At 72.0% G+C, this 115,343-nt stretch carries 91 protein-coding genes, 5 pseudogenes and 1 riboswitch (2 of these 97 only partly in view); of the genes and pseudogenes, 53 read left to right on the forward strand and 43 right to left on the reverse strand.

Annotation, left to right across the window (positions count from 1 at the left end; all coding sequences use genetic code 11):
• The 3 genes from O7620_RS13345 to O7620_RS13355 all read left to right on the forward strand — a co-directional run.
• Positions 1-1,355 carry the 3' portion of a DEAD/DEAH box helicase gene (locus tag O7620_RS13345; RefSeq protein WP_278123254.1) on the forward strand. 1,159 nt of this gene lie to the left of the window's left edge, so only the last 1,355 of its 2,514 coding nucleotides appear in the window; its start codon lies beyond the left edge, outside the window; it ends in the stop codon at positions 1,353-1,355.
• Positions 1,356-1,512: 157 nt separating this feature from the next.
• Positions 1,513-2,157, forward strand: coding sequence for a hypothetical protein (locus O7620_RS13350; protein ID WP_278123255.1), 645 nt, complete (start codon positions 1,513-1,515; stop codon positions 2,155-2,157).
• 283 nt (positions 2,158-2,440) lie between these two features.
• The gene (locus O7620_RS13355) at positions 2,441-3,343 is read left to right on the forward strand and encodes a hypothetical protein (RefSeq protein ID WP_278123256.1); all 903 of its coding nucleotides are present in this window, start codon (positions 2,441-2,443) and stop codon (positions 3,341-3,343) included.
• Positions 3,344-3,493: 150 nt separating this feature from the next.
• On the opposite strand, the gene O7620_RS13360 is transcribed toward O7620_RS13355, so the two are convergent.
• The 5 genes and pseudogenes from O7620_RS13360 to O7620_RS13380 form a co-directional block, all read right to left on the reverse strand.
• Entirely contained in the window at positions 3,494-4,441 is a 948-nt protein-coding gene (locus tag O7620_RS13360; RefSeq protein WP_278123257.1) for an iron-siderophore ABC transporter substrate-binding protein, read from the reverse strand.
• Between the two features lie 362 nt (positions 4,442-4,803).
• Positions 4,804-5,568, reverse strand: a pseudogene (locus O7620_RS13365) (ABC transporter ATP-binding protein); the annotation flags it as partial.
• Positions 5,569-5,588: 20 nt separating this feature from the next.
• Positions 5,589-6,689, reverse strand: coding sequence for an iron ABC transporter permease (locus O7620_RS13370; protein ID WP_278123258.1), 1,101 nt, complete (start codon positions 6,687-6,689; stop codon positions 5,589-5,591).
• 32 nt (positions 6,690-6,721) lie between these two features.
• On the reverse strand, positions 6,722-7,768 hold the full coding sequence (locus O7620_RS13375) for an iron ABC transporter permease (protein WP_278123259.1): 1,047 nt from the start codon (positions 7,766-7,768) through the stop codon (positions 6,722-6,724).
• Positions 7,769-7,828: 60 nt separating this feature from the next.
• Positions 7,829-9,772, reverse strand: coding sequence for a multicopper oxidase domain-containing protein (locus tag O7620_RS13380; protein ID WP_278123260.1), 1,944 nt, complete (start codon positions 9,770-9,772; stop codon positions 7,829-7,831).
• 121 nt (positions 9,773-9,893) lie between these two features.
• On the opposite strand from O7620_RS13380, the gene O7620_RS13385 reads away from it, so the two are divergent.
• Entirely contained in the window at positions 9,894-10,253 is a 360-nt protein-coding gene (locus O7620_RS13385) for a YciI family protein (protein WP_278123261.1), read from the forward strand.
• A gap of 5 nt (positions 10,254-10,258) precedes the next feature.
• Here the strand turns inward: O7620_RS13385 and O7620_RS13390 are convergent, their stop codons facing one another.
• Positions 10,259-10,627 carry a cytidine deaminase gene (locus O7620_RS13390; RefSeq protein WP_278123262.1) on the reverse strand — a complete coding sequence of 123 codons (369 nt, stop codon included), beginning with the start codon at positions 10,625-10,627 and terminating at the stop codon, positions 10,259-10,261.
• Positions 10,628-10,745: 118 nt separating this feature from the next.
• Here O7620_RS13390 and hrpA point away from each other — a divergent pair, with 118 nt between their 5' ends.
• On the forward strand, positions 10,746-14,816 hold the full coding sequence (hrpA, locus tag O7620_RS13395; RefSeq protein WP_278123263.1) for an ATP-dependent RNA helicase HrpA: 4,071 nt from the start codon (positions 10,746-10,748) through the stop codon (positions 14,814-14,816).
• A 31-nt stretch (positions 14,817-14,847) separates the two neighbouring features.
• On the opposite strand, the gene rfbB is transcribed toward hrpA, so the two are convergent.
• On the reverse strand, positions 14,848-15,888 hold the full coding sequence (gene rfbB / locus O7620_RS13400) for a dTDP-glucose 4,6-dehydratase (protein ID WP_278123264.1): 1,041 nt from the start codon (positions 15,886-15,888) through the stop codon (positions 14,848-14,850).
• A 166-nt stretch (positions 15,889-16,054) separates the two neighbouring features.
• Positions 16,055-16,984 (reverse strand): LysR family transcriptional regulator, encoded by a 930-nt coding sequence (locus O7620_RS13405; protein ID WP_278123265.1) that lies wholly within the window; start codon positions 16,982-16,984, stop codon positions 16,055-16,057.
• A 35-nt stretch (positions 16,985-17,019) separates the two neighbouring features.
• Here O7620_RS13405 and O7620_RS13410 point away from each other — a divergent pair, with 35 nt between their 5' ends.
• The 7 genes from O7620_RS13410 (at position 17,020) to O7620_RS13440 (ending at position 25,206) form a co-directional block, all read left to right on the forward strand.
• Positions 17,020-17,751, forward strand: coding sequence for a succinate dehydrogenase cytochrome b subunit (locus O7620_RS13410; protein WP_192580297.1), 732 nt, complete (start codon positions 17,020-17,022; stop codon positions 17,749-17,751).
• 1 nt (position 17,752) lies between these two features.
• A complete protein-coding gene (locus O7620_RS13415; RefSeq protein ID WP_151490434.1) occupies positions 17,753-19,690 on the forward strand; it encodes a fumarate reductase/succinate dehydrogenase flavoprotein subunit in 1,938 nt (645 codons plus the stop codon).
• On the forward strand, positions 19,687-20,448 hold the full coding sequence (locus O7620_RS13420; RefSeq protein ID WP_151490433.1) for a succinate dehydrogenase/fumarate reductase iron-sulfur subunit: 762 nt from the start codon (positions 19,687-19,689) through the stop codon (positions 20,446-20,448). The genes O7620_RS13415 and O7620_RS13420 overlap by 4 nt, the downstream gene beginning before the upstream one ends.
• Before the next feature lie 237 nt (positions 20,449-20,685).
• A complete protein-coding gene (locus O7620_RS13425; RefSeq protein ID WP_278123266.1) occupies positions 20,686-21,870 on the forward strand; it encodes a zinc-dependent alcohol dehydrogenase in 1,185 nt (394 codons plus the stop codon).
• The gene (locus tag O7620_RS13430; RefSeq protein ID WP_278123267.1) at positions 21,867-22,796 is read left to right on the forward strand and encodes an SDR family NAD(P)-dependent oxidoreductase; all 930 of its coding nucleotides are present in this window, start codon (positions 21,867-21,869) and stop codon (positions 22,794-22,796) included. The genes O7620_RS13425 and O7620_RS13430 overlap by 4 nt, the downstream gene beginning before the upstream one ends.
• A 117-nt stretch (positions 22,797-22,913) precedes the next feature.
• The gene (locus tag O7620_RS13435) at positions 22,914-23,942 is read left to right on the forward strand and encodes a serine hydrolase (protein ID WP_278123268.1); all 1,029 of its coding nucleotides are present in this window, start codon (positions 22,914-22,916) and stop codon (positions 23,940-23,942) included.
• A 115-nt stretch (positions 23,943-24,057) separates the two neighbouring features.
• Entirely contained in the window at positions 24,058-25,206 is a 1,149-nt protein-coding gene (locus O7620_RS13440; protein WP_278123269.1) for an MBL fold metallo-hydrolase, read from the forward strand.
• 9 nt (positions 25,207-25,215) lie between these two features.
• Here O7620_RS13440 and dgt read toward each other — a convergent pair whose 3' ends face one another.
• Positions 25,216-26,727, reverse strand: a complete 1,512-nt coding sequence (gene dgt, locus O7620_RS13445) for a dGTP triphosphohydrolase (RefSeq protein ID WP_278123270.1) — start codon at positions 26,725-26,727, stop codon at positions 25,216-25,218.
• 142 nt (positions 26,728-26,869) lie between these two features.
• Here dgt and O7620_RS13450 point away from each other — a divergent pair, with 142 nt between their 5' ends.
• From O7620_RS13450 to O7620_RS13490, 9 genes are all read left to right on the forward strand, one after another.
• Positions 26,870-29,287 (forward strand): Tex family protein, encoded by a 2,418-nt coding sequence (locus tag O7620_RS13450; RefSeq protein ID WP_278123271.1) that lies wholly within the window; start codon positions 26,870-26,872, stop codon positions 29,285-29,287.
• A gap of 198 nt (positions 29,288-29,485) precedes the next feature.
• On the forward strand, positions 29,486-30,370 hold the full coding sequence (locus O7620_RS13455) for an aminoglycoside phosphotransferase family protein (RefSeq protein WP_278126999.1): 885 nt from the start codon (positions 29,486-29,488) through the stop codon (positions 30,368-30,370).
• 24 nt (positions 30,371-30,394) lie between these two features.
• Positions 30,395-30,829, forward strand: coding sequence for a hypothetical protein (locus O7620_RS13460; RefSeq protein WP_278123272.1), 435 nt, complete (start codon positions 30,395-30,397; stop codon positions 30,827-30,829).
• Between the two features lie 256 nt (positions 30,830-31,085).
• On the forward strand, positions 31,086-32,141 hold the full coding sequence (locus tag O7620_RS13465; RefSeq protein WP_278123273.1) for a GNAT family N-acetyltransferase: 1,056 nt from the start codon (positions 31,086-31,088) through the stop codon (positions 32,139-32,141).
• A gap of 40 nt (positions 32,142-32,181) precedes the next feature.
• Entirely contained in the window at positions 32,182-32,847 is a 666-nt protein-coding gene (locus tag O7620_RS13470; protein WP_278123274.1) for a sugar transferase, read from the forward strand.
• Complete coding sequence (locus O7620_RS13475; protein ID WP_278123275.1) at positions 32,832-33,620, forward strand: GNAT family N-acetyltransferase; 789 nt, start codon at positions 32,832-32,834, stop codon at positions 33,618-33,620. The genes O7620_RS13470 and O7620_RS13475 overlap by 16 nt, the downstream gene beginning before the upstream one ends.
• Positions 33,621-33,772: 152 nt before the next feature.
• Positions 33,773-34,912, forward strand: coding sequence for a DegT/DnrJ/EryC1/StrS family aminotransferase (locus O7620_RS13480; protein WP_278123276.1), 1,140 nt, complete (start codon positions 33,773-33,775; stop codon positions 34,910-34,912).
• A 44-nt stretch (positions 34,913-34,956) separates the two neighbouring features.
• Positions 34,957-36,324 (forward strand): glycosyltransferase family 4 protein, encoded by a 1,368-nt coding sequence (locus tag O7620_RS13485; protein WP_278123277.1) that lies wholly within the window; start codon positions 34,957-34,959, stop codon positions 36,322-36,324.
• Between the two features lie 16 nt (positions 36,325-36,340).
• Positions 36,341-37,744, forward strand: coding sequence for a hypothetical protein (locus O7620_RS13490; RefSeq protein ID WP_278123278.1), 1,404 nt, complete (start codon positions 36,341-36,343; stop codon positions 37,742-37,744).
• A 37-nt stretch (positions 37,745-37,781) separates the two neighbouring features.
• Here O7620_RS13490 and wecB read toward each other — a convergent pair whose 3' ends face one another.
• From wecB to O7620_RS13510, 4 genes are all read right to left on the reverse strand, one after another.
• Positions 37,782-38,906, reverse strand: a complete 1,125-nt coding sequence (gene wecB, locus O7620_RS13495) for a UDP-N-acetylglucosamine 2-epimerase (non-hydrolyzing) (RefSeq protein ID WP_278123279.1) — start codon at positions 38,904-38,906, stop codon at positions 37,782-37,784.
• 13 nt (positions 38,907-38,919) lie between these two features.
• Positions 38,920-40,044: an NAD-dependent epimerase/dehydratase family protein gene (locus O7620_RS13500; protein ID WP_278123280.1), complete on the reverse strand. Its 1,125-nt coding sequence runs from the start codon at positions 40,042-40,044 to the stop codon at positions 38,920-38,922.
• Positions 40,038-41,093 (reverse strand): polysaccharide biosynthesis protein, encoded by a 1,056-nt coding sequence (locus O7620_RS13505; RefSeq protein ID WP_278123281.1) that lies wholly within the window; start codon positions 41,091-41,093, stop codon positions 40,038-40,040. Before O7620_RS13505 ends, O7620_RS13500 begins: the two co-directional genes overlap by 7 nt.
• 173 nt (positions 41,094-41,266) lie before the next feature.
• The gene (locus O7620_RS13510) at positions 41,267-42,526 is read right to left on the reverse strand and encodes a glycosyltransferase (RefSeq protein WP_278123282.1); all 1,260 of its coding nucleotides are present in this window, start codon (positions 42,524-42,526) and stop codon (positions 41,267-41,269) included.
• Between the two features lie 558 nt (positions 42,527-43,084).
• Between O7620_RS13510 and O7620_RS13515 the strand changes: the two genes are divergently transcribed.
• Positions 43,085-44,188 (forward strand): O-antigen ligase family protein, encoded by a 1,104-nt coding sequence (locus O7620_RS13515; RefSeq protein ID WP_278123283.1) that lies wholly within the window; start codon positions 43,085-43,087, stop codon positions 44,186-44,188.
• Between the two features lie 42 nt (positions 44,189-44,230).
• Here the strand turns inward: O7620_RS13515 and O7620_RS13520 are convergent, their stop codons facing one another.
• The 3 genes from O7620_RS13520 to O7620_RS13530 all read right to left on the reverse strand — a co-directional run bounded on the left by O7620_RS13520 (position 44,231) and on the right by O7620_RS13530 (position 48,042).
• Positions 44,231-45,166 (reverse strand): NAD-dependent epimerase/dehydratase family protein, encoded by a 936-nt coding sequence (locus tag O7620_RS13520; RefSeq protein ID WP_278127000.1) that lies wholly within the window; start codon positions 45,164-45,166, stop codon positions 44,231-44,233.
• A 166-nt stretch (positions 45,167-45,332) separates the two neighbouring features.
• Complete coding sequence (locus O7620_RS13525) at positions 45,333-46,424, reverse strand: glycosyltransferase family 4 protein (protein WP_278123284.1); 1,092 nt, start codon at positions 46,422-46,424, stop codon at positions 45,333-45,335.
• 109 nt (positions 46,425-46,533) lie between these two features.
• Positions 46,534-48,042 (reverse strand): lipopolysaccharide biosynthesis protein, encoded by a 1,509-nt coding sequence (locus O7620_RS13530; RefSeq protein ID WP_278123285.1) that lies wholly within the window; start codon positions 48,040-48,042, stop codon positions 46,534-46,536.
• Positions 48,043-48,427: 385 nt separating this feature from the next.
• On the opposite strand from O7620_RS13530, the pseudogene O7620_RS13535 reads away from it, so the two are divergent.
• Positions 48,428-49,489 (forward strand): annotated as a pseudogene (locus tag O7620_RS13535) (glycosyltransferase); the annotation flags it as partial.
• 20 nt (positions 49,490-49,509) lie between these two features.
• Here the strand turns inward: O7620_RS13535 and O7620_RS13540 are convergent.
• The gene (locus tag O7620_RS13540; RefSeq protein ID WP_278123286.1) at positions 49,510-50,208 is read right to left on the reverse strand and encodes an acyltransferase; all 699 of its coding nucleotides are present in this window, start codon (positions 50,206-50,208) and stop codon (positions 49,510-49,512) included.
• Positions 50,208-50,750: a DapH/DapD/GlmU-related protein gene (locus O7620_RS13545; protein ID WP_278123288.1), complete on the reverse strand. Its 543-nt coding sequence runs from the start codon at positions 50,748-50,750 to the stop codon at positions 50,208-50,210. Before O7620_RS13545 ends, O7620_RS13540 begins: the two co-directional genes overlap by 1 nt.
• Before the next feature lie 267 nt (positions 50,751-51,017).
• Between O7620_RS13545 and O7620_RS13550 the strand changes: the two genes are divergently transcribed.
• The 4 genes from O7620_RS13550 (at position 51,018) to O7620_RS13565 (ending at position 56,292) form a co-directional block, all read left to right on the forward strand.
• The gene (locus O7620_RS13550; RefSeq protein ID WP_278123289.1) at positions 51,018-51,311 is read left to right on the forward strand and encodes a hypothetical protein; all 294 of its coding nucleotides are present in this window, start codon (positions 51,018-51,020) and stop codon (positions 51,309-51,311) included.
• Positions 51,312-51,332: 21 nt separating this feature from the next.
• Positions 51,333-52,118: a hypothetical protein gene (locus O7620_RS13555; protein ID WP_278123290.1), complete on the forward strand. Its 786-nt coding sequence runs from the start codon at positions 51,333-51,335 to the stop codon at positions 52,116-52,118.
• A 58-nt stretch (positions 52,119-52,176) separates the two neighbouring features.
• Positions 52,177-55,284: a M14 family metallopeptidase gene (locus O7620_RS13560; protein ID WP_278123291.1), complete on the forward strand. Its 3,108-nt coding sequence runs from the start codon at positions 52,177-52,179 to the stop codon at positions 55,282-55,284.
• A 90-nt stretch (positions 55,285-55,374) separates the two neighbouring features.
• Positions 55,375-56,292 (forward strand): NAD(+)/NADH kinase, encoded by a 918-nt coding sequence (locus O7620_RS13565; protein ID WP_278123292.1) that lies wholly within the window; start codon positions 55,375-55,377, stop codon positions 56,290-56,292.
• A 127-nt stretch (positions 56,293-56,419) separates the two neighbouring features.
• On the opposite strand, the gene pgm is transcribed toward O7620_RS13565, so the two are convergent.
• Together pgm and glgC are read right to left on the reverse strand one after the other, a co-directional pair.
• The gene (pgm, locus tag O7620_RS13570; protein ID WP_151492791.1) at positions 56,420-58,063 is read right to left on the reverse strand and encodes a phosphoglucomutase (alpha-D-glucose-1,6-bisphosphate-dependent); all 1,644 of its coding nucleotides are present in this window, start codon (positions 58,061-58,063) and stop codon (positions 56,420-56,422) included.
• Between the two features lie 29 nt (positions 58,064-58,092).
• Complete coding sequence (glgC, locus tag O7620_RS13575) at positions 58,093-59,325, reverse strand: glucose-1-phosphate adenylyltransferase (protein ID WP_151492792.1); 1,233 nt, start codon at positions 59,323-59,325, stop codon at positions 58,093-58,095.
• Positions 59,326-59,397: 72 nt separating this feature from the next.
• On the opposite strand from glgC, the gene glgA reads away from it, so the two are divergent.
• Together glgA and O7620_RS13585 are read left to right on the forward strand one after the other, a co-directional pair.
• Positions 59,398-60,603, forward strand: coding sequence for a glycogen synthase (gene glgA / locus O7620_RS13580; protein ID WP_278123293.1), 1,206 nt, complete (start codon positions 59,398-59,400; stop codon positions 60,601-60,603).
• Between the two features lie 27 nt (positions 60,604-60,630).
• Entirely contained in the window at positions 60,631-60,879 is a 249-nt protein-coding gene (locus tag O7620_RS13585; protein WP_278123294.1) for a winged helix-turn-helix domain-containing protein, read from the forward strand.
• 282 nt (positions 60,880-61,161) lie between these two features.
• On the opposite strand, the gene O7620_RS13590 is transcribed toward O7620_RS13585, so the two are convergent.
• Both O7620_RS13590 and O7620_RS13595 read right to left on the reverse strand, forming a co-directional pair.
• Positions 61,162-61,569, reverse strand: coding sequence for a type II toxin-antitoxin system VapC family toxin (locus O7620_RS13590; RefSeq protein ID WP_278123295.1), 408 nt, complete (start codon positions 61,567-61,569; stop codon positions 61,162-61,164).
• A 37-nt stretch (positions 61,570-61,606) separates the two neighbouring features.
• The gene (locus O7620_RS13595; RefSeq protein WP_225854809.1) at positions 61,607-61,864 is read right to left on the reverse strand and encodes an AbrB/MazE/SpoVT family DNA-binding domain-containing protein; all 258 of its coding nucleotides are present in this window, start codon (positions 61,862-61,864) and stop codon (positions 61,607-61,609) included.
• A gap of 117 nt (positions 61,865-61,981) precedes the next feature.
• On the opposite strand from O7620_RS13595, the gene O7620_RS13600 reads away from it, so the two are divergent.
• Together O7620_RS13600 and glgB are read left to right on the forward strand one after the other, a co-directional pair.
• Positions 61,982-64,138, forward strand: a complete 2,157-nt coding sequence (locus O7620_RS13600; RefSeq protein WP_278123296.1) for an alpha-1,4-glucan--maltose-1-phosphate maltosyltransferase — start codon at positions 61,982-61,984, stop codon at positions 64,136-64,138.
• The gene (gene glgB, locus O7620_RS13605) at positions 64,126-66,228 is read left to right on the forward strand and encodes a 1,4-alpha-glucan branching protein GlgB (RefSeq protein WP_278123297.1); all 2,103 of its coding nucleotides are present in this window, start codon (positions 64,126-64,128) and stop codon (positions 66,226-66,228) included. Before O7620_RS13600 ends, glgB begins: the two co-directional genes overlap by 13 nt.
• Before the next feature lie 15 nt (positions 66,229-66,243).
• On the opposite strand, the gene O7620_RS13610 is transcribed toward glgB, so the two are convergent.
• On the reverse strand, positions 66,244-67,284 hold the full coding sequence (locus O7620_RS13610) for a phosphatase domain-containing protein (protein WP_278123298.1): 1,041 nt from the start codon (positions 67,282-67,284) through the stop codon (positions 66,244-66,246).
• Positions 67,285-67,408: 124 nt separating this feature from the next.
• On the opposite strand from O7620_RS13610, the gene O7620_RS13615 reads away from it, so the two are divergent.
• From O7620_RS13615 to O7620_RS13630, 4 genes are all read left to right on the forward strand, one after another.
• A complete protein-coding gene (locus tag O7620_RS13615; RefSeq protein WP_278123299.1) occupies positions 67,409-69,028 on the forward strand; it encodes a hypothetical protein in 1,620 nt (539 codons plus the stop codon).
• Between the two features lie 63 nt (positions 69,029-69,091).
• A complete protein-coding gene (gene yaaA / locus O7620_RS13620; RefSeq protein ID WP_278123300.1) occupies positions 69,092-69,889 on the forward strand; it encodes a peroxide stress protein YaaA in 798 nt (265 codons plus the stop codon).
• Between the two features lie 106 nt (positions 69,890-69,995).
• A complete protein-coding gene (locus tag O7620_RS13625; RefSeq protein ID WP_278123301.1) occupies positions 69,996-70,664 on the forward strand; it encodes a hypothetical protein in 669 nt (222 codons plus the stop codon).
• A 64-nt stretch (positions 70,665-70,728) separates the two neighbouring features.
• Positions 70,729-71,694 (forward strand): TAXI family TRAP transporter solute-binding subunit, encoded by a 966-nt coding sequence (locus O7620_RS13630; protein ID WP_278123303.1) that lies wholly within the window; start codon positions 70,729-70,731, stop codon positions 71,692-71,694.
• Positions 71,695-71,704: 10 nt separating this feature from the next.
• On the opposite strand, the gene O7620_RS13635 is transcribed toward O7620_RS13630, so the two are convergent.
• The 3 genes from O7620_RS13635 to O7620_RS13645 all read right to left on the reverse strand — a co-directional run bounded on the left by O7620_RS13635 (position 71,705) and on the right by O7620_RS13645 (position 74,209).
• The gene (locus tag O7620_RS13635; protein ID WP_278123304.1) at positions 71,705-73,144 is read right to left on the reverse strand and encodes a HAMP domain-containing sensor histidine kinase; all 1,440 of its coding nucleotides are present in this window, start codon (positions 73,142-73,144) and stop codon (positions 71,705-71,707) included.
• Between the two features lie 9 nt (positions 73,145-73,153).
• Entirely contained in the window at positions 73,154-73,810 is a 657-nt protein-coding gene (locus tag O7620_RS13640) for a response regulator transcription factor (protein ID WP_278123305.1), read from the reverse strand.
• Positions 73,811-73,897: 87 nt separating this feature from the next.
• A complete protein-coding gene (locus O7620_RS13645) occupies positions 73,898-74,209 on the reverse strand; it encodes a hypothetical protein (protein ID WP_151490708.1) in 312 nt (103 codons plus the stop codon).
• 101 nt (positions 74,210-74,310) lie between these two features.
• On the opposite strand from O7620_RS13645, the gene O7620_RS13650 reads away from it, so the two are divergent.
• Positions 74,311-74,649 carry a DUF952 domain-containing protein gene (locus tag O7620_RS13650; protein WP_151490707.1) on the forward strand — a complete coding sequence of 113 codons (339 nt, stop codon included), beginning with the start codon at positions 74,311-74,313 and terminating at the stop codon, positions 74,647-74,649.
• A 55-nt stretch (positions 74,650-74,704) separates the two neighbouring features.
• Here O7620_RS13650 and O7620_RS13655 read toward each other — a convergent pair whose 3' ends face one another.
• The 3 genes from O7620_RS13655 to O7620_RS13665 form a co-directional block, all read right to left on the reverse strand.
• Entirely contained in the window at positions 74,705-76,462 is a 1,758-nt protein-coding gene (locus tag O7620_RS13655) for a CDP-glycerol glycerophosphotransferase family protein (protein WP_278123306.1), read from the reverse strand.
• A gap of 378 nt (positions 76,463-76,840) precedes the next feature.
• Positions 76,841-79,006, reverse strand: coding sequence for a DUF6077 domain-containing protein (locus O7620_RS13660; RefSeq protein WP_278123307.1), 2,166 nt, complete (start codon positions 79,004-79,006; stop codon positions 76,841-76,843).
• 136 nt (positions 79,007-79,142) lie between these two features.
• Positions 79,143-79,742, reverse strand: a complete 600-nt coding sequence (locus O7620_RS13665) for a TetR/AcrR family transcriptional regulator (protein WP_278127001.1) — start codon at positions 79,740-79,742, stop codon at positions 79,143-79,145.
• A 218-nt stretch (positions 79,743-79,960) separates the two neighbouring features.
• Between O7620_RS13665 and O7620_RS13670 the strand changes: the two genes are divergently transcribed.
• From O7620_RS13670 to O7620_RS13685, 4 genes are all read left to right on the forward strand, one after another.
• Positions 79,961-80,854: an ABC transporter permease gene (locus O7620_RS13670; protein WP_151490705.1), complete on the forward strand. Its 894-nt coding sequence runs from the start codon at positions 79,961-79,963 to the stop codon at positions 80,852-80,854.
• The gene (locus O7620_RS13675; protein ID WP_278123308.1) at positions 80,847-81,665 is read left to right on the forward strand and encodes an ABC transporter ATP-binding protein; all 819 of its coding nucleotides are present in this window, start codon (positions 80,847-80,849) and stop codon (positions 81,663-81,665) included. Before O7620_RS13670 ends, O7620_RS13675 begins: the two co-directional genes overlap by 8 nt.
• Positions 81,666-81,799: 134 nt before the next feature.
• Complete coding sequence (locus tag O7620_RS13680) at positions 81,800-83,311, forward strand: bifunctional cytidylyltransferase/SDR family oxidoreductase (RefSeq protein WP_151490704.1); 1,512 nt, start codon at positions 81,800-81,802, stop codon at positions 83,309-83,311.
• 33 nt (positions 83,312-83,344) lie between these two features.
• A complete protein-coding gene (locus O7620_RS13685; protein WP_278123309.1) occupies positions 83,345-85,015 on the forward strand; it encodes a CDP-glycerol glycerophosphotransferase family protein in 1,671 nt (556 codons plus the stop codon).
• Between the two features lie 4 nt (positions 85,016-85,019).
• On the opposite strand, the gene O7620_RS13690 is transcribed toward O7620_RS13685, so the two are convergent.
• Positions 85,020-85,766, reverse strand: a complete 747-nt coding sequence (locus tag O7620_RS13690; protein WP_278123310.1) for an alpha/beta hydrolase — start codon at positions 85,764-85,766, stop codon at positions 85,020-85,022.
• A gap of 120 nt (positions 85,767-85,886) precedes the next feature.
• Between O7620_RS13690 and O7620_RS13695 the strand changes: the two genes are divergently transcribed.
• The gene (locus O7620_RS13695; protein WP_278123311.1) at positions 85,887-86,915 is read left to right on the forward strand and encodes a hypothetical protein; all 1,029 of its coding nucleotides are present in this window, start codon (positions 85,887-85,889) and stop codon (positions 86,913-86,915) included.
• A 71-nt stretch (positions 86,916-86,986) separates the two neighbouring features.
• On the opposite strand, the gene O7620_RS13700 is transcribed toward O7620_RS13695, so the two are convergent.
• The 4 genes from O7620_RS13700 to O7620_RS13715 all read right to left on the reverse strand — a co-directional run bounded on the left by O7620_RS13700 (position 86,987) and on the right by O7620_RS13715 (position 91,308).
• Positions 86,987-87,835 (reverse strand): C39 family peptidase, encoded by an 849-nt coding sequence (locus O7620_RS13700; protein WP_192580316.1) that lies wholly within the window; start codon positions 87,833-87,835, stop codon positions 86,987-86,989.
• A gap of 226 nt (positions 87,836-88,061) precedes the next feature.
• Positions 88,062-88,203, reverse strand: a riboswitch (cyclic di-AMP (ydaO/yuaA leader).
• A 302-nt stretch (positions 88,204-88,505) separates the two neighbouring features.
• On the reverse strand, positions 88,506-89,276 hold the full coding sequence (locus O7620_RS13705) for a hypothetical protein (protein WP_278123312.1): 771 nt from the start codon (positions 89,274-89,276) through the stop codon (positions 88,506-88,508).
• A 133-nt stretch (positions 89,277-89,409) separates the two neighbouring features.
• Entirely contained in the window at positions 89,410-89,934 is a 525-nt protein-coding gene (locus O7620_RS13710; RefSeq protein WP_278123313.1) for a hypothetical protein, read from the reverse strand.
• An 81-nt stretch (positions 89,935-90,015) separates the two neighbouring features.
• Positions 90,016-91,308 carry an acyltransferase gene (locus O7620_RS13715; protein WP_278123314.1) on the reverse strand — a complete coding sequence of 431 codons (1,293 nt, stop codon included), beginning with the start codon at positions 91,306-91,308 and terminating at the stop codon, positions 90,016-90,018.
• A 245-nt stretch (positions 91,309-91,553) separates the two neighbouring features.
• Between O7620_RS13715 and O7620_RS13720 the strand changes: the two genes are divergently transcribed.
• Positions 91,554-92,708 (forward strand): glycosyltransferase, encoded by a 1,155-nt coding sequence (locus O7620_RS13720; RefSeq protein WP_278123315.1) that lies wholly within the window; start codon positions 91,554-91,556, stop codon positions 92,706-92,708.
• Between the two features lie 133 nt (positions 92,709-92,841).
• On the forward strand, positions 92,842-93,894 hold the full coding sequence (pseI, locus tag O7620_RS13725) for a pseudaminic acid synthase (RefSeq protein WP_278123316.1): 1,053 nt from the start codon (positions 92,842-92,844) through the stop codon (positions 93,892-93,894).
• Between the two features lie 188 nt (positions 93,895-94,082).
• Here the strand turns inward: pseI and O7620_RS13730 are convergent, their stop codons facing one another.
• Genes O7620_RS13730 through O7620_RS13745 form a run of 4 tightly spaced genes read right to left on the reverse strand, consistent with a single transcriptional unit; the run spans position 94,083 to position 96,918 of the window.
• Entirely contained in the window at positions 94,083-94,670 is a 588-nt protein-coding gene (locus O7620_RS13730) for a hypothetical protein (protein WP_278123317.1), read from the reverse strand.
• Complete coding sequence (locus O7620_RS13735; protein ID WP_278123318.1) at positions 94,654-95,409, reverse strand: SDR family NAD(P)-dependent oxidoreductase; 756 nt, start codon at positions 95,407-95,409, stop codon at positions 94,654-94,656. The genes O7620_RS13730 and O7620_RS13735 overlap by 17 nt, the downstream gene beginning before the upstream one ends.
• Positions 95,402-96,670 (reverse strand): AMP-binding protein, encoded by a 1,269-nt coding sequence (locus O7620_RS13740; protein WP_278123319.1) that lies wholly within the window; start codon positions 96,668-96,670, stop codon positions 95,402-95,404. Before O7620_RS13740 ends, O7620_RS13735 begins: the two co-directional genes overlap by 8 nt.
• On the reverse strand, positions 96,667-96,918 hold the full coding sequence (locus O7620_RS13745) for an acyl carrier protein (RefSeq protein ID WP_091401397.1): 252 nt from the start codon (positions 96,916-96,918) through the stop codon (positions 96,667-96,669). Before O7620_RS13745 ends, O7620_RS13740 begins: the two co-directional genes overlap by 4 nt.
• 99 nt (positions 96,919-97,017) lie before the next feature.
• Here O7620_RS13745 and O7620_RS13750 point away from each other — a divergent pair, with 99 nt between their 5' ends.
• Entirely contained in the window at positions 97,018-97,527 is a 510-nt protein-coding gene (locus O7620_RS13750; RefSeq protein WP_151489975.1) for a GNAT family N-acetyltransferase, read from the forward strand.
• 87 nt (positions 97,528-97,614) lie between these two features.
• Here O7620_RS13750 and O7620_RS13755 read toward each other — a convergent pair whose 3' ends face one another.
• Positions 97,615-99,348, reverse strand: coding sequence for a glycosyltransferase family 39 protein (locus O7620_RS13755; RefSeq protein ID WP_278123320.1), 1,734 nt, complete (start codon positions 99,346-99,348; stop codon positions 97,615-97,617).
• A 365-nt stretch (positions 99,349-99,713) separates the two neighbouring features.
• Here O7620_RS13755 and pseB point away from each other — a divergent pair, with 365 nt between their 5' ends.
• The 7 genes from pseB to O7620_RS13790 are packed head-to-tail and all read left to right on the forward strand — an operon-like array spanning position 99,714 to position 106,984.
• Entirely contained in the window at positions 99,714-100,697 is a 984-nt protein-coding gene (gene pseB, locus O7620_RS13760; RefSeq protein WP_151489973.1) for a UDP-N-acetylglucosamine 4,6-dehydratase (inverting), read from the forward strand.
• Between the two features lie 5 nt (positions 100,698-100,702).
• Positions 100,703-101,851 carry an aminotransferase class I/II-fold pyridoxal phosphate-dependent enzyme gene (locus O7620_RS13765; protein WP_278127002.1) on the forward strand — a complete coding sequence of 383 codons (1,149 nt, stop codon included), beginning with the start codon at positions 100,703-100,705 and terminating at the stop codon, positions 101,849-101,851.
• 10 nt (positions 101,852-101,861) lie between these two features.
• The gene (locus O7620_RS13770) at positions 101,862-102,710 is read left to right on the forward strand and encodes a hypothetical protein (RefSeq protein WP_278123321.1); all 849 of its coding nucleotides are present in this window, start codon (positions 101,862-101,864) and stop codon (positions 102,708-102,710) included.
• A complete protein-coding gene (locus tag O7620_RS13775; RefSeq protein ID WP_278123322.1) occupies positions 102,700-104,511 on the forward strand; it encodes a class I SAM-dependent methyltransferase in 1,812 nt (603 codons plus the stop codon). The genes O7620_RS13770 and O7620_RS13775 overlap by 11 nt, the downstream gene beginning before the upstream one ends.
• Entirely contained in the window at positions 104,508-105,260 is a 753-nt protein-coding gene (locus tag O7620_RS13780) for a glycosyltransferase family protein (RefSeq protein WP_151489969.1), read from the forward strand. Before O7620_RS13775 ends, O7620_RS13780 begins: the two co-directional genes overlap by 4 nt.
• Positions 105,257-106,339, forward strand: a complete 1,083-nt coding sequence (locus O7620_RS13785; RefSeq protein WP_278127003.1) for a spore coat protein — start codon at positions 105,257-105,259, stop codon at positions 106,337-106,339. The genes O7620_RS13780 and O7620_RS13785 overlap by 4 nt, the downstream gene beginning before the upstream one ends.
• Positions 106,340-106,348: 9 nt before the next feature.
• On the forward strand, positions 106,349-106,984 hold the full coding sequence (locus O7620_RS13790) for an alpha-ketoglutarate-dependent dioxygenase AlkB (RefSeq protein ID WP_151489968.1): 636 nt from the start codon (positions 106,349-106,351) through the stop codon (positions 106,982-106,984).
• A gap of 209 nt (positions 106,985-107,193) precedes the next feature.
• Here O7620_RS13790 and O7620_RS32065 read toward each other — a convergent pair.
• The 4 genes and pseudogenes from O7620_RS32065 to O7620_RS13800 form a co-directional block, all read right to left on the reverse strand.
• A pseudogene (locus O7620_RS32065) lies at positions 107,194-109,434 on the reverse strand (DNA topoisomerase IV subunit A); the annotation flags it as partial.
• Between the two features lie 486 nt (positions 109,435-109,920).
• A pseudogene (locus O7620_RS32070) lies at positions 109,921-110,556 on the reverse strand (LAGLIDADG family homing endonuclease); the annotation flags it as partial.
• A 171-nt stretch (positions 110,557-110,727) separates the two neighbouring features.
• Positions 110,728-110,982, reverse strand: a pseudogene (locus O7620_RS32075) (DNA gyrase subunit A); the annotation flags it as partial.
• Between the two features lie 44 nt (positions 110,983-111,026).
• A complete protein-coding gene (locus O7620_RS13800; RefSeq protein ID WP_347403797.1) occupies positions 111,027-113,156 on the reverse strand; it encodes a DNA topoisomerase IV subunit B in 2,130 nt (709 codons plus the stop codon).
• 249 nt (positions 113,157-113,405) lie between these two features.
• On the opposite strand from O7620_RS13800, the gene O7620_RS13805 reads away from it, so the two are divergent.
• Both O7620_RS13805 and O7620_RS13810 read left to right on the forward strand, forming a co-directional pair.
• A complete protein-coding gene (locus O7620_RS13805) occupies positions 113,406-114,092 on the forward strand; it encodes a hypothetical protein (protein WP_278123326.1) in 687 nt (228 codons plus the stop codon).
• Between the two features lie 151 nt (positions 114,093-114,243).
• On the forward strand, positions 114,244-115,343 hold the 5' portion of the coding sequence (locus O7620_RS13810) for a hypothetical protein (protein WP_278123327.1). 157 nt of this gene lie beyond the right edge of the window; the window shows 1,100 of its 1,257 coding nt (coding positions 1-1,100); it begins with the start codon at positions 114,244-114,246; its stop codon lies off the right edge, out of view.

Consider the following 115,343-nt stretch of genomic DNA (forward strand, 5'->3'; position numbering starts at 1 on the left):
AGGCCGGCGACGACCCGAAGAAGCGGCGCAAGGTGGTGCGCAAGAAGCCGCCGGAGGGGTCGATCGGCTGGGGCCAACCCACCTTCGACCGGCTCGTCGACGCCGAGCCGGAGCCGCTGACCTCCAGCTTCCAGGTCAGCCACTCGATGCTGCTCAACGTCATCGGCCGGCCCGGCGACGCGTTCACCGCGATGCGCCACCTGCTCACCGACAACCACGAGGAGCCCGCCGCGCAACGCCGGCACATCCGCCGGGCCATCGCCATCTACCGCGCGCTGCGCGCCGGCGGGGTCGTCGAGGAGCTGCCCGAGCCGGACGAGACCGGCCGACGGATCCGACTCACCGTCGACCTCCAGCTCGACTTCGCCCTCAACCAGCCACTCTCGCCCCTCGCCCTGGCCACCATCGAGCTGCTCGACGCCGAGTCCCCGTCGTACGCCCTCGACGTGCTGAGCGTCATCGAGTCGATCCTCGACGACCCCCGGCAGATCCTGTCCGCGCAGCAGTTCAAGGCCCGCGGCGAGGCGGTCGCCGCGATGAAGGCCGAGGGCATCGAGTACGAGGCCCGCCTCGAACTGCTCGACGAGGTGACCCACCCGAAGCCCCTGGCCGAGCTGCTGGAGGCCGCGTACGAGATGTACCGGCAGGGGCACCCCTGGGTCGCCGACCACCAGCTCTCCCCCAAGGCCGTCGTCCGCGACATGTACGAGCGGGCCATGACCTTCACCGAGTACGTGCAGTTCTACGGGCTCACCCGCTCGGAGGGCCTCGTCCTGCGCTACCTGGCCGACGCGTACAAGACGCTGCGCCAGACCGTGCCCGAGGACGCCAAGACCGAGGAGCTGATCGACCTCATCGAATGGCTCGGCGAGCTGGTCCGCCAGGTCGACTCCAGCCTGATCGACGAGTGGGAGCGGCTGCGCAACCCGTCCGACGTGGCCGAGGTGGCCCAGGCGCACGCCGCCCTGACCGACCGGCCGCCGGCGGTCACCCGCAACGCGCGGGCGTTCCGGGTGCTGGTGCGCAACGCGCTGTTCCGCCGCGTCGAGCTGGCCGCGCTGCGCCGCTGGGACCTGCTCGCCGAGTTGGACGCCGGCGACGGCTGGGACTACGACGCGTGGGCCGACGCCCTGGCGCCCTACTTCGAGGCGTACGACTCGATCGGTGTCGGCCCGGACGCGCGCGGGCCGGCGCTGCTCATGATCGAGCAGGGCCGGGAGCGGTGGACGGTCCGGCAGATCTTCGACGACCCGGACGGCGACCACGACTGGGGCATCAGCGCCGAGGTCGACCTGGTCGCCTCGGACGAGATCGGCGCGGCGGTCGTCCGGATCACGGACGTCGGCCAGCTCTGACAGTCCTACCCGACAGGGGGTCGTCCGCAGTGCGGGCGGCCCCCTTTGTCGCGTCTTCCGCACCCCCGTTTTCGCTGGGCGATGTCAGAGGTGTCGATTAGAATGTATGTACTAATCGAGTTCCTGACCTGCAGGATTACGACTAGGGAGGATGCCCGTGACCGCTCCCGCCTCCACCCCTCTCACCCCCTACGCCACGCTGCTCGGCTTCACCCGCTACGTCGACCGCACCGGCCCCACCAAGGCGACGTTCGTGGGTGGGCTGCGCAAGCAACGCGCCAGCCGTTCCGGCTTCAACCCGCACGGCCAGTTCGTCAAGGCGCTCAAGGCCGACATCGCCTTCCACACCGGCGGCACCCACCTGACCGGCGTCGTCGACGTGGTCAAGCCACGCTGGCGTCCGCTCTACCAGGCCCTCGTCCCCGGCGCCACGGCCTGGCTGCACTCCCTCGGCGACCCGGCCGCCCTCGACCTGGCCCAGACCCGCGACGCCCTGGCCATGCTGGGCGACCTGCCCGTCAAGATCAACCCCCACTTCGGGGTACGCCACGCCGACGGCCGCGCCGAGGCGGTCCGGCTGCACTTCGACGAGACCCCACCGAGCGAGGAGTCGGTGCTCGCCACCCTGCACCTGATGGCCCGCCACATGGATGCGGTGCTCCCGCATGCCGAGCCGGTCCTGGTCGACGTCCGCCGTGGCCAGGCGCACCACATGCCCTCCGACGCCAAACCCGAGCAGATCGAACGCTGGCTCGCCGGCGAAGCCGCCGCCTTCCGCGCCATCTGGTCCACCGCCGCCTAGCCCGCACACTCCAGCAGAGGGGGTTCCGCCCCCACCCCCGTCCCGCCCCACCTCGCCGCGGCCCGGCGCTCCGGCAGGCCGCGTCCGGCAGGCCGCGTCCGTCGGGGCGCGCTCGGCAAGATCACGCTCGATCCAGGATGTAGTGGCCTCGGCAGCCCGGGAGGCCACTACATCCATGTTCGGGCGTGATCATGGGGATAACGGCCCGCAGCGTCGCCCGCGTGGTGGCGGCGGTTATCCACAGGGACGGCGTGACGTGGGCGAATCGGTCAGCCTGGGCTCCATGTCGAAAGCTCCTCGTCGGCCGCCGCAGTTGCGCGGTCGGGTATTCCGTGGCTCGGTCGCCGTCTCGCGGGGCCTGCTGACCCGCAACGACCTGCGCAGCTCAGCCTGGCGGCCCCTCTTCCGTGACGTCTACGCCGACGCCAAGGTCAGCATCACCCACGTCGTCCGGTGCACCGCCGTCGGGCGATGGCTGATTCCACCCGAGGCGGCCATCGCCGGGCGCGCCGCCGCGGGCCTGTACGGGTGCGGGACCCCGACCGCGAGCGATCCGGTCGACGTCCTGATTCCGCGGGATGCCCGTATCGGGCCGGCCACCGGGCTCCGCGTCCACCATGGGGAGATCGACCCCGACGACATCCTGGAGCGGGCCGGCGTCAGGGTGACCAGCCCGGCCCGTACCTGCTGGGACTTGGCCCGTTGGCTCGACGTGATCGAGGCGGTGGTGGTCATCGACGCCATCCTCGCCCGCCGCCTGACGACCGTGTCAGCCCTGCGCGAGTACGCACTGAACCGCGCCGGTCGACGCGGCTGGCGGTCGCTGCTGCGCGCAGTCGACCTGGCCGACGCCGGTGCCGAGTCCCCTCAGGAGTCCCGCACCCGCGTGCGATTGGTGCTCGCCGGCCTACCCCGGCCGGAGACGCAGTGGATCGTGGCCGAGCGGGGTCGGTTCGTGGCTCGGCTGGACCTGGCCTGGCCGCAGTTCAAGGTCGCGGTGGAGTACGACGGGCTCTGGCACGACGACCCCGAGCAGTTCCATCGGGACCGCCGACGGCTCAACCGGTTGCTCGGCGGCGACTGGATCGTGCTGCACGTGACCGGCAAGCGCCTCCGGGACGACTTCGACGGCTTCCTCGCAGAGGTCCGGGCCGCCCTGCGGGCGCGCTCCCGCTCCTCCTGGTGATCCGCGTTCCTGGTGATCCGCGTTGCTCCCCATGATCGCGCTCGAACATGGAAGTAGTGGCCTCCCTCCGACGAAGAGACCACTACATCCTGGATCGAGCGCGATCATGGAGTCGGGCGCGGGGTTCGCCGCGCGCCTGGCGCGGGGCGGTTAGGCGGCGGGGAGGTACTTTGCCAGGTCGTCGAGGATCTTGTTGGCGGCACCGACGCCGATGCCGGTCATCCAGATCTCGTCGGAGACCGGGTACGCCTTGCCCGCCTTGACCGCGCCGAGGCCCTTCCAGAGCGTCCCACCGGCGACCTTGGTCTGCTCGGCGGCGGCCTTGTCGCCGTACGCGGTGACGAAGATGACGTCACCGTCGACCTCGTTGATCCGCTCGGGGCTGACCAGGTCGAAGCGCTTGTCCTCCTTGTTGGCCAGCAGCTGCCGCTCGGGGCGGCCGAGGCCGGTGTCGCCGACGACGATGCCGGAGAAGGAGTCCGGGCCGTACACCCGGATGTTGCCGGGGATGAAGCGCACGATGGACACCTTGCCGGCGGCGGCGTCGCCGAGGGTGGTGCCGAAGTCCTTGGCCCGCTTCTCGTACGCGGCGAGCAGGTCCTTGGCCTGCTGCTCGTGGCCGAGCGCCTTGCCGTCGAGGAGGAAGTTCTCCTTCCAGGTGACGCCCACCTTGTCGGTGAACACGGTCGGGGCGATGGCGGCCAGTTCGTCGTAGAACTTTTCCTGGCGGAACTTGCTGCCGAGAATGAGGTCCGGCTTCAGCGCGTTGATCGCCTCCAGGTCGGGCTCGGTGAGCACCCCGACCTCCTTGATGCCGGCGAGCTTGTCCGCGCCGAAGTAGGTGGGCCAGCTCTTGGCCTCACCGGCGGTGGCGGCGCCGACGGGTGTGATGCCCAGCGAGAGCGCCGTGTCGATCTTGTCGGTGTCGAGCACGACGACGCGCTTGGGCTGCGCCGGGACCTTGGTGGTGCCCATGGCGTGGGTGATCTCCCGGGTGTCCCCGGCGGCGGAGCCGGCGACCGGGTCGCTCTCACCGCAGGCGGTGAGGCCGACGCCGAGGGCGACGGCCGCGGCGAGGGCGGCGACGAGACGACGCATCAGAGTCCTTTCGAGGGGTACGAGCCGGTGAGCGGGGTGGCCGCGTCGCCGGTGGTGGGTCGGGCGGCCGGTACGGACGCATCCGACAGATCGGTGCCACCCGCGCCAGCGGACGCGGTGCCGGACACTCCAGCAGGCGCGGCAGCGGCGCCAGAACCGCCGGCGGACGCCGCAGCGTCCACAGACGCGGCAGCCCCGGACGCGGCAGCCCCCGACGCGGCGGTAGACGCGGCAGCCCCGGACGCGCCGGCAGACGCGGCAGCCCCGGACGCGGCAGCCCCGGACGCGGCGGCTCCGGGCGCGCCGGCAGACGCGGCGGCTCCGGGCGCACCGGCGGTGCCGGTGGAATGGCCTCCGGTGTGGGCGGGCACCACCAGGGGCGCGCCGGTCACCGGGCAGGGCACGACGACGCAGGCGAGCCCGAAGACGTCGCGGACCAGGTCGGCGGTGAGGATCTCCCGGGGCGGTCCGGCGGCGACCACCGCGCCCGCGCGCATCGCGACCAGGTGGTCGGCGTAGCGGGCGGCCTGGTTCAGGTCGTGCAGCACGGCGACGACGGTGCGGCCGCGTTCGACGCGGAGCCGGTGCAGCAGGTCGAGCACCTCCACCTGGTGGGCGAGGTCGAGGAAGGTGGTCGGCTCGTCCAGCAGCAGGGCGTCGGTGTCCTGGGCGAGCGTCATGGCGATCCACACCCGCTGCCGCTGACCGCCGGAGAGGCTGTCCACCGGCCGGTCGGCCAGGTCGGCGACGTCGGCGAGGGTCATCGCCTCGTCGACCGCCGCGCCGTCCTCCGTCGACCACTGCTGCCACCACCGCTGGTAGGGCTGCCGGCCACGGCCGACCAGGTCGGCCACGGTGACGCCCTCGGGGACGAGAGGGCTCTGCGGCAGGACGCCGAGCCGGCGGGCCACCTCCCGGGTCGGCAGGTCGCGGATCGCGGTGCCGTCCAGCAGCACGGTGCCCCGGCGGGGGGTGAGCAGCCGGGCCATGGTGCGCAGCAGGGTGGACTTGCCGCACGCGTTCGGGCCGACGATCACGGTGAACGCGTCGGTCGGCAGGTCCAGGTCGAGGCCGTCGAGCACGGTCCGCTCGTCGTAGCCGGCGACCAGGTCGCGGGTGGAGAGCATCACACGACTCCTTCCAGGCGTCACGAGGACCGCCGCCGTCCGCGTAGCAGCAGGAAGATCAGGTACGGGCCGCCGATCGCGGCGGTCAGCACGCCCGCCGGCAGTTGGGTGGGCGCGAACAGTCGGCGGCCGGCGAGGTCGGCCAGCACCAGCAGCAGTGCGCCGAGCAGCGCCGCGCAGACGAGTGGTGGCCGTTCGGCCCGGACCAGCCGCCGGGCCACCTGGGGTGCGACCAGCGCCACGAAGTCGACGGCGCCGACCTGGGCGGTGACCATCGCGGCGACGAGGACGCCGGCGCCGGCGAGGCCGATCCGGCGGGCCACCGGGCGCAGTCCGACCCCCCGGGCGGTGTCGTCGTCCAGGGCGGTGCTGTTCAACGCCCAGCCGGCCCAGGCCAGCACGGGCAGCAGCACCAGCAGGGTGCCGGCGATCCAGGCGGCTTCGGTCCAGCCCTTGCCGGCGAGGGTGCCGATCAGCCAGATCTGCGCGCGCAGCCCGTCGATCGGGTCGGCGGTGAGCATGACCACCTCGGTGAGCGCCCGGAAGCCGAACGCGACCGCCACCCCGGCGAGCACGAACCGCTGCGCGGCCAGCCCGTGCCGGGCACCGAGGGCGAACAGCAGCACCGCCGCGAGCAGCCCGCCCACCAGCGCGGTGGGTGCCACCAGGACGGCGGCCATTCCGCTGGTCAACGCCGCGGTCGCGGCGAGGCCGGCACCCTGGGTGATGCCGATGACGTCCGGGCTGGCGAGGGGGTTGCGGGCCACGCTCTGGATCAGGGTGCCGGCCACGCCGAAGGCCGCGCCGGCCACCGCCGCCAGCATGACCCGGGGCAGCCGAAGATCAAAGACCACGAGGTCGTACGGGGTGCCGGCGCCGGAGAGTGCGCGCAGCACGTCGGCCGGGGCGACGTACGGGGTGCCCAGGGAGAGGCTGAGCACGACGGCCAGGAGGAGCAGCACAGTCAGGGCGACGGCGACCAGCACCGCGCGGCGGCGGATCAGCAGGCTGACCGGGCCGATCCGCAGCAGCGACCGCCCAGGCACCCCGGCACGGCCCGCACGGCCCGCACCGGGCAGGCCGACGGCCGACGAGCCGGCGCGGCCAGCCGAGCTGGGCACGCCAGCCGAGCCCGATGGGCGCCGGGTGGTGGTCACGCGGTCACCACCCGGGCGCGGCGGACCAGCACGGCGAGCAGCGGCGCGCCGATCAGGGCGGTGACGATCCCGGCCGGTATCTCGCCGGGCGGGGCGACGAGCCGGCCCACGACGTCGGCGCCGAGCAGCAGCGCCGGGCCGAGCAGGGCGGAGACGGCGAGCGTCCAGCGGTGGTCCGCGCCGACGAGGGCACGCGCCAGGTGCGGCACCGCCAGCCCGACGAAGGCGACCGGTCCGGCTGCCGCCACCGCGGCGCCGGTCAGCAGCACCGCGGCGAGGCCACCGCCGAGGCGGACCAGGCCGATGCGGTGGCCGAGGCCGCGGGCCACGTCGTCGCCGAGGGCCAGCGCGTCCAGGCCCCGGGCCACCAGGGCGGCGAGCAGCAGCCCGGCGAGCACGAACGGGAGCACCTGCGCGGTGACCGACAGGTCCCGCCCGGCGAGCCCGCCGACCACCCAGAACCGGTACTCCTCGAAGGTGCGGGCGTCGATGCTGAGCAGCGCGTACACCCCGGAGGCGAGGCTGGCGTCGAGGGCCGCGCCGACCAGCGCGAGGGTGACCGGGCTGGCGCCCTCGCGGGCCCGGGTGGCGATGGCGAAGACCAGCAGCCCGGCGATCAGTGCCCCGGCGATGCCGAACCAGACGTACCCGGTGAGCGTGCCGATGCCGAACACCGAGATGGCGAGCACCACGCCGAACGACGCGCCGGCGCTGATGCCGAGGATGCGGGGCTCGGCGAGGGGGTTGCGGGTGAGTGCCTGGAACAGCACACCGGCCACGGCGAGCGCGAGCCCGACGGCGAGGCCGAGCGCGGTACGCGGCATGCGCAGCTCGCGGACGATCGTGCTCGCGTCGCCGCCGTCCGGCGCGACGAGGGCGTGCCAGACCGCCCCGACTCCGAGTTGCCGGCTGCCCAGCGCGAAGCTGGCCAGCACGGCGAGCACCAGCACCAGCGCGGCCCCGACGGTGACGGCGGCCCGGCGACCGGTACGGGCACCGGACCGGCTGCGGGCCGGCGTCGGCCGGGCGACGAGGGTGGTCACGAGACTCCTGCACGTTCGAGCTTAGGTTCGCCTAACCTTAGCCGACCTGCGGAAAGTGACCTAACTGGCGTCGGTCGATGCCGCCGCGGGGGCCGGCGGCACGCCCGCCGAGCTGCCGTCCCCGGCCGCCGCGGCACCGCGCGGCAGCACGATCAGGGGCCGCATCATCTCGTTGTCCTCGTGCTCCAGGAGGTGGCAGTGCCAGGAGAATCGGCCCGGCAGGTCGAAGCGGGCCTTGATCCGGGTCACCTCCCACGGGTACGCGAGGACGGTGTCCATCCATCCCCGCTCCCCCGGTCGCGGCTCCGACCGGCCCGACCGCCCACGGCCCAGCAGCTCGAACTGGGCCTGGTGCAGGTGCACGGGGTGGACGTTGCGGGTGAAGTTGCGCACCTCCCACACCTCGGTCACGCCGACGACGGGCTGTTCGGTCGCCGGGTCGCTCCAGCGCATCGGCAGACCCCGGCCGCGCTCGTCGAGGGTGCCGAGCAGCATCACCATCGACCCGCCGGACATCCGCTCGTTGAGCGACAGCCGCCGGACCCGCTCGGCGGCGCCGAGCCGGGGGTGGGGCGGCAGTTGCAGGTGCTCCGGCGGCACGCTCGGGTCCGCGCCGGTGGCCTCGTCGACCACGAACCGCAGCACCTGCCCGGTGCTCCGCGGGTCGGACGGCGGAAAGTCGACCCCGGGCCGGCCGCCACGGTACGCCCACTCGGGCCCCTCGTTGACGAGGAACAGCTCGGTGCCGGCGGGTACGCCGGTGAAGTCGACGATCACGTCGGCCCGCTGGGCGGGGCCGAGGGTGACGCGGTCGTGCGACACCGGCTCGGGCAGGAAACCGCTGTCGCTGCCGATCTGCCAGATCGGCAGCACCGGACGGGCCGGCCGCGCGGTGGCGTGGGCGGCGACGCTGAGCATCAGGAAGCGGCTGTTACAGCCGTTGAGCAACCGGAACCGGTAGCGCCGACGCTGGACCGTCAGGCTGGGCCAGGTACGGCCGTTGACCACCATGGTGGTGCCGGAGAACGCTGACACCCACGCCGACCCGTCGTGGTGACCCCCGGGGTAGACCAACTCGCCGTCGGCGCCGAAACTGCGGTCCTGGATCAGCAGCGGGATGTCGTGGTAGTCGGTGTCCGGCGGATCGTCGTGGCCGGGCGTCGGGCCGGGCAGCACCCCGTCGGGCAGGTCGTCGCCGCCGAGCAGATAGAAGCCGGCCGGCCCGGCGTAGACGTTCTCCCGGGTGAGACCCAGCGTGTGGTCGTGGTACCAGAGGGTGCAGGGCCGCTGGTCGTTGGCGTACTCGAAGGTGGCCGAACCCGGCGCCCAGCGCAGGCCGGACCCCTCGGCGAAGCGGGACCGGAACTCGCCGTACGCGCTGCCGGTCACGGCGAAGTCGGCCGGCAGGTCGCGGGCCACCGGCAGGTACCACGCCTCGGCGTGCCCGTCGCTCTCCTGCGTGCTGTGTCCGCCATGCAGGTGGACCACCTGTGGCACCGGTCCCCGGTAGCCACGCCGGCTGCCGTCCGAGCGGCCGTGCCCGTCCCGGTTCTCTCTGCCACCGGCCGGGTTGGCCCAGTGCAGGGTCGGGTCGATGGGCAGCAGGTGCGGCAGGTAGTCGCCCCGGTCGTCGACGAGTTCGTTGACCCAGGTCACCCTTACCGGGCGGTTCACCCGCGTGACGATGCTGGGTGCCGGGTAGCCGAAGCTGCCGGGGTGGGCGCTGGAGCCGTAACCCCACACCGTCGTACGCGGCCAGGACGGCGGCAGGATCTGCTGGCGGAACTGCCGCACCCCGACGACGTACGTGTCCCGCTCCGGATCGTTCGCCACCCGGGGCATGGCCGGGGGGATCGGCAGCGGCGCGACGTACTTGGGGATGTCGGCGGCGCGCAGCATCGTGGACGCGGCGAGCGCGCGGCCCGCGGCCGTCGAGCCTGCCGGGACCAGAACGGCTGCTCCCCCCGCGGCACCGGCCACGAGCACCTGTCGTCTGCTGACCATGCCGCACCTCCCACTCGCCATCCGACCTCGATTAGAGAATGAGTTTCGCGGACGGGAGCAAGTGGGGTGAAAGGTGGATAACACCCGTAAGAGGGAAACCGAGCGCCATAGGGTGTGGGGCATGCGATTCGACCAGCACACGGTCGTCCTCCTGATCCGAGCGTCGGATCCGCCGGACCTGCCAGCGGAGGCGATCGACCGGCTACGCGACGCCCACCTGGCCCACCAGCGGGGTCTCGTGGAGCAGGGACTGGTCCTCGCGGCCGGACCGCTCCTGGCCGCCGACGACGACCGGATGCAGGGCATCGTCGTCTTCTCCATCGCCCCCGACGAGGTACGCGGGCTCTACGCCGACGACCCGGCCGTTCGCGCCGGCCTGCTCATCGCGCGGGTGGCGAGTTGGCTGGTGCCTGAGAGCAACGTGCGGTTCGAGAGCGTGCCGATCCCCGTGTCGATGGTCGAGGCGGCGGCGGGCGACTGACCCGCTCAGCCGGGCAGGTCCGTGAGCGGCAGTACCCGCAGGTCGTCCGGCTCGCCCACGATGACCCGCAGCGCGGGGAAGTAAGCCGTCAGCACTGGCCGGCACCTGTCGCACGGGCTGACGACCGCCCGGCCCCGGTCGGTGACCGAGACGATGGTCTCCAGCTCGGACACGCCCTGCGTGGCGGCGGTGCCGATAACGACCAACTCCGCGCAGGTGTCCCCGCTGTCGTGCCGGACGTCGACCCCGGAGAACACCCGCCCGTCGGCGGTACGGGCGGCCGACGCGCCGGTGTGGTGGCGACTGCGGCACCGTAGTTTGGCGACCGCCGTGGCGGCCTGCACCAGCGCCCGATCGGTGTCCCGCAGCTCCATCCCGGCCCCCAGCGCTCGACGTCGGCCGCAACTGTAGACCGCCGTCCGCGCGCCGAAGCACCCACGCGCGGTAACCCAGGGGCGGATCAACGGCGGGCTGCCTATCCTTGGGCACGACATGCAGAATCCAGCCGCCTCCGCCGCGACCGATCCGGTACGCGAGCTGCACCGCCGTCTCTCCCCTCTGATGTTCCGCGACCAGCGCCGGCTCCAGCGGCGCCTGGACGGTGCCCGCAAGCTGCGTGACCCGCAGCGCCGGGAGGCGGCGCTCACCGAGATCACCGCCGAACTGACTCGTGCCGAGCAGCGGTTGGCCGCCCGCCGGGCGGCGGTGCCGGTGATCACGTACCCGGCGGGGTTGCCGGTCAGTGAGCGCAAGGACGACATCGCCGCGGCCATCCGTGACCACCAGGTGGTGATCGTGGCCGGCGAGACCGGCTCCGGCAAGACCACCCAGCTTCCCAAGATCTGCCTGGAGCTGGGGCGTGGGGTGCACGGCCTGATCGGGCACACCCAGCCCCGGCGGCTCGCGGCGCGGACGGTGGCCGACCGGATCGCCGACGAGCTGGGCACCGAGCTGGGGGACGTGGTCGGCTACAAGGTGCGCTTCACCGACCAGGTCAGCGACCGCAGCCTGGTGAAGCTGATGACCGACGGCATCCTGCTGGCCGAGTTGCAGACCGACCGGATGCTGCGCCAGTACGACACGTTGATCATCGACGAGGCGCACGAGCGCAGCCTCAACATCGACTTCATCCTCGGGTACCTGCGGGAGCTGCTGCCCCGGCGACCCGACCTCAAGGTGATCATCACGTCGGCGACCATCGAGACCGACCGGTTCGCCCGGCACTTCGCCGGTCCACCCACCGCCGACGAGCCGCAGGGCGTGCCCGCGCCGGTGGTCGAGGTGTCCGGCCGCACCTACCCGGTGGAGGTGCGCTACCGGCCACTGGTCGAGCTGGCCGAGGGCGAGGAGGACGCCGACGCCGACGAGGAGACCGTCCGCGACCAGATCCAGGCGATCGGCGACGCCGTCGAGGAGCTGGCCGCCGAGGGCCCCGGCGACATCCTGGTCTTCCTCAGCGGCGAACGGGAGATCCGCGACACCGCCGACGCCCTGGGCAAGCTGGTGCAGAAGAAGCGCTCGCTGCTCGGCACCGAGATCCTGCCGCTGTACGCCCGGCTCTCCAGCGCCGAGCAGCACCGGGTCTTCGCCGCGCACACCTCGCGCCGGGTGGTGCTCGCCACCAACGTCGCGGAGACGTCGCTGACCGTGCCCGGCATCACGTACGTGGTGGACCCGGGCACCGCCCGCATCTCCCGCTACTCCAGCCGGCTGAAGGTGCAGCGACTGCCGATCGAGCCGATCTCCCAGGCGTCGGCCAACCAGCGCAAGGGCCGCTGCGGCCGTACCTCGGACGGCATCTGTATCCGCCTCTACGACGAGCAGGACTTCCTGTCCCGCCCCGAGTTCACCGACCCGGAGATCCTGCGGACCAACCTGGCGTCGGTCATCCTCCAGATGACCGCGATCGGGCTCGGCGACCTCGCGGCGTTCCCCTTCATCGACCCGCCGGACCGGCGCAACATCACCGACGGCGTCAACCTGCTGCACGAGCTGGGCGCCCTGGACCCGACCGAGGCCGACCCGGCGAAGCGGCTCACCACGCTGGGCCGGCGACTGGCCCAGCTGCCGGTCGACCCTCGACTGGCCCGGATGGTGGTCGAGGGCGAGCGCAACGGGTGCGCCACCGAGGTGCTGGTGATCGCCGCGGCGCTCTCCATCCAGGATCCCCGGGAAAGGCCGGCGGAAAAGCAGGCCCAGGCCGACCAGGCGCACGCCCGGTTCGCCGACAAGGAGTCGGACTTCGTCGCCTTCCTCAACCTGTGGCGCTACCTGCGCGAGCAGCAGCGGGCGCTGTCCTCCAGCGCGTTCCGCCGGATGTGCAAGGCGGAGTACCTGAACTACCTGCGGATCCGCGAATGGCAGGACATCGTCAGTCAGCTGCGGCAGGTCCTGCGTACCCCCGCCGAGAGTGACCGGCGCGGCGGGCGGCCGGCGCGCGACACCGCCGGTGACGCGGACGCCGGCCGGGGTGCGGGCCGGCACGGCGGCGCGGACCTGCCGGAGGAGATCGACACCCCGAAGGTGCACCAGTCGCTGCTGCCCGGCCTGCTCTCGCACATCGGCCTGAAGGACGCCCAGAAGCACGAGTACCTGGGCGCTCGCGGTGCGAAGTTCGCGCTGTTCCCCGGCTCGGCGCTGTTCAAGAAGCCGCCGCGCTGGGTGATGGCCGCCGAGCTGGTGGAGACCTCCCGGCTGTGGGGTCGCATCGCCGGCCGGGTCGAGCCGGAGTGGGTCGAGCCGCTGGCGCAGCACCTGGTGAAGCGCAGCTACAGCGAGCCGCACTGGGAGAAGAAGCAGGCCGCGGTGATGGCCTACGAGAAGGTCACCCTGTACGGCGTCCCGCTGGTCACCTCTCGCAAGGTCAACTTTGGGCGGATCGATCCGACGCTGAGCCGGGAGCTGTTCATCCGGCACGCGCTCGTCGAGGGCGACTGGCAGACCCACCACCAGTTCTGGGCCGACAACAAGCGGCTGCTCGCCGAGATCGAGGAGCTGGAGAGCCGGGCCCGACGCCGGGACATCCTCGTCGACGACGAGACCATCTTCGGCTTCTACGACCAGCGGATCCCCGCCGACGTGGTCTCCGGTCGGCACTTCGACACGTGGTGGAAGAAGACCCGCCGGGAGCAGCCCGACCTGCTCACCTTCACCCGCGACCTGCTGGTCAACGACGGTCGGGCCGGGGTGGACGAGGACGACTACCCCGACGAGTGGCAGGCCGACGGGGTGAGCCTGCCGCTGACCTACCGGTTCGAGCCGGGGACGCCGACCGACGGCGTCACCGTGGACATCCCGCTGCCGCTGCTCAACCAGGTGCCGGCGGAGAGCTTCGACTGGCAGGTGCCGGGGCTGCGCGAGGAGACGGTGATCGCGCTGATCCGGTCGCTGCCCAAGCCGATCCGCCGCAACTTCGTGCCGGTGCCGGACTTCGCCCGGGCCGCCCTGGCGGCGATCACCCCCGGCGAGGAGCCGCTGCTGGACGCGCTCACCCGGCAGCTGCGCCGGATGACCGGGGTCACCGTGCCCCGCGACGCCTGGGAGCCGGCCAAGCTGCCCGCGCACCTGCGGGTCACCTTCCGGGTCCTCGGCGACGACGAGAAGCCGGTCGCCGAGGGCAAGGACCTGCCGGCCCTGCAACGTCAGCTCCGCCAGGAGGTACGCCAGGTGGTGGCGGCCGCCGCGCCGGAGGTCGCCCGTACCGGGCTGCGCGAGTGGAGCATCGGCACGCTGCCGCGCACGATCGAGCAGGTCCGCGCCGGCTACGCGGTGACCGCGTACCCGGCCCTGGTCGACGAGGGCGCCTCGGTCGGGGTGAAGGTGTTCGACTCCCCTGCCGAGGCGGACGCCGCGCACTGGGCGGGCACCCGCCGGCTGCTGCGGCTCACCGTGCCGTCCCCGGCGCGGTTCCTGCAGGGCCGGCTCAGCAACGAGGCGAAGCTGGCGTTGAGCCGCAACCCGCACGGCGGCGTGCAGGAGCTGATCGAGGACGCGGCGGGCGCGGCCATCGACCGGCTGATCGACGCCGCCGGCGGGCCGGCGTGGGACGCCGAGGGGTTCGCGGCGCTGCGCGAGAAGGTCCGCGCCGACCTGGTCGACACCGTGGTCGAGGTGATGGACCGGGTGCGCCGGGTCCTCGCCGCCGCGTACGCCGTCGAGCAACGGCTCGGCGCCACCCGCAACCTCGCCGTGGTGGCGGCGCTGGCCGACATCCGCAACCAGCTCGCCGGGCTGGTGCACGCCGGTTTCATCACCGAGACCGGGTACGCGCGGCTGCCCGACCTGCTGCGCTACCTCACCGCCATCGAGCGCCGGCTGGACCGGCTGGGCGGCAACCCGCAGCGGGACCGCCAGCAGCAGGACCGGGTCGCGGTGGTGCAGAAGGAGTACGCGGACCTGCTCGCCGCGCTGCCGCCGGCCCGCCGTCAGGAGACCGCCGTCCGGCAGATCCGCTGGATGATCGAGGAGTTGCGGGTGAACGTGTTCGCCCAGGCGCTGGGCACCCCGTACCCCGTCTCCGAGCAGCGGATCTACCGCGCGATGGACGACGCCGAAGGCCGCTGATCCGGCCCTGCCGGGTCAGCGGCCGCAGCGGTCAGCGTGCCTGGACGGACAGCGTTCGGGCGGCCGGCACGTTGCGGACTGAGTTGACCAACGTCGCGCCGCGGGGCTCCGCCGTGGTCGGCGCCCACCAGGCGCGGTTCTCCCGGTACCAGTGGAAGACCTCGGCCAGCCCGTCCTCGAACTTGATCTGCGGCTCGAAGCCCAGCTCATCGGTGATTTTGCGAAAGTCCAGCGAGTAACGCTGATCCTGCACCTTGCGGTCCGGCACGTGCCGGACCCGGTCCCAGCCGGCGCCGGCCAGCCGCAGGATCCGCTCGGTGAGGGCGGTGTTGGTCAGCTCGATGTCGCCGCCGATGTTGTAGACCTCGCCGGCGCGGCCCTTGGCCAGCACCAGCGCGATGGCACGGCAGTGGTCGTCCACGTGCAGCCACTCGCGCACGGCGGTGCCGTCGCCGTGCAGGGTGATGTCCTGCCCGGTGAGCAGGCTGGTGACGAAACGCGGGATGACCTTCTCCACGTGCTGGTACGGCCCGTAGTTGTTGGCGCAGCGGGTGATGGAGACGTCCACGTCGTACGTGCGCCAGTAGGAGCGGACCACGTGGTCGCTGGCCGCCTTGGAGGCCGCGTACGGGGAGTTGGGTTCCAGCACGCAGGTCTCGTTCCAGGAGCCCTCGCTGATCGAGCCGTACACCTCGTCGGTGGAGACGTGCACGACCCGGCCGACACCGCTGCGCGCGCACGCGGCCATCAGGTGGTGCGAGCCCATCACGTTGGTCTCGAAGAACGGCGCCGGGTCGTCGATGGACCGGTCCACGTGCGACTCGGCGGCGAAGTGCACGACCGCGTCGTGCCCCGGCACCAGGTCGGCGAGCAACTGCCGGTCGCAGATGTCCCCCCGGACGAACGTCAGACGGGGGTGCGTGGCCGGCAGGTTGGCCCGATCGCTGGCGTAGGTCAGCTTGTCGATCACCGTGACGTCGCAGTGCTCGAACCCGACGTAGCGTCCGCCAAGCAGGCTGCGCGCGAAATGCGACCCGATGAAGCCAGCGCCGCCGGTAACCAGGATCCTCATGTGTGGCCTCCCTGCCGGCGAGAAGACGCCCACCGGTGAGCTGTGCTGAGATGAATGGGGCTTTTGCCCCGTGCAAGAACCCACCTTAGGTGACCACCATCGACACTGTCGGTAATATTGCGCCCTTAAGGATGAATTAACCCACCGGGTCGAATACCGGACCCGTTCAGCGAGGATCGACACCCGGAGGAAGGTCGTTGTGCTCGATCGCGGCCTGTACGTAGTCGAGCAGGATCCGCCGTAGCTCCCGACCGGCATGGGTCGGTACGACGTCGCGCCGACGGGCCACCGCGATGGTCCGCCGCACTCCGGGCGGAGCGAGCGGGGTGATCCGGACCCCGGGCCGCCGGGCCAGCACGATGCCGGGCACCAGCGCGATGCCCAGCCCGGCCTCGACGAAGCTGAGCACGGCGTCCATCTCGCCGCCGTCCACCGCGAAGGTCGGCTCGAAGCCCGCCTCACGGCACGCCTGGATGGTGGCGTCGCGCAGGTCGTAGCCCTCCCGGAACATCACCATCGGCTGGTCGCGCAGGTCGGTGATGCGCAACTCCCCGGTCGCCGAGGCGGTCGGCACCTCCCCGACCGAGGCCACCACCAGGCTCTCGCGCAGGATCGGATCGACCCGCAGCCCTGGGTCGGCACCCTGTGCGGGCATGATGATCAGGGCCAGGTCGAGATCGCCGCGGAGCAGATCGCGGACCAGGTCCTGGGAGCCGCCCTCCTCGACCCGGAGGTCGACGGTCGGGTGGGCGTCGCGGAAGCGGCGCAGCACCGGCGGGGCGAGCGACGTCGCCAGGCTGGGGGTCGCGCCGAGCCGGACGCGTCCCCGGCGCAGCCCGACCAACTCCTGCACCTCCCGGGTCGCGGTCTCCACGTCGGCGAGGATCCGGGTGGCCAGCGGCAGCAGCACCTCGCCGGCCGCGGTGAGGGCGATGTTGCCCCGTACCCGCTCGAAGAGCGGGGCGCCGAGGTCGGTCTCCAAAGCGTGAATTTGCTTACTGAGCGAGGGCTGCGTGATGCCCACGATGTCGGCGGCTTGGGTGAAATGTCGTACTTCGGCCACCGCGACGAAGTAGCGGAGCTGATGGAGTTGCATCTACATAGCTTATGGCTATCAACACTGCGAGTTTGATGCATTGGACGACTGATCGAAGTGCTCCTAGCGTCGGTCCCGTGGTAATCACGAAAACTCGGTCGCCCATCCGCTCGAACGTCGGCCTCAAGGCCGTCATGGCGGTGACGGGCATCCTGCTGGTGCTGTTCCTGATCGCCCACATGCTCGGGAACCTGAAGGTGTTCACGGGGGAAACCTCGTTCGACCACTACGCGCACTGGCTGCGCGAGATCGGCAAGCCGCTGCTGCCCGGCGTCTGGTTCCTGTGGATCCTGCGCACCGTGCTGGTGGTGGCCGTCGTCGCCCACATCTGGGCCGCTACCGTGCTGGCCCTGCGCGCCCGCGCCGCCCGCCCGGTCAAGTACGCCCACCGCAAGAAGGTCCGGGGCAGCTACGCGGCCCGCACCATGCGCTGGGGTGGCGTGATCATCCTGCTGTTCGTGATCTACCACCTCCTGGACCTGACCACCGGCACGCTCAACCCGGTCGGCGACGCCAGCAACCCGTACGGCAACGTCGTCGCCGACTTCGCGCCGGAGCGCTGGTACGTCACGCTCTTCTACACCCTGGCGATCGTCGCGGTGGGTTTCCACCTGCGCCACGGCGCGTTCAGCGCGTTCCGCAGCCTCGGCCAGCAGACGCCACGGGGTGAGCGCCGGGCACGCAACGCCGCGCTGATCCTCGCCGTCGCGCTGTGCGCCGGATACCTGGTGGTCCCGTTCGCCGTTCTCACCGGATTGGTGTCCTGACATGGAACTCTTCACCGAGGGCGACCCGATCGCCGACACCAAGGCTCCCGCCGGCCCGGTCGAGAAGCGCTGGGAGACCCGGCGCTTCGAGGCCAAGCTGGTCAACCCGGCCAACCGCCGCAAGATGACGGTGATCGTGGTGGGCACCGGCCTGGCCGGCGGCTCGGCCGCCGCGACCCTGGCCGAGCAGGGCTACCACGTCAAGTCCTACTGCTACCAGGACAGCCCGCGCCGGGCCCACTCGATCGCGGCGCAGGGCGGCATCAACGCCGCGAAGAACTACCGCAACGACGGCGACTCGGTGCACCGGCTGTTCTACGACACCGTCAAGGGCGGCGACTTCCGCTCCCGGGAGTCGAACGTGCACCGGCTCGCCGAGGTGTCGGTCAACATCATCGACCAGTGCGTCGCCCAGGGCGTCCCGTTCGCCCGCGAGTACGGCGGCCTGCTGGACACCCGCTCCTTCGGTGGCGCCCAGGTGCAGCGCACCTTCTACGCCCGGGGCCAGACGGGCCAGCAGCTGCTGCTCGGCGCGTACCAGGCCCTGGAGCGGCAGATCGGCCTCGGCACCGTGGAGATGAACGCCCGGCACGAGATGCTGGAACTGGTCATCGTCGACGGCAAGGCCCGCGGCATCGTCGTCCGGGACCTGGTCACCGGCGAGATCAGCACCGAGATGGCCGACGCCGTCGTGCTCGCCTCCGGCGGCTACGGCAACGTCTTCTACCTCTCCACCAACGCCAAGGGCTGCAACGTCACCGCCACCTGGCGGGCACACCGCAAGGGCGCGTACTTCGCCAACCCGTGCTACACGCAGATCCACCCGACCTGCATCCCGGTCTCCGGCGACCACCAGTCGAAGCTGACCCTGATGAGCGAGTCGCTGCGCAACGACGGCCGGGTCTGGGTGCCGAAAACCAAGGGCGACGACCGCAACCCGCGCGACATTCCGGAGGACGAGCGGGACTACTACCTGGAGCGGATCTACCCCTCCTTCGGCAACCTGGTCCCCCGCGACATCGCCTCCCGCGCCGCGAAGAACGTCTGCGACGAGGGCCGGGGCGTCGGACCGACCAAGCTCGGCGTCTACCTCGACTTCGCCGACGCCATCGACCGCCTGGGCCGCAAGGCCATCGAGGCCAAGTACGGCAACCTCTTCGAGATGTACGAGCGGATCACCGGCGAGGACCCGTACGAGGTGCCGATGCGGATCTACCCCGCCGTGCACTACACGATGGGCGGCCTCTGGGTCGACTACGACCTCCAGTCCAGCATCCCCGGCCTGTTCGTGATCGGCGAGGCGAACTTCTCCGACCACGGCGCCAACCGCCTCGGCGCCTCGGCGCTGATGCAGGGCCTGGCCGACGGGTACTTCGTGCTGCCCACCACCATCGCCAACTACCTGGCCTCCGGCCCGCTGGACAAGGTCGACGCCAGCCACCCGGCGGCCGTCGAGGCGCGTACCGACGTCGAGGACCGCATCCAGCGGCTGCTCGCGGTCAACGGCGACCGGACCGTGGACTCGTTCCACCGGGAGCTGGGCCAGATCATGTGGGAGCACTGCGGCATGGAGCGCAGCGAGGCCGGGCTGCGCAAGGCGATCGACGAGATCCGTGCCCTGCGCGACCAGTTCTGGCAGCGGGTCAAGGTGTCCGGCACCGGCGAGGAGCTGAACCAGTCGCTGGAGAAGGCCGGCCGGGTGGCCGACTTCTTCGAGCTGGCCGAGCTGATGTGCATCGACGCCCTGCACCGCGAGGAGTCCTGCGGCGGCCACTTCCGGGCCGAACACCAGACCCCCGACGGTGAGGCGCAGCGCGACGACGACCGGTTCGCGTACGTCGCGGCCTGGGAGTTCACCGCCACCGGTGAGCCCGCGGTGCTGCACAAGGAAGACCTGAAGTTCGAATACGTCCACCCCACGCAGCGGAGCTACAAGTGAACCTGACCCTGCGCATCTGGCGCCAGAAGGGCCCTGAGGACAAGGGTCGGATGGTGACCTACCCGGTCGACGACGTGTCCCCGGACATGTCGTTTCTGGAGATGCTCGACGTGCTCAACGAGCGGCTGATCCTCGCCGGCGAGGACCCGGTGGCGTTCGACCACGACTGCCGCGAGGGCATCTGCGGCATGTGCGGTCTGATGATCAACGGGGACGCGCACGGGCCGCAGCGCGGCACCACGGCGTGCCAGCTGCACATGCGGCAGTTCTCCGACGGCGAGACCATCGACATCGAGCCGTGGCGGGCCAGCGCCTTCCCGGTCGTCAAGGACCTGGTGGTCAACCGGAACGCCTTCGACAAGATCATCGCTGCTGGTGGCTACATCACCGCCCCCACCGGCAGCGCGCCCGAGGCGCACTCCACCCCGGTCGCCAAGGCCAACGCGGACGCCGCCTTCGAATCGGCCGCCTGCATCGGCTGCGGCGCCTGCGTGGCAGCCTGCCCGAACGGCTCCGGCATGCTCTTCACCGCCGCCAAGCTCACCCAGCTCTCGCTGCTGCCGCAGGGCCAGCCGGAGCGCTACACCCGGGTGATCGGCATGGTCGACGCGCACGACGAGGCCGGCTTCGGCGGCTGCACCAACGCCGGCGAGTGCACGGTGGCCTGCCCGAAGGGCATCCCGCTGAACACCATCGGACGGCTCAACCGCGACTACCTCAAGGCGACGGCCGTCCGCGGCGACACGCCCGGCTCCTGAGTTCCTCCGCCGTGACCGCCGCACCCCTGTTGGGGTTGCGGCGGTCTGGCGTTTGGTCGCGGTGGCCATGTAGGTGGTTGCGGTTGGAGGGCTGGGGCGACCACCGGCCCGACCGCGACCACCGGCGAAGACTCCGGCCAGCCCACCGACCCGAGCGACACACCCGTGCGGTGTGGCCGGTTCAACTCCCTTCCCCCGGGTAGCAGTCAGGCAGCGACCGAGGGAGGCATACCAGACATGAAGGCGTTGACCTGGCAGGGCAAGCGGGACGTACGGGTCGAGGAGGTGCCGGATCCCCGCATCGAGGAACCGACCGACGCGATCGTGAAGATCACGTCGACGGCGATCTGTGGCTCGGACCTGCACCTGTACGAGGTGCTGGGACCGTATCTGAAGCCGGGCGACGTTCTCGGCCACGAGCCGATGGGCATCGTCGAGGAGGTCGGGCCGGGGGTGACCCGGCTCAAGCCGGGGGACCGGGTGGTGGTGCCGTTCAACATCTCCTGCGGCAGCTGCTGGATGTGTGAGCGTCAGCGGTACGCCCAGTGCGAGACCACCCAGGTCGCCGGCGAGGGCAAGGGTGCGGCGCTGTTCGGCTACACCTCGTTGTACGGTTCGGTGCCGGGCGGGCAGGCCGAGTACCTGCGCGTCCCACAGGCTCACTTCGGACCGATCACCATTCCGCAGACCGGTGCCGACGAGCGCTACCTCTACCTGTCCGACATCCTGCCGACGGCGTGGCAGGCGGTGAAGTACGCGGACACCCCGCCCGGCGGCACCCTGGCCGTGTTCGGGTTGGGTCCGGTCGGCCAGTTCTGCGCCCGTATCGGCCGCCACCTCGGCGCGGGTCGGGTGATCGGGTTGGACCTGGTGCCGGAGCGGCTGGAGCTGGCGCGTCGGCACGGCATCGAGGTGCTCGATGTCCGCGAGCTGACCGATCTGCCGGGCGCGTTGATCGACCTGGTCGACGGGCGCGGCCCGGACGCGGTGATCGATGCCGTCGGTATGGAGGCGCACGGTTCGCCCGGTGGCAAGCTGGCCCACGCGGCCGTCGGGCTGCTGCCGGACAAGCTTGCCGCGGTGATGACCGACAAGGCCGGCATGGACCGGCTGTCCGTTCTGCACGCCGCCGTCAAGGCGGTTCGCCGCGGCGGCACCGTGTCGATCTCCGGCGTCTACGGCGGTGAGGTGGATCCGATGCCGCTGATGGAGATGTTCGACCGGGGCATCCAGCTGCGGATGGGGCAGTGCCACGTGCGCCGGTGGACCGACGAGATCCTGCCGCTGCTCTCCGGCGACGACGATCCGCTGGGCGTCGAGGATCTGCGCACCCACCGGGTGCCGCTGGCGCGGGCGCCGGAGGCGTACGAGATGTTCCAGAAGAAGGAGGACGGCTGCATCAAGGTCGTGCTCGCGCCGTGAGTCGGGTCGTGGTGATCGCGGGCGCGACCAGCGGGATCGGTCGGGCGACGGCCCGGGCGTTCGCCGAGCGCGGCGACCGCCTGGTCCTCGCCGCCCGCGCACCACGGACCCTCGCGGAGGTACGCGCGGAGTGCGCCGACGCCGACGTTCTGACCGTGCCCACCGACGTCACCGAGCCGGGCGCGCTGGAGGCGCTCGCCGAGGCGGCGATCGCACGGTTCGGCCGCATCGACGTCTGGGTGCACACGGCGGCGGTGATGGCCTACGGCCGCTTCGACGAGCTGCCGGAACGGGTCTTCGACCAGGTGGTACGGACCGATCTGCTGGCCGCCGCCGGCGCGGTGCGGGTGGCGCTGCGGCACTTCCGGGCCACCGGCGCCGGCACGCTGATCCTCACCGGCTCGGTGTTGGGGCACGTCACCGCGCCGTACATGAGCGCGTACGTGGTCAGCAAGTGGGGCCTGCAGGGGCTGGCCCGGACGGTGCAACAGGAGCTGCGCGACAGTCCACGGATCCGGCTCTGCCTGGTCAATCCGGGCAGCGTGGACACGCCGGTCTATCAGCAGGCGGCGAACTATCTGGGCCGGGTCGGCCGGCCCCCGCCGCCGGTCGCGGGTGCGCAGCGGGTGGCGCGGGCCATCGTCGACTGCGCAGACCGGCCCCGCCGCGAGGTGTCGGTGGGCCGGCTGAACGTGGTGCTGCGGGCCGGCTTCACAGTGCTGCCGGGCATCTACGACGTCCTCGTCGGGCCACTGATGCGGTTGGCGGGCCTGAGTGGACGGTCGGTGGCCGCACACGACGGCAGCGTCTTCGCGCCGAACCCGGCCGGCGAGTCGGTGGGCGGTGGTCACCTGCCCGACCTGCGGCAACTCGTGTCCGGACCGGTCGGTGCGGTCGGGGCCGCACTGCGCCGACGGCTCGGCTGACCTGTTCGGGCTTGTTCGGGACTGTTCGGGACTGTTCGGGAGGGCGTCATGCGTCGATCAACCCGCCTAGGGTGGTGGGCCGGCAAGCGCTCCGGCGCCCCCCGACGGGAGAGACGATTGACCATCCGACTGAACCGCAGGACGGCACTCGGACTGGGCACAGTGGCCGCCACCGGTACGGTGCTCGGCGCCGCCACGCCGGCCAGCGCCGCCGAGCGCCCCGGCGCCCGCCCGATTTCCGGCGCCTTCCCCAGCACTCCGGCGACACCCAGCGACCAGGTTGCGGCCGCCTACACCCGGTACCGCACCGCGGCCGGCGGCAACTGGCAGGCGTACGTCAGCGTCGCCGACCCGGCCGGAGCGCCGGTCGTCGCGGTGGCGGCCGACGCGGACCGACGGATCGAGGCGTACAGCGTCAACAAGATCGCCGTCGCCACGGCGGTGCTCGACAAAATCGACCGGGGGCTGCTCACCCTGGACCAGCGGGTGGAGGTGACCGCCGCGATCGTCGTGCCGGGCGGCGACGGCATCTTCAGCCTGGACGGCGCGTACCCCAGCATGGTGACCATCGGGCACGTGCTGGCCAACCTGCTGACCGTCTCGGACAACACGGCGGTGCGGCTGTGCGGCCTGGTCGCCCCGGCCGCCGAGATCAACTCCATTCTGGTCGCCAAGGGCTTCCCGAACACCCAGGTCGAACCGGTCGCCAACCCGAACCGGTTCTTCCTCGGCACCAGCACCCCGCGCGAGACGCACGACCTGCTGCGCGCCCTGGTCGCCGGGACCCTGCTGTCGCCTGCCTCGACGACGTTCCTGCTCGGGCTGCTGCGCTCGCCGGTGGCGTTCACCGACGGCATCCGGCGCACGATGTCCTCCGACGAGCGGGCCCGGATCGCCACCAAGGCCGGCTGGTTCGCCGACGCCCGGCACGAGGCCGGCGTGATCTTCGACCGGTCCGGCGCGGCGGTGCTCACCTACGCGCTCTTCGCCGACGGGCAGGCTGACCCGGACAACTTCGGCGCCACCCACCCGGCGGTGCAGGCCCGCGCGGGCATGGGCCGCACGTTCCTGGCCGCGGTGGACCGGCTCGTGGGCACCGGCAAGACGGTCCGGATCACCGCCCCACGCCCCAGTAACGGCGGCTAGACGCCGCCGCCGGGTCGGTCGCCACTGCCGGCGACCGACCCGGCGTGGCGACCGCCGGGGCACGGGCTCGTCCGGGTGACTACCGTGTAGGGGCGGACACGTCGGAGGGACGGCAATGGCACGAGCGCAGAGCACGGACGTCGAACGGTCACTCGGGCGGCGGATGCGGGGCGCGGCTGGCCTGGCCGCACTGGCCGGCCTGGCCTGGGTCGCCCGGGATGTGCCGGCGGCGCTGGGTGGCCGGCTCAGCGGGGCACGGGCCGAACGGGCCGCCCGATCGCCCCAGTTCCGCGAGGGCACCTTCCACAACCGGGCCGGCACCCGCACGATGGTCGCCGAGCCGGGCCGCAACCTGGTCCGCGAGTTGCTCTTCGGCGAGCAGAAGAGGCGTCCCACCGCGCCCGTGCCGCTGCTGCGCCCCAGCGCCGGCGCGCCGGGAGCCGCCGACACCGCCGACGAGCTCAACATCGTCTGGTACGGCCACGCCTCGACGCTGATCGAGATCGAGGGCCGGCGGGTGCTGCTCGACCCGGTGTGGAGCGACCGCTGCTCCCCCTCGGGGCTGGTCGGCCCCCGCCGGCTGCACGAGCCACCGGTGCGCATCGACGAGCTGCCGCCGCTGGACGCCATCCTCATCTCGCACGACCACTACGACCACCTGGACATGGCGACCGTGCGGGCGCTGCTCGCCGGGCAGTCCGCGCCGTTTCTGGTGCCGCTCGGGGTGGGCGCGCACCTGGACCGTTGGGGCGTACCCGCCGAGCGGATCATCGAACTGGACTGGTCCGAGTCGCACCAGGTCGCGGGCCTGGAGATCACCGCCACCGCCGCCCAGCACTTCTCCGGTCGCGGGTTGCGCCGCGACGGCACGCTCTGGAGCTCGTGGGTGGTGGCCGGGGCACGCCGCAAGGTCTTCTACACCGGCGACTCCGGCTACTTCGACGGGTACGCGGAGATCGGCGCCGAGCACGGGCCGTTCGACGTGACGCTGATGCAGATCGGCGCGTACGACCGGGCCTGGCCGACGATCCACATGTTCCCCGAGGAGGCGGTCAGCGCCCACCTCGACCTGCGCGGCGGGCTGTTCGTGCCGGTGCACTGGGCGACGTTCAACCTGGCCCTGCACGACTGGTCCGAGCCGGTCGACCGGTTGTGGGCCGAGGCCAAGGCCCGCGACGTGCGGCTCGCCGTGCCCCGCCCGGGCGAGCGGGTGGTGGTCGACGAGCCGCCCGCCGTCGACGGTTGGTGGCAGTCGGTCGCCTGAGCGGGCGTCTCAGAGCACGAACGCGTCGGTCCAGAGCGCGCCGGACCGGCCGGAGAGCGCGTCCAGCATGGCGACCGCCTGACCGTCGGTGAGCTGCGCGACGAAGTCCACGATGGCCCGGCCCCGGGCCCGGCCGATCCGGTGCGGGGTACGCGGGTGCAGCTCCGCCTCCGCCAGCTCCACCAGGTCGTGCAGGCGGCGGGGCAGCCGGGACTCCTCCTCCGGGTCGAGCAGCCACTCCCACAGCGCCTCCACCAGGGTGCCCAGCAGCCGCGCCTGACCGCGCTGGTGCAGCGCCAGATCCGGGCGGGCCAGCACGAACCGGTGGTGCACGAACTTGAGCACCTGCACCTCATGCCACTGCGCGCAGCCGAGCAGCACGTACCCGGAGCGCACCGACGGCTGGTCGGTCACGGTGATCGCCTCGACGAAGCGGGTGGACCAGCGGGCGGAGAACCGCGCCACGTACTGCTCGGCCTCGATCGAGCCGTCGAACGGCAGGGCCAGCAGCCCGTCGACCAACTCCTCGCGGACGTGCTCGACGGCGGCGGCGAACGCGTCGTCGTCGGCGATCCAGGCGTCCTTGCGGTGCAGCTGCCGGCGGAGCCGCTCGATCGCCGCGCCGGGTCGACGGGCCGAGATGGCCAGCGCCGCGTCCGTGATCGCCCGGAAGTGCCCGCTCTCCCGCTGCCAGGCCATCAGCTCGGCGGACACCGCGCCCTGCTGGAGCACACCGACCCGGTAGAAGTCCTCCACGTCGTGGATGGCGTACGCGATGTCGTCGGCGGTGTCCATCACGGACGCCTCCACGGTCTGCTGCCAGTCCGGGATGCGGCCGGCGAACGGCTCCCGGGCCTGCCGCAGGTCGTCCAGCTCGGTCCGGTACGCGCCGAACTTCGACGAGCCGCTCTCCGGGTCGTCCGGCGGCGGGGTGGCGCCGCGCGGCGGCGGGTTCATCGTGCGCGGATGCGGGTCGGGGTGGTCCAGCCGGGTCCACGGGTACTTCAGCATGGCCGCGCGGACCGCCGCGGTCAGGTCCAGCCCGGTGGTGGCCGCACCCCGGATCTCGGTGCTGGTGACGATCCGGTACGACTGGGCGTTGCCCTCGAAACCGTCGGGCAGGCCGAGGCGCTGGCGGGCCAGCCGGTCCAGCACCCGCTCCCCCAGGTGCCCGAACGGCGGGTGGCCGAGGTCGTGGGCGAGCGCGGCGGCCTCCACCACGTCGGGGTCGCAGCCGCCGAGCTTGTCCAGCAGGTCGCGCCACCGTTCGTCGGCGGTGAGCCGCTCGGCGATCGAGCGGGCCACCTGGGCGACCTTCAGGCTGTGGGTGAGCCGGTTGTGCACCAGCAGGCCGGAGCCGACCGGGCTGATCACCTGGGTGACGCCGCCGAGGCGGGCGAAGAACGGCGAGCCGACGATCCGGTCCCGGTCGGCGCGGAACGGGTCGGCGGCGAGGTCACCGAGGGCCCGGGCGCTGCCGCCGAAGAGCCGCCGGGCGCGCGGCTCCGCAGCATTTTCCATGATCGCCACGCTAGCGCAGGCCGGACGGGGCCGTGGCGGCTCACCCCGGCCGGGCGCGGCGACAGCGCCGGAGAGCGCCCGGCACAATGCAGGGCGGTACCCGCTCTTTGAGGGCGGATCGAGTCGAAGGCGGATCGAGATCGTGACCCAGTCTGTTCATCAGCGGATCGCTGACGAGCTCGGCGTGGCCGAGCGTCAGGTGCGGGCGGCCGTGGAGCTGCTCGACGGCGGCGCCACCGTGCCGTTCATCGCCCGCTACCGCAAGGAGGCCACCGGCCTGCTCGACGACACCCAGCTGCGCACCCTGGAGGAGCGGCTGCGCTACCTGCGCGAGCTGGACGAGCGGCGGGCCGCGGTGCTGGAGTCGATCCGCGGTCAGGGCAAGCTCGACGAAGCCCTGGAAGCGCAGATCATGGCCGCCGACTCGAAGTCCCGGCTGGAGGACATCTACCTGCCGTACAAGCCGAAGCGGCGGACCCGGGCGCAGATCGCCCGGGAGGCCGGGCTCGCCCCGCTGGCCGAGACGCTGCTCGCCGACCCCAGCCAGGACCCGCGGGCCACGGCCGCCGGGTTCGTCGACGCGGAGAAGGGCGTCGCCGACGTCGCCGCCGCGCTGGAGGGCGCCCGCGCCATCCTCATCGAAACCTTCGCGGAGGACGCCGACCTGATCGGCACGCTGCGCGAACAGATGTGGTCACGGGGCCGTCTGGCCTCCCGGGTACGCGAGGGTCAGGAGACGGCCGGCGCCAAGTTCTCCGACTACTTCTACTTCTCCGAGCCGTACCCGAAGCTGCCCTCGCACCGGATCCTGGCCATGTTCCGGGGCGAGAAGGAGGGCGTGCTCGACCTCACCATGGAACCGGAGGAGGCCGGCGAGGCGGACGCCGTACCGACCGGGCCGAGCCGGTACGAGGCGGCCATCGCCGGCCGGTTCGGGGTGTCCGACGCGGGCCGCCCGGCCGACCGCTGGCTGGCCGACACGGTGCGCTGGGCGTGGCGTACCCGGATCCTCATCCACCTCGGCGCGGACCTGCGGATGCGGCTGTGGCAGGCGGCGGAGGAGGAGGCGGTGCGCGTCTTCGCCACCAACCTGCGTGACCTGCTGCTCGCCGCGCCGGCCGGCACCCGGCCGACGATGGGCCTGGACCCGGGTCTGCGGACCGGCGTCAAGGTGGCCGTGGTGGACGCGACCGGCAAGGTCGTCGCCACCGACACCATCTACCCGCACGAGCCGCGCCGGCAGTGGGACGCGTCGGTGGAGACCCTCGCCCGGCTGGCCGGGGCGCACGGGGTGGAGCTGATCGCGATCGGCAACGGCACCGCCTCCCGGGAGACCGACAAGCTGGCCGGTGACCTGATCAAGCGGCATCCGCAGCTCAACCTGACCAAGGTGGTGGTGTCCGAGGCCGGCGCGTCGGTCTACTCGGCGTCCGCGTACGCCTCGCAGGAGCTGCCCGGGATGGACGTGTCGCTGCGCGGCGCGGTGTCCATCGCCCGCCGCCTGCAGGACCCGCTCGCCGAACTGGTCAAGATCGACCCACGGTCGATCGGCGTCGGCCAGTACCAGCACGACCTGTCCGAGGTGAAGCTCTCCCGGTCGCTGGACGCGGTGGTGGAGGACTGCGTGAACGCGGTCGGGGTGGACGTCAACACCGCCTCCGCGCCGCTGCTGACCCGGGTCTCCGGGATCGGGGCCGGGCTGGCCGAGAACATCGTGCTGCACCGGGACGCCAACGGGCCGTTCCGCTCGCGTACGGACCTGAAGAAGGTGGCCCGGCTCGGGCCGAAGGCGTTCGAGCAGTGCGCGGGCTTCCTGCGCATCCCCGGCGGGGCCGACCCACTGGACTCCTCCAGCGTGCACCCCGAGGCGTACCCGGTGGTGCGGCGCATCCTCGCCAGCACCGGCCAGGATCTGCGCTCGGTGATCGGCAGAAGCGCCATCCTGCGCGGGCTGCGGGCCACCGACTTCGTCGACGACCGGTTCGGCCTGCCCACCGTGACCGACATCCTCGCCGAGCTGGAGAAGCCGGGGCGTGACCCTCGGCCGGAGTTCCGCACCGCCACCTTCGTGGAGGGGGTGGAGAAGATCAGCGACCTGACGCCCGGCATGGTGCTGGAGGGCGTGGTCACCAACGTGGCCGCGTTCGGGGCGTTCGTGGACGTCGGTGTGCACCAGGACGGCCTGGTGCACGTCTCGGCGATGTCCCGGACCTTCGTGAAGGACCCCCGCGAGGTGGTGAAGTCCGGCGACGTGGTCAAGGTCCGGGTGCTCGACGTGGACGTACCCCGCAAGCGCATCTCGCTGACCCTGCGCCTGGACGACGAGCCGGCCGCCGCCGGTGGTGGTGGTCGGACGAGCCAGGAGGGGCGCGGCGGCCCGGCGCAGCGCGGACCGCAGGGTGGTCGCGGCGGACCGTCCGGGCGCGGCGGGCAGGGTGGTCAGCAGAGCGGGCGCGGCGGTGGGCAGCAGGGCTCGCGCGGCGGGCCGCAGCGGCAGAGCGCGCCGGCACCGGCCAACGACGCCATGGCGGAGGCCCTGCGCCGCGCCGGACTGGCCTGATCGCCCACCCGGTCACCGTCACCCGGTCACCCGGTCACCTCGCCGAGTGGTCGGGTGACCGGGCCGGTCAGCGGCCTCGGATGGCCGGGCTCGGGCGGCGGGCGGCAGGCGGCAGACGGCGGGCGGCGGGCGGCGGGCGGCGGGCGGCAATATCGGCTCGCCTGCGGTGGGGATCTGGGCGATGATCCCGCGGTGAGGATGCATGTCGACCAGGTGGATGTGAGCGCGGACGTGGTCGCCGCGCTGGTGGCCGAGCAGTTCCCCCGCTGGCGGGGCCTGCCGGTTCGCCCGCTTCCCTCGGCCGGCACGGTGAACGCCCTGTTCCGGCTCGGCACGGAGGTCGTGCTGCGGTTTCCGCTGCGGCCCTACGCCGATGCCGAGCTACGCGACGAGCTGGTGCGGGAGCAGGAGCACGCCGTGCTGCTCGCCGCGCAACTGCCGGTCACGGTGCCCGAACCGCTCGGCCTCGGTGCGCCGGGCGAGGGATACCCGGGGCCGTGGACGGCGTACCGCTTCATCCCTGGCGAGACGGCGCAGCTCGACCGGATCGCCGACCTCGACGTCTTCGCCCGCGACCTGGCCGGGGTCGTGACGGCCCTGCGGGGCATCGAGACCGGCGGGCGGTCCTGGCCGGGGTCCGGTCGGGGCGGGCCACTGGCCGCCGAGGATGCCGACGTGCGGACGGCCCTCGCCGCGAGCGGCGAGTTGACCGACACCGCTCGGCTCGCCGAGGTGTGGGACCGGTGCCGGACCACTCCCCGGCACGACGGCGATGACGTGTGGATCCACGCCGACCTGATGCCGGGCAACCTGCTGGTCCGCGACGGTCGGCTGGCCGCGGTCATCGACCTGGGCGCGGTCACCGTGGGTGACCCGGCGGTGGACCTGATGCCGGCGTGGAACCTGTTCGACGCCGCGGCGCGGGAGACGTACCGACGGGCGTTGGGCGTGGACGACGCGACGTGGGAGCGGGGCCGCGGCTGGGCCCTGGGGCAGGCGATCAACGCGTTGCCGTACTACGTCGAGACTAATCCGGTGATGGCCGGCCTCGCCCGGCACACGCTGCGGGCGGTCCTCGACTGAGTCGGGTCGCGTACCGTCGGCGTCGTGGGTGAGCACGACGGCCGGGAGTGGCGGGATCAGCAGCGGCGCGCGGTGCGGGCACACGCCGACGCGGACGCGCGGCGGCGGGCCGCCGAGCAGGCGGAGGCGGCGGAGCTGGTGGCCTGGTTCGTCGCCGAGGCGACGCGACGCGGGCTGCGGACCACCCGGCTGGTCGCCCGGGGTTACGACGGGCGCTCCCGCTACCGCACCCGGCTCACCGGTTGGTACGTGGACAGGGCGCACAGCCGCGCGATCGACGTCCGGGCCGGCTTCCATCTGCTGACCGTGCCGACGAGTCTGCGCGCACGCCTGTTCGGCGCGGACCCGCAGCCCGATCCGGCTCCGCTCGTCATCGGTCGGGGCGGTCGCGACGGGGAATCGGTGCCGTTGCGTGCCCTGCTCGCCCGTCGCCTCGAAGCCGGCGACACCTGGGACTGAGCGACCGCGTTCCAGGTCGGCGGGCGCTGCCCGACAGCCGCTGATCTGCGGCTTCACCGTTCGTTCAGTTTTCAAGCGGACAAACGGCCCAAAGGCGACTTAGATTCTCGACAGAGGCGAATCCGGTGTGATTCTGCCTCGTTAAGCCTGCCGGAGACAGACGGAGGCGACACCGACGACGAGGGCTGCGGATGGCGGTGGGTGGACAGGGACGTCGTTCACGTTCGGCGACCATCGGGCGACTCTCGGGGGAGCAATGAGCAGTCAACCAAGGATCTGGGGTCTGACCGACGCGCACTCGCCGCCCGATGACCGCTGCCCTGATGTCTATTTCACCAAGGGCTACGGATCAGCGGCCGCCGAGGCAGAGGGTGGCGCGTGGCGCATGACGCACTGCGGCGACGACGTACTGGTTCCCTTCCTTCAGCGGCGCATCGACGAGCGGTGGTCCGACGGGATCAGCCCGTACGGCTACGCCGGCATCCACGTCGGTCCGTCGCGCACCCGGCACGACGTGGAACGGCTCTGGCCGCAGATGGTCGACTGCTGGCGCGAGGCGGGCCTCATCTCACTGTTCTTTCGATTCTCGCCGCTCGACAGCCGCTCGACGGAATTCGCCAGGGACCTACCCGGCCTGGATTTCACCTGGCGGGGGGAAAATGTCGTCGTATCGGTCGGTCAAGGCCCCGACGCCGTCTGGAAACAATTGGCAGGGCGGGCTCGAACCGCTATTCGAAAGGCCGAGCGGAGCGGCTTGACCGCTGAGGTCCGCCACGTCGACCCCGCCGATCTCGGTCGGTCCAGCAGCTTTCGCCGACTGTATGAGCAGACAATGGCGAGAATCGGCAGCAGCGCCAGATATTTCTTCCCCGATTCCTACTACCGGGCACTACTCGACGGCCTCGGCAAGAATCTGCTGGTCGCCGAGGTCCGGGACGACGTCGGGGCGGCAGTCGCATCGGCGTTGGTGATGCGACACGGCGAACTGGCGCATTACCACCTCGCCGGCTCCACACTCGAGGGTGGGCGGCTCGGCGCCAACAATCTCCTGGTCTGGTCGATCCTCCGCTGGTCCGCCGACAACGGCTGCCGGCGGGTACACCTCGGCGGCGGCATCAGCTCCCGGGACGACGACAAACTGCTGATGTTCAAGCGCTCGTTCGGGGGCGAACGGGCACCCTTCTGGACGGCCTCCCTGGTGATCAACGACGACGCGTACGAGCTGCTGGTGAAGGCGGCGGCGACGCGGATCGGACGGCCCACGTCGACACTGCACGCATCCGGCTGGTTCCCGGCCTATCGCTTTGCCTGAACCGCGGAAGGCGTGCCCTTTGCTCTGCTATAACACCTACATGAGCACCAACCACGGCCAAGGTGAAGGCGTTTCGATGGATATGCAACGTCGGGTGAAGCGGCTGCAGGACATAGTGCTCGCGCTGCTGATTCTTATTCTCACCCTGCCAGTCCTGGTGGTTGCCGCACTGCTGGTCCGCATTCAACTGGGCTCGCCAATTCTGTTCACTCAGGAACGCACCGGCCAATGGCAACTACCGATCAGAATATTCAAGATCCGTACCATGTCCGACGAACGTGACGCCGCCGGCGATCTCCTGCCGGACGGGCTGCGGTGCGGCCCGGTCGGTCGTACGCTGCGTCGCCTGAGCATCGACGAGCTGCCCCAGTTGATCAATGTCCTCCGGGGTGACCTCAGCCTGGTGGGCCCACGGCCACTGCTCCCCCGCTACGACGCCTGGTACGACGATCGGGAGCGGCGGCGCTTCGACATGCGTCCCGGGATCACGGGGCTCGCCCAGGTCCACGGACGTAACAGCGTCGTCTGGGACCGGCGCCTGGCACTCGACGTGCGGTACGTCGAGCAGTGGAACCTCTGGCTGGACCTGCGGATACTCGCCGCGACCGTCTCCATGGTCCTCACCGGCAGGGGCGTGGCGGTCGACCCCAGTGCGGAGATGCTCGATCTGGACAAGGAACGGGAGTTGAAGTGCGCCTCGACCTGACCGCCGGCGAGGTCGACACGCTCGACGACGCCGACGATCCGGCCCTCGTGGAGGCCACGGATCTGCTGGCGTCGTCCGTGCCGCAGGCGTGCCGGGGGCTTGTCGCGTACCACGCGGGCGGCTACTGGTCGTACCTGGCCGCGGCGCTGACGCCACCGGTGGACGCTCGCACGGTCATCCTGCGCGCGGTGCGCGGTCCACACGGCCTGCGGGCCGTGGCCGACTGGCGGCTGCTGCCCGGGCAGCTGCTCCTCAACGGGATCGCGGTGCGCGACGACGACCGCGGGCGGGGCCTGGGCAGCCGCCTGCTCGGCGACGGACATGACCTCGCCGTACGGCTGGGCTGCCGGGCGCTGCTGCTCGACGTGTCCCTCGACAATCCGGCCGCCCACCGGCTGTACCTGCGCCACGGTTTCACGGACCTGACCCGCTCCAGCTGGCGCGAGGTCCTCGGCGTGGAAGCGTCGACGCCGGCCTCGATCCGACTGGTGAACTGGCCGGCCTTCGCGGCGCACCACACCGCGTACGGCTTCGGCGACCTCACCGTCCGCACCGTCATCGGCGATGACGTCGACCTGAGGGTGGTCGGCACGGCCATCCGCGTCCCGGCCGCACCCGACGCCGCCGCTCTCGCCGCCGCCGCCAGCCGGCTGGTCGAGATCGACCGCTGCTTCTCCGCCACGACCGGCACCGATGAACGACCGGCCGCCGCCGGCACGGAGCTGGCCCGGTTCGTCCGGATGCGGTGCACGCTCGCGGCAACGCCGGGCTGACCCGCCCGGAGCCGCCGACACGGTGGACGACGCGCCGAGGATCGGTTCAATGCCGACATGACCGCCCTTTATTGGCGAAAATGACCGAAACTCTCGCAGGGGCGGATCGTTGAGTGCTGCGTAGGCGACCGACCGGCTGCGAGGAGTTCTTCATGCCCATGCGCGCGCCCATCTACCTCTCCCTGCCCGACGTGGGACCGGCCGAGGAGGTCGCTGTCATACGCGCGCTGCGCAGCGGTGGAGCGATGCCGTTCGGTCCGGAGGTGGACGCCTTCGAGCAGGAGGTCGCCCAGCGGGTCGGAGTGCCGTACGCCCTGGCACTCAACTCCGGCACGGCCGCCCTGCACCTCGGCCTGCTCTCCTGCGGCGTGGGTCCGGGGCAGATCGTGCTGGTACCCACCGTGACGTTCGTGGCGACCGCCAACGCCGTGCTCTACACCGGCGCCACCCCGGTCTTCGTCGACTGCGACGCGGCCACCGGCAATGTGGACGTGGGCCTGCTGAGTGAGGTCGTCGCCGACCTGCGCCGGGCCGGACGGCCGATCGGCGCGGTGATGCCGGTCGACATGTTCGGCGCCTGCGTCGACTACGACCCGCTGCTGGACCTCTGCCGGGAGGCGGAGTTGCGCGTCGTCGAGGACTCGGCGGAGGCGCTGGGCTCGACGTACCGGGGCCGCTGCGCCGGCTCCTTCGGCGACGCCGGGGTGCTCTCGTTCAGCCACAACAAGATGATCACCACCTCGGGCGGCGGAATGCTGCTCTCCCACGACGAGCAGGTGATCACCCGGGCTCGGCACCGTGCCAACCAGGCCCGTATCCCGGCCCAGCACCACGAGCACGACGAGATGGGCTTCAACTACCGGCTGAGCAACCTCCTGGCCGCGTTCGGCCGGGCCCAGCTGAGCCGGCTGGACGAGATGACCGCCCGCCGGCGCCGGGTCCGGGACCACTACTCGAAACTGTTCGCGCCGGTCGCCGGCGTCGAGGTGCTGGCCGAGAGTGACCCGGGCACCAACTGCTGGCTCACCGTCATCACCGTGGACCCGAAGCTCAGCGGCTGGCAGGCCGCGGAGCTGGCCGGTCATCTCGCGCAGGCCGACATCGAGACCCGGCCGGCCTGGAAGCCGCTGCACCGGCAGCCCATGTTCGCCGGCGCGGAGGCGTACCTCACCGGTGCCGCGGATCGACTCTTCGCGCAGGGACTGACCCTGCCCAGCGGATCGTCACTCGACGAGGAGCAGATCAACCGGATCAGCGACGAGATCCACGGCTTCCTGCGCCACCACTCGTGAGCGCGACCTGACATCGGACGCACGCGCAGACAGGAAGGCCCGTGATGAGCGACCTCGACCACGGCGATCAGGTGCCGGCAGGTGCGGCGTCCGGCGCCGCTCGCCGACCCGAGGGCGCGGCCTTCGGGGTGAACGGCGACCGGCCCGACCGGGTCACACTGGTGAGCCAGTGGTTCCCTCCGGAACCCGCGGCCCTCGCCCAACGCCTCACCACGACGCTGCGTCACCAGGGCTTCGTCGCCGACGTGCTCACCGGCGTACCGAACTACCCGAAAGGCGTCGTGTACGAGGGCTACTCGGCGCGGCGCCGCAGCGTCGAGGTGCAGGACGGGACGCGTGTTGTGCGCACGCCGCTCTACCCGAGCCACGACCGGTCGGCGATCGGCCGGGCGGTGAACTACACGAGTTGGGCGGCATCCTCCTCGCTGCTCGGCGCCAGCGCACTGCGCGACACGGACGTCGCTCTGGTCTACTCCTCCCCGGTCACCGCGACCGCCGCGGCCATGATGGCGAAACTGCGGTGGCGGACGCCGTACGTGACGATGGTGATCGACCTGTGGCCGGACAACGTGTTCGCGACCGGCTTCCTCACCGAGGGACCGACCCGGCGGATCGCGGAGGCGGTGCTGGGCCGCTTCACCGACCGGACCTACCGGTGGGCCGACCACGTGACGGTTCCCACGCCGGGACTACGGGACATCGTCATCGACCGGGGCGTGCCCGCCGAGAAGGTCTCGCTGGTCTACATCTGGGCCGACGAGAAGATCATGCAGCCGACCGAGCCGGAACCCGGCCTGCGTCGCCGGCTGGGTCTGACCGAGGACGACTTCCTGCTCATGTACGGCGGCAACCTCGGCGCGGCCCAGCGACTCGACGTCGTGGTGGACGCCATGGCACGACTGCGGGACACACCGGACGTTCACCTTGTCCTGGTGGGCGACGGCGTGGAGAAGGACCGGCTGATCGCCCAGGTGACCCGCGACCGGCTGGGCAACGTCCACTTTCTCGACTCGGTCCCCCCGGAACGCATGCCCGCCCGGATGGCCGTCGCCGACCTCAACCTCATCTCGCTGGCGGACGAGCCGCTGTTCCGGATCACCCTGCCCAGCAAGACCCAGTCCATCCTCGCCTGCGGTCAGCCCATGCTCGCCTGCGCACCCGGTGACGTGGCCCGCATCGCGCGTGACGCCGAGGCGGGCTTCGCGGCCCCGCCGGGTGACGCCGAGGCACTGGCCGCGGTCATCCGATCGGCCAGGGACACGCCACGGGACCGGCTTCGGGAGATGGGACGGGCGGGACGCCAGTACTACCTGACCCACATGAGTGAGGCGAGCAACGCGCCGGTCCTCGCCGACCTGCTCGCCACGGCGGCCCGGCGGGGCCGGATCGCGCGTGCGAGGAGAAGGCCGTGATGGGCCGGGACGAGGGATGACTGGTGCCCGCCAGGCACCGCCCTCGCCCGGCTGGCCGCAGTGGTCCCCGCCGTTCGACGACGCGCCGGTACCGAGGCGCCGTCGCCGGCGACAGCCACGCCAGATCACGTCGTCGACCCGGCACTCGCTGGTGGCCTCCTGCACGAACCTGCTGAACGGGCTGCTGAACGCCGCACTGCTCGCGGTGAGCGCACGGCACGGCCAGACCGACGAGATCGCGGCGTACGTCGCTGTCACGGCGGCCCTGTCCCTGGTGGCGATCGTCGTGGCCGGCGGCTCCCCCCTGCTCTACATCAGCGGCGATGCCGAACAACGCCGGGCAGTGCGCAGCCAGTGGGTGTTCGTGACACTGCCGTGCATGGTGCTCGGCACCGTCGCCATCGGAACCCTCTACAGCCGCTCCGGCTACGGGTGGGCGGCGATGCTGGCGATCGCGGTGGTGACCATCGGCAACCACCACGCCAACTTCCAACTCGCGGATCTGGCGCGCGACCTGCGGTTCGTCAGCACCGCGGTGGCCGTCTGCGGGTGCAAGGTCCCGGCTCTGGTGCTGGTCGCCCTGGGCGGGCAACTGAGCAGCGCGTTGCTGATCGCGGCGGTCATCCAGTTCCTGGCCGCCGAGGCGTTCCTCGGTGGACGATCCTGGCTCCGCCCCCGCTTCCTGACCGAGTTGTCGCCACGGCGCGCGCTCTCCGCGTTCGGCATGAACCGGCACCTGTTCACCTACAGCATCGCCGAGTACTGGGGCGGCCGGATGACGACGGTCCTGCTGTCGCTGCTGGTCTCACCGCAGGTGATGGGGGCGTTCGGCGCGGTGCTCAGCGTGTACCAGGCCCAGACCAGCGTGCTGACCGCCGCGCTGCGGGTGTCGCTGGTCGGGCGCGTCCGGCGCCGGCAGGGCCTCGGCACCGTGAACGACGGCCGGCAGGGCGAGGTGGTCGCCATCGCCGGCGCGGTGTTCATGACGGTGGTGAGCATCGTCGCGGCCCCGTGGATCGTCGGCGATCTGCTCCGGCTCCCCCCGCCCGGGCCGGCGCTGTGGCTGGTCCTCCTGGCTGTCGCACTTCCCTTCATGACCGTTGTCCGGGCGGTCACGCTGAATCAGATCGGCGACGCGAGCTACCGGCAGGCGACCCGGATCATGGTGGTCAACGCCGCCCTGATCACCCCGGTGGCTCTCGCGGCGGTGCCCCTGGCGGGTGCGACCGGTGCGGCCGCTGCCACCCTCGCGGCCGAGGTGCTCACCGGTGCGGTCCTCGGCCTGGCCCTGCTGCGCCGGCACGGCCGGCTGTCCGCCTACGTCCTCGGGCCGGTCGACGGACCGCTGCTCGGCGCGCTGCCGTACGTCGGAGAACGCCCAGCGGGCACAACCCGCGACGGCCGGGTTCGGTCGCGGTGACCGAACCCGGCACGGTGTGCGCGGCGCAACCGGCGGATCAGCGCCGGATGCCGGCCCAGTCGTGGTGCCGGCGCACGGTCGACAGGATGAAGTCGACCACCCGGCGTGACGTGTCGGGGACCTGGTAGTCGGCCGGGCAGGGCACACCGTCGGCGGCGACCTGGTCGACCACCACCCGGATCGCCTCCAGCACGCCCTCCGGGTCCAGCCCGGTCATCACGATGCCGCCGGCGTCCAGCGCCTCGGGGCGTTCGATCGACTCCCGCAGTGTCACGGCCGGGAAACCGAGGATCGCCGACTCCTCGCTGATGGTGCCGCTGTCGGAGAGGGTGCACCGCGCCTGACTCTGCAACCGTACGTAGTCGAGCAGCCCGAACGGCTCGTGGAAGGCGATGCCGTCGAGTGCGAGCGCGTCGTCGGCCAACGCTTCCAGCCGCTTGCGGGTACGGGGGTGCGTCGACACCAGCACCGGCAGTCCCCAGGTGTCCCGGACGGCCCGCAGGCAGTCGAGCAACCGGCGCAGCCGGTCCGGTCGGTCGACGGTCTCCTCCCGGTGGGCGCTCACCACGAAGTAGTCGCCGGCGGTGAGCCCGAGCTGGTCGAGGATCGTCGACCGCTCGACCCCGTCCCGATAGTGCTCCAGCACCTCGCGCATCGGGGAGCCGGTGTGCAGGATCCGACGCGGGTGCAGACCCTCAGCCAGCAGATTGCGGCGGGCGTGCTCGGTGTAGACCAGGTTGAAGTCGGCGACGTGGTCGACCATCCGCCGGTTGGTCTCCTCCGGCACGTTGAGGTCGAAGCAGCGGTTGCCGGCCTCCATGTGGTAGACGGGCACCCGCATGCGGCGGGCCATCAGCGCGGCGATGCAGCTGTTGGTGTCGCCGAGCACCAGCAGTGCGTCCGGCCGCACCTCCTCGATCGCCTGCTCCACCCCGATCAGCACCCCGCCGAGCACCCGGCCGAGGGAGGACGTGTCCACCCGCAGGAACCGGTCCGGTTGGCGCAGCCGCAGCTCGGTGAAGAAGATGTCCGACAGGGACCGGTCCCAGTTCTGCCCGGTGTGGACGAGGACGTGGTCGACGGTCCGGTCGAGTCGGTCCAGCACCCGAGCCAGCCGGATGATCTCCGGCCGCGTGCCGACAACCGTCATTACCCTGGTCATGTCAGGTCCTCCGTCACGCCAGCACCGCCGGGACAGGCTCCGCCGCCTCCACCCGCTCCGGGTAGGTGTCGGGGCGGTCCGGGTCGAACAGTTCGTTGACCCAGAAGAGAGTGAAGAGTTCGTCGGTCCCGGTGTTCACGATCTTGTGCGCCCACATGGTCGGCATGTCCACCACCACGGGTTCGTCACCGCTGACCTGGAAGCGCACCACGGTGTCCTCGCTGACCCGACGCAGGCTGATCTCGGCGCTGCCGCGCAGCACCACGAACCGCTCCACCTTCGCCAGGTGGAAGTGCTCGCCCCGGCTGATGCCGGGTCGGGTGGTGGAGCAGAACGTCTGCCCGGCAGCACCGTGCGCCCGTACCGCCTCCACCAGCTCGCCGCGCGAGTCGGCGTGCCGGGGCAGCGGGAGCGGGTAGTGCTCCGGGAAGCACTGCGACCGGTAGGCGTTGAACAGCCGCACGTCGTGCCGGTCGACCAGGCGTGGGATCTCGCCGTTGCGGTAGATGCCGGCGAAGCCGGTCAACCGGTCGGCGAGTTCGCGTACGCCGATCCGCAGCATCGGCATCGACGGATCCCACGAGCCGTCCGCCGGAACCCCGAGCAGCCGGGCCGCGGCGTCGGTGACGTGCGCCAACTCCATCTGCCGGTTCTCGTGCACCTGCGGGGTACGCCCCTCGGCGAGCAGCCGGCAGAACGTGGCCACCACCGAGTTGTAGTGCGGTAGGCCGTGCTCGCCGTACAGGTTCGGCAGCAGGACGTCGATCAGGTCGGGCCGGGCCGCCGCGAGGGTCGCCGCGGCGACGGCCTTCGCGTCGCCGTACGGCGTGCCGTTGCCGGCCTGCACCGAGTTGGCGAAGACGACCGCACCCGGCGGTGTGACGCATCGGCGCAGCCCACGGGCCAACGCGGCGGCGAGCTCGACGTTTGTGGTGGCCACCTCGACCGGGTCACCCCGGTTGACCCCGGCCAGGTGCAACACCCGGTCGACGCCGTCCAGCCGGGCCGCGAGCGCCGCCTCGTCGTACAGGTCCCCGCGCGTGATCACCACCGGTTCGGGCCAGCCGAGCGCCCGGGCCAGGACGCGCACGTGCCAGCCGAGGAAGCCGCCGGCGCCGGTGACCGCGATCCTCAGCACGACAGCACCGGGTCGCGCAGGGCCAGCTCGGCCCGAATCTCGGGCAGCGTCTGCAGCAGCTGCATGATCTGCGGTACGTCCAGCCGTCGCGCGTTGGCGGAGTTGAACTCCTGCGCCGGCGTCTCGCCCAGCTCCCCCTCGGAGACGTAGAGCGCGTAGTTGAGGTCCCGGGCGTCCACCGGCACCCGGTAGAACTCGCCGAAGTCTTCGGCCTGCGCCAGCTCCTCACGGCTGGCGAGGGTCTCGTGGTGCTTCTCGCCGTGCCGTACGCCGATGCACTCGATCTTCGACGGCGCGTCGAAGAGCTCGCACACCGCCTCGGCGAGGTCCCCGACGGTGCTCGCCGCGGCCTTGCGGATGAAGATGTCCCCGGGCCGGGCGTGCTGGAACGCGTGCTCGACCAGGTCGACGGAATCGGCCAGGGACATGAGGAAACGGGTCATCGTCGGGTCGGTCACCGTCGGGGCGCGGCCGGCCTTGATCTGTTCCACGAAGAGCGGGATCACCGAGCCGCGGGAGTACATCACATTGCCGTACCGGACGCAGGAGACGACGGTACGACTGCGCGGGTTGTTGCGGGCGTGCGCCTGCGCCACCTTCTCCATCAGCGCCTTGCTCATCCCCATCGCGTTGATCGGGTGCACGGCCTTGTCGGTGCTGAGCACCACCACCGAGCCGACGCCGTTGCGCTCCGCCGCCTCGATGACGTTGCTGCTGCCCAGGATGTTGGTGCGCACCGCCTCCAGCGGGAAGAACTCGCAGGACGGCACCTGCTTGAGGGCGGCGGCGTGGAAGACGTAGTCGACGTCGCGGGTGGCTCGACCGACCGAGTCGGCGTCGCGGGTGTCGCCGACGAGGTAGCGCACCCGGTCGTCGCCGATCTGCCGGCGCATGGCGTCCTGCTTGGCCTCGTCGCGGCTCAACACCCGGACCTCGCCGACGTCGCCGTCGAGCAGGCGGCGGGTCATCGTCTGACCGAAGGATCCGGTACCGCCGGTGATCAAGACCCGGCAACCGGCAGGTACTGCGCTCACAAGGACTCCGTTCATCACTGATCAAGGAAAAGTCCGGCAGTGGGTGGCCGGACGGGCACGCTCGGCTCAACGAGCAATCGACCCAAGAGTCGTGGTAAACAGTTGCATTTCGGGCAAACATCGAGAGCTGGCCATCGTGGTCGTCCAGCGGGAGTCGGGCGCGGACCGGCACCCGCCCTCCCGGCCGGTCAGTGATCAGCCGTGGCGGGCCGCCGCACCGCCCTCGGGTGCTCGGCGGACCCGTCGGTGAGCCCGCCCAGGAAGTCCCGCATCCGCTGGCCCTGCCTGGCACGGCTGCGGGTCCGGACGACGAAGTCCCGTCCCGCCGCCCCGAGAGCCGCGGCCTCGCCCGCCGGCATGTCGAGCACCCGCTCGATCGCCGCGCGCAGCCCCGCGACCGTGTCCGTCGGGGGGTAGACGAGGTAGGGACGGTAGTCGTCCGGGATGCCCGGCAGATCCGTCGACACCACCGGCACGCCCATCGCCAGGTATTCGATGATCTTCGACGGGAACGAGTAGGGGACGAAGTACTGGTCGACGGGACGAGGATTGGCCAGCACCGCCGCGCCGGCCAGGCGGTGGCCGAGCCGGGACCGTTCGAGCAGTTCCGGTGCGGCGATCCGCGGGTCGGCCGACGCCTGGTCGCGCAGCCACGGTTCGAGGTCACCGCGACCGAAGACGGACAGGCGCAGGTCGGGGTCGGGCAGCCCGCGGAACGCCTCCACCAGACGGTCCACACCGTACGCGCGGCTCAGCCCACCGGCGTAGATGATCTCCCGGGTCCGGCTGCGGGCCTGCGGTCGCCCGCCGACCGACGGCGGCGTGCAGATGCCCTCCATGATGAGGCGGGGACGCCCCGGCGCGAAGTCCTCGGCGAGCGGGAGCGTCAGGGCGATCACGCCCGAGCAACGCGTGAGGGCGGCCCGGACCAGCGCCACGTCGAGCCCACGCAGCAGCCGCACCGCACGTCCCTCGCCCGGCCTGCCCACTCCCGGAGGGTCGGTCAGGATCGGCACCACCGACATGCGGCGCAGGCGGGCCAGCGCCAATCCACACCAGAGGAACGGCGTGTGCACGCCGTGCACCAGGAGGACGTCGATCGGATCCCGTCGGGTCGATCGGACGCCGTGCCACCAGGCGGAGAGGAACCGGCTGAGGTGCTTGATACCCAGGACGTTCAGGAAGCCCAGTTGCTGGCCGTCGACCCCGTCATGGTGGAAGCGGCTGGCGCGGAACCGGATCCGACGGTTGCGCGGGTAGTTCGACACCGGCGCGGCGGAGAGCAGGCGTACGGGGCAACCGGCGTCGCGCAGGCCGTTGACCACGGCCCAGGCGAAGGTGTGCGTCTGCGTGGCATCCGTGGCGTCGCCGGCCATCACCCCCCGCAGCACGTCGTCGGGCAGGGTGAAGCCCAGCAGCGCGACCCGCGGGATCCGATCGTCGGGCATGGGTGTCACTTCCCCGGGGCCGGACGCCGAGCGCTCAGCACCGGTGCGCGACCGGCGATGTACACCTGCATGTCGACCCCCATGGTGGCGCGTTCCGCATGACCGTTCCGCAGCAATAACCCCCGGCGGCGGGCGATGGTTATGCAGGCGGGGCCGTCAGACCAACCAGGAATGTGCCGCCTTTTCCATTTTCGATGGGATGTACGGCCTTATGGTGATTTGACTGCGGCCACCAGGAAGGCGACGAATAGTGGACAGCACGACGACCGAGGCGACGCTCAGGGCTGCTCCGGGACGGCTGAGGTGACCCCGGTCCTGCACGATCAGACCGGTCCTCGGACCGCCGCGGCGACCTCGACCGGCGCCCGGGCCACGACCGGCCGAGCCGCGGCACGCCGCACCGGCGGGACGGCGTCCGTTCCCGGACGCCGACGGTCCCCCTCGGCACGGTCCTCGTCGGCGCGGCACGTTCCCGGGCTCCTGCTCGTCTGCGCCATCGCCTTCAGCTCCCAGTGGGCCCCCAGCACCACGAATCGCTACGGCGCGGCGGTGGCCCTGGTGGCTGTCCTGGTGAGTTGCCGGGCACCGCGACTACTCCCCCCCGACCTGCTGGCCGCCGCCACGGCGGTGTGGGCCAGCGTCGCGCTGTTCTGGGCGGCGGACTTCGACACGGCGCTCCCGATGGCCTATCTGTACGGGGCGGCCTGTGCGATGTTCATCGCCGTCCGCCACGTCGTGCGCAGCCGAGCGGCGCTCTTCGCCGTCGGCTACGCGTTCCTGGCCGGCTGCGTCGGCACCGCCGTCGAGCTGATCACCAACCCGATACCCAACTCGGTACAGGCTCGCGGCTCCGTGATGGACTTCTCGATCCGGTACGGCGTCGACGGAGTCAACTACAACTACACGGCGTACAGTCTCGCGGCCGGCGTGGTCCTCGCCGCCGTCCTGATGCTGCTGGGGCCCTCGACGAAGGTCGAGTGGCTCGGCATCGTCGCGGCGGCGGGCCTCCTGTTCTGGGGCGTGCTCCTCACCGGGACGAGGGGTGCGCTCATCTCGATACTGGTCGGTGCCGCCTACCTGCTGCTGAGCACGGTGGCCGCGCGGCTGGCCCGGACGGCGGCCGTCGTCACCGTGCCGATCGTCCTGATCGGGGTGCCGCTCGGCCTCTACCGGGTGCTCTCCTCCGAGATGCTCTGGCTCGACGGCGCCTTCGCGGGCCGGGCCACCGGTGACCTGTCCGGGAGGCTGTACATCTGGCCGTACGCGGTGTCGTCCTGGGCCGAGTCCCCCATCCTCGGCATCGGCCCCGGCATGTTGACCGCCACCGGCAGCCTGGCGGTGGGCGCCCACAATCTCCTGTTGAGCGTCGGCAACGACCTGGGGCTGGTCGGGGTCGTCCTCTACGGCGGGATACTCACGTTCGCGGTGATCGTGCCCTTCCGGCATCCCTCGCCGGCCTTCGGCCGCGCGGCGGGCGTCTTCCTGGTCAGCCAGACGCCGATCTGGCTGACCGGCCACTGGGAGGCGTCACCGGTGTGTTTCGTGGCCCTCGCGCTCGTGTCCGTCGCACCGGTAGCGCTGCGGACGTCCACGTCCGGGGCCGGCCGGAAGACAGCGCCGCGGCACGCCGCACCGCCGGTCAGACACGTCGGAGCCTGGTGACGGGCGGTCGGGCGGCCCGGACGCCGACGCTGAGCGGCTGACCTACTGGCCGGCGAGCACGTGACCGGACATCCAGGACACGGTCTGCTCGAGGCCGGTGCGCAGCGGCACCGGCCGGGCCGCGGGGAACAGCTCCCGCAGCCGGGTGCAGTCCGCCTGTGAGTCCCGCACGTCGCCGGCGCGTGGTGGCTCGTGCACCACCGCCAACGAGCGACCCAGGATGTCCTCCAGCTCGGCGATCAGGTCGAGCAGCGTGATGCGCGCACCGAAGGCCAGGTTGACCACGTCGGTCGTCGACACCCGGCGCACGATGGCGTCGACGATCACCGAGGTGACGCTGCCGACGAAGGTGAAGTCGCGGCTCTGCCGGCCGTCGCCGTGCACCCGCAGCGGCTCACCGGCGAGCGCGGCGCTGATGAACCGGGGCAGCACCGCGGCGTAGGCGTGGTGCACCGCCTGCCACGGGCCGAAGACGTTGAAGAACCGGAACGGCAGCACGGCCAGGTCGTAGCAGGCGGCGTAGGCGACCGCGTACGCCTCGGCGGCGAGCTTGGAGACCGCGTACGGGGAGACCGGGATGGGCCGCAACCCCTCCTGCCGGGGCAACACCGGGTTGGCGCCGTAGACCGACGAGGACGACGAGAGGATCACCTGCCCGACGTCGTGCCTGCGGGCCGCCTCCAGCACCATCAGCGTCCCGGTGGCGTTCGCGTGGTGACTGGGCAGCGGCTGGTCGATGGAGCGCGGCACCGAGCCGAGGGCGCCCAGGTGCACCACGCTGGCCGCGCCGGCGAACGCCGCGTCCAGCAGGTCCGGGTCGAGCACCGTGCCCTGGTGCAGCCGGACCGGCTGGCCGTGCAGGTTGTCCAACAGGCCGGTGGAGAGGTCGTCGACGACCACGATCTCGCTCACCTGTGGGGCCGCGTCCAGCGCCCGCACCAGGTTGGCGCCGATGAAGCCGGCACCTCCGGTCACCACTACCTTCAACGCGTCTCCCCGCTCGGTGCGACCTCCGGGACGAGCGGGCGGCGTGTTGCCGGCCCGCCGGCACCCTGGCAGCGACCGCGTGGCGGCCACCAGTGATGCAACGAGCGCTGTTCCCTCAGGTCACGCCCGACGGATGTCCCGCCGCACGACGCCGGCCTCACTCCGTGAGGATCCGCCGGTAGACCCGGTCGAGGGCGCCGAGCATGACGTCGAGGCTGTAGCCCTCAGCCACCACCTTGCGGCCCAGCTCACCCACGTGGCCGCGCTCGACGGGGGCATCGAGCAGCAGCGACAGCGCCCCGGCCAGGGCGTCCGGATCACCCGGCGGCACCAGCCTGCCGCCACCCGAGCGCAGGACCTCGACGTTGCCGCCCACCGCCGACGCGACGACCGGCAGGCCGTGCGCCATCGCCTCCAGCAGCGCGTTGGAGAGGTTCTCGTGCAGGGTGGGGAAGACGAAGAGGTCCGCCGCGGCGAGCAGGTCCGGCACGTCGAGCCGGTTGCCGAGCAGCCGCACGTCGACCCCGCCGATGCCGGTCAGGGCGGCCGCGATCGGATCGCGGTCGGGTCCGTCACCGGCGACCAGCAGCACCCGGCGGGTGGTGGACGGCGGCAGGCGGCGCAGCGCGTCGGCGAGGACACCGTAGCCCTTCTCCCAGGTCAGCCGGGACACCGCGATCATGGCCACGTCGTCGGCGCCCAGCCCCAGGTCGGCGCGGACCCGATCCCGGGACGCGCGGGGGTGCGCCGGCAGCGGTACCCCGTTGGGGATCACCCCGACGAACTTCGTACCCAGGTGGCGGAGGAAGCCCCGGCCGGCCGCGTACTCGCAGACGGTGCCGACGTGGCTGGCCATCCGCAGCGTCGCGGGCTCGGCACCGTGCACCAGCAGCCGGTGCCGCCAAGGCCGGCCGGGCTGACGCAGGTCACGTACCGTGCCGTGCACGGTCACCAGGATCCGTGGGCAGCCGGCGAGCCGGGCGGCGAGCACCCCGTGCAGGCCCTCGTTCTGCAATCCGCGTACGTGCACCAGCGCGGGTCGGACCCGCCGGAGCAGGCGCACCCACTCCCGCAACAGCGGCACGTTCAGGCTTCCGTTGCCCGCGCTCTGGTGCATCCGGACGAACTCGTACCGGTCGGCCAAAGGCGAGGTGAGCACCCGTTGCACGGCGGTCAACGGGCCGTTGGCTCCGGGGGTGCCGGCCGAGTGCTGTACCACCACCGGCCGGCTCACGGCGCGACGCTGCATGACCCCTCATTCCGGCTGCGGCTCGACGGCGATCCACCCTCGACGCGCCGAGGGCACCACGTACGGTAACGGCGGCATGAGCCCCGAAGTGACGCCACGGTGTGGCCGGTCACCTCGCGGTGCCGACGGCCGCCACGACCCGCCCCTCGGACGCGGTCGGTGCGCCGGGCGTCCCGCCAGTCAGCACGCGGCGATAGCCGATGACGGCGGCCGGGAGCACCGTGAGCGCGTAGGTCGCGGCCGAGGCGAGCGCCACCCCGGGCAGGCCCACCCGCTGGGCGAGCACGATCTTGAGGGGTACGGCCAGCACCAGGCAGGCGGCCCAGCCGACGAACTGGGGTCGGAGCAGACCGATGCTGTTCTGCACCATGAACAGGGGTGCCACGACGGCCAGCAGCAGTGACCAGGCGGCGAGCCCGACGAGGAGGGTTCGCGGCACCGAGGGGAAGTCGGCGGTGCGCACCCACACGCGGATCACGTCGTTGCCGAAGACCACGAGGGCACCGCCGGGCAGCGCCACCACGGCGGCGGACAGGGCCACCATGCGGACGGTGGTGCGCCGCACCCAGGCCAGGTCACCGCGTGCCAGCGCCTCCCCGTTGGCCGCCCAGAGCGGCATGTTCACCAGCGTAACGAAGAGCGTCAGCAGGGCGAACATCCGTACCACCACCGCGTACGTCGCCGCCGCGGGCAGCCCGAGCACCCGGCTGATCAGGACGTTGTCGAGGTTGAGCACCACCGAGGTGAGCAGGGAGAGGAGAAAGAACCGGGTGCCCAGCCGGAGCAGCCCGCGGGCCACCGGCGCCCGCACCAGGCCCGGCCGGGGCCGCAGCTCCCGGGCCTGCCAGCCGAAGTAGCAGACGGAGTTGGCCAGGCTCACCACCGGCACGGCGAGCACCGCGGCGGCGATGACCAGCACCGGGTCGGCCTCGCTGGTGACCGCCGCGTAGACCAGGGCGACCGAGACGAGACTGCCACCGGCCTGCCAGAGGTTGCTCTGCGTCACCTGCTGCTGGGCGTACTGCACCCGCTGGATCAGGGCGAAGGGAATGTTGACCAGGAAGGCGCCGAAGCAGAGCAGCACCACCGGGCGGGCGTCGCGGGCGACCGCCGGGTCCGCCGCGCTCAGCAGCGTCGGCCAGGGCACCCACCGCAGGGTGCCGGCGAGGACAACGAGCAGGAGTACGGACAGCGCGCCCAGGATGGCGTAGGCGCTGGAGATCTCGCGCGCCGCCGCCCGCCGCTCGCCGGTGCCGTGCAACCTGGCCAGCCGGGTCAGCAGACCGTTGCCGAGCCCGAAGTCGGCGAACAGCGCCATGCTCGTGAGCGAGGTGACCGCCATCCAGAGGCCGTAACGCTCCGCACCGAGACTGCGAAATGCCAGTGGGGTGATCAGCAGCGGGGCGGCCAGTCCGACCATCTTGCCGGCCAGCGAGGACACGATGCCACGGGCGAGGATCCGACCGCGGGACCGTCCGGAGTCGGACGGTCCGTGCCGGGCCGCCGGTGTCCTGTTCGGACTGACGGCGTGCGCCCCGCGCGCGACTGGGCGGGCCCGGTGCCGCCCGGCGACCGACACGCCCCTGGCGTCACCAGCAGCCCGGTGACGAGCGACCATCAAACCCGCCGCGTCGGGGCCTCGGGGGCCGCCACCGGCCCGGCGGTCACGGCGCGACGCCGGTCGGCGGGGGTACGAGCCTCTCCGCTGATCGGTTGTCGCATACCGTGCCGCCTCCACGCCCCCAGTCGACAGGTCATCCGTACAACGACGGTGACCCCGCGCGGTGACGACGCGGGTCGGACGCTGCTGTGCCGCCCGACACGGTGCGCGGACCGCCGCGTGTCACGTCCATGACCACCTAGACTAAGGGTGCATAACACTCCATAAGGTGTATTCGAGGGAGCAGACCGTGGGCGAGCCCACCACCATGAGGAAGCTCTGGCACTCCACGACGCCACAGGTGCTGGCCCTGGCCGCGTACCGGTTTCCGCACGGGGACGCGATGTCCAACCGTCTGCTGCAACTGGCCCGCTCGGCCACTCCCCCCGGGGGCGTGACCCTGGTGGTCAACGACTGGCCCGACGACGGGTCGCGCCCGCCCACCGTCACCGACCTGCCACCGGACGTACGACTGATCACGCTGCCCCGCCGGCGCACCGCGGGCGGGCTGCTCGGCCGTTGGCTGCACCAGCGCGTCCGTCCACTGCGGCTGCTGGCCGCCCTGCGCCGCGCGGGCATCCGCCCGGGCGAGCTGGCCGGCGTGTACCTGCCGCTGGGCCTGTGGAACCTGTTCACCTGGGCGGTACTCCGCACGGCGGTGCGCTGCCCGGTGACCGTGGACGTGCTCGAACGGCACGACCGGGCGCAGTTCCCCCGGGGTTGGCTCACGCCGTACTTCGTCCGGCACCGTTGGGCGTTCTTCCTGGCCGGTCGGCTCGCCGACCGGGTCATCGCGATCTCCGAGACGCTGGAGCGGCAGTTCGTCGCCCGGGGCCGGCCGACGCTGGTGGTGCCGCCACAGGTGGACTGCACCGGCTACGACGATCCCGCGCCACCCTCTCTCGACGATGGGCTGCGTCTGCTGTACGCCGGCTCGGCCGGCCCGAAGGACCAGCTGGCCGTGGTGCTGGAGGGCATCCGTGGCCTCCCGCCCGACGACCGCGCCCGGGTGCACCTGGTGATCGCCGGGATCAGTCGGGAGCGGGCCGGCAGCCTCTCCGACCTGGGTGAGGCCGGCCCCGGCGACCTCGACGACCAGGTGACCTTCCTCGGTCGGGTGCCCCGCGACCGGGTGCTCGCCGAGCTGCGCCGGGCGCACTTCTCGGTGCTGGTCCGCCCGCCGGCCGAGTACGCGCAGGCGGGCTTCCCGTCCAAGGTGCCGGAGAGCCTGGCTGCCGGCTGCCCGGTGCTGCTGAACCACACCAGTGACCTCCGGCGGTACATCGTGGACGGCCGGGAGGGCATCGTGCTCGGCGGTTCAGGTGTGCAGGACCTCCGGCGCGGGCTGGAGCGGGCGTTGCTGCTCGACGATCCGGGCTGGTGGGCGATGAGCCACGCGGCCCGCGAGCGGGCGCACTGCTTCGACTACCGGGCCTGGACACCGGTGGTCAGTGACTTCGTCACCGGCGCCGGGCGCGGCTCGGGCATCGGCAGCTCGGCCAGACCGGCCAGCTCGGCGGGGGTCAGTCGGCGCTCCGGCGGGTAGAGCTGCCGCTCATGGTCCTGGATGGTCGCCAGGGGCCACCGCAGTCGGATCACGCGGGCCGGGTTGCCGGCGGCCACCGCGTACGGTGGCACCGACCGGGTGACGACCGACCCGGCGCCGATCACCGCGCCCCGGCCGATGGAGACGCCGTGCAGGATCACCGCCCTGGTGCCCACCCAGACGTCGTCTCCGATGACCACGCCCCGGTCGTGGGTCTCGTCGCCGGGCTCCTTGCCGACCGCGATCATCGGTACGCCGACCTGGTCGATGCGGTGGTTGCCGCCGCGGATGGTCACCTCGGGGCCGAACATGACGTTGTCGCCGATCCGGATGCGCGCCCGGGCCGCAATCAGGACCGGCCGGTACCCGAGGTCCACGTTGCGCCCGACCTCGATGGTCTCGCAGGTGTAGACACCGTCCGGGTCGAAGGTGAAGTGGTCCCCCCGGGCGGCGAACCGGCCGGCGAGGGCCAGGCCGCGGATGGCCCGGCGGGCGCGCGTGCCGGTGGACAGGAGACGGTCCAACGCCACGATCGCGGGGCCGAGGACGGCGCCCGGCCTGCCGGTCGACACCCGCATCAGAGGCTCGCCCGTCCGGCGCCGGCCTGCTCGGGCACCCCGTAGATCTGGCGGATCACCGCAGCCTTCTCGGCGGCCGGCAGGTGGCCGCACCCCAGCGACCGGGCGCGCATCCGGTCGAGATAGTCGTCGACGCTGCGGACGACCCGAGCCGGAACGCCGGCCGCGACGCTGTTGTCCGGGATGTCGCGGGTCACCACCGAGCCGGCGCCGATGATGCACCGGTTGCCGATCGTGACCCCGGGCAGGATGATCGTCCGCACGCCGAGGTAGACGTCGTCGCCGATGGTGATCGGTGCGGTCCATTCCAGATCGGGCACCTCCTTGCGGAGGATCAGCGTGCCGCCGTCGTGGGTGATGAACTGGACCCCGGCGGTGACGTAGACGTTGTCGCCGAGGGTGACGAGCCACGGCTCGGAGCCGAACATCGCCCGGTCGATGCCGTAGAACCGGACCCGGCCCCGCAGGTCGACACCGAGGGAGCGGGCGAATCCCTCCGGGTCCCGGGCGGCCGCCCTGCGGTCTCGCAGCGACTTCGCCATGCCTCGCACCATGCTCAGCAACGCTGTCCCCGATCTCGCGGTGGGTGGGATGGATCGCGCGGTCCGAAGTGTAATTCCCCCTTATCCCCCGCATCGGCGTAATCGCCGAATACACCGACGAGATAGATAAACACGATCAATGCGAACGTCGTACATATTTATATTATGCAGTTTTGCCCGATTTGTGCGTGTTCTACTGGCCGACGTCCCGGCTCACCCGGCCGATCAGAAGTCCCGAGTGGAGCCACCGCCAGCAGAGGAACCGCCATGACCAGAATTCTGATCCTGACCGACTACCGGGGGACGTTCTACTCCACGGCCCGTACGCGTCACGGCCTGTGCACGATGGACGTCGACCGGATCACCACGTACCTCCGTGGTGCCGGCCTCGAACCGGAAGTCGTCCGGTTCGCCGACCTGGACCTGAACGAGGACCTGTACGGGGTGCCGGTGCTCTACACCTCGTCGGAGGATCACGGGTTGCACTACAAGAGCTGGATCGAGGACCTGGTGCTGGCACTGGAGACCGCTGGCGCGCAGGTCATTCCGGGCTACCGCTAACTGCGCGCACACCACAACAAGGTGATGATGGAGGCGCTGCGCGCCCAACTGTTCCCGCGCGACGCCCGCCGGCTCGGCACCCGCACCTTCGGCACCTTCGAGGAACTCGCCGCGACCGACCTGGACGGGCCGTGGCCGAAGGTGCTCAAGGCGGCGCACGGCGCCGGCTCCCAGTTCGTGGCCCGCGCCGGCGACCGACAGGAGCTGCTGCGCACCGCCCGCGCCCTGAGCCAGACCCACGAGCGCACCGAGGCCGTCCGCGAGCACGGCCGGCGGCTGCTGCGCCGCGGCCACCACCCACGCTCGCTGCACCGGCAGAAGTTCCTGGTGCAGGCGATGGTCCCGGGCCTGACCGGCGACTTCAAGGTGCTGCGCATGGGCGAGCGCTACTACACCCTCTACCGGCGCAACCGCCCCGGGGACTTCCGGGCCAGCGGCAGCGGTGATTTCGACTTCCACGACATGGCGGGTGTCCACCGCGAGGCGCTGCTCGACTACGCAGAGCAGGTCTCGGATCTTCTCGGCACCCCGCTCACCTCGCTGGACATCGCCCACGACGGCAGGGAGTTCCATCTGATCGAGTTCCAGTGCCTGCACTTCGGCACGGTGACGGCGGAGAACTCGACCGGCTACCACGTCCGGGCGGGCGGCCAGTGGCGGCACATCGAGGAGGAGTGCGACATCGAGGCAGTGTTCTGCGAGGCGATCGTCGGGCACCTGCGGCGCTCCGCGACGACGACCCGCAGGCGGTCACACCTGGCACCGACACCGACACGGCCAGCCACCTCCCTCCCATCGAACTATTGACATCGATAACGCCGCACCGAAGGCTCGCGCCTACAGGTCCTTCACACAAGGAGGCGCGATGAGACCGAGACGACTGGCGATCGCCAGCGTGGTCACCCTGGTCGGCGCACTGGCGCTGACCCCACCGGCGAGCGCGCGGCCACCGTCCGATCCGGGCGCCCGCGACGGCTTGGAGGTGTACGTCGGCGCGGTGGACGCGAAGCAGCGCGAGGAACTGCGCGCGGCGGGGGTGGACCTCGGGCACGACGCGAAGACGGACGCGGCAGGTCGTACCACCGTTGAGACGGTGCTCAGTCGTCGGCAGGCGAAGCGGCTGACCGACCGGGGCGTCCCCCTGTCGGTGAAGAAGGTTCGGGGCAAGGACGCCTCGCAGGCGCTGCGGGAGCAGTCGGCGGCCGGCTGGACGGCGTTCCGCTCGTACAGCGAGCCCGGTGGTATCCGCGACGAGATCACCGCGACCGCGGCGCGCTTCCCCCGGCTGACGAAGGTCGAGACCATCGGCCGGAGCCAACAGGGCAAACCGATCCTCGCCCTCAAGGTCACCAAGAACGCCCGGACGGTGCCGGACGGCCGACGACCCGCCGTGCTCTACGCCGGCGCGCAACACGCCCGCGAGTGGATCACACCGGAGATGAACCGCCGGCTGATGCACCACGTGTTGGACAGCTACGGCAGCGACCGGGAGATTACCCGCCTGCTGGATACCACCGAGCTGTGGTTCCTGCCGGTGGCCAACCCGGACGGCTACGACCACACCTTCACCCCCGGCAACCGGCTGTGGCGCAAGAACCTGCGCGACAACAACGGCGACGGGCAGATCACCTCGGTGGACGGCGTCGACCTCAACCGCAACTTCGCCTACAAGTGGGGGTACGACAACGAGGGCTCGTCACCTGACCCGAACAGTGACACCTACCGCGGCCCCAGCCCCAACTCCGAGCCGGAGACGGCGGCACTGGACCGACTCTTCAAGCGGGTCGGGTTCGAGTTCTTCGTCAACTACCACTCGGCGGCCGAGCTGCTGCTCTACGGCATCGGCTGGCAGGTGAGCACCCCCAGCCCGGACGACGAGATCTACAAGGCGATGGTCGGGGACGACGCGCACCCGGCGGTGCCCGGCTACGACCCGGACATCTCCGCCGAGCTGTACACCACCAACGGCGACACCGACAGCCACGCCACCGTCAAGTACGGCACGTTGGGCTTCACCCCGGAGATGTCCACCTGCGAGGCCGCCTCGGCCGTCGACCCCGACGACGAGTGGCGCCCGGAGGACTGCGTCAGCGGTTTCATCTTCCCCGACGACGAGACGCTCATCGCCGGCGAGGTGGGCAAGAATCTGCCGTTCGCGCTGGCCGTGGCCACGTCGGCGGCGGACCCGGACGAGCCGGTGTCGGTGGTCGGACGCAGCACCCCGGACTTCGTGGTGGACACGTTCGACACGTCGTACGGGCGCACCCAGCAGGTCGCCTCGATCACCCGGCGGGCGCTGAAGAACGTGCGGATGCACTACACGGTCAACGGTGGGCGACCGAAGACGACCACGGTCCGCGAGTGGCGCGGCGGTGAGCGCTACGGCGACACCCACGACGACTACTACGCCGAGTTGCGCGGCACCGTCACCGGCACGAAGCCCGGTGACCGGGTGGAGGTCTGGTTCACCGGGGTCAAACAGCGCTCCGGGGTGGTGGCGAGCGAACACTTCACCTACCGGGTGCACGGCGACATCGGCGGTGACGTGCTGGTCCTCGCCATGGAGGACGTCACCGGTCTCAGCCCCGCGCAGACCGGCAGCACCGCGAAGTACGCCGACGAGGTGGCCACGTCGCTGAGCGCCGCCGGGCGCAGCAGCGACGTGTACGACTTCGACACGATGGGACGCACCGCACCGCACCCGCTCGGCGTGCTGTCGCACTACAAGGCGGTGGTGTGGGAGACCGGCGACGACGTGATCCTGCGCTCCCCCGGCCAGGTCGCCGGCACCACGGCGAGGGCCGCGCTGGAGACCGAACTGGCCGTCCGGGACTACCTCAACGAGGGCGGCAAGCTGCTCGTCAGCGGCCAGTACGCGCTGTTCGCCCAGGGCGCCAACGGGTCCTACGTGTACCACCCGGACGCGCCGCCGGAATGCACCGACGCCGAGGACGACGCCTGCCTGCCCCTGCTCAACGACTTCCAGCAGTACTGGTTGGGCGCCTTCACCTACGTCAGCGACGGCGGCACCGCGCCGGAGGGAGAGCCGTACCCGGTCGCCGGGAACGGCGCCGCGTTCAACGGCTTCACCGGTCAGCTCAACGCGCCCGGGTCGGCCGGGAACCAGGCCCACACGGCGTCGTTCCTCACCACGTCGGGCTTCCTGCCGCCGGACCAGTTCCCGCAGTTCGCCAGCTCCGCGCCGGCGGACTGGGTCCGACCGGGCGGCGCCCCGTTCGACCCGCGCACCGGCGAGTGGTACCTCTACAGCGGCCAGACCGACGAGTCGGACAAGCGGCTCACCCGGACCGTGGACCTCACCGGGGCGAGCAGCGGTGAGCTGCGCTTCTTCACCTCCTACGACACCGAGCAGAACTGGGACTTCCTCTTCGTCGAGGCGCACGAGGTGGGCAGCGACGACTGGACGACCCTGCCGGACGTGAACGGCAAGACCAGCACGGTGACCGGGGACAGCTGCCCCGAGGGCTGGGTGGAGCAGTTGCACCCGTTCCTCGCGCACTACCAGGGCGCGGACTGCACGCCGACCGGGAGCACCGGCACCTGGAACGCGGCGACCGGCACGTCGGGCGGCTGGAAGGAGTTCGTGGCCGATCTGTCCGGCTACGCCGGCAAGCAGGTCGAGGTGTCGATCTCGTACGCCTCGGACTGGAACACGCAGGGTCTCGGTGTCTTCCTGGACGACGCCCGCGTCCTGGTCGACGGGTCGACCGTCGCGGAGACCTCGTTCGAGTCGGCGGACCTGGGTGGCTGGACGGTGGCCGGTCCGCCGCCCGGCTCCGGGGGCAACGCCAACGACTGGTCGCGCAGCCAGCAGGCGTTCGAGGAGGGTTCGGTGGTCGTCACCGCCGACACCGTGTACCTGGGCTTCGGGCTGGAGGGCCTGCCTCCGGCGGCCCGCGACGACCTGGTCGCCCGCTCGCTGACCCACCTCACGGGTCGACCGCGGCACTGACGCGGGGAGGTGCGCCGGCGGTCCGCGGACCGTCGGCGCACCTTCGAGGTACGCCGGGCGCGCCCGACGCCGATGTGGTGAGCTGTACGGGTGTCGGGGCTGGGACTTGTGCTGCACCCCACCCGGGATGTCACCGAGGTGGTCGGGATCATCGCACGGTGGGCGACGCGCCACCGAAAGACGCTGATGGTACGCGCGGAGGACAAGCACCGCGTGCCGGCCAGCGTCGAGCCCGTGCCGGAGAGCGAGCTGGCCGCCCGGGTCGACGCGTTGATCAGCATCGGCGGCGACGGCACCATGCTGGGCGCGCTGCGCTCGGCGATCCTCGACCCGAAGCCGGTGCTCGGTGTGCACCTGGGTCGGCTCGGTTTCCTCGTGGAGGTCGAGCCGCCGGAGCTGCCCGAGGCGCTGAGCCGGTTGCTGTCGAAGGACTTCACCGTCGAGTCGCACGCCTGCCTGGCCTGCGACGTGTGCGGTGACGACGTTGTGGCGTTCAACGACATCGCCCTGGTCCGCCAGCCCGGCTCCGGCTTCGTCACCGCCACCCTGGCCGTCGACGGCCAGCAGTACGGCTACTACCGCGCCGACGCCGTGGTGGTCAGCACGCCGATCGGCTCCACCGCGTACAGCTATGCCGCCGGTGGCCCGCTGATCTCCCCGGCGGCGGACGCGGTGGTGGTGACGCCGTCGGCGCCGATGGCCGGCATCTCCCGGTCGGTGGTGCTGTCCCCGGAGGAGAAGATCCGGCTGGAGTTGGAGGCCAACTCGTCGGCGGTCGTGGTGGAGATGGACGGCCTGGTGTTCCGCGACGCGGCGACCGAGGGGGCCGTCGAGATCAGCTACCGCCGCAACGCCGGCCTGGTGGTCCGCTTCGACCCGTTGCGCTACCAGGAGCGCAACCAGCTGAAGATGGGCCTGCTGGACCTGCCGTTCCTCCCGGAGCAGCTGCGCGAACTACTCCCCCACGAGCTCCGCAAAGCCCAAGAAGAACTCCCCCCACCCTGCTGACCCCCCACCCACCCTGCTACCCCCCTAGCCTTGTTGATCAAGAGGTTTGCGTCACGACACGCCGTGCACGATGACGCAAACCTCTTGATCAACAAGGCCGGGGTGGGTGGGTGGGTGGGTGGGTGGGTCAGGCTTGGGAGAGGGTTTCGTCCACCAGGTTTTTGGCTTCGGTTTGGATCTTTTTCAGGTGGTCGGGGCCTTGGAAGGACTCGGCGTAGATCTTGTAGACGTCCTCCGTGCCGGAGGGGCGCGCCGCGAACCAGCCGGACTCGGTGCTGACCTTCAGACCGCCGATCGGGGCCCCGTTGCCCGGTGCGGTGGTCAGCGTCGCGGTGATCGGCTCGCCGGCCAGCTCGGTGGCGGTGACCTGATCCGGGGAGAGCTTGCCGAGCACGGCCTTCTGCTCCCGGGTGGCCGGGGCGTCGATCCGGGCGTACGCGGGCGCGCCGAACCGCTCGGCCAGCTCGGCCCAGTGTTCGCTCGGGGTGCGCCCGGTGGTGGCCAGGATCTCGGAGGCCAGCAGGCAGAGCAGGATGCCGTCCTTGTCGGTGGTCCAGGTCGAGCCGTCGCGGCGCAGGAACGACGCTCCGGCGCTCTCCTCACCGCCGAAGCCCACCGCGCCGTCCAGCAGGCCGGGCACGAACCACTTGAAGCCGACCGGCACCTCCAGCAGCGGCCGGCCCAGGTCGGCGGCGACCCGGTCGATCATCGACGAGGACACCAGCGTCTTGCCAACGGCGGCGGACGGACCCCACGCGGTGCGGGTACGGAACAGGTGACCGATCGCCACCGCCAGGTAGTGGTTGGGGTTCATCAGGCCGGCATCCGGGGTGACGATCCCGTGCCGGTCGGCGTCGGCGTCGTTGCCGGTGGAGATCTGGAAGTCGGCGCGGGCGGCGATCAGCGACGCCATCGCGTTCGGCGACGAGCAGTCCATCCGGATCTTGCCGTCGCCGTCCAGGGTCATGAACCGCCAGGTCGGGTCGACCGTCGGGTTGACCACGGTCAGGTCCAGTCGGTGCCGCTCGGCGATCTCACCCCAGTACGCCACGCTCGCCCCGCCGAGCGGGTCCGCGCCGATCCGGATCCCGGCGTCGCGGATCGCGTCGATGTCGATCGCCGCGGGCAGGTCGTCGACGTAGTGGGCGAGGAAGTCGTACTCCCCGGTGGTGTCGGCGGCGCGAGCCCGCGCGTAGGTGATCCGGCGGACCTCCTTGAGCCCGGCGGCGAGGATCGCGTTAGCCCGGTCCTGGATCCACCGGGTGACGTCGGTGTCGGCCGGCCCGCCGTTGGTCGGGTTGTACTTGAAGCCGCCGTCGTCCGGCGGGTTGTGCGACGGGGTGATGACGATGCCGTCGGCGAGCCCGCTGGTCCGCCCCCGGTTGTGGGTGAGGATCGCGTGCGACAGCGCCGGGGTCGGCGTGTAGCCGTCACGGCTGTCCACCAGCACGGTGACCCCGTTGGCGGCGAGGACCTCCAGGGCGTCCACGGCGGCCGGCGCGGAGAGCGCGTGCGTGTCCCGCGCGAGGAACAGCGGGCCGTCCAGGCCCTGCTCCCGCCGGTAGTCGCAGAGCGCCTGGGTGACCGCGAGGATGTGGTCGGAGTTGAACGCGTTGCGCAGGCTGGAACCCCGGTGGCCGGAGGTGCCGAAGGAGACCTGCTGCGCCGGGTCCGCTGGGTCCGGATGTTCGGCGTAGTAGGCAGTCACCAGGCGCGGCACGTCGACCAGGTCGGCGGGCTCGGCGGGCTGGCCGGCACGGGGATGGGTCACGGGGGTCTACCTCCTCGATAGTGCGACGGTCACGGCTCGACCCGTTGGCCCTTGCCGATGACCACGATGCCGTTGTCGGAGACGGTGTAGCGCTGCCGGTCCTTCTCCAGGTCGACGCCGATCTCGACGCCCTCCGGGACGAACACGTTCTTGTCCAGGATCGCCCGCCGGACCACCGCGTGGCGGCCGATCTCGACACCCTCCATCAGCACCGAACCCTCGACGTGCGCCCAGGAGTGCACCCGCACCTTCGGTGACACGATCGAGTTCTCCACCAGCGAGCCCGAGATCACCACGCCCGGAGAGACCATCGAGCCGACCGCGCGGCCAACGCGCTCACCCCACTGGTGGACGAACTTCGCCGGCGGCCACGGCGGCTGCTCGGTGTAGATCGGCCAGTCGAAGTTGTAGAGGTTGAACACGGGGTGCACGTTGATCAGATCCATGTGCGCGTCGTAGAACGAGTCGAGCGTCCCCACGTCGCGCCAGTAGCCGCGGTCCCGGTCGGTGCTGCCCGGCACCTCGTTGTCGCGGAAGTCGTAGACGTTCGCCTCGCCCCGCTCGACGAGCATCGGGATGATGCTGCCACCCATGTCGTGCTTGCTGGTCTTGTCCTCCGCGTCGCGCTCGACCGCCTCACACAGCGCGCGGGTGGTGAAGACGTAGTTGCCCATCGAGGCGTAGATCTCGTCGGGCGCGTCCGGAAGGCCGACCGCGTCGGTGGGCTTCTCGCGGAACGCCCGGATGCGCCGGCCGTCCTCGCCGACCTCGATGACGCCGAACTGGTCGGCCATTGACAGCGGCTGGCGGATGCCGGCGACGGTCACCGCGGCACCGGAGGCGATGTGGTCCTCCACCATCTGCCGCGGGTCCATCCGGTAGATGTGGTCGGCGCCGAAGACGATCACGTAGTCGGGCTGCTCGTCGTTGATCAAATTGAAGCTCTGGTAGATGGCGTCGGCCGAGCCGGCGAACCACCACGGGCCGCGCCGCTGCTGTGCGGGAACCGGGGTGACGTAGTTGCCGAGCAGCGTGGACATCCGCCAGGTCTTGGTGATGTGTCGGTCGAGGGAGTGGGACTTGTACTGGGTCAGCACGACGATCTTGAGATAGCCGGCGTTGGCCAGGTTGGAGAGGACGAAGTCGACCATGCGGTACATCCCGCCGAACGGGACGGCCGGCTTGGCCCGGTCCGTGGTGAGTGGCATCAGGCGCTTGCCCTCCCCACCCGCCAGGACGATCGCGAGCACCTTGGCAGCCATGCCCCGACGCTATCCACCCGCGTCGGACTTCACCACTCGTACGGGGAGTCTTCTGCACTAGGGTGCGGGGTCATGACGGAACCCACCCCGCTGCGCGTCGATCTGCTCACCCGCGAGTACCCGCCGGAGGTCTACGGCGGCGCGGGCGTGCACGTCGAGTACCTGGCCCGGGAGTTGCGCCGCCTCGCCGACGTCCGCGTGCACTGCTTCGGGCTGCCGCGCACCGAGCCGGGCGTCACCGCGTACGCCGAACCGCCCGGCCTGACCGGCGCGAACGCCGCGCTGCGCGTGATGGGCGTGGATCTGGAGATGGCCGCCGGCACCGCCGGCGCGGACGTGGTGCACAGCCACACCTGGTACGCGAACCTGGCCGGGCACACCGCGAAGCTGCTGCACGGGGTGCCGCACGTGCTGACCGCGCACAGCCTGGAGCCGCTGCGGCCGTGGAAGGCCGAGCAGCTCGGCGGCGGGTACGCGCTCTCGTCCTGGTGTGAGCGCACGGCGGTGGAGGCCGCCGACGCGGTGATCGCGGTCAGTGGCGGGATGCGCAACGACGTGCTGACCGCCTACCCGCAGGTCGACCCGGACCGGGTCCGGGTGGTCTACAACGGCATCGACACCGTGCAGTACGCGCCGGACCACGGCACCGACGTGCTCGACCGGCTCGGCATCGACCCGGCGCTGCCCAGCGTGGTGTATGTGGGAAGGATCACCCGCCAGAAGGGGCTGCCCTACCTGCTGCGCGCCGCCCGGGAGCTGCCGGCGGACACCCAGCTCGTGCTGCTCGCTGGCGCGCCGGACACGGCGGAGATCGCCGCCGAGGTCGAGGAGCTGGTCGCCGAGCTGCGGGCCAACCGATCCGGGGTGATCTGGGTGGCCGAGATGCTGCCCAAGCCCGAGGTGATCCAGGTGCTCACCCACGCCACGGTCTTCGCCTGCCCGTCGGTGTACGAGCCCATGGGCATCGTCAACCTGGAGGCGATGGCCTGCGAGACGGCCGTGGTGGCGACCGCCACCGGCGGCATCCCCGAGGTGGTGGTCGACGGCGAGACGGGCCTGCTGGTGCCGATCGAGCAGGCCACCGACGGCTCCGGCACCCCACTGGACCCGGACCGCTTCGTGGCCGACCTGGCGGCGGCGATCAACACGCTGCTCGCCGACCAGGCGCGTACCGAGCGGTTCGGCCTGGCGGGTCGGCGGCGGGCGGTCGAGCACTTCTCCTGGGACGCCATCGCCCGCCAGACCCAGGACGTGTACCGCTCGGTCATGGCGAGCTGAGGGAGACAGCGTCAGGCGACGTGGAGGGTGGCGGCGAGCTGGGCCAGTTCGGCCAGGCAACCCGTGTACGAGCAGGTCATCGACGACGTGATCCGCTCGATTCAGTCCGGTGCCCTGCGACCCGGGGACAAGCTGCCCTCGATCGCGGAACTGGGCGAGCAGTACCAGGCCAGCCCTACGCCAATCAGATTCGCACTGCGGATCCTGGATGAGCGGGGCTGGATCGAGGTGCACCAGGGCAAGGGGTCGTTCGTGGCACCGAACCCGCCCGCCTGAGCGCGAGCACACCTTCGTTTCCTTGATCGTTGGCTGCTGGGCGATACGACACGCCGAGCGCGGTGCTGCTGAAGAGTCACCGATCGGCAGCCGTTCGGACGCCACCGCCGGCTCGCGCTCTGGAATCGCCCACTTGGCCCGTTCGCGTGCTGCCTGATGGCTTCGATCGACTTGCCGTGCGGGAAACCGCGGCATCGAACGTGCGCTGATACTCCGGCCGCACGAACGCGAGTGGATCCCGACAACGGGCGGCCGGTCAGGGAACGGCTACAACAGCGGCCACTAGTCGTCCGGCGTGATCAGCGTCAAGGTCGGGAAGTACGTGCGGTAGTGCGCTCCGTCACGGGTCAAGAGGTGGTATCGGCAGACGGCGGCGTGTGCACCGATGTAGAAGTCCGCCACCGGCGAGCGCTTGGTGCCGCCGAGCTTCCGGTACCGCGCATATGCCTTGCCTGCAAGAAAGCCGGCCAGGTAGGGCAATTCCTCGCGGAGGAAGTCCCCCGCCGGCAGGGCCTCGTCCAGTTCCTCGATGCGGGCGAAACGGACCGACACTTCCGCGTACACGATGGGGTTGATCACTAGGTGGCCCGCGTCGCGGGCCTCGGCGAGGGCGGCGGCAGACCACTGGGCCCACTTAGGGTCGTCGGTGAAGACGTCCAGCAGCACGTTGGTATCGACCAGGGTCGTCACTACGCCGGTTGGACGCGATGGCACTGCGCGCAGCCTCTCACTCGCCACGCAGCAGCTCCATCAGTTCCTCGGTGGACATGTGCTCGGTCTCCTTGGCGCTGCCCCGCCCGCGCATGTGTCGGACGAGGCGTTGACCTCGGGTTTCGGCGCCCTGCACGCGCACTATGCGCAGGGCGCCGCCCTCCTCGACCACGTCGACCTCATCGCCCTCATGCAGGTTGTAACGGGCTCGCAGCGCGGCCGGGATGGTCACCTGGCCCTTGCTGTTCAGCCGCATGCTCGGTACCTCCGTCACGTAATACCAACGATACGTGACACCTCTCGTTACGCGGCGCGTCCTGGCGAACCGCACCTGGGACTGACCGGGGTGCTTGGCCGCGCGCGAACGGATCTCGCGCAGTAGGTTGGCGGGGTGACTGGACGGTTCCCGATCGAAGACGTCTCCCCCGTCGTCTCGTGCGGGCGGTACCCGGCCAAGGCGGTGGTCGACGAGCCGGTTCCGGTGTCGGCGCGCGCCTACCGGGAGGGGCATGACGCGCTCGGCTGCACCGTGGTGTGGGCCGGCCCGGACGGCGCCCAGCGCCCGTCCACCCGGATGCGCCCCGGCGAGCCCGGCCAGGACCGTTGGCACGCCACCATCCGCCCCGACGCGGTGGGCGAATGGACCTTCTCCGTCGAGGCGTTCCAGGACCCGTACCTGACCTGGCAGAACGCGGTGACCAAGAAGATCGCCGCCGGGCAGGGGCCGGAGGACCTGGCCAACGACCTGGCCGAAGGCGCCCGGGTGCTGGCCGCCGCCCGGGACCTCGTGCCGGCCGCCGACCGGCCCCGCGTCGCCGCCGCGCTCACCGCCCTCGCCGACACCGACCTGCCGTTGCCGCAGCGCGTCGGCCCGGCGCTGGCCCTGGCCGACCTGCTCTGGGAGCACCCGGTACGGGAGCTGGTCACCGCCGGTGACACGTACTCGATCTGGGTGGACCGCAAGCGGGCCCTCTACTCGGCCTGGTACGAGTTCTTCCCCCGCTCCGAAGGAGCGGTGGGCGACGTCTCCGGCACCTTCGCGACCGCCACCGAGCGGCTTCCCGGCGTGGCGGCGATGGGCTTCGACGTGCTCTACCTGCCGCCGATCCACCCGATCGGCCGGATCAACCGCAAGGGCCGCAACAACGCGCTCACCGCCGGGCCGACCGACGTGGGCTCGCCGTGGGCGATCGGCGCCGCCGAGGGCGGCCACGACACCATCCACCCCGACCTGGGTACGCCGGCGGACTTCCGCGCCTTCATCGAGGCGGCGGCGGCGCAGGGCCTGGAGGTGGCGATGGACCTGGCGTTGCAGTGCGCGCCGGACCACCCGTGGGTCACCGAGCACCCGGAGTGGTTCACCACCCGGGCCGACGGCAGCATCGCGTACGCGGAGAACCCGCCCAAGAAGTACCAGGACATCTACCCGGTCAACTTCGACAACGACCCGGAGGGCATCCGCGCCGAGGTGCGGCGGGTGGTGCTGCACTGGGTGGGCGAGGGCATCCGGATCTTCCGGGTGGACAACCCGCACACCAAGCCGTTCGACTTCTGGCACTGGCTGATCGCCGAGGTCAAGGCGGTCGATCCGGACGTGCTGTTCCTGGCCGAGGCGTTCACCCGGCCGGCCATCATGCACGGCCTCGGCAAGATCGGCTTCACCCAGTCGTACACCTATTTCACCTGGCGCACGACGGCCGCCGAGATGCGGGCGTACTGCGAGGAGTTGATCGAGGCGGCCGACTACATGCGGCCGAACTTCTGGCCGAACACCCCGGACATCCTGCACGAGTCGTTGCAGCACGGCGGCCCGCCGATGTTCAAGATCCGGGCGGTGCTGGCCGCGCTGCTCTCCCCCTCCTGGGGTCTCTACGCCGGCTACGAGCTGTTCGAGCACGTGGCCCGGCCGGGCGCCGAGGAATACCTGGACAACGAGAAGTACGAGCTGCGGCCCCGGGACTGGGCCGGCGCCGAGGCGCAGGGCCGCTCGCTGGCGCCGTTCCTGGCCACCCTCAACCGGGTACGCCGCGACAACCCGGCCCTGCACCAGCTGCGCAACCTGCGCTTCCACGAGATCGACAACCCGGCGCTGCTCTGCTGGTCCAAGCACGACCCGGAGACCGGCAACACCGTCATCGTGATCTGCTCGTTCGACCCGCGCGTCGTGCAGTGGGGCAACACCACCCTCGACATGCCGGCGCTGGGCTTCGACTGGCACGAACGGTTCACCGTGCACGACGAGCTGACCGGCACCAGCTACGACTGGGGTCAGCGCAACGCGGTACGCCTCGACCCGTACCTGCAACCCGCGCACGTGCTGACCGTGCGCCGGCCGACGCCGCCCGCCGCGCCGGCGCCCGCCGGTGTCGAACCGGCGGACCTGACCGTCGCCGACGTCCCGGACGACCTGTCCGGAGGCACCGCGCCGACGACCCCGGCACCGACAGCCGCCACCGACCCGGCGGCGGCTCCGCGCCCGGCCGCGGCCCGCCCCGCCGCCTCCGCACCGACCGACGCCGCCCCGAAGGACGCCCGATGGACCAGCTGATCACCGGCGCGACGCACGACCCGCACGCGCTGCTCGGCGCGCACCCCGCCGACTCCGCCACGACGATCCGCACGATGCGCCGGGGCGCCGGTGACGTGGTGCTGCTCGTCGGCGACGAGCGGTACCCGATGAAGCGGGTGCACGACGTGGGCGTCTTCGAGGCCCAGGTCGAGGGCACCGTGCTCGACTACCGGGTGGAGGTCGACGGGACCGCGCACGACGACCCGTACCGCTACCCGCCGACCCTTGGCGAACTGGACCTGCACCTGATCGGCGAGGGCCGGCACGAGCGGCTGTGGGACGCGCTCGGCGCGCGGGTCTTCGACGAGGGTGTGGCGTTCAGCGTGTGGGCGCCCAACGCCCGTGGGGTGCGGGTGGTCGGCGACTTCACCGGTTGGGGCCCGGACGACGGCTGGCCGATGCGGTCACTCGGCTCCAGCGGCGTGTGGGAGCTGTTCGTGCCCAACGCCCGCGTCGGCGCCCGCTACAAGTACCGGGTCCTCGGCGCCGACGGGCAGTGGCGGGACAAGGCCGACCCCCTCGCGGCGTACGCGGAGGTGCCGCCGGCCACCGCCTCGGTGGTGCACCACTCGACGTACCGGTGGAACGACGCGGACTGGCTGGCCCGGCGGGCCGAGCGCCAGCCCCACCAGGAGCCGATGAGCGTGTACGAGGTGCACCTCGGCTCCTGGCGGCCCGGCCTCGGTTACCGCGAACTGGCCGACCAGCTCGTCGCGTACGTCACCGAGCTGGGCTTCACGCACGTGGAGTTCCTGCCGGTGATGGAGCACCCGTTCGGCGGTTCCTGGGGCTACCAGGTGACCGGCTACTTCGCGCCGACGTCCCGCTTCGGCGACCCGGACGACTTCCGCCACCTCGTCGACTCCCTGCACGCCGCCGGCATCGGCGTGATCCTCGACTGGGTGCCCGCGCACTTCCCCAAGGACGAGTGGGCGCTCGCGCGCTTCGACGGCACCCCGCTCTACGAGCACCCCGACCCGCGCCGGGGCGAGCACCCCGACTGGGGCACGTACGTGTTCGACTTCGGCCGCCGCGAGGTCCGCAACTTCCTGGTCGCGAACGCCCTCTACTGGTGCGACCAGTTCCACGTCGACGGGCTGCGGGTCGACGCGGTCGCCTCGATGCTCTACCTGGACTACTCCCGCGAGCACGGCCAGTGGGCCCCCAACCAGTACGGCGGTCGGGAGAACCTGGAGGCCATCGCTTTCATGCAGGAGGTGAACGCGACCGTCTACAAGCACCACGCCGGCGTCGTCATGATCGCCGAGGAGTCCACCGCCTGGCCGGGCGTGACCCGCCCGACGGCCGACGGCGGGCTGGGCTTCGGCTTCAAGTGGAACATGGGCTGGATGCACGACACCCTGCTCTACACCTCGAAGGATCCGATCTACCGCCAGCACCACCACCACCAGCTCACGTTCTCCCTGGCGTACGCCTGGAGCGAGAACTACGTGCTGCCGATCAGCCACGACGAGGTCGTGCACGGTAAGGGGTCACTGGCCGGCAAGATGCCCGGCGACACCTGGCAGCGGCTGGCCAACGTACGGGCGCTGCTGGCGTACATGTGGGCGCACCCGGGCAAGCAGCTGCTCTTCATGGGCTCCGAGCTGGCCGACGACCGGGAGTGGAGCGAGGAGCGGGGCCTCGACTGGTACCTGCTGCACGACCCGGCCCGCGCCGGCGTGCAACGGCTCGTCGGCGACCTCAACCGGGTCTACCGGGACACGCCGGCCCTCTGGGCACAGGACACCGCACCGGCCGGGTTCCGCTGGATCGCCGGCGACGACGTCGCCAACAACACCGTGTCGTTCGTCCGGATCGCCCCGGACGGCTCGACGCTGGTGTGCGTGGCGAACTTCTCCGCCCAGCCGCTGCACGACTACCGGATCGGGCTACCGGCCGGCGGGACGTGGACCGAGGTGCTCAACACCGACGCGCACCACTACGGCGGGTCGGGCGTGGGCAACCTGGGCGAGGTCCGCGCCGAGGACGTGCCGTGGCACGGAATGGTGGCGTCGGCGGCCCTCCAGGTGCCTCCGCTGGGCGCGGTCTGGCTCCGCCAGGGCTGACGAACGCGGCGACGCTCAGACCAGGTTGGCGTCTCGGAGCAGCTGCCACAGGCCGGCGCCGTCGGGCGCGGACAGCCACTTCTGCCCCACCGGTCCCGACGAGGGGCGGCCGGCGGGGGCGGGCAGGCTACCGGCCAGCACCGACTGGGTCGGGGACAGTCGGCGGATCGCCACCCCGGCGACGTTCTCCGGGTGGGCGGCGGCGAACTCCCGGTAGATCTCCTGGTCGTGCTGGCCGTCGTCGCCCACCAGCAGCCAGCGCACGTCGGGGAACTCCTTGGCCAGCCGGGCCAGGGTGGAGCGCTTGTGCTCCATGCCGCTGCGGAACCAGCGGTCGGCCGTCGGCCCCCAGTCGGTGAGCAGCAGCGGCCCGGCCGGGTAGAGGTGCCGGGACAGGAACCGGGTCAGCGTCGGCGCGACGTTCCACGCGCCGGTGGAGAGGTAGAAGACCGGCGAACCGGGGTGCGCGGTGACGAGGCGTTCGAAGAGCACCGCCATGCCGGGTACGGCGGCGCGGGCGTGCTCGTCGAGCACGAACGTGTTCCACGCGGCGAGCAGCGGCCGGGGCAGCGCGGTGACCATCACCGTGTCGTCGATGTCGGAGAGGATGCCGAACGTGACGTCCGGGTCGAGGATGCGCACCGGCGCGTCGACCGGCTCGGCGTCGGGGACGCCGAGCCGGACCGTGCCCCAGCCGGGCGGCAGGTCGGCCTCGACCAGCGTGTCGACGAAGCCGCTGCGGTCGGCCCGCGTCTCGTGGCGCACCCCGCCGGCCTCGATGGTCACCGTGACGTGTTTCGCCGGCAGGGTGGTGAAGCTGCGCCAGCCACGAACCTTGTCCAGGCGGCCCCGCTGGCGGGTGTCCGGACGGCCCAGCAGCACCCGGCACATCACCCGTACCCAGCCCGGGGCGCCGTAGCCGGTGTACGCGACGATGTTGACCCGCCAGCCGGTGCGGCGCAGGCGGCGCTCCACGAGCTGGTGAACGGCGTCCTCGATCCGCGCTGCCCGGTGCAGGTTCGGAACGGCCAGTTGGCCGGCGGGAGTGGGTGGCACGCGCCAACCCTGCCACACGTCGACACCCACGGCCACGCGAGCCGGCCCCGGCTGCGCAGAACCTCCCCGGCCCGCCCGCCGTCCGTGAAACACTCCGGTCGGGACGACGACGGGGGCGTTGGTCGTGTCGCATCCAGAGCAGCACCGTGGGCGGTGGCGCCCGAGACTCGACCGGCCGGCGCTCGTGGCGCTGCTGTTCGGGCTGGTCGGCGTCGTCTACCGGCTGGTCCTGACGCTGTACACGGTGCCGGTATCGAACAGCGACGAGGCCACCTTCGGCCTCGCCGCGCTGCACATCGGGCAGGGCCGGGAACGGCCGGTCTTCCTGTACGGCCAGCACTACATGGGGATGCTGGAGTCGTACCTGGCGGCGCCGCTGGTCGCGCTGGCCGGACCGAGCTGGCCGGTGCTGCGGCTGCCGATGCTCGCGCTGTACGCGCTCTTCCTCTACCTGATCCACCGGTTGACCCGCCGGATCTGCGCGCCCTGGTTCGCCACCTTCGTCGTCGGCCTGCTCGCGCTCGGGCCGGAGCGGGTGGTACGCGACCAGCTCACCGTCGTCGGCGGGCGGCCGGAGGTGAAGCCGGCGGTGCTGCTGATGCTGCTGATCACCGTGGGACTGGCCGCCGGCACGGTGCACCGCCGTCGGCTCGCCGTCGCACTGTTCGGCCTGCTCGTCGGTGTGGCCGCCTGGTCGGACTGGCTGATCCTGCCGTACCTGGCGGTGGCCGGGCTGGCGCTGGTGTGGGCGCTGCGCCGGGAGCTGCTCGGTTGGTCCGGTCTGCTGCTGGTGGCGGGCTTCGTGGTCGGGGTCGCGCCGATGATCGTCGACAACCTGCGTGCCGGGCCGGGTGAGGACTCGCTGACGGTGTTCCGGGAGGTCAGCACCACGGCGGGGCCGCTGCCGTCGTGGTCCGAGCGGATCTCCGGTGGCCTGCTGGAGGGGGTGCCGCTGGCGCACGGGCTCTGCCCGGTGGACGGCTGCGGGCGCTGGCAGCAGTGGTTCGGGCTGCTCTACCCGCTGCTGCTGGTGGCCGCCGCGGCGCTCGCCGTACTCGCGTACCGCCGGGCCGCCGGCGGGCCGCGCGGGGAGCGGGTCGGGCCGGTCGTACAGCTCGCGCTGGTCGCGGGCGCGGCGTTGACCCTGCTGTCGTACGTGCGCAGCCCGCTCGCCGCGACCAGCCCACTGGACAACGCCCGCTACCTGTCGGTGCTGCAACTGTCACTGCCGGCGGTGCTCTGGCCGCTCTGGGTGGCGGCCCTGACCTCCTGGCGGGGCACGGTCAGCGTGCTCGGCCGGCTCACCGGCGCGCTGGCCACCGCGGTGCTGGTCGCGCTGACCGCGATCACGCTGGTGATCACCGTGCTGTTCGCGACGACCGGCACCGCCGCGTCGCGGACCGAGGAGCGCCAGGCCCGGGACCTGGCCGCCGCCCTGCGCGCCGACGGCCCGCACGAGGTGTACGGGGACTACTGGACCTGCAACCGGCTGATCTTCAACACCGACGAGAGGGTCGTCTGCGGCGTGCTCGACGCCGACCTGTCCCCCGGGCAGAACCGCTACCGGCCGTACTGGCGGCAGGTCGGCCGGGCCGAACGGCCGGGTTACGTGGTGGAGGTCGACTCCCCGATGGACCGCCGGCTGCGCCGGTTGCTCGCCGACTCCGCCGACGCCGCGCTCGTCCGGGAGGTCGGCGGCTATCGCGTGTACCACCCCGACACACCGGTGCGGCCGTGGCGGTAGAGCCGGGTCGTACGCTGGCCGGGCCGGCGCGCGGGGCGCCGTCGCACCCGTCGAGGAGACCCGATGCTCATCCTGCTGCCGCCCTCGGAGGGAAAGGCCGATGCCGGCACCGGACGGCGCTGGGCCGCGGACCGGCTGTCGATGCCCGAGCTGAACCCGGCCCGCGAGCGGGTCCTCGACGCGCTGGTGGCGCTCTGCGCCGGCCCGGACGAGGAGGCGGCTCGGACGGCGCTCGGCCTCAGCGACGGGCAGCGCGGCGAGCTGCGGCGCAACGCCCGACTGCGGGCGGCGGCCACCGCACCGGCCGAACGGCTCTACACGGGGGTGCTCTACGAGGCGCTGGAGCTGGCCTCGCTGCCGGCACCGGCACAGCGGGCGGCCCGCCGGTCGATCCTGATCAGCTCGGGTCTGTGGGGCGCGGTGCGGCTGGCCGACCGGATCCCGCCGTACCGCTGCCCGATCGGCGCCCGCCTGCCCGGCGTGGGCGCGCTGTCGGCGTACTGGCGCGGGGAGCTGGCGCCGGCGCTGGACGCCGCCGCCGGCCGGGGGACGGTGCTGGACCTGCGCTCCGGCGCGTACGCGGCCACCTGGACGCCACGCGGGGAGCTGGCCGAGCGGACGGTCACCGTGCGGGTGCTGCACGAACGGGAGGTCGACGGTGCGCCGGTCCGTTCGGTGGTGAGCCACTTCAACAAGGCGGCCAAGGGGCGGCTGGTGCGTGACCTGCTGGTCGCCGGGGCCCGGCCGCGTACCGCCGCGGAGCTGATCGGCACGCTGCGGGAGCTGAAGCACACCGTCGAGGAGCAGACCGTCGCGCCGGGCCGGGTGCGGCAGGTGGATCTGGTCGTCACCGACCTGTGACGGCGGGCAGCCGCAAGATTTGCTCAAGGCTCGGCGCGAGCGGTTCCGCAATGGCGTCGCAGGGGCCACGGTAGGAGAACCCAGACTCCGACAAGGGAAGCCTCCGTTGACCCGCGAACCCGCCCTGCTCGATGGACTCCGCACCCCGGCGACGCCACCCCCACTGGACTGGCTGACCCTGGGCGACGCGTTCGAGGCCGCCTGCCTGCTGCGCTGCACGCCACCGCCGACCGCCGCCCGACCGGGCACGACGCCCAGGTCGTACACCCCGGCTGTCGAGTTCAACCGGGAGGACGCCGCCCAACGGATGCGCCAGCTGCTCGGACGGCTGGACATCCCGGTGACCCACGAGGCGGCCGTCGGTGGCCTGCGTCGCCGCTATGAGCTGCACCGGCTCTGGGTGCCCCGGGAACACCACAGGACGTACACCCGGCTGTTGGACGCCGGCTGGTGGCAGGGGCGTCGGGAGCTGCTCGGCGGGCCGCTGCCCGGCGCCTCGCCGGCCCGCCGGCGGTGGGTGTCCCGCCTGGCGGCCTCGGCCTGGCGGTCGGCGCTGCTGGCCGGTGGGCGGCACGTCCGCCGGCACATCCTCGGCGTCCGGATCACCGACCGGGAGCTGGCCGCCGTGCTGATCCGCGGCGCCGCCGTGCTCGACGTGCCGGCCCGGCTGCGCCCGGGCACCGGCTGCTTCCTGGTCAGCGTCGCCGACGGCCCCGACCGGGAGCGGATCCTGAGCAGCGCCGCCCTGGAGCCCGCCCGCCGCCCGGCCTGCTGAACGGGCGCCGGTGACGCGCCGGCCGCCCCGGACGGGCTTGCGCCCACCGGGCCGACGGCGCACAGTGCAGCGCGTGAGGCGTACCCCGTCCAGCCGGCCCGGCCACCGCGGCGCGGGCACGGCGGCCCTGTTGACGCTGCTGCTGACCCTGACGGTGGGCGGCTGCCGGGACACCGCGACCGACCCGGTGCCGATCCGGATCGCCACCGGCAGCCCCACCGCCGTCTACTACGCCTTCGGGCAGTCCCTGGCGGCCATCCTCAACCGGGAACTACCCGACGTACGGGCCAGCGTGGTGGTCACCGCCGCCTCGGCGGAGAACGTCCGACTGGTCGGCTCCGGCGACGCCGAGCTGGGCTTCACCCAGGCCGACGTGCTGCTCGGCCCCACCGCGGCGAGCGCGTCGATCAACGCGATCGCCCGGGTGTACGACGACCAGCTGCACCTGGTCACCACGGGCGGTGGCCCGGTGCGTACCGTCGCCGACCTGGGTGGGCGGCGGGTGTCCGTCGGCGCCCCCGGCTCGGGTACCGAGATCACCGCGAGCCGCCTGCTGGAGGTGGCGCGGCTCGGCGGCGACGCGGTGCACCGCGAACGGCTCGGACTGGACGACTCGGTGGCCGCGCTGCGTGCCGGGCGCATCGACGCGTTCTTCTTCTCCGGCGGGCTTCCGGTGCGGGGCATCGAGGAGCTGGCCTGGCGCAGCGCCACCCGGATCGTCGACCTGAGCGAGTGGACCGAGCGCCTGCGCTCCCGCTACGGCCCGGTCTACGTCTCCCGGGACATTCCCCGCTCGGTGTACGGCGTCGACCGGGTGACCACGGTGGCCGACCCGAACTACCTGATCGTGCGGGCCAACCTGCCCCAGCGGCTGGTCCGGGAGGTGACCGCACTGTTGATGGACCGGCGGGCCGAGCTGGCCGCAGCGCATCCGGCGGCGGGACGGATGAGCCCCCGCTCGGCGATCGTCACCGCCCCGCTGGCGCTGCACCCCGGCGCGGCGGCCTGGTACCGCGCGGCCAAACCCTGACGGTCGCCCGTCACCCGGCGGGGACGGGCCGCGCCGGCCCGGCGGGTTCGGTGTCCACGGCCACCCGGTCGACCTCGGGACCGGGTGGCGGCGCCGGAAACCACAGGCCGGCGACCAGCCCCCGCGACTCCCCCGCGCGCATCGTGAGCCGCCCGTCGGAGGCGTCCACCAGCACCGCGACGATGGTCAGGCCGAGCCCCGCGCCGTCGACGTTCTGCGCGTCCGGTGCCCGCCAGAACCGCTCGGTGGCCTGGCCGAGCTGACTCTCGGTCATGCCCGGGCCAGAGTCGCGCACCTCCAGGACCACCCCGTCGTCACGGTGGGCCACCGTCACGGTCACCGCACCGCCGGGCCCGCTGAACTTCACCGCGTTGTCGATCAGCGCGTCCAACGCCTGGTCGACGGCGGTCGGCACGGTCCGGGCGTACGCCGGGGCATCGCTCGTGGCCAGCCGCAGCGTGACCGACCGGTGCCGGGCCAGCGGTGCCCACGCGGCCACCCGGGACGTCGCCACCGCGGCGGCGTCGACGGTGACCCGCTCGTTCTCCTCGCGTTCGGCCCGGGCCAGGGTGAGCAGCGCGTCGAGCACCAGCGCCAGCCGGTCGGTCTCCTCCAGCGCCAGCCGGTGCTCGGAGCGGCCGTCCTCGTCGGTGAGGCTGGGGCCCAGTTCCTCCACCCGCAGCCGCAGCGCGGTGAGCGGGTTACGCAGTTGGTGGCTGGCGTGCGCCACGAAGGCACGCTGCCGGTCCATCACGTCGGAGACCACGTCGGCCATGTGGTTGAAGCCGGCCGCGAGCCGGCGCAGCTCCGGCGGGCCGAGGCGGTGCTGCACCCGGGCGCTCCGGTCGCCCTCCGCGATCACGTGGGTGACCGCGTCCAGTTCGGTGACCGGGCGCAGCACCCAACCGGCCAGCCCGAACGCGGTGAGCACGCAGGCCAGTACGGCGAGCAGACCCGCCAGGGCGAGCAGCAGCCACCAGAGTGCGACGGCCCGGCGGATCGGGTCGGCAGGGGTCACGATCACCACCGCGCCGAGCACCTCGCCACCGTCGCTGACCGGCACGGCCACCACCACCGGCGCGGTCGTCCACGGCCACACCGACCCGGGGGCGCTGGTCTGCTGCCCGGACAGCGCGATGTCCAACACCGTGGCGGTCGCGGCGGGCTGCCACCGCGGCGAGGCGATCAGCGTGCCCCGGTCCCGGTCGACGACCGCCGCTCCGATCGCGTACAACTCGTCGTAGCTGCGCAGCTCAGACTCGATCGGGTCCGGCCCGCCGCCGCGCAGCGTCGGCCCGGCCAGCGACGCGAACCGGGTGGCGTCGGCCAACCGGTCGGCGCGGACCCGTTCGGTCTCGCTCGCGGCCAGGGTGGCGGCCAGCGGGGTCTCCAACGCGATCAGGACGAGCACCATCAACAGCAGATAGCTGATCACCAGGCGGCGGCGCACGACGACCCCTCAGACCTCGCGCAGCCGGTAGCCGACCCCGCGTACGGTCTCCACCAGGCGGGCGTCGCCCAACTTGCCGCGCAGCGACCCGACATGCACCTCGACGGTGTGCCGGTCGGCCCAGGTGGTGCCCCAGGCGTCGAGCAGGATGCGGTCGCGGGGCACCGCCACGCCGGGCTGACGGGCCAGCGAGAGCAGCACGTCGAACTCCTTGCGGGTCAACGTGACCAGCCGGCCGTCCACCGTCACCGTCCGGGCGGTCACGTCGATGCGCACCGACCCGGCCTCGATCAGCTGCCGCTCGGGTGCCGCGTTCGCGGCTCGGCGCAGCACCGCCTCGATGCGGGCCTGCAACTCCACCATCGAGAACGGTTTGACGACGTAGTCGTCGGCGCCGAGGCGCAGCCCGAGCACGCGGTCGCGTTCCTCGCCCCGTGCGGTGACCGCGATGATGCCGAGCTGGCTGCTGCGCCGGCGCAACGCCCGGCACAGGTCGGTGCCGTCCCCGTCGGGCAGCGTCAGGTCGAGCAGCACCAGATCGCACGGGGCGGCCGAGAGCGCCGCGGCGACGGTGGCCGCGTGCTCCACCTGGTATCCGCGCCGGGTGAGGGCCGAGGAGAGCGCAGCGGCCACCCGGCGGTCGTCCTCCACCAGCAGGATGCGCACCCGTGCCCCCGTCCCTCGCAGCGCCGTCCTGCGAATGGTGGCAGAAGCGCGCGGTGAGTGGGAGGCCCGCCCACCGGGGGCGGCCGGTCAGAGGCCGAAGACGTCGTCCGCGACGGCGTCCCGGACGCCGTCGGTGAAGCCCCGGAAACCCGGGTCGTCGTGGCGGGCCGGCACGCTGGTGACGTTGACCCCGCTGGCCTGGGTGACCGCGTCGACCAGGGGCGGATAGTCGATCTCGGCGTCGTCGAAGGCGTCGTCGTCCGCCTCGGCCAGATTGATCACGTGCTGCACGTCGTCCGACGGGGTGTCCGGATCCGCGGCCCACTCGCCGCCGGCCCGGTAGCACTCGCCGTACAGCGCGCGCTGGCTGTCGGTCCAGTCGTCGTCGTAGTTCTCCATCGCCATCCCCTCCGCGGCCGCTCCACCTGAGCATGCCGGGCGACGACCGGCGTCGGCGGCGGTACGGCCGAAACGCGTACCGGCCGACGTAGGCTGCGGAGGTGATCTACAAGCTGCTGCCGACCGTGGAGTGGGACGACGCCCGGGCGGCCGGGCACCTGGCCGGCTCGGCGGTGGACCGGCAGGACGGTTTCATCCACCTCTCCGCCGCCGACCAGGTGGTGGAGACGGCCCGTCGGCACTTCGCCGGCGCCACCGGGCTGACCCTGCTGAGCGTCGACGAGCAACGGTTGGGCGACGTGCTGCGCTGGGAGCCGTCGCGGGGCGGGCACCTCTTCCCGCACCTGTACGGTCCGCTGCCGGTCACCGCGGTGGTGGCCGCGCGGGTGTTGCCGGTGGACGTCCCGGTCGCCGACGCGGTGGCCGCGCTGCTGGACTGACACGACCACGCCCCGGTCCGACGGTATCGGGCCGGGGCGCGGAGCGGTGCGCCGATCAGCGGCAGAGGCGGCCAATCTCCTCCTGGAACCGGTCCATCGGGTTGGCCTCGGCCGGCCCGAGCAGGTAGGTCTTCAGCTCCCGGCGGGCCTCGGTCATCGGGTCGTCACCGGCCCGGGTCACCGACACGATCTTCTCCAACTCGCCGCAGTCCCTGGAGAGCAGGTACGCGGCCCGCGCGGTCGGGAACTCGCGGCGGAACTCGTCCTCCGGCAGGCCGGCCGGGTTGGCCACCACGTACGGGCGCTGGCTCTGCACGAAGTCCGAGACCACACTGGACACGTCGCTGATCAGCAGGTCGGTCTGGTTGAAGCAGTCGAACAGCGCCGGCGTGCGGCCGGTGATGACCAGGTGCGTGGTGCCGTCCAGGGAGGACGCGTTCGGGTTGCCGCCGGCGGAGCGGATCGCGTCGACGATCCGCTCGTGCACGGTACGGGCCGCCTTCGACCGCGACCCGGTGAGCGGGTGCGGCTTGTAGATCAGGCGCACCCCGGGGGTCGTGGCCAGCACCCCCTTAACGATCCGCTCACCCATCAGCACCAGCGAGGTGTGGTACGGGTCGTCGTCGAGCCAACCCTCCCAGGTGGGCGCGTACAACACGGTGAACGGCCGGTCCACCGACTCGGCGCCGAAGGTGTGCACCCCGGCGAGCTGCGGCCGGCCGATCTCCACGATGTCGGAGTCGAGCACCCCCACGCCGGCCCGGGCGTACCGCTCCCGGCCCGCCAGGCCGGCGACCCACACCTCGTCGTACACCTTGCTGTAGGGGTTGACGCTGGCCTGCTTGTCGCTGTCACCGTGCCCGACGAAGACGTGCTTCGTGCCGGGCTCGCGCAGCATGTGGATGTTCGCGCCGACGTTCGCGGCGTACAGCGCCGCGCGGATGCTGCCGAGTTCGAGGTTCATGAAGTCCACCCCGGTCGGTACGCAGATCACCGGCAGCCGCGTGTCGGCCAGCTCCAGGAACGCGTCCCGGCTGCGCATCAGCACCACCGCGCGCTGCTGGAGCGCCTCGGTCGGGGCGAGCCACATGTTCGCCTGATAGACGTCCTTCGCCGGGCCGGCGAAGTAGAGCGCCACCTCGGGCCGGTAGGTGTCCAGCCAACGCTGGACGGCCGGCAGCAGCGGGTCCTGCCCCGCGCCCCGGCCACGCAGCCAGGTCAGCGCGATGATCGCGCCCACCACGCCGGTCGCCACCACGGCCACCGCGGCGGCGACGAAGAACGGCGTCACGTCGTGCTGGACCGCGGCGGCCACGGCGGCCGGCACCAGCAGCAGGTTGAGCAGGGGCATCCGGTCACCGGCGACAGCTGCCGCCCAGGCCGGCGGCTGCGGGGCGGCGGACAGCGGACCCAGCTCGATGTTGCGCACCATGGCGGAGAGCGGGTTACGACGCTCGATCATCGTGGAGAACGCCCCGGCGAAGACCGACACGACCCACACCGCGGCGGGCAGGGCGAGCAGCAGGGTCAGCTCACCGCCGGTGAACGGGACCTCGGCGGCGACCAGCAGCACGGCGGCGAGGTCCCGGGTCAACTGCCGGTACGACCAGTGCAGGCCGACCTTCTCCAACAACAGCGGCGACGACGGGGACCAGCGGGCCACGGCGAACTCGCCGACCACCGCGACAAGGCCGGCGACGGCGAACAGACCGACCCATCCGAAGGTGCCGGCGACGAGCATGACCAGGTAGGACAGCACCAGCAGTGCGGCCTGGGCGGCCACCCCGATACGTCCTGTCAACGTGCCGAACAACGAGTTTCGCTCCCTACGAGTTTGATGACCGGCTTGGGCGGGTGGTCCCCGACGCCGATCGCGTCCGGCCGCTCTCCCGCTCTTCGCGCAGGCCGTTCCCCATCACCGAGCTCCTGAGGTGCAGTGTGCCGCGCGGCAGCCCGAGCACGGGCCGGCCGCCTGCGCGTGACTGCGACCTTAACGCGAGAGGGCGTGACGGCATCGCCCGGGTATCGGGTGACAATCCGGTCAAACGCGCACCGGCTGTCCCGGCCGGTGCGCGGTACCGCGTCGGACGACGGACCGGCCGTCCGACCGAAGCGGCCACACACCGGCATTCGGGCAGCTCAACCGCCGCTGGCGGCCGGGCAGCTCAACCGCCGCTGGCGGCCGGGCAGCTCAACCGCCGCTGGCGGCCGGGCCGGACGTCGTGGTGCGGTAGCAGATCATCCCGCCCGGGGACTTGCGCGAGGCGACCCGCACCAGACCCAGAGCGGGTGCCGCGTCGTTGCCGACCTTGTTGGTCCTCCACAGGCAGACCGCGGCCACGTCGACCCGGCGCAGGGCCGCGTCGACCTCGGCGACCGACGGCATCGGCTCGACGCCGTCGGCGAACCTGCCCAGCAACAGCCGGTCCTTGGCGAACGGGGTGTCCATGCCGTAGTCGGTGAGATAGAGGTCCCGGGCCATCACCACCCGGGTGCGGGTGGTGACCTGGGGCATGGCCCGCATGACCGACGTGGGGGCGAGCACCAGCCCGTCCGGCAGGTCCTGCCGGGTGATCCAGAACGTCACGTTCTTGCGCGTGTCCGGCATCCGCCAACTCGGCTTGTCCTGCAGGACATTGGCCGTCCACATCGGCTCGCCAAGGTTGAAGAAGGCGAGCACCAGGGCGACCGGGATCGCGAAGGCCAGGGCCCGGTTCGGCCAGGCGAGCCGGGGCCGTCGGGGCAGTCGGATCGTCGCCAGCAGGCCGACGAACAGCGGCACCGGCAGGATCCACGGCACCCGCCACAGCACCGCCGCCAAGCCGGTGAGTTCGGCGCCCACCACCAGGACACCGGGTACGAGCAGCAGCGTCACGGTCAGCACGGCGCTGGCGCTCAACAGTCGTGGCGCGCCGCGACGCAACAGCAGCGGGGAACTCCACATGGCCACGCCGGCGATGACACCGAGCACGCCGAGCCACAGGCTGAACTCGTAGACGGCGCGCGGTTCCTGCACCTCGGTGTACGTGGCGATGACGTTGTCGAGGCCGTTCGTGGTGAGTCGGGTGAGCACGCCGGACAGCAGCGGGTACGCGGCGGCGGCGGCGAAGCACAGGACTGCCTCGCGGGGACGCCGCAGGAGCAGCAGCACCGCGGCGACCGTCGCCGCCAGGAGCGGCAGCAGGATGACCGCGGTGGTGGTCAGCCCGACGGCGGCGACCGAGAGCAGCGCGAGCAGGGCGAGGGCCCGCCGGGACCGGTTCTCCAGGAAGTCCGTGAGGTACACCCAGGCGAGCGGGACGAGCCCGTGGACGAACACGCTCTTGCCCTGCGTGAGCCGGGGCAGGTGGTAGGTGTTCAACACGTCCGGGGCACCCGCCACGAGCAGGATGTACGCCAGGGCCACACCGAAGACCAGCAGCGGACGCCGGGGCGCCCACCGCAGCACCAGCCGCCACAGCGCGAAGATCACGAAGACGGCCAGCAGCGGGAGCATGAGATACCAGGTCACCGAGGCGGCGTGCACGTGCAGGACACGCGCGAGCGCACCGATGAACACCTCGAACGAGGGGATCGGCGGGTTCGCCGTACCGCCGGGGAGGACGCCCTCGGTGAACAGGAAGTCCCGGAACGGGATCTCGTCGCGTTCGGCCACCCAGACCGACTTGCCGACGTAGAAGACGTCGTCGAGGGACACCCGGGCGAGCAGCGTCGCGAAGTACGCGGCGGCCAGCGAGACGGCGAGCACCACGTAGCCCTGCACCGGCGTGGTCACCGCGCCGGCGCTCGCGGGAGAGCCGCCGACGGTGACGCCGGCGCCGGTCGTCGCGCCCCGCACCCGCAGCGACGTCCACACCGAGACGATCGCGACGACGCCGAGGGCGATCGCCAACCACCAGGTGAGCTGGTCGCTGCCGAGGGCCGCGAGCAGTGCCGCGCCGGTCGCCGCACCGATCGGAAGGACGTAGCGGCGCAGCAGTGTCGCGCGTCCGACCGCGGCCGGCGACGCCTCGGGCGACTCGTCCGCCGTCTCGGCGCCGGTGGTCGGGATCGGCTCGCCGGCCCGGCGACGGGAGCGCAGCCGCCACCCGACGGCCACCGTGATCACCATGGCGACGGCCCAGGCGGCCAGGACCACCGAGGGGCGCAGGTCCAGGGCGAGGTTGAGGTGGTAGAGCAACGTCCAGAGCGCGAAGCTGACGATCGCGGCGTCGGTGAGGACGACAGGTAGCGCGGCCACGGCGACGTTGACGCGTCGGACCAGAGCACCCGAGCCTGATCGTCGGCCACCCGGCGCCGTGGGCGTGCCCCGGTCGGCTGGCGCAGGTGCCTCCACAACGTCCTGGACTTCCGTCACGAGCCGTCCTTGTCGTCTATCCGTGTACGCCCGGGGCCGGACCGCCCTGGGATCGACACGGGAGGGTGTCCGAATTGGCGGGTGCAGCCTACCGGGCTCGTACCGGGTACGCGGGGGTGCCCGGCGGCAGCGCGAGTCACGTCCCCACGCCCGCGCCGTGCTGGTGGGGCACCGCGCTCTGCACGCCGAGTCCGGCGACGACGGACTCGACCAGACGGTCCAGGTAGCTGTCGGTGAGGGGCAGTCGGGCGATGGCGAGCCGCCAGTAGAGCGGGCCGACGATGAGATCGATCGCGGCGTCCGGGTCGGTGTCGGCCGGTAGCTCACCGCGCTGCACGGCCCGGCTGACCAGGCGACCACCGATGTCCTGCTGGCGGGCGTGCAGCACCTCACGCAGGGTCGCGTCGATGCTGGGGTTGCGGGCGGCCTCGGCCAGCAGGTCCGGAATGATCTGCGAGGCCAGCGGGTGGTGCAGGGCGTGCGCCACGGCCTGGAACAGCAGCGCGAGGTCGCCGCGCAGGGTGCCGGTGTCCAGCGCCGGGAGCTTGCCGTGCGCCGCCGCGGCGACGATCTCCACCACCAGGTCGAGCTTGGAGTTCCACCGCCGGTAGATCGCGGTCTTGCCGACGCCGGCCCGGCGGGCGACCGCCTCGATGGAGAGGCGGCCGTAGCCGACCGCGGCGAGCTCCTGCATCAGGGCGCGCCGGATGGCCGTGGTGATCTCGCCACGGAGCACCGCCGCACCGGCCGGGGTACGCCTCTTCTCGGTCGTCACCAGGGGCTCTTCTCACAGGTCACGCGGACTAGAGTAGCGCAACGACGATACGGTTGCGTCCCGACGTGTTTCGGACTACTGTCCACGCAGCGGCGAGGCGGCGCCCCGCGCACCCATCCCACTAGGATTCCATCGTCGCGAGCAACCCCGTCTGCACGAAAGATCGGAGCGCCATTTCCATGGCCACCACCGCGCTGGTCGACCCCGACACGGGCCTGACCCAGGCGCAGCTGGCCGCTCGGCACGGGCTGCGGGTCGCCGGTGAGCGACCCAGCCTCGTCGAGTACAGCCGCCGACTGTGGGCCTACCGGCACTTCATCGCCGCGTACGCCAACGCCAAGCTGGTCGCCTCGTACAGCAACGCCAAGCTGGGTCAGCTCTGGCAGGTGCTCACCCCGCTGACCAATGCGGCGGTCTACTACCTGATCTTCGGGGTGGTGCTGGCGCAGAACAGCATTCCGAACTTCATCGCGTACCTGACCACCGGGCTGTTCATCTTCAACTTCACCCAGAGCGCGGTCCTGGCCGGCACCCAGTCGATCAGCAGCAACCTGGGGCTGATCCGGGCGCTGCACTTCCCCCGGGCCAGCCTGCCGCTGTCCACCACGATCACCCAGTTCCAGCAGCTGCTGGCCTCGATGGTCGTGCTGATCGGCATCGTGCTGGTCACCGGCGAGCCGATCACCCTGAAGTGGTTGCTGCTGGCGCCGGCCCTGCTGCTGCAGGCGGTGTTCAACGCCGGCGTGGTGCTGCTGGTGGCCCGGCTGGGCTCCAAGTCGAGCGACCTGAAGCAGGTCATGCCGTTCGTCATGCGCACCTGGATGTACGGCTCCGGCGTCCTCTACAGCGTCAGCCTCTTCGAGCGGCTGCCCGCCTGGGCGACGACGCTGGTGCAGTACAACCCGCTGCTGGTCTACATCGAGCTGGCCCGCTACTCCCTGCTCGAACAGGCGCCGCTGCTCAACGAGTCGCTGACCCAGCTCTGGCTGGTCGCGGCCGGTTGGGCGCTGGTGGCCGGGATCGGCGGTTTCATCTACTTCTGGCGCGGCGAACAGGAGTACGGCCGTGGTTGAGCACATCGGGGCCTCCACCGAGGCGACCGCGACACTGACCGCCACGCAGGAGCGCATCCCGACCGTGGTGGTCGACGACGCGCACATCATCTACCGGGTGCACCAGGGCGCCGCCGGTGGCACCACACCGGTCGCCGCGCTGCGCCGGCTGGTGAAGCGCACGCACGCGCCGAACGTCCGGGAGGTGCACGCGGTCAAGGGCGTCTCGTTCACCGCGTACCGGGGCGAGGCGATCGGGCTGATCGGCAGCAACGGCTCCGGCAAGTCCACCATCCTGCGGGCCATCGCCGGCCTGCTGCCGGTCAACCGGGGCGCGATCCACACGCAGGGGCAGCCGTCGCTGCTCGGCGTGAACGCGGCACTGCTCAACGACCTGTCCGGTGAGCGCAACGTGGTGCTCGGATGCCTGGCCATGGGCATGCACCCGGACGAGGTGGCCAAGCAGGCCGCGGGGATCATCGACTTCTCCGGGATCAACGAGCGGGGCGACTTCGCCAGCCTGCCGATGCGGACGTACTCGTCGGGCATGGCGGCCCGCCTGCGCTTCTCCATCGCCGCCGCAAAGAAGCACGACGTGCTCCTCATCGACGAGGCGCTCGCGACCGGCGACAAGGGCTTCCGCAAGCGCAGCGAGCAGCGGGTGCGGGAGCTGCGTGAGGGCGCCGGCACGGTGTTCCTGGTCAGCCACCAGCTCTCCTCGGTACGGGACACCTGCGAGCGGACAATCTGGCTGGAATCGGGCCTCATTCGGATGGACGGGCCGACCGACGAGGTCATCCGGGCATACGAGGCGTACGCGAACAGCAAATAGAGCGACGCCATCGACACGACGCCATGGACCGCGTCGCCCGCGTTGGGGCGGCGCGGTCCGCGCGTTAAGGTTCATTCCGTCGCCGCTCGGGCGGAACCTTCCGTTAACGCATTCCTGAGAGTGAGGATCCGGCAATGACGCAGGACCAGACCACTGGCCCGGACGCCGCAACGGAGACCCCGACGCCGTGGCGGCCCTCGCGGACAGTGGCCGTGGTGCTGGCCGGCGGCACCGGCACCCGGCTGGGCCTCGGCATCCCGAAGCAACTGCTGAAGATCGCCGGTAAGCCGATCATCGAGCACACCCTGGCCGTCTTCGAGGCCGCACCGGAGATCGACGAGATCATCGTGCTGATGGCCACCGGCCACGTCGAGGACGCCCGGCAGATCGTCGAGAAGGCCGGCCTGCGCAAGGTCACCAAGGTGATCGAGGGCGGCGACACCCGCAACGCGACCACCCGCATCGCCCTGGACGCCGTCGGCCCGGCCGACTGCAACATCCTTTTCCACGACGCGGTACGCCCGCTGCTCAGCGGCCGGATCGTCCGCGAGTGCGTGAACGCGCTCTGGACCTACGACGCCGTGGACGTGGCCATCCCCTCCGCAGACACGATCATCCAGGTCGACGACAACGACTGCATCACCGACATCCCGGTGCGTTCGCGGCTGCGCCGCGGCCAGACCCCGCAGGCGTTCCGCTCCCCCACCATCCGCGAGGCGTACCGGATCGCCGAGGGTGACCCGGACTTCGCCGCCACCGACGACTGCGGCGTGGTGCTGCGGTACCTGCCCGGCACCCCGATCAAGGTGATCGACGGTTCCGACGAGAACATCAAGGTCACCCACCCGGTCGACGTGCACCTGGCGGACAAGCTCTTCCAGCTCGCCGCCGCGCAGGCCCCCCGGCTCACCGACCACCGCAGCTACACCGAGGAGCTGACCGGCCGCACCATCGTGGTGTTCGGCGGCAGCTACGGCATCGGCCACGAGCTGACCGAGCTGGCCCGGCGCTACGGCGCGCAGGTCTTCCCGTTCAGCCGCTCCACCACCGGCACCCACGTCGAGCGCGCCGAGGACGTCGAGGCCGCGCTGAAGACCGCCTTCGACGCCACCGGCCGCATCGACCACGTGGTGGTCACCGCCGGGATCCTGGAGAAGGGCGCCCTCGCCGAGATGGACGAGGAGACCATGGACCGACTCCTCCAGGTCAACTTCGTCGGCCCGGTGACCATCGCCCGGCAGTCCCTGCCCTACCTCCAGCAGACCAAGGGCCAACTGCTGCTCTACACCTCCAGCTCGTACACCCGGGGGCGGGCCCGCTACGCGCTCTACTCCGCCACCAAGGCCGCCCTGGTCAACCTCACCCAGGCCCTCGCCGACGAGTGGGCTGACGTCGGCGTACGCGTCAACTGCATCAACCCGGAGCGGACCGCCACCCCGATGCGTACCCGGGCCTTCGGCGAGGAGCCGGAGCACACCCTGCTGGCCGCGGAGGCCGTCGCCCAGTCGTCGCTGGACGTGCTGATCTCCGACCTGACCGGCCAGGTCATCGACGTACGCCGGGCACCCGGTGACGGACCGGCCGTGCCGGCGCAGTCCGGGCCGGACCGGGCCGAGGCGCCGGCCGGCGTGGCGTCCGCGAACTGACGTCGACGGCTGCGGAACCACGAACGGAGCGACATGCGCGGCGACCTGGTCCGAAAGCTGGCCGCCCGGTGCCTGAGCACCGGGTTGGCCGTGCTGGCCTTTGTCGTGCTGGCGCTCACCGACGCCACCGGCTGGGGGTTGGCGCTGGCCGTCGCCGCGCTGGCCGGCTCGGCCGCCGAGCAGCGGATCCGTCCCACCGCTGACCTCGTCGCCGAGACGACGCTGATCGCCGCCGCGATCCTGGTCGGTTACTCCCGGCGGCTGGACGACGGGCTCGACCTCGCGCTGGTCGCCACCGCGCTGGTCCTGCTGGGGCTGGTGCTGCTGGTGGGGCCGCTGCGCACGGCCGGCAACCTCGAGATCCGGGCCGCCAACCTGCCGGTGCGTGCCTGGACGCCGCTGATCGCCGACCGGCTCGGCACCGCCCTGCTCGGGCTGCTCGCCGTGGTGGCCCTCGCCGCCGCGCTGACCCTGCCGGCCGGCGTGGCCCTGGCCGCCACCGTGCTGCTGGGCGCGGGAGCCGGGGCGGTCGCCCTGGACCTGGCCCGGCGGCGGTTCCGCCCGGCCGTCGGCGGCGGTGCGGTGGCGCGCGCCCTGCGCCGGCACGAGCCGGAGTTCCTGCTCTACTTCTCCGCGCCGCCCGGCTCGGAATACCAGGTCACCATGTGGCTGCCGTACCTGCGGCGGATCGGCCGGCCGTTCCTGGTCGTGCTGCGCGAGCCGGAGTTCCTGGCCCCGATCGCCGCGGCCACCGACGCGCCGGTGGTCTACTGCCCCACCCTGCGGTCGCTGGACGAGGCGCTGGTGCCGAGCCTGCGCGCGGCGTTCTACGTCAACCACGGCGCGAAGAACAGCCACTGCATCCGCTTCACCCAGCTCACCCACGTGCAGTTGCACCACGGCGACAGCGACAAGGCGCCGAGCGCCAACCCGGTGTCGGGGATCTTCGACCGGATCTTCGTGGCGGGGCCGGCGGCGATCGACCGATACGCCCGCGCCGGGGTGCAGATCCCGGCGGACAAGTTCGTGGTGGTGGGCCGCCCACAGGTCGAGTCGATCGAGGTACGCCCCGAGCCGGCGCGGGGGTTGGCGCAGCCCACCGTGCTCTACACCCCGACCTGGACCGGGCACCACGCCGACGCCGACTACTGCTCGCTGCCGGTGGCCGAGAAGCTACTGCGTCGGCTGCTGGAGCGCGGCGCGACCGTGATCCTGCGGGCCCACCCGTACACGGCGCAGAACCCGGCGTCGGCACGCCAACTGGCCCGCCTGACCGAACTGCTGGTCGCCGACCGGGCCCGCAGCGGACGCCCGCACATCGTCGGCGCGGCCGCCCGCGAGCTGAGCCTCACCGAGTGCGTCAACCGCTCGGACGCGCTGGTCTCCGACGTGTCCGGGGTGATCTCGGACTACCTCTACTCCGGCAAGCCGTACGCGGTCACCGACATGGGCGACGAGGGTGACCGGTTCACCGAGCGGTTCCCGTTGGCCGGGTCGGGTTACGTGCTGCGCCGGGACATGTCCAACGTGGACGAGGTGCTGACCGACCTACTGGACACCGACCCGTCCGCCGAGGCGCGGTGGACCACCCGCCGCCGTTACCTCGGTGACTTCCCGGCCGAGTCGTACGCCGAGGGGTTCCTGAGTGCCGCCCGCCGCGAGCTGGCGCCGGCGCAGGCCCTGCCCACCCCGGCCCGCGTGTAGCGGCTCAGCGGTACGCGTCGAGCAGGGCCAGCACGGCCGCCGGGTCCTCCACGTGCGCGTTGTGCCCGAGCCCGGGCAGCGTGGCGACGGGTACGCCGTACTCCTTGAGCTGCGCGTCGGTGACCATCGGGTCGTGCTCGCCGCGGGCCAGCACCACCGGCACGTCGGTCGCCGCGAGCAGTGCCGCCAGGTCGGGCTCACCGACGGCGAACGCGGTCGGATCCATGGCGAGACGCCACCGGCCGTCGACCCGCCGGAGCCCGGCGTCCACGACCGGGTGGTCCGGTGGGAGCAGGCCGGCCAGCCCGGACACCCGCAGGTAGCGGCGGGCTGCCTCGGTGCGGCTGGCGAACCAGCTGACCGGACGGGCGGCGAGGTCGGCGGTGCGGCTCAGCTCGGCGGGCGACCAGACCGCCTTGATGCCCACCCCGACCACCGCGTCCACCGGCAGCCCGGCGTCGCGGGCGGCCAGCGCGAGACCGACCACGCCGCCCAACGAGTGCCCGAGCACGACGAGCCGGTCGTCGGCTGCCAGGCCGTGGGCGATCCGCTCGGCGAGGCCCGCGAAGGAGTACGACGGCAGCGGCGCCGACCAGCCGTGGCCGGCGAGGTCCGGGGCGAGCCACCGCCCGGGCCAGTGCTGCTCCAGCAACGGCGCCGAGGGCAGCCACACGTCGCCGGTCGCCCCCATCCCGTGCAGTAGCAGCAGGACCGGCCCACGCCCGGCGCGACCACCCGATTCATCCCCCACGGCCGCAGTCTCCCACGGTTCGCGGCCAGGTACGAGCGTCGTGCGCGGACCCGACCGACAAAGATCCACTGTAGAGTGCGGCACCTGGACGGGGCATCGTCGTCGCGGAGAGGAGCCCCCGTGCTCAGAAGGTATCGATCAACACTGGTGGCGGCGGTGACGGTCGTCGCGCTCGGCAGCGCACCGGCCGTACCCGCGCTCGCTACACCGGCACCCGTCGCGGACGTCGCGGCGGCCGATCGCGTCCTGCGGGTCTACAACAACAACATCGAGAACCTGGTCATGAACAACTCCGACGGGAGTTGCACCCGGATCTCCGGACCGGACCACCTGAGCTCGATCCTGGTCGACGACGCCGGACGCACCGGCACCAGCGGCGTGGCGGCCCCCGACATCCTCATCGTGCAGCAGGTGCGCGGCACCGGCCAGGCCGAGGCGTACGCCGATCAACTGTCGGCCATGTTCGGTTACCCGGCGGGCACGTACGGCGCGATCGTGGCCTGGAGTGATCCGGAGCCGTGGGGCAGCACCCACCGGTGCAGCTCCCAGTCGCTCGGCGACCTGAAGAAGAAGCAGACCAACGGGATCATCTGGAACACCAGGACGCTCAGCCTCGCCGCCGGTGACATCTCCAAGTACTGGAGCGCGGGTTGGCTCAAGCCGGGCACCGCGTACGCCGACGGCGCCGGGTGCACGCTGTACAAGCCGCCGAACAGCGACCCGGACAGCACCGATTACGACAAGTGGAAGCGGACCAGCGCCATCGCGGCCCGGTTCACCGTCAAGGCGACCGGCACCAGCGTATTCGCGGCGACCATGCACCTGCCACAGGAGAACCGGCAGAACGCGTGCGCCGGCGACGGTGACCGGGGCATCGCCAACAGCGGCATCCACCTGGGTGCCGACGCGACGAGCCTGTTGAACGCCTCCACGATCCGGATCGTGGGGATCGACGCGAACCGCACGGGCATCGCGGCCGGCACGCTGAGCGGCTACGGCATGACCGGGTACGGGTCGGCCGCCACCAGCGGCTCCAGCAAGATCGACTATCTGTTCGTGAAGGGAAGCGTGCGGCCGTCCAGCATCGGCCACACGGTCAGCGGGACGAAGTCGAACCACTTCGCGCTGTACGGCTTCATCGACTACTGAGCGGGACACGAAGACGCCGCAGGCGCCGCCCCCTCGTGGGAGACGGCGCCCGCGGCGCTCCACCGCCTGGGTCAGGCGGAGTAACCCCGGGTGGCGATCCAGTTGGCCAGGTCGATCGTGGTGACCCAGTACGACGGGTCGGCAGCGTTCGCCGAGTCGGCGATCCGCACGGTCCGACCGTTGTCCTTGTAGCCCACGACGGCGATGTAGTGCCCGCCGCCGTAGGAGTGCCAGCCGCCGTCGGTGTCGGTGGCGTCGCCGACCACGTTGGCCACCACGCCACGGCCGTCGGTGATCGCGGCGACCACGTCGGCCTGGAGGCGATCCATCTGGGCCGGGCTGGGCGAGCCGGCGAACATCCGGGTCCGGTACGGGGAGCCCTTCACCTCGGCGTTGAGCACCCGGGTGGTGTCCTCGGCCGAGTTGGTGCCCATCTCGGTGGTGCCCAGCTCGACGGCGAGTTCGTCCAGGGTGCGGTCGACACCGCTGGCGCTGAGCGCGTTGCGGGTGGCCGCCGGACCACAGTTGTAGTAGGTGTTCTGCGCCTCGTAGTCGTAGTCGAGCACCTTGGTCGCGGGCGGCTTCGGCGGCGTCGGCTTCCGGGTGAGGTCCGGGTTGCCGCTGGCCTTCGCGGCGGGCGACGCGGCGCTGGCGGCCGGGGCGGCGGTGCTGGGCGCGACGCTGGCCGAGGGGGCCGCGACGCGCGCCTGGCTGCGGGACGCGGCGGTGTCGCTGCGCATCTCGGCGACCGTGGTCGCGGTGTGCTGGCTGGCCGGGGCGCCGTCGGCGTCGGCGAGCAGGACACCGGTGGTGGTCGCGATCGCGAGGGCCGCGGCGGAGGCGGCGACGATCTGGTACGGGCGCTCGGTGCTGAGGCGGCGGAGCTGACGGTGCAGGGTGTGCTTCACGGGGTCCTCCACGGTTCGGGGGAGAGCGGCACACCGGGGCCGAGCCGGTATCCGGGCAGGCGCCAGCGCGCGGACCGGGGTCCGCGGATGGTGAACCGCTCAGGGGAACGCCCGGCGCGGCCGGGCGGGAAAAACGGTGACCCGGGGGGTCAGCTCACCGACCGGATGAGCGGGGGCACCGTGGCGCCGTGGAGGCGGAGGAACAACCGAGGGGTGGAAAGGTGCTGCACGAGGATGGAACTCCTTCCGACACCGCCTACCGGGTTAGCTGACGGATTCGGGCGGGAAGATCGCCCTACCGCGGGCCGTGGCTCGCGGATTCACCCCGGACTTACTGATGGGTCCCCGGTTCGTTGATCACGATTGAGCGGGTCGGCGCGGCGTCGCCTCTTGCGATCGGTTACCGCACCGGACGGGACGACAATACTGGCCGGTTCAAGCCCTTGCCAAGCCGTGTCCACCTGCGTAAACATCATTTCGCCTGACAATTTCTGCGCGTATTGCCGATGACGTGACTCGATGGGACAACCGGTGACGGCGACGCCTGTGGTCGACAACCGGACAGGCCGCCGGCAACGTCGCCAAAATCGCGGGACCAATCGGGCCGATCGCGCCGGACGCCCGATTTCCCGGGCCCGTGACCGGGCTCACAGCACAGATCGGGCTCAACCGCTGATCGGGCTCATCCGACGCGAGCCGGACGCCACCGCGCCACCACCGCGGGACGGAACACCCGGGTCGCCGTCCGGCGGGCCGGCACCGCGGTCGGCCGGAGCCGGGCGGCCGCCGCGTACGCCTCCTCAGCGAGAGTGCTGGCCGACTCGGCGGCCAACTCGGCGTCCCGCCAGGCCGACCGCTCCCGCCCGGCGGCCACCGCGTAGTCGGCGCGCCTCGCGTCCCTGATCGCCCGGGCGATCAGGGCCTCCTGCTCGACCGGGTGCCGGCGGGGATCCCACCCGCGCCGGTGCCCGAACACGTCGCCGAGCTGCCCCATGGTCAACTCTCCGCGCCAGTGCGCCGCCATCGCGGCGCGGTGCAGGTAACGCTCCCGAGCGGCGTACTCCGCAGGAGTGTGCGGCGTGCGCGGGGTGGGCAGCGCCCCGGCCCCGGCGAAGCGACGGGCCGCGGCGTCCGCCTCGTCGTAGCGGGCCCAGGCCCGTTCCACCCGCTCCTGACTGATCAGCCAGTCAGCGCGTCGCCGTCGGGCGGTCTGGGCCGCGCCGGCCGCCGCGACGGCCACCTCCTCGGCGTAGCGCCGCAGGTCGGCGGCCTCGGCCGCGGCCACCTCACGGGCGGTGGGCGCGGTTGGGGCTGGCTCCCCCGTCGGCCCGCCCCGCTCCGGGCGGGCGACCAGGACGGCCAGCACGCTGAACGCCAGCAGGAACAGGGCCGACCAGATGGCGGCGGCCTGGGGCACCTCGGTCAGAAACTGGTAGAAGACGACGGTCTCCATGGTCGACACCTCGGAACGAGAGCGATGCGATGGTGGCCGCACGGGCCGACCGGATCGCGGCGGGGCCACGGGTCGGCGGGTGCGGGGCTGGTGGATCGACAGGGCGCGGCGGCGGAACGGTCGTCCCGGTGGATCAGCGGCGGGGCGGAGCCCGCGGCGCCCGGCTGGTCGGCCCGTCGGTGTGCGGCAGCCGGTCGGCCCCGGCCACCCGCACCGGAGTCACGCCCAGGGCGACGACGACGTTTCGGGCGGCCAGGCTTGCCGGCTGCGGATCGGCCGACCGTGCCGCGATGCGCGGGTCAGCGGCATCGCCGGCGGTGGCCGACGGCGCCTGTCCGACAGAGGCGAGCCGGCCGGACGGCGCGAGGGACCCGGCGGTGAACGCCGACGGCGCGAGGGGCCCGGCGGTGAACGCCGACGGTACGAGGTGTCCGGCGGTGAACGCCGACGGCGCGGTGGCCGGCGGTGTGAGCGGCCCGGCGGTCAGCGCCGACCCCGCGCCGGCCGGCGCCAGGTGCCCGGGGCCGGGCGAGGCGCCCGCGCTCGCACCCGCGCTCGCGCCCAGCGTGAGGGCGGCGACGACGGCGAGGCTGGTCAGCACCCGTGTCGCCCAGCGCGCCACCCACCACAGGGGACAGGTGAACGCGACCGGAAGCACGTACCCACGCTACCGCCGTGGCCGGCCCGGCGCACCGGCGCCGGGCGTGTCGGCGCACGCCGCGCCGACCAGGGTGGACGATCAGCGCGAGTCGGCGTATGTCGATCGATCCTTGGCCCGGCCACCCCCGCCGACCTGCGCATTGTCGGCCCGACCGCTGCCCGCGTCGCCGTCGGTGGGGGCGTCGACGCTGGGGACGTCGGCGGTGGGGGCGTCGACGCTGGGGACGTCGGCGTTGGGGGCGTCGGCGCTGGGGGTGCGCTGGCGGGGGACGGCCGGCGGGTGGGTCGGGCGGCGCGGGGCCAGCCGGCGCATCATCGGGGTCTCGACGAAGCGGTGCAACAGCCCGGCGAGGACAAGGTTCGCCAGCAGGAAGCCGAGCACCACCGCCGGCCCGCGCCAGCCGCCGAAGCCGGTCCCCCAGTCCCCGGTCCACCGCAGGACGCTGGTCATCACCAGCACGTGCACGAGGTAGAACGCGAACGAGACCTCACCGAGCCAGACCAGCGGCCGGGACCGCCACGGCGACCGGCGACCCCGCACGTCCGCGTCCGCCGCGGCGGTGATCACCAACAGGTACGCCACGGCGAGCAGGGTGGTCCACAACTCGGCGCGGACCCACTGTGCGGCGGCGACCCAGGTGGCCACGAAGATCACGCTGGCGGCGGTCAGCCCCGGCCCTCGCCAGAGACCCCGACGCATCAGCACGGCCGCCACCGCGCCCAACCAGAACTCCAGCGACCGGACCGGCGGGAAGACCTGGGTGAACCACCAGCGGCTGGCCTCCGGCACCAACTGCTGGGCCGGCCAGAGCGCGAGGATCAGCAGCGGCAGCACGACGATCAGCGTCCACAGCAGCGCCGGCCGCGCCCGGCGCAGCAGCGGCAGCACCAGCGGCAGGCAGAGGTAGAAGAAGAACTCGCAGGACAGCGACCAGCTGACCGTGTTGACGCTGTAGAACCAACCGGGCCGGGGATCCCACGCCTGCAACAGCAGCAGGTTCTCCAGCGCGACGGCCGGCAGCACCGGATCGGCGAACCACCAGGCGACCAGCAGCGCCGCCACCCACAGCACCAGATGGTTCGGGTAGATCTTGGCGACCCGTCGCCGCCAGAACGTCCGCCGGGAGTCCCCCGGTCGGGCCGACCAGACCAGCACGAAGCCACTGAGCACGAAGAAGAACTGCACCCCGGACAGGCCGAGGGTGAACAACGCGTCGACGACGGCCTTGTAGTCCGGCTCGGCGATGATCCGCATGGTGCCCGCGTGGAAGCCGAAGACCAGCAACGCGGCGATCCAGCGCAGCCCGGTCAGGGAGGGCAGCCGGGCGGCGGGTGCGGACCGGACCGTCGGTGCGTCGGTGGTGCTCGTCATGCCGGTCTCCTGACACTCCGCAGGGTCACCAGCACGTACGTCTCCTCCCCGGCGCGGCGTCGGACGGCGCGACGGCGACGCCCACGACGACCCGGCAGGGCCGCACCGAGGCACCCTACCGGGTCACTCCCGGGTGAACCGGACGGCCGTCGTTAACCTTCCGCTCGGCGGGAGTTCAGGGACTCCACCTTCGTCGGCCACGTCAGGTTCCGGGGCCGGCCACCCGGGTCGTCGAAGGTGGCGACGTGGTCAATGAGCCGACGCACGCACCGCTGCTGAGCATCGTCGTGCCCGTGTACGGCGTCGAGGCGTACCTGTACCAGTGCCTCGAGTCGATCCGGGCCGACATCCCCGCGGGTGAGTCGGACGCGGTCGAGCTGATTGCCGTCGACGACGCCTCGCCGGACGGCTGCGGCGCGATGCTGCGCTCGTACGCCGGCCGCGACGGGGTGCGCGTCGTCCACCTGAGCAGCAACGTGGGTCTGGGGCTGGCCCGCAACGCCGGCCTCGACGTGGCCACCGGCCGGTACGTCTGGTTCGTCGACAGCGACGACTGGCTGCCGCCGGGCACCATCGCGGCGGTGCTGGACCGGCTGCGCCAGCACCAGCCCGACGTGCTGATGCTGGACCACCTGCGGGTGCACGAGGACGGCCGGCGCGAGGTCGACGCGAGCAGTCACCTGCTGCGCGGGGTGCCGGGTGTGGCCCGGCTGGCCGACCAGCCACAGCTGCTGCGGGTGCAGCACACCGCGTGGAACAAGGTGGTCCGCCGGGCCTTCCTCGACGAGCTGGAGCTACGGTTCTTCCCCGGCTGGTACGAGGACATCCCGTTCAGCCATCCGCTGCTCATCGGCGCGGAGAAGATCTCCGTGCTGGACCGGGTCTGCTACCTGTACCGGCAGGGCCGCCAGGGCGCGATCACCTCCACCCGCAGTGGCCGGCACTTCGACGCGTTCGGCCAGTACGAGCGGTTGATGGACTGGGTCGCCCGGAGGCACCCCGACGAGCAGTTGCAGGCCGAACTGTTCCAACTGATGATCAGCCACTATCTGGTGGTGGTCGGCAACGACGACCGGCTGTACCCGCACCTGCGGCGGGCGTTCTTCCACCGGGTCGCCGAGCACTACCGCCGCTACCTGCCCGCCGGCGGCTACCCGATGCCGTCCGGCGTGACCGGGCTCAAGCACCGGCTGGTCGGGCGCGGTGACTGGCTGGCGTACTCGGCGCTGCGCCAGGCGCACCGGGTCGCGGGCCGGCTGCGCCGCCCCGGCGCGGCGGGAGCCACCGACGGCGCCACCGACGAGGACCCGAACCGACCCGACGCCGCGACGACGCGGGACACCAAATCCGCCGTGGCGACCGACCGGCCCGACGCGTTGGCCGGGGGCCGCCTGTCGTGACCGTCGATGTCGCACACCACGCCGGGCGCCGGGTCGGCTCCCGGCGCCGCAGTTTTCCAGGTCGTCCACCCGTCGGGGGGACGATGACAGCACCACCGCACCCCGGTGCGGACGTACCTGAGCAGAGGTCGGAATGACGGCGACAATCAAGATCGGACCGCACGCGGTCGGTGCCGGGGAGCGACCCTTCGTGGTTGCCGAGATGTCCGGCAACCACAACGGCGACCTGGGGCGGGCGCTGGCCATCGTCGACGCGGTGGCCGAGAGCGGGGCGCACGCGCTCAAGCTCCAGACGTACCGGCCGGACACGATCACGATCGACGTCGACACCCCGGCGTTTCGCATCTCCAGCGGGCACGCGCTGTGGGGCGGCGAGAACCTGTACCGCCTCTACGAGCGGGCGCACACCCCGTACGAGTGGCACGCCCCGATCTTCGAGCGGGCGCGCGAGCGGGGTCTGACCGTCTTCTCGTCACCGTTCGACGCGACGGCCGTGGAGCTGCTGGAGTCGATGGACGCGCCCGCGTACAAGATCGCGTCGTCGGAGCTGGTCGACCTGCCGCTGATCCGGTTGGTCGCCAGCACCGGCAAGCCGATGGTGATCTCCACCGGGATGGCGACGGTCGCCGAGATCGACGCCGCGGTGCGGACCGCCCGCGACGGCGGCGCGGCGGGCATCGTGCTGCTGGCCTGCACCGCGTCCTACCCGGCGCCGCCCGCCGACAGCAACCTGCGCCGGCTGCCGGTGCTGGCCGGTGCCTTCGACGTGGCGGTCGGCCTCTCCGACCACACGCCCGGCATCGGTGTGGCGGTCGCCTCGGTGGCGCTGGGCGCCTGCTTCATCGAGAAGCACGTGACGCTGGACCGCGCCGACGGCGGCGTGGACTCGGATTTCTCGCTGAACCCGGCCGAGCTGACGGCGCTGGTCGCCGAGTCCGGCCGCGCGTACGCCGCACTGGGTGGCACCGCGATCGGCCCCACCCCGGCCGAGCGGGAGGGGCTGCGGTTCCGCCGTTCGCTGTTCGTGGTCGAGGACGTGCGGGCCGGCGACCCGGTGACCGCGCGGAACGTCCGGTCGATCCGACCGGCCGGCGGGCTGCCCCCGGTGGAGATCGACCGGGTCCTGGGCCGCACCTTCACCACCGACGTCCCCCGCGGCACCCCGCTGAGCTGGAACCTGATCTAACCCCCGCCCCGCCCCGCCCCGCCCCGCCCCGCCCCCGCCGATCATGGAGTTGTGGTGGGCACTTTAACCCTGGTTATCCGCTATGCCGGCCACCACAACTCCATGATCGACTGAGCCGGGGCCACTAGCGGCAGGACGAAGCCGCGCGGGGCGAGCGTGGGGGCGTAGACCCTGCGGTGATCTTGCAGTTACTGCCCGGGTAGAAGGTGCGTAAGTCGCGAATCGTCCGCAAGTGCCAGATCGTGGAGTGGGGGCGCCGGGGCGAAGCCGACGGTGACGATCAGGTCGGCCAGCCGTAGCGTGCGCCAGATCGCCGCGCCGTCGGACGGCGTTCCCAGACCGAAGCGACGCCACCAGGCGACCACCGGCAAATCGGCCAGCTTGCAGCAGCACTCGGCCCGGGTCCATCGGGCCCAGAAGTCCGTGGCGCCGAAGCGGCGGGCCAGCGCCGGGGGCACCGGGGCGTCGGCCCGCTCCGCGTCGATCGCCACCCGCCAGCCGGGGGCCGGCGGCCCGTACCAGCCGACGCAGCGTCCGTCGTCGAGGTAGCTGCGGGTCACCGCGTCGGCCAGCACGGCCGGGGCACCGATGCGCAGGTGCTGCTCGGCTGCGGCCAGCAGTCCTGGCACCGGGCGCGGCGCGCCAGCGCCGCCCGCCCGCAACGGCAGGGCCGCCACGGCCGCCTCCGGCGGCAACGCCGGCGCAGCGGCTTCCGGCCACAGGTCCGGCGCTGCCGCCGCCGTCGGCGTGGGCCGCAGGTCAGATGGAGGCGGCACCGTCCACCACGATGACCTGGCCGTTGATGTTGGTGTGCTCGCGCAGCAGCATCCGTACCACGGGTACGACCTCCACCGGCTCGGTCAGGTGACCGGTCGGGGTGCGGCGCACGATCTGGTCGAGCTGGGTCGGGCCGAGCACCGCGGACATCTCCGAGGCGAAGAAGCCGGGGGCGACCGCGTTGACCAGCATCCGGCCACCCAGCTCCCGGGCGAGCGAGCGGGTGGCGGCGTCCATGCCGCCCTTGGTGGCCGAGTACGCGACGAGGCCCGGGAAGCCACGTTGGGCGCAGATCGAGGTGATGTTGACGATCCGCCCGCGGAGCCCCTTGCCGAGCATCCGGCGGACGACCAGCCGGGTCAGTTGCAGGGGCGCGGTCAGGTTGGTCTCGATGATCCGGGCGATGTCGTCGGTGGCGGTGTGTACGTGCAGCGAGTCCTGCCCGATGGCGGCGTTGTTGACGAGGCCGTCGATCGGGCCGAGGCGCTGCTCCACCTCGCGGACGAAGCCCTGCGCGGCGCGCAGGTCGGTGACGTCCACCGAGCCGACGTGCACCCGGTCGGGGTGTTCGGCGGCGAGCTTCGTCAACTCCGGGGTGACGGTACGGGCGAACGCGGCGACCCGTACGCCCGCGTCGAGCAGGTCGGTGACGATGGCCAGGCCCAGCCCTCGTGAGCCTCCGGAGACGAGGACGACGGAGCTGGGGGGTACGAGCTGGGTGTCGGCGGGGTCAGACATCGCTCTTCAGGGTCTCCTTGACGGGGATCTCGGTCAGCACACGGATCCGGCGGGGCACGGCGTGTTCGGGTAGCCGGTCGGCGCACCAGCGCATCAGCGCGGCCTCGTCCGGCACGCCGGCGCCGTCGGCGGGGGCGAGCACCACCTCGGCGACGACCATCCGGCCGAGCACCGGGGCGCGTCGGCCGGTGACCCGGGCCCAGGCCACCGCGGGATGCCCGGTCAGCACGCCACGCACCACACCGGCGGAGACCTTGCTGCCGCCGACGTTGATCTCGTCGGAGTCCAGCCGGCCGGTGATCAGCACCCGGTCGTCGACGACCTGCACCCGGTCCCCGGTGCGGACCGGGCCGGCCAGCCCGGCGCCGTGGTACGGGGAGGTGATCACCAGCTCGTCGTCGTGGACGGAGAGCGTCGGCCGCCCGGCGGTTTCCCGGTCGAGCCAGTCGACCGGGAACCCGGCCCGCCCGTCGTGCACCACAATGGACGCCCCCACCTCGGAGGACGCGTAGATCCAGGAGATCCGGGCGGCAGGGAGGATGTCCCGCAGCTGGTCGAGGATCGCCTGGTCCACCGGCTCCCCGCCGAGGGTGATCTGGCGCAGCGGCACCCGGGCGAGGGCGGCGGCGTCCCGGTAGAGGGTGCGGCGCCAGAAGGTCGGCGTACCGGAGGCGGCGTCGACCCCGTGCGCGGCGGCGAGGGCCGGCCAGTCGTCCAGCTCGTCCGGCTCGACCACCACCAGGTGTTGCCCGGGCTGGGTCAGCGACAGGGTGACCACCTGCCACCAGGCGTACGTGCCGGGGGCGTAGGGGCACAGCCAGGTCCGCTCGGGCTGGTCGGCCCGTACCGTGGTCAGCGTGTCGAGGGTGTGCCCGACCCGCTTGGGACGGCCGGTCGAGCCCGACGTCAGAAGCCACAGCCGGCCGGGGTCGGCGTCGCGTGCTCGGGCCGGCGCGCTCGGGTGTGCCCCGTCGTCGTCGACGACGGTGACCGAGAATCCGGCCTCGGACAGCTCGGCGCGCATCGCCTCGTCCACCCGGCTCGCGGTGCTGAGCAGCAGCTCGGTGCCGTGCACGGCGTGCTGCCGCGCGGCGGCGAGCGCGTGCACGGCGGCCTGCGCCAGCACCGCCGCCGGGTCGGGCAGGGCCGGCCTCGGCAGCGTCCGCCAGGTCAGCGCGGCACCGCCGACGACGACCCGGTTGTCGACGCCGGCCGGCTCGGGGTGCGCGGCGGTGGCGGGGTCGGGGGTCGCGACGGTCACTGGTGTTGAAGCTCGACGAGGAAGTCGAGGACGTCACCGACGGTGGCGATGCGGCGCAGGCCGGGGGCGTCGAAGTTGAGTTCCTCCCCCGTCTCGTCCTCGACCCGCAGGGCCAGCTCGGAGAAGTCCAGCGAGCGGAAGCCGATCTCCCGCAGCTGCGCCGCGTCGTCGGCGGGCAGCTCCTTGTCCTGGTTCTTCAGCACCTGAGCCATGAGGTCGCGGATCTGCGCGCGACTCAATTCGTTCATGCGCCGGAGTCTACAACCCAACGAATGCATATCTGATTTCCCGGTGCGTCCGGGTAAGGTTCCCGGACCAGGTGTTAACAGCTTGAAAGCGAGAGGCACGTGCTGCGCGGAGCAACGGCGGACGACGTTCACCTGATGTTGTCCTGGCGTAATCAGGAAACCAACCGTCAGGTCAGCAAGAACAGCCACGAGATCAGCGCCGAGGAGCACGCCCGGTGGTGGGCGGCGGTCCGCGACGACCCGTCGCGGCGGGTGCTGGTGTACGTCCGCGACGACCGTCCCTGCGGTGTGGTCACCTTCTTCGACCTGCGGCTGGACGGTCCGCGGACCGGTGCCTGGGGCTTCTATCTGGACGCCGACGGGCTGGCCGAGCGGGGCGAGACGCTGCCCGCCTGGCTGGGCATCATGCGGGAGGCCGTCGAGTACGCGTTCGACGGGCTGCACCTGGATCGGCTCGACGGCGAGGTGTTGGAGCACAACACCGTCGTACGGCAGATGAACCGGCGTTTCCGTTTTGTCGAAGGCACCGGCCGCCGAGAGTTGTCCGACGGCCGGGAAATCACCGTCATCCCCATTTCCCTCGCCCAGGCCGACCGCCGGCGGCGATGATTACCGGACACATTCGCGTCATGGCCCGACGCCATTAACCACGAATGTGTCCGGTGGACATCAACCGTTCACCAGGGGTCGAGTGGGTCAGGCCCGCCGCCAGGCCGCCCAGTGCTGGCGCTCATTGCCGCCGAGCCGGACGAAGCCGTACTTCGCGCCGTCCCAGTCGTCGGGTTGGCCGGGCGCCCAGCGGGCGAACACCACCTGCGCCGCGGCCGGCGGCTGCTCGCGGAACCACCGCACGTCGGTCCACGTCACCTGGTGGCTGAGGTTGAACCGCTGAATGTAGTGCACGCCGGTGGAGGCCCACACCCGCTCACCGGGGCGTACCCCGACGTCGGCGACCCGGGGGGTGGGCGCGGTGCTCGCCACCATCGGGCGGACGAGGCGCTGGTCGATCACCTGCATGGTGACGAGGTTGACCACCACGAGGGCACCGAGGATCGGCAGTCGCAGGCGGGGCACCTGGACCACGGCGACGAGCAGCAGGCAGCCGGCGATGCCGATCAGCGACCCGACGACCGGCCGCATCTCCCGCCAACCGCCGGTGAGTGCCATCAGGTCCGGAGCGCCGAAACCGCCGTAGCGCAGCGAGTGTCCCCGGCTGGCCACGTACGCGAGTCGGGCCGCGACCAGCGCGCCGCCGGCGACCAGCAGGGCGACCGCGACGGCCGCGCGGCGCAGCACCACGCGGCGTCCCGCGGTGAGCAGCACCCCGAGCCCGACGAGCATCCAGAACGGCGCGAGCATCTGCACGTAGCGCCCGTAGATCGCGTCCAACGGCTTGCCGGTGATGCCGGCCAGGATCACCGAGGCACCGCTGGCGACGCCCACGCTCGCGACCAGCGCGACGCCCATCGTCCAGCGGGTCGCGTCGCCGTGCCGGGGACGCCACAGCTCCCGGACGGCGGCGGCCCAGGCCACGCCGGCCATCCCGAACGTGATCACGACGAGGTACCAGAGTTGGGTGGTGACCGCCGCGCCGACCCGGACCACACCCTGCGCGGACGCGACGGCGTCGACCACGCTGCCGCCCGGGGTGCTGCCGAGCAGGTAGACCTTGTCCCCGAGCAGCCGGATGCCGGCCTCGTTGACCAGCGCCAGGGCCAGCACCGGCAGCAGCGCCGCGAGCACCCCGGCGGGCGTGATCCGGCGGCGGACGAGCAGCAGCAGGACCAGACCGGCGTGGATCCCGACGATCACCAGGCCGCGGGAGTGCAGGAGGTGGAAGGCGCCGACGAACACCCCGACGGTGGCCGCGGCGAGCGGGCCGGGTCGCTCGATCCAGCGGTGCACGGCGAGCAGCCAGGCCACCACCAGCGGCGCCATCACCGTATCGATCATGGCGACGCCGGCGTAGAACGCGGTGGCCGGCAGGGTCGCGGCCACCACCGCCGCGAGCAGGGCGTACGAGCGGCGCAGCCGGAGCAGTCGCCGGCCCAGCAGGTACGCCAGGGGCAGCAGCGTCGAGTTCACCAGCGCGTTGATCAGCTGGACCAGCCGGTAGCTGTCGCCGAAGTCCCGGTCGCCGAGGAACGCCGGCGAGATCAGCATCGGGTAGCCGACCCGGCGCAGCAGGTCGTTCTCGCTGCTGAACCCGCCCGGCCCGCCGGCGAGGGCGCGGGCGGTGTTGAGGTAGCTGTCCTCGTCGGTGTGGGCGATCGGCAGCACGATGTGTCGGGACAGCCACATCCGCCAGGCGACGCTGAGCACCCACCCGACGAGCAGGAGCAGGGGCACGAGCCAGCGCCGCGCGGGTGCGGCGGGCGGCGTACCGGCCGGGGCCGCCGGCCGTTCCATCACGTCGCTGCCGGATGCCATCAACGCCTCCTGAGTTCGCCGGCCGGGCCGGGTCCGTGCGGGCCGGATGGCGTACGTGCCGGCCGGTGACGCTCGGGGGTGAACCGTTCGCGCCGAGCCGGCGCGGATGTCGGGTGGACGCGGTAACCAGTGGCTCGCGGGGGCGGCCGGGTCGCTCGCGCGGCCACTGTAACGGCCGGATCCGGCCTGGTCAGCCCGCTTCACGCGCGGTCGTAAGTGTTCGCCTGCGCGGTGTCCGGCATTCACGGGAGCAGCGGTCGCGGTTAACCCGCGAGCGCCGGGGCGTTAACCCGCCATGGCTAGCGTGTCACCCCGGTCGGCCGGCCGAGGGCCGCCCGAACATCCACGATCACGGGAGCACCAAATTGAGTGAGTTGAATGGATCGTCCATTCTGATCACCGGGGGAACGGGTTCCTTCGGCAGGACCTTCCTCCGGCACATCCTCAACGAGGCTGACCCCGCCCGGGTGGTGGTCTTCTCCCGCGACGAGCTCAAGCAGTACGAGCTGCGCCAGCAGCTCGGCGACGACCCGCGGCTGCGCTGGTTCATCGGCGACATCCGCGACCGGCACCGCCTGACCCGTGCCATGCACGGCGTGGACCACGTGGTGCACGCGGCCGCCCTGAAGCAGGTGGACACCGCGGAGTACAACCCCTCCGAGTTCATCGCCACCAACATCACCGGCTCGCAGCACGTCGTCGACGCCGCGATCGAGGCCGGTGTCAAGAAGGTCATCGCGCTGTCGACCGACAAGGCGTCCAGCCCGATCAACCTCTACGGCGCGACGAAGCTGGTCGGCGACAAGCTGTTCGTCTCGGCCAACCACTACGCCGCCCACCACCCGACCCGGTTCGCGGTGGTCCGCTACGGCAACGTGGTCGGCAGCCGCGGCTCGGTGGTGCCGCTGTTCCACCGGCTGGCCGCCGAGGGCAAGAGCCTGCCGATCACCGACAAGCGGATGACCCGGTTCTGGATCACGCTGGAGCAGGCCGTCCAGTTCGTGATGGACTCGTTCGACCAGATGCAGGGCGGCGAGCTGTTCGTGCCGCGCATCCCGAGCATGCGCATCCTCGACCTGGTCGAGGCCGTCGCGCCGGACGCCACCACCCACGAGATCGGCATCCGGCCCGGCGAGAAGCTGCACGAGGAGATGATCGCGCCGGACGACAGCCGCCGGACGCTGCGCGCCAAGGACCGCTACATCGTGCAGCCGACCATCGCCGGCTGGGGCTACCAGCCGCCGGTCGACTGCGAGCCGGTGCCGGACGGCTTCGCCTACCAGTCGGACACCAACGACGAGTGGCTCAGCGTCGAGCAGCTGCGCGACATGCTCGGCCTCACCGCATGACGGGGATGCTCCCGTACGGCCGGCAGTCGGTTACCGAGGACGACATCGCGGCCGTCGCCGACGTGCTGCGCGGCGACTGGCTCACCACCGGGCCGCAGGTGGACGCCTTCGAGGCCGAACTCGCCGAGTGGACCGGCGGGGTCGGTGTCGCCAGCGTCTCCAACGGCACCGCGGCGCTGCACGTGGCGTACGCGGCGGCCGGGGTGGGGCCGGGCGACGAGGTGGTCGTACCGCCGATGACGTTTGTGGCGACCGCGAGCAGCGCGGTCGCCCTCGGCGCGAAGATCGTGTTCGCGGACGTCGACGACGAGACCTTCTGCCTCGATCCCGCCGCGGTCGCCGACGCCGTGACCTCCCGGACCAGGGTCGTCTCCGCGGTCGACTACGCCGGGCACCCCGCCGACTACGACGCCCTGCGCAAGTCGATGGTGGGCAGCGACGCGCTGCTGCTCGCCGACGCGGCGCACTCGATCGGCGGGACGTACCACGGTCGGCCGGTGGGCTCGCTCGCCGACCTGACCACGTTCTCGTTCTTCCCCACGAAGAACCTGACCACCGCCGAGGGCGGCGCCGTCGCCACGCTGGACCCGCGGATCCTCAAGCGGGCCCGCCGGTTCCGCGGCGTCGGCGTGGTCCGGGAGCGCGACGACCTGCGCTTCGGCGACGAGGGTGGCTGGTACTACGAGGTGCCCGAGTTCGGGCTGAACTACCGGCTGCCGGACGTGCTCTGCGCGCTGGGCCGCAGCCAGCTGCGCCGGCTCACCGAGTTCAAGGCGCGCCGGGCCGCCCTGGTCGCCCGCTACGACGAGGCACTGGCCGACCTGGACGGTGTCCTGCGGCCCACCCGCCGGTCGTGGGCCGACCCGGCGTGGCACCTCTACCCGATCCGGGTGCTCGACGGCCGTCGCCGCGAGGTGTACGACCGGATGCGCGCCGCCGGCATCGGTGTGCAGGTCAACTACGTCCCGGTGCACTGGCACCCGGCGTTCGCCGACCTGGGCTACCGGCGCGGATCCTGTCCGGTGGCCGAGTCGTTCTACGAGCAGCAGCTGTCGCTGCCGCTCTACCCGGGTCTCCGCGACGCCGACCAGGACCGCGTCATCGACGCGCTGACGGCCGCCCTGCGAGCCGGCTCGGTGCGTTCCGCCGCCTGATGGGAACCTGATGCACCACGCGAACCACTTCTACGGTCACGCGCACGTGCTGGCCCGCTACGCCGGCCTCGGCGACCGGCATCCACCGCGGATCAACGGGTACGTGCAGCACGGCTGGAACATCGGTGACGGCCTGGCCCCCGGGCACCCGTACGCCGATCGCACCCCGAGCCTGCTCTGGTCGGAGCAGACCCGCCGACGGGCCTGGTCGGTGGGGCGGCGCAACGTGGTCGTCATCGGCGCCCCGTTCGTCTACCTGCTGGCCATGCGACCCGAGGATCCGCCGGCCGAGGAACGTGAGGGCACCATCTGGTACCCGTTCCACGGCTGGGAGGGCCAGCACGTCAAGGGCGACCACCGCAGGTTGATCGCCCTGATCCGGGACACCGAGCCCGGCCCGGTCACGGTGTGCCTGTACTGGCACGAGTACGGCATGCGCAACGTCCGCCGACTGTACGAGCGCGCCGGCTTCCGGGTGATCTGCCACGGGTACCGGGGGCACTGGTGGAAGGACACCGACCCGGAGTTCCTCGACAAGCAGTTGACCGAGCTGCGCCGCCACCGCCGGGTAGCATCCAACCGGCTGACCAGCGCGATCTTCTACGGCATCGCGGCGGGCTGTGAGCCGGCGGTGTACGGCGACCCGATGGTCCTGTCCAACGAGGACCCGACCTTCGGCGGGACCGCGCGGATCCGGCGACAGTGGCCGCAACTGCACGGCACCGCGGTCGATCTGCCCACCGCGGTCGAGATAGCCCGCGCCGAACTGGGCACCGACCACCGCTGCTCGCCGGCCGAACTGCGCGAGCTGCTCGGTTGGGCGCACCTCCAGGAGGAAGAGGAAGACCGTGACGACTGAGACGGCACCCGCCGGCCGGATCACCCTGCCGGGCGGCGAGATGCTGGCCTGGTCCGACCTGCCGCGCGAACGGCTGGCCGACGGTGGCCCCCTCGCCACGCTGGCGGCCCGGATCGTGCCGCCCGGTGCCCGCGTCCTGCTGGCCGGGCCGCACGACCCGGCGCTGCTCGACCGGCTCGCCCACGCCGAGGTGACCTGCCTGCTGCGCAGCCACCCGGACGCGGTGGCGCTGGCCCCGCGCGCCGCCCGCGTGGTGGTGGGCGGCCCGGCCGGGCTGCCCACCGACGAGACGTACGACGTGGTGATCGCCGGCGCCGGACTCGACCCGATCGAGTCGGTGGAGGGCACCCGGCTCAGCTGGGACGGCGTGCTGGCGCGACTGGTCGCCGCGCTCCGGCCGGGCGGCGCGCTGCTGCTGCGCCTGGACAACCCGCTCGGGCTGCACCGCCTCGTCTCCACCACCCCCTGGTACGCCGACCGGGACGACTCCGCCTGGGTGATCGGTGGAGTGCTGGACGGTGCCCACCCGGCCAACCGCGACCAGCTCCGCGAACGGCTCAGCGGCGTCGGGTTGCTGCCGGGCACCTGCTGGGCCGCGTACCCCGACGCCGGCACCGCGACGGCGCTGCTCGACGCCGACCAGCTCGACCGCGGTGCCGCTGCCGGTCTGTTCGACGCGGTGCTGCACGGCGCCTGCGCCGGCGGCTTCACCGGCGCCCCGGTGCTCCAGGACCCGGCCCGGCTGGCGGTGGACGCCCTGCACGCCGGACGCGCCGCCGACCTCGCGCCGGGCTGGCTGATGCTCGCCCACCGGCCCGGGACGCCCGCGCCGGCACCCACCGGGGACCTGCCGGTGGCACTGGCGCAGACCGAGCAGCCCGGGATCGGTGTGCTGGAGGTGCTCGACGGCCCGTCGGGCTGGCGCTGGGGGCTCATCCCGGCCACCGGCGCGGGCCTGCCGGCCGCGCCGAACGCCCGCCGCCCGGCCGCGTACCGGGACGCGGGCGCGCTGAGCGGGCCGGTGCCGGCCGGGCGACTGCTGCGTACCCTGTTGCTCGACGCGGCCCTGCGCCGCGACCTGGCGACCCTGCGCACGCTCCTGCGGGGGTACGCGGACTGGCTCGCCGGGCATAGCGACGCCGACGGACGGGTCCTCGGGGCGACCGCGGTGGCGAGCACCGACAACGTGGTCGTCGACGGTGCGCGGTACACCGTGCTCGACCCGAGTTGGCGGGCCACCGGCTCGATTCCCGCCGACGTGGTGCTGGCCCGTGGCCTGTGGCGCTTCGCGGCGGGCCTGCTCACCGGCGGGTACGCCCACCCGTGGTCGTCCACCCTCGACGTGGCGGGCCTGACCGTGGTGCTCGGCGGCCTCGCCGGGCGCGACCTGGACCGCGCGACCGTCGCCGCGGCCGTGGACGCCGAGGCGGAGATCACCGCGGCGCTGCACGAGCTCGACATCGACGGCCGGGCCACCCTCGCCACCCGGCTGCACGCCGTCGAGCCGACCGACCCGCCGGTCGGCGCGCACAGCTACCAGCAGTTGCGGGAGGCGTGGCTGCGCCAGCGCGAGGAACTCAGCCGGCTCGCCGCGCTGACCGCCTGGACCGAGGAGCTGCTGACCTCCCGGGAGCGGGCCCTGCGCCGGGCCGAGACGACGATCGGCCTGCTCAGCGGGTCGCTCAGCTACCGGGTCGGCCGGCTCGCCATCACGCCGGCCCGGCTCGCCAAGCGGGGTGCCCGCGCCGCCAAGCGCCGGGCCCGCACGGTGCTCGCCCCGAAGCAGGAGGAGCAGCAATGACCGGCGTACCGGTGCCCGGGTCACGGATCGTCGGGATCGTGCAGGCCCGGATGGGATCGTCACGGCTGCCCGGCAAGGTGCTCCGCCCGCTCGCCGGACGGTCCGTGCTGGGCCGGGTGGTGCGTGCCGCCCGGGACAGCGGCGTCCTCGCCGACCTGGTGGTCGCCACCAGCACCGACCCGGTCGACGACGCGGTCGTGACCGAATGCGAACGGCTCGACGTGCCGTGTCACCGCGGGCCGGTCGACGACGTCCTGGACCGCTTCGTGGGCGCCCTCGCCGCCCACCCGGGCGACGCGGTCATGCGGTTCACCGCCGACTGCCCCCTGCTCGACCCGGAGATCATCACGCTGGTCGCCTCCGTCTACCGGGCGGTGCCCGGACTGGACTACGCGAGCACGTCGATCGCCCGGACGCTGCCCCGAGGGCTGGACGTCGAGATCATCCGCGCGGAGGCGCTGCGTACCCTCGACCGGCTCGCCACCGGTCACCACCGGGTGCACGTGACCTCGTACGCGTACACCCACCCCGATCTGTTCCGGGTGCTCGGCGTGACGCTCACCCCGGACCGTTCGGCGCTGCGGCTGACCCTCGACACCGACCAGGACTGGGCGCTGGTGAGCGCCGTCGTGGACCACTTCGGCGACGTCAGCGTGCCGCTGGCCAAGCTCGCCGACTGGCTGGACGGGCAGCCCCGGCTGCGCGCGCTCAACGCCGACGTCCGCCAGAAGCAGCTGGAGGAGTCCTGAGCACACTGCGGGTCGGGGTGCGCTGCGACGCCGGGCCGCGGCGCGGCGTCGGCCACCTCGTACGCTGCCTGGCCCTCGCCGAGGAGTTCCAGGCCCGGGGTGCCCACGTCGCGGTGTTCGGCACCGTCGAACGGCTCGACTGGGCGCTCGCCGAACTCGCCGCGCGCGGCATCGGACTGCACCCCGGCCCCGACTCGCCGGCCGAGCTGGTCGAGACCGCCCAACGACACGACCTGGACGTGATGGTCCTCGACTCCTACGAGCTGGACCCGGCCGGAGCGGGCGCACTACGGGCCGCCGGCGTGCTCACCCTCGCGATCATCGACGGGGACAGCCGGGGCCAGGACGCCGACCTCTACCTCGACCAGAACTTCGGTGCACGGCACCCGGAGCTGCCCGGACGGCTGCTCGCCGGCAGCGCGTACGCCCTGCTGCGCGACTCGGTGATCACCGCCCGGCCGCCGGCGCCCCCGACCGCCACGGCCGTCGGCCGGCCCCGCGTGCTGGCCATCTTTGGCGGCACCGACGCCGTCGGTGCGGCCCCGGTGCTCACCCGGGTGCTGGTCGCCGCCGGCCATCCGATGGACCTCACGGTCGTCGTCGGTCGACCCGAGATCGAGGCCGAGCTGGAGGAGATCACTCCCGGACGCGGGCAGATCATCCGGCCCGTCCCGCCCACCGGCTCGCTGCCGACCCTGATCACCGGGGCCGACCTGGTGATCAGCGCCGCCGGCACCTCCACCTGGGAACTGTGCTGCCTCGGCGCACCCGCCGCCCTGGTCTGCGTGGTCGACAACCAGCGCGAGTCATACGACCGGGTGATCCGCCACGGCCTCGCCGCCGGCCTCGGTGAGCTGCCGGAGCTGACCGCCGCCGGCGTCGCCGGTCGGGCGGCCCGCGCGACCGCGGCGCGGATCCTGAACGGGCTGCTCAGCTCACCGCAGCGGCGCACCGCGCTGGCCGCGCGGGCCTGGTCCACCGTCGACGGGCAGGGCCGGGGCCGGGTCGTGGACGCGGTGTTCGACGCCGTACGCGCCACCGACCCGTCGATTGGCACGGGTGTACGAACTTCCTGCTAGGGTGGCCGCATGACGCAGGTCGCCTACCAGCCGTCGATGCTCGACCTGGCCGACGCCGGGCCGACCCTGGGGCCACTGCCCGGCCAGATCCGCCGGCACCAGCTCAGCCGGGGCGCCTGGGTCGACCACCTCCCCGGCTGGGTGCGCGGCTCCGACACGGTCCTCGACACCCTGCTCACCGAGGTGCCCTGGCGCGCCGAACGACGCACCATGTACGACAGCGAGGTCGACGTGCCCCGCCTGCTCTGCTGGTACGGCGCCGACCGCCAGCTCCCCCACCCCGTGCTCACCGAGGCACGCGCGACGCTGACCCGGCACTACGCCCCCGAGCTGGGCGAACCCTTCGTCACCGCCGGCCTGTGCCTCTACCGGTCCGGGCGCGACAGCGTGGCCTGGCACGGCGACACCATCGGCCGGTCGGCGCACACCGACACCATCGTCGCGATCGTCTCCTTCGGCGCACCCCGACCACTGCTGCTGCGCCCACGCGGGGGCGGCGAGAGCCTGCGCTTCCCGGTGGGCCACGGCGACCTGATCGTGATGGGCGGCTCCTGCCAACGCACCTGGGAACATGCCGTCCCCAAGACCACGCGCCCGGTAGGCCCGAGGGTGAGCGTCCAGTTCCGCCCCATCAACGTCGCCTAGCGCCGCGTCCACCTGGTCGAGCGCCTCGGGCGGAATGCCGGTCGCCCCGTGCCCCAGCAGCACCACGGTGCGGCCCCGAGCGGCGGGCAGATCACCGACAAGATCCGCCCAACTTCAGGGAAAGTGCTGCCTGCGGCATCCCGCAAGCAGCAACTTCCCCGAAGTTGCGCGGATCTTGGGGCCGGGCGCGCGCCGGGCACGCCGGGGGGTCAGTCGCGTTCGATGACGTGGCCGACCACCGTCGGGCCGAGCATCACCGCGAAGCCGGAGCCGTCGCGGCGCGGGTCCGCCGCGGGCAGCTCCACCGGGTCGCCGGTGCCGGTCGCGCCGACCGGGCGCGGCCCCACCCAGGCGACCGCCACGTCCGTCTCACCCTTGAGGAACCGGTGCGCGCGCACGCCGCCGGTCGCCCGACCCTTCGAGGGGTACGCCTTGAAGGGCGTCACCTTCACCGTCGCTCCGGTCGAGGTGACCACCATCGGCTCGCCGTGACCCGGGTCGTCGGTGCGCACCGCGCCGAAGAACACGACGTGCGCTCCGACCGGCAGGTTGATGCCGGCCATGCCGCCGCCCTTGAGGCCCTGAGGGCGGACCAGCCCGGCGGGGAACCGCAACAGCGACGCCTCCGAGGACACGAACGTCAACGTCTCGGCACCGTCGGTCAGCCAGGTCGCCCCGACCACCTCGTCACCGTCGCGCAGGCCGATCACCTCAAACTCGTCGGAACGCACCGGCCACTCCGGCGAACAGATCTTGACCACGCCCTGCCGGGTGCCCAACGCCAGCCCCGGCGAGCCCTCCGCCGGCCCGCCGAGCGGGGCCAGACCGACCACGGTCTCCCCCGCCTCCAACGGCACCAGCTCGGCGGCCGACATGCCTCCGCGCAACGACACCGTGCCGGCCTGCTCGGGCAGCACCGGCAGCGGCAGGACGTCGACCTTGAACGCCCGGCCGGCGCTGGTCAGCAGCAGCACCCGACCACGGGCGGTGGAGTGCACGATCGCGCGTACCGTGTCGTGTTTGACCCGGCCGTTGCGCCGGCGCCCCTCGGCGCTCTCCTCCGACTCGGCCGCGGTCCGGGCGACCAGGCCGGTCGCGGAGAGGATCACCTGGCACGGGTCGTCGGCCACCTCCAGCGGGCCGGCCGGCGCGGACGCGGCCAGCACCTCCTTCAGGTCACCGTCGACAAGCGTCGTACGCCGCTCGCTGCCGAACTGCTTGCCCACGGCCGCCAGCTCGTCGGAGACCACCTTCCGGAGCACCCGCTCGTCGTCGAGGATCGTGCTCAGCTCGGCGATCTCGGTGCGCAGCCGTTCCTGCTCGGCCTCCAGCTCGATCCGGTCGAACTTGGTCAGCCGGCGCAGCGGTGTGTCCAGGATGTAGGTGGCCTGGATGTCGGAGAGGCCGAACCGACTCATCAGCCCGTCCTTCGCGGCCTGCGCGTCGTCGCTGCCCCGGATCAGCCGGACCACCTCGTCGATGTCCAGCAACGCGATCAGCAGGCCGTCGACCAGGTGCAGCCGCTCCTGCCGCTTGCGGCGGCGGTACGAGGTACGCCGGGTGACCACCTCGTAGCGGTGGGCCAGGAAGACCTCCAGCAGCGCCTTCAACCCGAGGGTGCGCGGCTGCCCGTCCACCAGGACCAGGTTGTTGACGCCGAACGACTGCTCCAGCGGGGTCAGCCGGTACAGGTCGGCGAGCAGCGCCTGCGGGTTGACGCCCACCTTGCACTCGATGACCAGCCGGGTGCCGCTCTCCCGGTCGGTGAGGTCCTTGACGTCCGCGATGCCGGTCAGCCGCTTGGTCTTGGTGACCTCGTTGGTGATCGCGGCGATGACCTTCTCCGCGCCGACGCCGTAGGGCAGCTCGACCACGGTGATCGCCTGGCGGCCCCGGCTGCCCTCGATCGGGCCGATCTCCACCTTGCCGCGCATCCGCACCACGCCGCGCCCGGTCTCGTACGCCCGGCGCACCTCGTCGAGGCCGAGCAGCACCCCACCGGTGGGCAGGTCGGGGCCGGGGACCAACTCCATGAGTTTGTCCAGAGTGGCGTCCGGGTGGTTGATCAGCCAACGGGCCGCCTGCACGACCTCGCCGAGGTTGTGCGGGATCATGTTGGTGGCCATCCCGACCGCGATCCCGGACGCGCCGTTGACCAGCAGGTTGGGGAACGCGGCCGGCAGCACGGTCGGCTGGGTCAGCGACCCGTCGTAGTTGGGCTCGACGTCGACGGTGTCCTCGCCCAGCTCACCGACGAGCAGCATGGCCTCGCGGGACATCCGTGCTTCGGTGTAACGCGAGGCTGCCGGACCATCATCTGGGGAACCAAAATTTCCATGCCCATCGATGAGTGGCACGTTGAGGGAGAAGTCCTGCGCGAGGCGGACCATCGCATCGTAGATCGCCGTGTCGCCGTGCGGATGGTACTTACCCATGCAGTTGTGAACGACATAGCCCTCGGCGACGAACGCGTGCTCGTCACTGCCGACCTGGATGTCGTAAGTGACGTCGGGCGGAACCGCCTCAACCGAGGTGACCCGCAGGAACGAACTGCCGACCAACGCGTCGAGACGAGCAGCGAGCGGTGAGCCGATGCGGCGGAGTTTGTCGATCCAGCCGTCTCGTACCGCCCGCTCCAACTGGAACGATCGGTCCGCGAGCGGGACGCCATTGCGGTCTTCGCCATACCGCACCTTCGGGCCACCGCTCGCCGAGAGCGAGGCACGAAACGCCTGTCCGGCCTGATCCCGGAACCATCCACCGCCCCGATGCGCTGCGGTGAATTCCGCCATCACCGAGGCGTACGGCAACCGGTCATTGCCTTGCTTGCCGCTGTACTGGTAGTCGATGTTCGCAACCCGTTGCAGGCCATCGTGCTTGTAGCCGATCCGCACCCACGGCAGCAGCATCCGCGCGAGGACCGCAGCGTCTCGCCCGGATATGGAGAGCCCGTGAAGAGGGTTTCCATCAGAACGAAGACCGCTGGTCCAGTAGTGCCCGTGCAAACCCAGGTCGGCAAGCATGGCGTAGATCTGCCGGACCAGGAGTTTGCTGGTGCTGACGAAGACCACCTCTCGGAACCGCTTGCGGACGTAGCCGTCACCGTCGAAGAAGCCGGCGAGGAACGGTGCCCACGCTGACCGGTCGCTCATGATGTTGCGTGGTACGTACTTGTCGCGGCTGAGTGGCTCGGTAGCCTCCAACAGCCCTTCGTGCCGGCTGAACGTCAGGATGTGCTGATCACGATGACGGGGATTGGTGGCCTCACGCTTTCCGCGGGAGACGTTCACCCCACTGGCGATAGCCCAGCCGTGAGCGACATCGAGCGGTTCGATGTCACACATGTGGATGCGAACCCGACCGTCCGCCGCACGGTTCCGGTCGACCGGGAAGCCCTCGGCTACCAGCAGCCCGCGCACGTAGTCGTAGACGTCGCCAGGTGGCGTCGACACCTCGCTACGGTGGCTCCCATAGGCCAGCGCAAGGCGTCCCGCGAGATCCCGAGCCTCGGCCCACTGCACCGAGAGGTCGTTCGCGACCACCCGGAAGCGTTGGCCCGGGGTGACGAGCATCGTGTGCCCATTGCTCCAGGTCACTCGAACAAGGTCAGAGGTCGGGTTTCGATACACAGCGGTGACCGGGACCGAAGCGCCCTCACCGTCCAGCACGAGGTCTCCGACCTCGACCTCCTCGATCGGCCGCAGGCCATCAGGCGTGGAGACCAGCGTGCCGGCAACGAAGCAGTCCCCGACAATTCGGGCGGACTTCACGTGCCCGCGATCCGGGCGGTAGCCCTGCTCGTACATCGACCAGAGGATGCGCCGGTGCACGGGCTTGAGGCCGTCGCGGGCGTCGGGCAGGGCACGGGAGTGGATGACCGAGAAGGCGTACTCCAGGTAGGAGTCGGAGACCTCGGTGACCAGCGGATTGTCGAAAACCCGCGCGCCGGCCTGGTCGAACGAGGAGAGATCGACCTTGTTTTCCTTACGGCGTGCCATGACTCAGCTCTCCACTGGAACTGGAACGGGAACGGAACGGGCGCTCATGCGTCGATCGCCTCCCGATCGACCCGGTCGGCGGAGTCGATCAGCCAGTTGCGGCGCGGCTCGACCTTTTCGCCCATCAACAGTTCGAGGATGCGCTCGGCGGCGTCCACGTCGTCGAGGGTGATCCGGCGGACGGCGCGGGTGGCCGGGTTCATCGTGGTGTCCCACAGCTCGTCGGCGTCCATCTCACCGAGACCCTTGAAGCGTGGGATGGGCGTGACGATCTGCTTGCCGGCCTTCTCCAGCTTGCGAACCGTCGTCTCCATCTCGACCTGGGTGTAGGTGTAGACGGTCTGCGGGTTACGCCCCTTGGTGGTGATCTTGTGCAGGGGCGGCATCGCGGCGTAGAGCCGACCCGCCTCGATCAACGGTCGCATGTAGCGGGCGAAGAGGGTGATCAGCAGGGTACGGATGTGGGCGCCGTCCACGTCGGCGTCGGCCATGATCAGCACTCGGCCGTAGCGCAGCGCGGACAGGTCGAACGTGCGCCCCGAGCCGGCCCCGAGGACTTGGACGATCGCCGCGCACTCGGCATTGTCCAGAACCTGCTGGAGGTTGGCCTTCTGCACGTTAAGGATCTTGCCCCGGATCGGTAGCAGCGCCTGGTATTCCGAGGAGCGGGCCATCCGGCTCGTGCCGAGGGCGCTGTCACCCTCGACGATGAACAGCTCGCTGCGGTCGATGCCGGTGGCCCGGCAGTCGACCAGCTTGGGCGGCATGGACGCGCCCTCCAGGGCGGTCTTGCGCCGGGCCGCGTCCTTCTGCTGCTTCTGGGTGAGCCGCACCCGCGCCGCGTCGACGATCTTCTGCAGGACGGTGCGCGCCTCGGCCTTGGTGCGCCGGTCCTCCAGCCACGCCTTGACGTGCGCGTCGACGAGAGTCTGGAGCACCTTGGTGATGCCGGTGGTGGACAGCTCGTCCTTGGTCTGCGAGGTGAACTGCGGCTCGGGGATCCGCACGTGCACCACGGCCGTCATCCCCTCCAGGACGTCGTCCAGGGTGGGCGGCTCCTCCTTGGCCTTGAGCAGGCCGCGGGTGTTGCGGACCGCGTCGGCGAGGGTGCGGACCAGAGCCCGCTCGAAGCCCTTGCGGTGGGTGCCGCCGTGCGCGTTGCGGATCGTGTTGGTGAAGCACTCGACGGTGCGCTCGTAGCCCGTGCCCCACCGGAACGCCACCTCGACCTCGGCGCGACGTTGCACGTTGGACTGCATTACACCGTTGGCGTCGGCGGCGTTCTCCCGGTACGTCCCCTCACCGTTGACCAGGAGAATGCCGGAGACCGGCCGGTCGCCGGCCGGGGCGAGGAACTCCACCATGTCGCTGAGCCCGTTGGGGTAGTGGAACTTCTCCTCGGCGGGCGCCTCGCCGGTCAGGTCGCGCAGCAGGTACGTCACGCCGGGGACCAGGAACGCGGTGTTGCGCAGCTTCATCCGGACCGCGTCGACGTCGAGCGCCGCGCCGGTCTCGAAATAGCGCGCGTCGTGCCACCAGCGGATCGAGGTGCCGGTGCGCTGGCCGCGCTTCATGGCGCCGATCACCTGGAGCCCGGGACCGGCGGTGAAGGGCGCGTCCGGCCCGTCGCCGTCGAAGATGCCCGGGACGCCGTGCCGGAAGGACATCGCGTGGATCTTGCCGGCCCGGCGGACGGTCACGTCGAAGCGGCGGGACAGGGCGTTGACCGCGGACGCGCCGACGCCGTGCAGGCCGCCGGAGGTCTTGTAGCCGGAGCCGCCGAACTTGCCGCCGGCGTGCAGCCGGGTCAGCACCAGCTCGACGCCGGAGATGCCGGACTTGGCGTGCACGTCGGTGGGGATGCCCCGGCCGTCGTCGTCGACCTGCACCGAACCGTCGGCGTGCAGGATCACCTCGACGTGGCTGGCGTGACCGGCGACACCCTCGTCGGTGGAGTTGTCGAGGATCTCGTTGACGAGGTGACCCACGCCACGGCTGTCGGTGGAACCGATGTACATGCCGGGCCGCTTGCGGACAGCGTCCAGCCCCTCAAGGTGGGTGAGGTCATCGGCCCCGTACAGGGTGTCAGGCTCTGCGGTCAACTGGTCGTACTCCCCGGTCTCGGCGGTGTGCTGCCGGTCACCGGCGACATCAGCCGGCGTGGCGCGCCGCAGCGAGCCTAGCCCGAGGCTAGGACAACTCCCGGAGGACCTACGCGACCCGCCGCGCGGCAGCCCCCGAACGTGAGCCACGAAACAGCCGGCCGGTGATCACGGGACCACGCACAGGCACCGTCGTCGGTACGCTCAGCCATGATCACGGCCGGTCGAGCGTGGGGGTTGGCGCCCGGGTTCACTCCGGTCCGGATCGAGCAGATCAACGACCAGAGCGGGGTACGACCAACCGGCCGGAGGCGATCGACGGTGCATGAGACGACACGCGACGCCCTGCGGCGCTCCCTCGGGACGCCGGCCCGGCGATGGCTGCTCGCGGGCACGCTGCTGGCGGGGCTGCTCTGCGCCGTGGCACTGGTGACCGCCGCGGCTCCCGCCGACCGGACGTTCGCCGCACTCTCCGACACGGTCCAGAGCCTGACATCGGTCCTGACGCCGCTCTTCGGCATCCTGCTCGTGCACGACCTGCGACGGGCGCCCACCGCCGTCGGGGTCGCCCCCATGGTGCTCGCGGTGCTGCTGCCGGCCGTCGTGATCGGCGTCGTGGGGGTGCTGATCTGCGCCGCGACGCTGGCGCTCACCCCGGCCGCCGTCGCCGACGAACCGTGGCGGCACGCCGGGACGGTCGCGGTGGGCAGCGTGCTGGTGCAGATCGTCGCCGGTCTGGTCGGCACCGGGCTGGGTCTGCTGCTGCGGTCGACGGTGGTCGCGTTCCTCGCCACCATCGTCCTGCCGTTGGGCCTGTTCGGGCTGCTGGGCGCGGTGGACGCCCTCCGCCCGGCGCAGCCGTGGCTCACCCCGCTCGGCAGCGTCCGCAACCTGCTCTCCGGCGAGATGAGCGTGCTGCGGTGGGCGCAGTGGCTGTGCGTACTGCTGATCTGGGGTGTCGGTCTGAACGCCGTCGGCGCGGCCGTGCTGGGGCGCCGCGGGCGCTGAGCGGGTCCACACACCGGCGCGGATGGCGAGGCGCCGGGGCAGGCGTGTCTTTCATCGAACGATTCTGTTACGGGCCATTGACGCCCGTTGCACGAGGGTGATCTGATCGCGCTTCCAGAGAATCTTTCATCTTTCGATGGATGGGAGCCCCATGCCCAGGTTCCGCCGTGCCGCGCTCGCCGCGGCACTCACGATCGTCACGGCCGCACTGTCCACGGCCGTCGCGCTGCCGTCCCCCGCGACCGCCGCGCTGCCCACCGCCGCGGTGGCGCTCGGCGACAGCTTCATCAGCGGCGAGGGCGCCGGGGCGTACACCCAGGTGGTCGACGTCAACGGCGTCGCCCAGGGCTTCCCCGGCTGGACGGCGCCGAACACCAACGCGTACTTCTGCCACCGTTCGGCGAACGCGTCGCTGAACCAGGCGAACCTCCCGGGCATCCAGAACCGGTTCAACCTGGCCTGCTCCGGCGGCCAGCCACACGACATCGCCAACGCCTCGCAGGCACGGGCCAAGGGCCGTACCGTGGCCGCCCAGCTCGACCAGCTCCGCGCCGTCGCGCAGACCCAGGACATCGACCTGGTGCTGATCGGCCTGGGCTCCAACAACAGCTCGTTCACCTTCGGCAGCGTCGCGGAGACGTGCGCCAACCGGTTCATCGCCGACGCCTGGACCGGCTGGTGGGAGTTCTGGGCGTACCTGAACGGGCCGGTCGAACAGAAGCCGTGCAGCGACGCCGACCTGGCCACCGCCGCGCAGCTCAGCGCCGCCACCGCGGAGACCACCGCCGCCGTACGCCAGATCCTCACCACCCTCGACCAGGTGGACGCGGACGGGCAGCACCGGGTCGTGTTCCAGGACTACACCAACCCGCTGCCCTTGGACCTGAACCCGGTGTTCCACGAGGAGGACGGCCGCGACGACACCCGGGACAAGTTCCGCGACCTCGGCGCCGAGCGGTACGCGGCCGGCTGCCCGATCCACCGGGCCAGCCTCGCGCCCGGACACCGCTTCTCCCAGGGCCTGGGCGGCATCGTGCAGTCCACCCGGGACACCCTGGCCGCCGAGTTCCCCGCGGACGACCTGGTCTATCTCAACGTGCAGCGGGCCTTCGACGGCGCGCGGCTCTGCGAGACGACGAGCAGCCCGACCGGCGCGCTGGCCACCCCGATCCGCCTGCAGGACGGCGCCAACGGCACCTTCGTGACCAGCCTGTCCGGCAAGGACAAGATCGCCATCCAGCGGATCGCCAA

Origin of the sequence: Micromonospora sp. WMMD710, assembly GCF_029626045.1 — a bacterium.
In the GTDB taxonomy this organism is placed as follows: Bacteria; Actinomycetota; Actinomycetes; order Mycobacteriales; family Micromonosporaceae; genus Micromonospora.

Bases quoted from the DNA above. Each gene is read 5' to 3' on its own strand.
- O7620_RS13390 (WP_278123262.1), bottom strand. From the start codon at position 10,627: ATGGAGCTGCGGGACACCGATCGGGCGCTGGTGCAGGCCGCCACGGCG.
- O7620_RS13755 (WP_278123320.1), bottom strand. From the start codon at position 99,348: ATGGCATCCGGCAGCGACGTGATGGAACGGCCGGCGGCCCCGGCCGGT.
- O7620_RS13380 (WP_278123260.1), bottom strand. From the start codon at position 9,772: ATGGTCAGCAGACGACAGGTGCTCGTGGCCGGTGCCGCGGGGGGAGCA.
- O7620_RS13530 (WP_278123285.1), bottom strand. From the start codon at position 48,042: ATGGTCGCTCGTCACCGGGCTGCTGGTGACGCCAGGGGCGTGTCGGTC.
- O7620_RS13505 (WP_278123281.1), bottom strand. From the start codon at position 41,093: ATGAACGGAGTCCTTGTGAGCGCAGTACCTGCCGGTTGCCGGGTCTTG.
- O7620_RS13425 (WP_278123266.1), top strand. From the start codon at position 20,686: ATGAAGGCGTTGACCTGGCAGGGCAAGCGGGACGTACGGGTCGAGGAG.
- O7620_RS13705 (WP_278123312.1), bottom strand. From the start codon at position 89,276: ATGGAGACCGTCGTCTTCTACCAGTTTCTGACCGAGGTGCCCCAGGCC.
- hrpA (WP_278123263.1), top strand. From the start codon at position 10,746: ATGCAGAATCCAGCCGCCTCCGCCGCGACCGATCCGGTACGCGAGCTG.
- O7620_RS13680 (WP_151490704.1), top strand. From the start codon at position 81,800: ATGACGCAGGACCAGACCACTGGCCCGGACGCCGCAACGGAGACCCCG.
- O7620_RS13540 (WP_278123286.1), bottom strand. From the start codon at position 50,208: ATGCGGGTGTCGACCGGCAGGCCGGGCGCCGTCCTCGGCCCCGCGATC.
- O7620_RS13360 (WP_278123257.1), bottom strand. From the start codon at position 4,441: ATGCGTCGTCTCGTCGCCGCCCTCGCCGCGGCCGTCGCCCTCGGCGTC.
- O7620_RS13510 (WP_278123282.1), bottom strand. From the start codon at position 42,526: ATGCCCGACGATCGGATCCCGCGGGTCGCGCTGCTGGGCTTCACCCTG.
- dgt (WP_278123270.1), bottom strand. From the start codon at position 26,727: ATGGAAAATGCTGCGGAGCCGCGCGCCCGGCGGCTCTTCGGCGGCAGC.
- O7620_RS13410 (WP_192580297.1), top strand. From the start codon at position 17,020: ATGCATTGGACGACTGATCGAAGTGCTCCTAGCGTCGGTCCCGTGGTA.
- O7620_RS13470 (WP_278123274.1), top strand. From the start codon at position 32,182: ATGAGCACCAACCACGGCCAAGGTGAAGGCGTTTCGATGGATATGCAA.
- O7620_RS13415 (WP_151490434.1), top strand. From the start codon at position 17,753: ATGGAACTCTTCACCGAGGGCGACCCGATCGCCGACACCAAGGCTCCC.
- O7620_RS13560 (WP_278123291.1), top strand. From the start codon at position 52,177: ATGAGACCGAGACGACTGGCGATCGCCAGCGTGGTCACCCTGGTCGGC.
- O7620_RS13440 (WP_278123269.1), top strand. From the start codon at position 24,058: ATGGCACGAGCGCAGAGCACGGACGTCGAACGGTCACTCGGGCGGCGG.
- O7620_RS13685 (WP_278123309.1), top strand. From the start codon at position 83,345: ATGCGCGGCGACCTGGTCCGAAAGCTGGCCGCCCGGTGCCTGAGCACC.
- wecB (WP_278123279.1), bottom strand. From the start codon at position 38,906: ATGACCAGGGTAATGACGGTTGTCGGCACGCGGCCGGAGATCATCCGG.
- O7620_RS13765 (WP_278127002.1), top strand. From the start codon at position 100,703: ATGCTCCCGTACGGCCGGCAGTCGGTTACCGAGGACGACATCGCGGCC.
- O7620_RS13480 (WP_278123276.1), top strand. From the start codon at position 33,773: ATGCCCATGCGCGCGCCCATCTACCTCTCCCTGCCCGACGTGGGACCG.
- rfbB (WP_278123264.1), bottom strand. From the start codon at position 15,888: ATGAGGATCCTGGTTACCGGCGGCGCTGGCTTCATCGGGTCGCATTTC.
- yaaA (WP_278123300.1), top strand. From the start codon at position 69,092: ATGCTCATCCTGCTGCCGCCCTCGGAGGGAAAGGCCGATGCCGGCACC.
- O7620_RS13405 (WP_278123265.1), bottom strand. From the start codon at position 16,984: ATGCAACTCCATCAGCTCCGCTACTTCGTCGCGGTGGCCGAAGTACGA.
- O7620_RS13465 (WP_278123273.1), top strand. From the start codon at position 31,086: ATGAGCAGTCAACCAAGGATCTGGGGTCTGACCGACGCGCACTCGCCG.
- glgB (WP_278123297.1), top strand. From the start codon at position 64,126: ATGGACCAGCTGATCACCGGCGCGACGCACGACCCGCACGCGCTGCTC.
- O7620_RS13455 (WP_278126999.1), top strand. From the start codon at position 29,486: ATGCATGTCGACCAGGTGGATGTGAGCGCGGACGTGGTCGCCGCGCTG.
- O7620_RS13355 (WP_278123256.1), top strand. From the start codon at position 2,441: ATGTCGAAAGCTCCTCGTCGGCCGCCGCAGTTGCGCGGTCGGGTATTC.
- glgA (WP_278123293.1), top strand. From the start codon at position 59,398: ATGACGGAACCCACCCCGCTGCGCGTCGATCTGCTCACCCGCGAGTAC.
- O7620_RS13550 (WP_278123289.1), top strand. From the start codon at position 51,018: ATGACCAGAATTCTGATCCTGACCGACTACCGGGGGACGTTCTACTCC.
- O7620_RS13770 (WP_278123321.1), top strand. From the start codon at position 101,862: ATGCACCACGCGAACCACTTCTACGGTCACGCGCACGTGCTGGCCCGC.
- O7620_RS13385 (WP_278123261.1), top strand. From the start codon at position 9,894: ATGCGATTCGACCAGCACACGGTCGTCCTCCTGATCCGAGCGTCGGAT.
- O7620_RS13490 (WP_278123278.1), top strand. From the start codon at position 36,341: ATGACTGGTGCCCGCCAGGCACCGCCCTCGCCCGGCTGGCCGCAGTGG.
- O7620_RS13525 (WP_278123284.1), bottom strand. From the start codon at position 46,424: ATGCAGCGTCGCGCCGTGAGCCGGCCGGTGGTGGTACAGCACTCGGCC.
- O7620_RS13715 (WP_278123314.1), bottom strand. From the start codon at position 91,308: ATGACGAGCACCACCGACGCACCGACGGTCCGGTCCGCACCCGCCGCC.
- O7620_RS13670 (WP_151490705.1), top strand. From the start codon at position 79,961: ATGGCCACCACCGCGCTGGTCGACCCCGACACGGGCCTGACCCAGGCG.
- O7620_RS13735 (WP_278123318.1), bottom strand. From the start codon at position 95,409: ATGTCTGACCCCGCCGACACCCAGCTCGTACCCCCCAGCTCCGTCGTC.
- O7620_RS13780 (WP_151489969.1), top strand. From the start codon at position 104,508: ATGACCGGCGTACCGGTGCCCGGGTCACGGATCGTCGGGATCGTGCAG.
- glgC (WP_151492792.1), bottom strand. From the start codon at position 59,325: ATGGCTGCCAAGGTGCTCGCGATCGTCCTGGCGGGTGGGGAGGGCAAG.
- O7620_RS13485 (WP_278123277.1), top strand. From the start codon at position 34,957: ATGAGCGACCTCGACCACGGCGATCAGGTGCCGGCAGGTGCGGCGTCC.
- O7620_RS13645 (WP_151490708.1), bottom strand. From the start codon at position 74,209: ATGGAGAACTACGACGACGACTGGACCGACAGCCAGCGCGCGCTGTAC.
- O7620_RS13745 (WP_091401397.1), bottom strand. From the start codon at position 96,918: ATGAACGAATTGAGTCGCGCGCAGATCCGCGACCTCATGGCTCAGGTG.
- O7620_RS13790 (WP_151489968.1), top strand. From the start codon at position 106,349: ATGACGCAGGTCGCCTACCAGCCGTCGATGCTCGACCTGGCCGACGCC.
- pseI (WP_278123316.1), top strand. From the start codon at position 92,842: ATGACGGCGACAATCAAGATCGGACCGCACGCGGTCGGTGCCGGGGAG.
- O7620_RS13545 (WP_278123288.1), bottom strand. From the start codon at position 50,750: ATGGCGAAGTCGCTGCGAGACCGCAGGGCGGCCGCCCGGGACCCGGAG.